Source organism: Mesorhizobium sp. M3A.F.Ca.ET.175.01.1.1 (assembly GCF_004791945.1).
Taxonomy (GTDB): domain Bacteria; phylum Pseudomonadota; class Alphaproteobacteria; order Rhizobiales; family Rhizobiaceae; genus Mesorhizobium.
In genome coordinates this window covers 113,266-220,827 of record NZ_SRTP01000011.1, presented here as the reverse complement: position 1 = coordinate 220,827, position 107,562 = coordinate 113,266, and the positions used below count along the sequence as shown (strand labels likewise).

At 63.6% G+C, this 107,562-nt stretch carries 99 protein-coding genes, 1 tRNA gene, 1 pseudogene and 1 riboswitch (1 of these 102 only partly in view); of the genes and pseudogenes, 48 read left to right on the top strand and 53 right to left on the bottom strand.

Annotated features, from left to right (window positions below):
- Together EN818_RS23390 and EN818_RS23385 are read right to left on the bottom strand one after the other, a co-directional pair.
- Nucleotides 1-232 (bottom strand): annotated as a pseudogene (locus tag EN818_RS23390) (serine--glyoxylate aminotransferase); the annotation flags it as partial.
- 131 nt (nucleotides 233-363) lie between these two features.
- The gene (locus tag EN818_RS23385; RefSeq protein ID WP_245420398.1) at nucleotides 364-1,023 is read right to left on the bottom strand and encodes a response regulator transcription factor; all 660 of its coding nucleotides are present in this window, start codon (nucleotides 1,021-1,023) and stop codon (nucleotides 364-366) included.
- A 345-nt stretch (nucleotides 1,024-1,368) separates the two neighbouring features.
- On the opposite strand from EN818_RS23385, the gene mgtE reads away from it, so the two are divergent.
- Both mgtE and EN818_RS23375 read left to right on the top strand, forming a co-directional pair.
- Nucleotides 1,369-2,787: a magnesium transporter gene (gene mgtE, locus EN818_RS23380; protein ID WP_095807050.1), complete on the top strand. Its 1,419-nt coding sequence runs from the start codon at nucleotides 1,369-1,371 to the stop codon at nucleotides 2,785-2,787.
- Between the two features lie 184 nt (nucleotides 2,788-2,971).
- Nucleotides 2,972-3,358 (top strand): MerR family DNA-binding transcriptional regulator, encoded by a 387-nt coding sequence (locus EN818_RS23375; protein ID WP_040969921.1) that lies wholly within the window; start codon nucleotides 2,972-2,974, stop codon nucleotides 3,356-3,358.
- A 25-nt stretch (nucleotides 3,359-3,383) separates the two neighbouring features.
- Here the strand turns inward: EN818_RS23375 and EN818_RS23370 are convergent, their stop codons facing one another.
- Complete coding sequence (locus tag EN818_RS23370; protein WP_095807051.1) at nucleotides 3,384-3,854, bottom strand: isoprenylcysteine carboxylmethyltransferase family protein; 471 nt, start codon at nucleotides 3,852-3,854, stop codon at nucleotides 3,384-3,386.
- A complete protein-coding gene (locus EN818_RS23365) occupies nucleotides 3,851-4,855 on the bottom strand; it encodes a DUF1624 domain-containing protein (protein WP_095807052.1) in 1,005 nt (334 codons plus the stop codon). Before EN818_RS23365 ends, EN818_RS23370 begins: the two co-directional genes overlap by 4 nt.
- 156 nt (nucleotides 4,856-5,011) lie before the next feature.
- Here EN818_RS23365 and EN818_RS23360 point away from each other — a divergent pair, with 156 nt between their 5' ends.
- From EN818_RS23360 to cobO, 5 genes are all read left to right on the top strand, one after another.
- Nucleotides 5,012-5,698, top strand: a complete 687-nt coding sequence (locus EN818_RS23360) for a gamma-glutamylcyclotransferase (RefSeq protein WP_095807053.1) — start codon at nucleotides 5,012-5,014, stop codon at nucleotides 5,696-5,698.
- Between the two features lie 71 nt (nucleotides 5,699-5,769).
- Nucleotides 5,770-5,969, top strand: a riboswitch (cobalamin riboswitch).
- A 36-nt stretch (nucleotides 5,970-6,005) separates the two neighbouring features.
- Entirely contained in the window at nucleotides 6,006-6,185 is a 180-nt protein-coding gene (locus tag EN818_RS23355) for a CbtB domain-containing protein (protein ID WP_095807054.1), read from the top strand.
- Nucleotides 6,186-6,200: 15 nt separating this feature from the next.
- Nucleotides 6,201-6,992 (top strand): CbtA family protein, encoded by a 792-nt coding sequence (locus tag EN818_RS23350; protein ID WP_095807055.1) that lies wholly within the window; start codon nucleotides 6,201-6,203, stop codon nucleotides 6,990-6,992.
- Nucleotides 6,985-7,506 (top strand): bifunctional adenosylcobinamide kinase/adenosylcobinamide-phosphate guanylyltransferase, encoded by a 522-nt coding sequence (cobU, locus tag EN818_RS23345; protein ID WP_095807056.1) that lies wholly within the window; start codon nucleotides 6,985-6,987, stop codon nucleotides 7,504-7,506. Before EN818_RS23350 ends, cobU begins: the two co-directional genes overlap by 8 nt.
- A 1-nt stretch (nucleotide 7,507) precedes the next feature.
- On the top strand, nucleotides 7,508-8,137 hold the full coding sequence (gene cobO / locus EN818_RS23340; protein ID WP_095807057.1) for a cob(I)yrinic acid a,c-diamide adenosyltransferase: 630 nt from the start codon (nucleotides 7,508-7,510) through the stop codon (nucleotides 8,135-8,137).
- Here the strand turns inward: cobO and cbiB are convergent.
- Nucleotides 8,134-9,123: an adenosylcobinamide-phosphate synthase CbiB gene (gene cbiB / locus EN818_RS23335; RefSeq protein ID WP_095807058.1), complete on the bottom strand. Its 990-nt coding sequence runs from the start codon at nucleotides 9,121-9,123 to the stop codon at nucleotides 8,134-8,136. The two genes, cobO and cbiB, sit on opposite strands and share 4 nt — an antisense overlap.
- On the opposite strand from cbiB, the gene cobD reads away from it, so the two are divergent.
- The gene (gene cobD / locus EN818_RS23330) at nucleotides 9,122-10,174 is read left to right on the top strand and encodes a threonine-phosphate decarboxylase CobD (protein ID WP_095807059.1); all 1,053 of its coding nucleotides are present in this window, start codon (nucleotides 9,122-9,124) and stop codon (nucleotides 10,172-10,174) included. The genes cbiB and cobD overlap by 2 nt on opposite strands.
- A complete protein-coding gene (locus EN818_RS23325; RefSeq protein ID WP_095807060.1) occupies nucleotides 10,171-10,683 on the top strand; it encodes a tyrosine phosphatase family protein in 513 nt (170 codons plus the stop codon). The genes cobD and EN818_RS23325 overlap by 4 nt, the downstream gene beginning before the upstream one ends.
- A gap of 7 nt (nucleotides 10,684-10,690) precedes the next feature.
- On the opposite strand, the gene EN818_RS23320 is transcribed toward EN818_RS23325, so the two are convergent.
- Nucleotides 10,691-11,488, bottom strand: coding sequence for a creatininase family protein (locus tag EN818_RS23320; protein WP_129553882.1), 798 nt, complete (start codon nucleotides 11,486-11,488; stop codon nucleotides 10,691-10,693).
- 70 nt (nucleotides 11,489-11,558) lie between these two features.
- Nucleotides 11,559-11,942 (bottom strand): RidA family protein, encoded by a 384-nt coding sequence (locus EN818_RS23315; RefSeq protein WP_095807062.1) that lies wholly within the window; start codon nucleotides 11,940-11,942, stop codon nucleotides 11,559-11,561.
- 253 nt (nucleotides 11,943-12,195) lie between these two features.
- Between EN818_RS23315 and EN818_RS23310 the strand changes: the two genes are divergently transcribed.
- From EN818_RS23310 to EN818_RS23280, 7 genes are all read left to right on the top strand, one after another.
- A complete protein-coding gene (locus tag EN818_RS23310; protein ID WP_095807063.1) occupies nucleotides 12,196-13,203 on the top strand; it encodes an ABC transporter substrate-binding protein in 1,008 nt (335 codons plus the stop codon).
- Between the two features lie 15 nt (nucleotides 13,204-13,218).
- The gene (locus EN818_RS23305; RefSeq protein ID WP_095807064.1) at nucleotides 13,219-14,037 is read left to right on the top strand and encodes an ABC transporter ATP-binding protein; all 819 of its coding nucleotides are present in this window, start codon (nucleotides 13,219-13,221) and stop codon (nucleotides 14,035-14,037) included.
- Nucleotides 14,024-14,875, top strand: a complete 852-nt coding sequence (locus EN818_RS23300; RefSeq protein WP_095807065.1) for an ABC transporter permease — start codon at nucleotides 14,024-14,026, stop codon at nucleotides 14,873-14,875. Before EN818_RS23305 ends, EN818_RS23300 begins: the two co-directional genes overlap by 14 nt.
- A gap of 186 nt (nucleotides 14,876-15,061) precedes the next feature.
- Nucleotides 15,062-16,363: a cytosine deaminase gene (locus tag EN818_RS23295; RefSeq protein WP_095807067.1), complete on the top strand. Its 1,302-nt coding sequence runs from the start codon at nucleotides 15,062-15,064 to the stop codon at nucleotides 16,361-16,363.
- Nucleotides 16,363-17,760 carry an FAD-binding oxidoreductase gene (locus EN818_RS23290; protein WP_095807247.1) on the top strand — a complete coding sequence of 466 codons (1,398 nt, stop codon included), beginning with the start codon at nucleotides 16,363-16,365 and terminating at the stop codon, nucleotides 17,758-17,760. The genes EN818_RS23295 and EN818_RS23290 overlap by 1 nt, the downstream gene beginning before the upstream one ends.
- Entirely contained in the window at nucleotides 17,760-18,341 is a 582-nt protein-coding gene (locus EN818_RS23285; RefSeq protein ID WP_165350018.1) for an NAD(P)H-dependent oxidoreductase, read from the top strand. The genes EN818_RS23290 and EN818_RS23285 overlap by 1 nt, the downstream gene beginning before the upstream one ends.
- Nucleotides 18,341-18,928 (top strand): NAD(P)H-dependent oxidoreductase, encoded by a 588-nt coding sequence (locus EN818_RS23280; RefSeq protein WP_095807069.1) that lies wholly within the window; start codon nucleotides 18,341-18,343, stop codon nucleotides 18,926-18,928. Before EN818_RS23285 ends, EN818_RS23280 begins: the two co-directional genes overlap by 1 nt.
- A 50-nt stretch (nucleotides 18,929-18,978) precedes the next feature.
- On the opposite strand, the gene EN818_RS23275 is transcribed toward EN818_RS23280, so the two are convergent.
- The 5 genes from EN818_RS23275 to EN818_RS23255 are packed head-to-tail and all read right to left on the bottom strand — an operon-like array spanning nucleotide 18,979 to nucleotide 26,559.
- Nucleotides 18,979-21,426, bottom strand: coding sequence for an FAD-dependent oxidoreductase (locus tag EN818_RS23275; protein WP_095807070.1), 2,448 nt, complete (start codon nucleotides 21,424-21,426; stop codon nucleotides 18,979-18,981).
- Nucleotides 21,423-22,604: a pyridoxal phosphate-dependent aminotransferase gene (locus EN818_RS23270; RefSeq protein WP_095807071.1), complete on the bottom strand. Its 1,182-nt coding sequence runs from the start codon at nucleotides 22,602-22,604 to the stop codon at nucleotides 21,423-21,425. Before EN818_RS23270 ends, EN818_RS23275 begins: the two co-directional genes overlap by 4 nt.
- Nucleotides 22,597-23,502, bottom strand: a complete 906-nt coding sequence (locus tag EN818_RS23265) for a homocysteine S-methyltransferase family protein (protein WP_095807072.1) — start codon at nucleotides 23,500-23,502, stop codon at nucleotides 22,597-22,599. The genes EN818_RS23270 and EN818_RS23265 overlap by 8 nt, the downstream gene beginning before the upstream one ends.
- Nucleotides 23,499-25,952, bottom strand: a complete 2,454-nt coding sequence (locus tag EN818_RS23260; protein ID WP_095807073.1) for an FAD-dependent oxidoreductase — start codon at nucleotides 25,950-25,952, stop codon at nucleotides 23,499-23,501. Before EN818_RS23260 ends, EN818_RS23265 begins: the two co-directional genes overlap by 4 nt.
- A 19-nt stretch (nucleotides 25,953-25,971) precedes the next feature.
- The gene (locus EN818_RS23255) at nucleotides 25,972-26,559 is read right to left on the bottom strand and encodes an XRE family transcriptional regulator (protein ID WP_095807074.1); all 588 of its coding nucleotides are present in this window, start codon (nucleotides 26,557-26,559) and stop codon (nucleotides 25,972-25,974) included.
- A 227-nt stretch (nucleotides 26,560-26,786) separates the two neighbouring features.
- On the opposite strand from EN818_RS23255, the gene EN818_RS23250 reads away from it, so the two are divergent.
- Entirely contained in the window at nucleotides 26,787-27,491 is a 705-nt protein-coding gene (locus EN818_RS23250) for a nitroreductase (RefSeq protein ID WP_095807075.1), read from the top strand.
- Nucleotides 27,492-27,496: 5 nt separating this feature from the next.
- Here the strand turns inward: EN818_RS23250 and EN818_RS23245 are convergent, their stop codons facing one another.
- The 5 genes from EN818_RS23245 to EN818_RS23225 all read right to left on the bottom strand — a co-directional run bounded on the left by EN818_RS23245 (nucleotide 27,497) and on the right by EN818_RS23225 (nucleotide 34,264).
- A complete protein-coding gene (locus EN818_RS23245) occupies nucleotides 27,497-28,939 on the bottom strand; it encodes an MFS transporter (protein ID WP_135905118.1) in 1,443 nt (480 codons plus the stop codon).
- A 128-nt stretch (nucleotides 28,940-29,067) separates the two neighbouring features.
- Complete coding sequence (locus tag EN818_RS23240) at nucleotides 29,068-29,655, bottom strand: sarcosine oxidase subunit gamma (RefSeq protein ID WP_095807248.1); 588 nt, start codon at nucleotides 29,653-29,655, stop codon at nucleotides 29,068-29,070.
- Nucleotides 29,656-29,707: 52 nt separating this feature from the next.
- Entirely contained in the window at nucleotides 29,708-32,701 is a 2,994-nt protein-coding gene (locus EN818_RS23235) for a sarcosine oxidase subunit alpha (protein ID WP_135905116.1), read from the bottom strand.
- Complete coding sequence (locus tag EN818_RS23230) at nucleotides 32,698-32,991, bottom strand: sarcosine oxidase subunit delta (RefSeq protein ID WP_095807078.1); 294 nt, start codon at nucleotides 32,989-32,991, stop codon at nucleotides 32,698-32,700. The genes EN818_RS23235 and EN818_RS23230 overlap by 4 nt, the downstream gene beginning before the upstream one ends.
- Nucleotides 32,992-33,004: 13 nt before the next feature.
- Nucleotides 33,005-34,264, bottom strand: coding sequence for a sarcosine oxidase subunit beta (locus EN818_RS23225; RefSeq protein WP_095807079.1), 1,260 nt, complete (start codon nucleotides 34,262-34,264; stop codon nucleotides 33,005-33,007).
- 204 nt (nucleotides 34,265-34,468) lie between these two features.
- Here EN818_RS23225 and EN818_RS23220 point away from each other — a divergent pair, with 204 nt between their 5' ends.
- The 12 genes from EN818_RS23220 (at nucleotide 34,469) to EN818_RS23165 (ending at nucleotide 49,755) form a co-directional block, all read left to right on the top strand.
- Entirely contained in the window at nucleotides 34,469-36,955 is a 2,487-nt protein-coding gene (locus EN818_RS23220; RefSeq protein ID WP_095807080.1) for a mechanosensitive ion channel family protein, read from the top strand.
- Between the two features lie 278 nt (nucleotides 36,956-37,233).
- Nucleotides 37,234-37,497 carry a hypothetical protein gene (locus EN818_RS23215; protein ID WP_165350019.1) on the top strand — a complete coding sequence of 88 codons (264 nt, stop codon included), beginning with the start codon at nucleotides 37,234-37,236 and terminating at the stop codon, nucleotides 37,495-37,497.
- Nucleotides 37,498-37,747: 250 nt separating this feature from the next.
- Entirely contained in the window at nucleotides 37,748-39,187 is a 1,440-nt protein-coding gene (locus EN818_RS23210; RefSeq protein ID WP_095807083.1) for a UbiA family prenyltransferase, read from the top strand.
- 2 nt (nucleotides 39,188-39,189) lie between these two features.
- Nucleotides 39,190-40,542: an FAD-binding oxidoreductase gene (locus tag EN818_RS23205; RefSeq protein WP_135905115.1), complete on the top strand. Its 1,353-nt coding sequence runs from the start codon at nucleotides 39,190-39,192 to the stop codon at nucleotides 40,540-40,542.
- 122 nt (nucleotides 40,543-40,664) lie between these two features.
- Complete coding sequence (locus EN818_RS23200) at nucleotides 40,665-41,114, top strand: EamA family transporter (RefSeq protein WP_095807085.1); 450 nt, start codon at nucleotides 40,665-40,667, stop codon at nucleotides 41,112-41,114.
- Nucleotides 41,111-42,118: an NAD(P)-dependent oxidoreductase gene (locus EN818_RS23195; RefSeq protein ID WP_095807086.1), complete on the top strand. Its 1,008-nt coding sequence runs from the start codon at nucleotides 41,111-41,113 to the stop codon at nucleotides 42,116-42,118. Before EN818_RS23200 ends, EN818_RS23195 begins: the two co-directional genes overlap by 4 nt.
- Nucleotides 42,119-42,148: 30 nt before the next feature.
- Complete coding sequence (locus EN818_RS23190) at nucleotides 42,149-43,621, top strand: aspartate aminotransferase family protein (RefSeq protein WP_095807087.1); 1,473 nt, start codon at nucleotides 42,149-42,151, stop codon at nucleotides 43,619-43,621.
- An 8-nt stretch (nucleotides 43,622-43,629) separates the two neighbouring features.
- The gene (locus EN818_RS23185) at nucleotides 43,630-44,865 is read left to right on the top strand and encodes a hypothetical protein (RefSeq protein ID WP_095807088.1); all 1,236 of its coding nucleotides are present in this window, start codon (nucleotides 43,630-43,632) and stop codon (nucleotides 44,863-44,865) included.
- Nucleotides 44,862-45,617 carry an FkbM family methyltransferase gene (locus EN818_RS23180; protein ID WP_129553884.1) on the top strand — a complete coding sequence of 252 codons (756 nt, stop codon included), beginning with the start codon at nucleotides 44,862-44,864 and terminating at the stop codon, nucleotides 45,615-45,617. Before EN818_RS23185 ends, EN818_RS23180 begins: the two co-directional genes overlap by 4 nt.
- A 156-nt stretch (nucleotides 45,618-45,773) precedes the next feature.
- The gene (locus tag EN818_RS23175; RefSeq protein ID WP_135905113.1) at nucleotides 45,774-48,335 is read left to right on the top strand and encodes an FAD-dependent oxidoreductase; all 2,562 of its coding nucleotides are present in this window, start codon (nucleotides 45,774-45,776) and stop codon (nucleotides 48,333-48,335) included.
- 86 nt (nucleotides 48,336-48,421) lie between these two features.
- On the top strand, nucleotides 48,422-49,270 hold the full coding sequence (locus EN818_RS23170; RefSeq protein ID WP_095807091.1) for a DUF1194 domain-containing protein: 849 nt from the start codon (nucleotides 48,422-48,424) through the stop codon (nucleotides 49,268-49,270).
- Nucleotides 49,271-49,410: 140 nt separating this feature from the next.
- Nucleotides 49,411-49,755 carry a beta/gamma crystallin-related protein gene (locus tag EN818_RS23165; protein ID WP_095807092.1) on the top strand — a complete coding sequence of 115 codons (345 nt, stop codon included), beginning with the start codon at nucleotides 49,411-49,413 and terminating at the stop codon, nucleotides 49,753-49,755.
- Nucleotides 49,756-49,776: 21 nt separating this feature from the next.
- Here EN818_RS23165 and EN818_RS23160 read toward each other — a convergent pair whose 3' ends face one another.
- The 3 genes from EN818_RS23160 to EN818_RS23150 all read right to left on the bottom strand — a co-directional run bounded on the left by EN818_RS23160 (nucleotide 49,777) and on the right by EN818_RS23150 (nucleotide 51,707).
- Nucleotides 49,777-50,715, bottom strand: coding sequence for a GlxA family transcriptional regulator (locus EN818_RS23160; protein ID WP_348627032.1), 939 nt, complete (start codon nucleotides 50,713-50,715; stop codon nucleotides 49,777-49,779).
- 338 nt (nucleotides 50,716-51,053) lie between these two features.
- Complete coding sequence (locus EN818_RS34365; RefSeq protein ID WP_095807249.1) at nucleotides 51,054-51,188, bottom strand: hypothetical protein; 135 nt, start codon at nucleotides 51,186-51,188, stop codon at nucleotides 51,054-51,056.
- Between the two features lie 333 nt (nucleotides 51,189-51,521).
- A complete protein-coding gene (locus tag EN818_RS23150; RefSeq protein ID WP_095807094.1) occupies nucleotides 51,522-51,707 on the bottom strand; it encodes a hypothetical protein in 186 nt (61 codons plus the stop codon).
- A gap of 213 nt (nucleotides 51,708-51,920) precedes the next feature.
- Here EN818_RS23150 and EN818_RS23145 point away from each other — a divergent pair, with 213 nt between their 5' ends.
- A complete protein-coding gene (locus tag EN818_RS23145) occupies nucleotides 51,921-52,820 on the top strand; it encodes a LysR substrate-binding domain-containing protein (protein ID WP_095807095.1) in 900 nt (299 codons plus the stop codon).
- Between the two features lies 1 nt (nucleotide 52,821).
- On the opposite strand, the gene EN818_RS23140 is transcribed toward EN818_RS23145, so the two are convergent.
- The 9 genes from EN818_RS23140 to EN818_RS23095 form a co-directional block, all read right to left on the bottom strand.
- A complete protein-coding gene (locus EN818_RS23140) occupies nucleotides 52,822-53,787 on the bottom strand; it encodes an alpha/beta hydrolase (RefSeq protein WP_095807096.1) in 966 nt (321 codons plus the stop codon).
- Between the two features lie 602 nt (nucleotides 53,788-54,389).
- Nucleotides 54,390-56,456, bottom strand: a complete 2,067-nt coding sequence (locus EN818_RS23130) for an ASKHA domain-containing protein (RefSeq protein WP_165350020.1) — start codon at nucleotides 56,454-56,456, stop codon at nucleotides 54,390-54,392.
- 10 nt (nucleotides 56,457-56,466) lie between these two features.
- Entirely contained in the window at nucleotides 56,467-57,441 is a 975-nt protein-coding gene (locus EN818_RS23125; RefSeq protein ID WP_095807098.1) for a methyltetrahydrofolate cobalamin methyltransferase, read from the bottom strand.
- A gap of 80 nt (nucleotides 57,442-57,521) precedes the next feature.
- Nucleotides 57,522-58,613: a methylenetetrahydrofolate reductase gene (locus EN818_RS23120; RefSeq protein WP_095807099.1), complete on the bottom strand. Its 1,092-nt coding sequence runs from the start codon at nucleotides 58,611-58,613 to the stop codon at nucleotides 57,522-57,524.
- Nucleotides 58,610-59,209: a methylenetetrahydrofolate reductase C-terminal domain-containing protein gene (locus EN818_RS23115; RefSeq protein ID WP_095807100.1), complete on the bottom strand. Its 600-nt coding sequence runs from the start codon at nucleotides 59,207-59,209 to the stop codon at nucleotides 58,610-58,612. Before EN818_RS23115 ends, EN818_RS23120 begins: the two co-directional genes overlap by 4 nt.
- A complete protein-coding gene (locus tag EN818_RS23110) occupies nucleotides 59,202-59,504 on the bottom strand; it encodes a virulence factor (protein WP_095807101.1) in 303 nt (100 codons plus the stop codon). Before EN818_RS23110 ends, EN818_RS23115 begins: the two co-directional genes overlap by 8 nt.
- Before the next feature lie 136 nt (nucleotides 59,505-59,640).
- A complete protein-coding gene (locus tag EN818_RS23105; RefSeq protein WP_129553885.1) occupies nucleotides 59,641-60,423 on the bottom strand; it encodes a formyl transferase in 783 nt (260 codons plus the stop codon).
- Nucleotides 60,424-60,543: 120 nt separating this feature from the next.
- Nucleotides 60,544-61,122, bottom strand: coding sequence for a DUF4893 domain-containing protein (locus EN818_RS23100; protein WP_095807251.1), 579 nt, complete (start codon nucleotides 61,120-61,122; stop codon nucleotides 60,544-60,546).
- 20 nt (nucleotides 61,123-61,142) lie between these two features.
- Nucleotides 61,143-61,772: a DUF1638 domain-containing protein gene (locus tag EN818_RS23095; RefSeq protein ID WP_095807103.1), complete on the bottom strand. Its 630-nt coding sequence runs from the start codon at nucleotides 61,770-61,772 to the stop codon at nucleotides 61,143-61,145.
- 65 nt (nucleotides 61,773-61,837) lie between these two features.
- Here EN818_RS23095 and EN818_RS23090 point away from each other — a divergent pair, with 65 nt between their 5' ends.
- Nucleotides 61,838-61,978, top strand: a complete 141-nt coding sequence (locus EN818_RS23090; protein ID WP_095807104.1) for an entericidin A/B family lipoprotein — start codon at nucleotides 61,838-61,840, stop codon at nucleotides 61,976-61,978.
- Between the two features lie 85 nt (nucleotides 61,979-62,063).
- On the opposite strand, the gene EN818_RS23085 is transcribed toward EN818_RS23090, so the two are convergent.
- Nucleotides 62,064-62,762 carry a B12-binding domain-containing protein gene (locus tag EN818_RS23085; protein WP_095807105.1) on the bottom strand — a complete coding sequence of 233 codons (699 nt, stop codon included), beginning with the start codon at nucleotides 62,760-62,762 and terminating at the stop codon, nucleotides 62,064-62,066.
- 274 nt (nucleotides 62,763-63,036) lie between these two features.
- Between EN818_RS23085 and EN818_RS23080 the strand changes: the two genes are divergently transcribed.
- From EN818_RS23080 to EN818_RS23055, 6 genes are all read left to right on the top strand, one after another.
- Nucleotides 63,037-64,611, top strand: a complete 1,575-nt coding sequence (locus EN818_RS23080; RefSeq protein WP_095807252.1) for a trimethylamine methyltransferase family protein — start codon at nucleotides 63,037-63,039, stop codon at nucleotides 64,609-64,611.
- A gap of 89 nt (nucleotides 64,612-64,700) precedes the next feature.
- On the top strand, nucleotides 64,701-65,390 hold the full coding sequence (locus EN818_RS23075) for a hypothetical protein (RefSeq protein ID WP_095807106.1): 690 nt from the start codon (nucleotides 64,701-64,703) through the stop codon (nucleotides 65,388-65,390).
- Between the two features lie 104 nt (nucleotides 65,391-65,494).
- Nucleotides 65,495-66,226 carry a dienelactone hydrolase family protein gene (locus EN818_RS23070; protein WP_095807107.1) on the top strand — a complete coding sequence of 244 codons (732 nt, stop codon included), beginning with the start codon at nucleotides 65,495-65,497 and terminating at the stop codon, nucleotides 66,224-66,226.
- A gap of 65 nt (nucleotides 66,227-66,291) precedes the next feature.
- Nucleotides 66,292-66,855, top strand: a complete 564-nt coding sequence (locus tag EN818_RS23065) for an RNA polymerase sigma factor (RefSeq protein WP_095807108.1) — start codon at nucleotides 66,292-66,294, stop codon at nucleotides 66,853-66,855.
- Nucleotides 66,856-66,857: 2 nt separating this feature from the next.
- The gene (locus EN818_RS23060) at nucleotides 66,858-69,038 is read left to right on the top strand and encodes a VWA domain-containing protein (protein ID WP_095807109.1); all 2,181 of its coding nucleotides are present in this window, start codon (nucleotides 66,858-66,860) and stop codon (nucleotides 69,036-69,038) included.
- Nucleotides 69,039-69,176: 138 nt separating this feature from the next.
- Nucleotides 69,177-69,455 (top strand): hypothetical protein, encoded by a 279-nt coding sequence (locus EN818_RS23055; protein ID WP_245420399.1) that lies wholly within the window; start codon nucleotides 69,177-69,179, stop codon nucleotides 69,453-69,455.
- Between the two features lie 12 nt (nucleotides 69,456-69,467).
- Here the strand turns inward: EN818_RS23055 and bmt are convergent, their stop codons facing one another.
- Together bmt and EN818_RS23045 are read right to left on the bottom strand one after the other, a co-directional pair.
- Nucleotides 69,468-70,484, bottom strand: a complete 1,017-nt coding sequence (gene bmt, locus EN818_RS23050; RefSeq protein ID WP_095807254.1) for a betaine--homocysteine S-methyltransferase — start codon at nucleotides 70,482-70,484, stop codon at nucleotides 69,468-69,470.
- Between the two features lie 109 nt (nucleotides 70,485-70,593).
- The gene (locus EN818_RS23045; protein WP_135905111.1) at nucleotides 70,594-71,451 is read right to left on the bottom strand and encodes a helix-turn-helix transcriptional regulator; all 858 of its coding nucleotides are present in this window, start codon (nucleotides 71,449-71,451) and stop codon (nucleotides 70,594-70,596) included.
- A gap of 229 nt (nucleotides 71,452-71,680) precedes the next feature.
- Between EN818_RS23045 and EN818_RS23040 the strand changes: the two genes are divergently transcribed.
- Nucleotides 71,681-72,691, top strand: a complete 1,011-nt coding sequence (locus EN818_RS23040) for a fatty acid desaturase (protein WP_165350021.1) — start codon at nucleotides 71,681-71,683, stop codon at nucleotides 72,689-72,691.
- A 70-nt stretch (nucleotides 72,692-72,761) separates the two neighbouring features.
- Nucleotides 72,762-73,607 carry a PhnD/SsuA/transferrin family substrate-binding protein gene (locus EN818_RS23035; RefSeq protein WP_095807111.1) on the top strand — a complete coding sequence of 282 codons (846 nt, stop codon included), beginning with the start codon at nucleotides 72,762-72,764 and terminating at the stop codon, nucleotides 73,605-73,607.
- On the opposite strand, the gene EN818_RS23030 is transcribed toward EN818_RS23035, so the two are convergent.
- Genes EN818_RS23030 through EN818_RS23015 form a run of 4 tightly spaced genes read right to left on the bottom strand, consistent with a single transcriptional unit; the run spans nucleotide 73,569 to nucleotide 79,455 of the window.
- The gene (locus tag EN818_RS23030; RefSeq protein WP_129553886.1) at nucleotides 73,569-74,927 is read right to left on the bottom strand and encodes a Xaa-Pro peptidase family protein; all 1,359 of its coding nucleotides are present in this window, start codon (nucleotides 74,925-74,927) and stop codon (nucleotides 73,569-73,571) included. The two genes, EN818_RS23035 and EN818_RS23030, sit on opposite strands and share 39 nt — an antisense overlap.
- A 13-nt stretch (nucleotides 74,928-74,940) precedes the next feature.
- Complete coding sequence (locus EN818_RS23025; RefSeq protein ID WP_095807113.1) at nucleotides 74,941-77,511, bottom strand: FAD-dependent oxidoreductase; 2,571 nt, start codon at nucleotides 77,509-77,511, stop codon at nucleotides 74,941-74,943.
- Nucleotides 77,508-77,864, bottom strand: a complete 357-nt coding sequence (locus EN818_RS34360; protein WP_095807114.1) for a DUF559 domain-containing protein — start codon at nucleotides 77,862-77,864, stop codon at nucleotides 77,508-77,510. Before EN818_RS34360 ends, EN818_RS23025 begins: the two co-directional genes overlap by 4 nt.
- A gap of 13 nt (nucleotides 77,865-77,877) precedes the next feature.
- Nucleotides 77,878-79,455 (bottom strand): trimethylamine methyltransferase family protein, encoded by a 1,578-nt coding sequence (locus EN818_RS23015; protein ID WP_135905109.1) that lies wholly within the window; start codon nucleotides 79,453-79,455, stop codon nucleotides 77,878-77,880.
- A 448-nt stretch (nucleotides 79,456-79,903) separates the two neighbouring features.
- Here EN818_RS23015 and EN818_RS23010 point away from each other — a divergent pair, with 448 nt between their 5' ends.
- The 4 genes from EN818_RS23010 (at nucleotide 79,904) to EN818_RS22990 (ending at nucleotide 86,108) form a co-directional block, all read left to right on the top strand.
- Nucleotides 79,904-81,064 carry an MFS transporter gene (locus EN818_RS23010; RefSeq protein ID WP_095807115.1) on the top strand — a complete coding sequence of 387 codons (1,161 nt, stop codon included), beginning with the start codon at nucleotides 79,904-79,906 and terminating at the stop codon, nucleotides 81,062-81,064.
- A 100-nt stretch (nucleotides 81,065-81,164) separates the two neighbouring features.
- Nucleotides 81,165-82,325, top strand: coding sequence for an MFS transporter (locus EN818_RS23005; RefSeq protein ID WP_095807116.1), 1,161 nt, complete (start codon nucleotides 81,165-81,167; stop codon nucleotides 82,323-82,325).
- 126 nt (nucleotides 82,326-82,451) lie between these two features.
- Nucleotides 82,452-84,521 (top strand): prolyl oligopeptidase family protein, encoded by a 2,070-nt coding sequence (locus EN818_RS23000; RefSeq protein WP_095807117.1) that lies wholly within the window; start codon nucleotides 82,452-82,454, stop codon nucleotides 84,519-84,521.
- Nucleotides 84,522-84,728: 207 nt separating this feature from the next.
- Nucleotides 84,729-86,108 carry an aspartate aminotransferase family protein gene (locus EN818_RS22990; RefSeq protein WP_095807119.1) on the top strand — a complete coding sequence of 460 codons (1,380 nt, stop codon included), beginning with the start codon at nucleotides 84,729-84,731 and terminating at the stop codon, nucleotides 86,106-86,108.
- 327 nt (nucleotides 86,109-86,435) lie between these two features.
- On the opposite strand, the gene mmsB is transcribed toward EN818_RS22990, so the two are convergent.
- Entirely contained in the window at nucleotides 86,436-87,320 is an 885-nt protein-coding gene (mmsB, locus tag EN818_RS22980; RefSeq protein WP_095807120.1) for a 3-hydroxyisobutyrate dehydrogenase, read from the bottom strand.
- Nucleotides 87,321-87,343: 23 nt separating this feature from the next.
- Entirely contained in the window at nucleotides 87,344-88,510 is a 1,167-nt protein-coding gene (locus EN818_RS22975; protein ID WP_135905107.1) for an isobutyryl-CoA dehydrogenase, read from the bottom strand.
- A gap of 138 nt (nucleotides 88,511-88,648) precedes the next feature.
- Between EN818_RS22975 and EN818_RS22970 the strand changes: the two genes are divergently transcribed.
- Nucleotides 88,649-89,257: a dimethylsulfonioproprionate lyase family protein gene (locus tag EN818_RS22970; protein ID WP_095807122.1), complete on the top strand. Its 609-nt coding sequence runs from the start codon at nucleotides 88,649-88,651 to the stop codon at nucleotides 89,255-89,257.
- Entirely contained in the window at nucleotides 89,257-90,732 is a 1,476-nt protein-coding gene (locus tag EN818_RS22965) for a cobyric acid synthase (RefSeq protein WP_129553888.1), read from the top strand. Before EN818_RS22970 ends, EN818_RS22965 begins: the two co-directional genes overlap by 1 nt.
- 72 nt (nucleotides 90,733-90,804) lie before the next feature.
- Here the strand turns inward: EN818_RS22965 and EN818_RS22960 are convergent, their stop codons facing one another.
- Both EN818_RS22960 and EN818_RS22955 read right to left on the bottom strand, forming a co-directional pair.
- Nucleotides 90,805-90,975, bottom strand: coding sequence for a hypothetical protein (locus EN818_RS22960; protein WP_095807124.1), 171 nt, complete (start codon nucleotides 90,973-90,975; stop codon nucleotides 90,805-90,807).
- A 39-nt stretch (nucleotides 90,976-91,014) separates the two neighbouring features.
- Nucleotides 91,015-91,812 carry a TSUP family transporter gene (locus EN818_RS22955; RefSeq protein ID WP_129553889.1) on the bottom strand — a complete coding sequence of 266 codons (798 nt, stop codon included), beginning with the start codon at nucleotides 91,810-91,812 and terminating at the stop codon, nucleotides 91,015-91,017.
- 105 nt (nucleotides 91,813-91,917) lie between these two features.
- On the opposite strand from EN818_RS22955, the gene EN818_RS22950 reads away from it, so the two are divergent.
- Nucleotides 91,918-92,349 carry a TerB family tellurite resistance protein gene (locus EN818_RS22950; protein WP_095807125.1) on the top strand — a complete coding sequence of 144 codons (432 nt, stop codon included), beginning with the start codon at nucleotides 91,918-91,920 and terminating at the stop codon, nucleotides 92,347-92,349.
- A 9-nt stretch (nucleotides 92,350-92,358) separates the two neighbouring features.
- On the opposite strand, the gene EN818_RS22945 is transcribed toward EN818_RS22950, so the two are convergent.
- The 5 genes from EN818_RS22945 to EN818_RS22920 all read right to left on the bottom strand — a co-directional run bounded on the left by EN818_RS22945 (nucleotide 92,359) and on the right by EN818_RS22920 (nucleotide 98,878).
- Nucleotides 92,359-93,981, bottom strand: a complete 1,623-nt coding sequence (locus EN818_RS22945) for a dipeptide ABC transporter ATP-binding protein (RefSeq protein ID WP_095807126.1) — start codon at nucleotides 93,979-93,981, stop codon at nucleotides 92,359-92,361.
- Nucleotides 93,978-94,847: an ABC transporter permease gene (locus EN818_RS22940; protein ID WP_135905104.1), complete on the bottom strand. Its 870-nt coding sequence runs from the start codon at nucleotides 94,845-94,847 to the stop codon at nucleotides 93,978-93,980. The genes EN818_RS22945 and EN818_RS22940 overlap by 4 nt, the downstream gene beginning before the upstream one ends.
- Nucleotides 94,844-95,791 carry an ABC transporter permease gene (locus EN818_RS22935; protein WP_095807128.1) on the bottom strand — a complete coding sequence of 316 codons (948 nt, stop codon included), beginning with the start codon at nucleotides 95,789-95,791 and terminating at the stop codon, nucleotides 94,844-94,846. Before EN818_RS22935 ends, EN818_RS22940 begins: the two co-directional genes overlap by 4 nt.
- A gap of 258 nt (nucleotides 95,792-96,049) precedes the next feature.
- Nucleotides 96,050-97,528: an ABC transporter substrate-binding protein gene (locus EN818_RS22925; RefSeq protein ID WP_095807130.1), complete on the bottom strand. Its 1,479-nt coding sequence runs from the start codon at nucleotides 97,526-97,528 to the stop codon at nucleotides 96,050-96,052.
- Between the two features lie 117 nt (nucleotides 97,529-97,645).
- Entirely contained in the window at nucleotides 97,646-98,878 is a 1,233-nt protein-coding gene (locus EN818_RS22920) for an acetylornithine deacetylase/succinyl-diaminopimelate desuccinylase family protein (protein WP_245518844.1), read from the bottom strand.
- 300 nt (nucleotides 98,879-99,178) lie between these two features.
- On the opposite strand from EN818_RS22920, the gene EN818_RS22915 reads away from it, so the two are divergent.
- Complete coding sequence (locus EN818_RS22915) at nucleotides 99,179-99,607, top strand: L,D-transpeptidase (protein ID WP_095807132.1); 429 nt, start codon at nucleotides 99,179-99,181, stop codon at nucleotides 99,605-99,607.
- A gap of 21 nt (nucleotides 99,608-99,628) precedes the next feature.
- Here the strand turns inward: EN818_RS22915 and EN818_RS22910 are convergent, their stop codons facing one another.
- The 8 genes from EN818_RS22910 to EN818_RS22870 form a co-directional block, all read right to left on the bottom strand.
- Nucleotides 99,629-100,618, bottom strand: coding sequence for a lipid A biosynthesis lauroyl acyltransferase (locus EN818_RS22910; RefSeq protein ID WP_095807133.1), 990 nt, complete (start codon nucleotides 100,616-100,618; stop codon nucleotides 99,629-99,631).
- A gap of 6 nt (nucleotides 100,619-100,624) precedes the next feature.
- Nucleotides 100,625-101,653, bottom strand: a complete 1,029-nt coding sequence (locus EN818_RS22905) for a zinc-binding dehydrogenase (RefSeq protein ID WP_095807134.1) — start codon at nucleotides 101,651-101,653, stop codon at nucleotides 100,625-100,627.
- A 38-nt stretch (nucleotides 101,654-101,691) separates the two neighbouring features.
- Nucleotides 101,692-102,963 (bottom strand): beta-ketoacyl-ACP synthase, encoded by a 1,272-nt coding sequence (locus EN818_RS22900; RefSeq protein ID WP_095807135.1) that lies wholly within the window; start codon nucleotides 102,961-102,963, stop codon nucleotides 101,692-101,694.
- 76 nt (nucleotides 102,964-103,039) lie between these two features.
- Nucleotides 103,040-104,227, bottom strand: a complete 1,188-nt coding sequence (locus EN818_RS22895; RefSeq protein ID WP_135905102.1) for a beta-ketoacyl-ACP synthase — start codon at nucleotides 104,225-104,227, stop codon at nucleotides 103,040-103,042.
- 110 nt (nucleotides 104,228-104,337) lie between these two features.
- Nucleotides 104,338-104,619, bottom strand: a complete 282-nt coding sequence (locus EN818_RS22890) for an acyl carrier protein (protein WP_095807137.1) — start codon at nucleotides 104,617-104,619, stop codon at nucleotides 104,338-104,340.
- 175 nt (nucleotides 104,620-104,794) lie between these two features.
- Nucleotides 104,795-105,940 carry a slipin family protein gene (locus tag EN818_RS22885; RefSeq protein ID WP_165350022.1) on the bottom strand — a complete coding sequence of 382 codons (1,146 nt, stop codon included), beginning with the start codon at nucleotides 105,938-105,940 and terminating at the stop codon, nucleotides 104,795-104,797.
- A 358-nt stretch (nucleotides 105,941-106,298) separates the two neighbouring features.
- Nucleotides 106,299-106,372, bottom strand: a tRNA-Met gene (locus EN818_RS22880).
- Between the two features lie 292 nt (nucleotides 106,373-106,664).
- Nucleotides 106,665-107,213 carry a histidine phosphatase family protein gene (locus EN818_RS22870; protein WP_095807138.1) on the bottom strand — a complete coding sequence of 183 codons (549 nt, stop codon included), beginning with the start codon at nucleotides 107,211-107,213 and terminating at the stop codon, nucleotides 106,665-106,667.
- Between the two features lie 144 nt (nucleotides 107,214-107,357).
- On the opposite strand from EN818_RS22870, the gene EN818_RS22865 reads away from it, so the two are divergent.
- Nucleotides 107,358-107,562: the beginning of an AEC family transporter gene (locus tag EN818_RS22865; protein ID WP_095807139.1), read on the top strand. 746 nt of this gene lie beyond the right edge of the window; the window shows 205 of its 951 coding nt (coding positions 1-205); its start codon is at nucleotides 107,358-107,360; the stop codon falls past the right edge of the window.

Below are 107,562 nucleotides of genomic sequence, written 5' to 3'. Positions count from 1 at the left end.
GGCTGAGCACATTGGTCATCGCCGCTTCCCAGGCGCCGGTGCCGGACGAGGGGAAGATGAAGACGCGGCCGGTCTCGTTCTTGAACACGCGTTTGATGTCCTCGAACAGCGGCAAGGTCAGGTTGGGGAACGAGGCAGCGCGCATGTCTTCCATCGGCAGGTTCATCGCCTGCCGCACCTCTTCGGGAATGTTGGTGGGCCCAGGGATGAAAAGATGGGTGAACCCAGCCATGCGCGAACTCCTCCGATCGTTGGATTGTCGGGGGAGTGTCGTGCGATCGCTGTGTCGCAACAACACCTTGCCGGATAGGATGTCGCCACGCGCGGGTAGTGCGCTCCTACCCGGTCAAACTACCCGAACGGCTATTTTGGGCTTCGACGCGTCTCGGTCGCATAGAGGGCTACGGCCATGGCACGATTGCGCACGTCGAGCTTGTCGTAGAGATTCTTGAGGTGATACTTCACCGTGTTCTCCGAGATTCCGGTTCGGGTCGCAATCTGGAGATTGGTCCAGCCATCGGCAAGCACCGCAAGCAACTCGCGCTCACGCACGGTGAGCTGCGAAAGCGGCGTGTCGTTGACCCTGTTGATGTCGATATAGGGAATGCAGATGCGCCCGTGCGCGACCGCCAGAATGGTCTCGAAGATGATTTGCGGATCGTCGAACTGGAAGCAATAGCCCTGGGCTCCAAGGCGCACGCACCGCTTCAGAATGCCGATGTCGTGATCGTTGGAAAAGACGGTGATGCGTATGTCGAGCTTGCGGTTCTGGACTTCCGCCAGGATGTCCGCACCGTCCATGTCGGCGAGTTTCCAGCCGATCACCGCGACATCGAACTTGGTGTCCGCGGCCAGCTCCAGGAATTGCTGGCCGCCATGGACGCAACTCACCAGCTCGAAACGGCCATCGCATTCCAGCATTTCGCTGAGCGCCGAGACAACGAGTGGATTGCGCTCGGCAACGACAACGCGCACGCGCTGCTCGCCCGCTGCTTCGTTCGTTTTCCTGGATTTGAGGTTCAAGGCCTGCCGTTTGTCCTGTCGATTCTTGCGCAGTTGCGGTCCTCTGGACCTGCATCATAGCAATTCTGCCCCAACCGCACAGTGACGCTCTTTCCCCAGCGACATGGGCTGTCGCGCCGGCTGAACGCGAATCCCTTTGCCCTTCGTGGCATCCCGGCGGTTGCGGAACAGGCGCATTTTGTCGAGTATTCCGCGTGTTAGAGCGGCGTCTTCCCAAGACGATTCGGGGCGTTGCGCTATCTGCTGCTCCAAGCTCGGGTTCCCGAAAACCGATTCCGGTTTTCGGGGTCATGCGCTAGACCTGATTTCACACCCTTACTGGATTGCTGTTGGCGGGAGGCTCTGGTGGAAGGCGAGGACAGAGAGACGACCGGCGCCACGCCCGCCGATGAGCACCACGCCGACATCTATGGCGAGGACGGTGCCGTGCGCGCATCCTTCCTGGCGCAGATCGGCGCGGCGATTGCCGACCGTGACACGCTGACCCTCAAACGCGAGGTCGATGACCTCCACCAGTCGGAACTGGGTGATCTGCTTGAAGCGTTGCATCCCGAACAGCGTCGCGCGCTGGTCGATCTGCTCGGTACCGATTTCGACTTCTCGGCGCTGACCGAGGTCGATGAGGCGATCCGTCTCGATATCGTCGACAACCTGCCCAACGAGCAGATTGCGCAAGCGGTCCAGGAACTCGATTCCGACGACGCCGTCTACATCCTCGAAGATCTCGACCGAGAGGACCAAGACGAGATCCTGTCGCAACTGCCCTTCACCGAACGCATCAGGCTGAGGCGCGCGCTCGATTATCCGGAAGAGACGGCTGGCCGGCGCATGCAGACGGAGTTCGTCGCCGTGCCGCCGTTCTGGACGGTCGGCCAGACGATCGACTACATGCGCGAGGATAAGAACCTCCCAGACCGCTTCAGCCAGATCTTCGTCATCGATCCGAGCTTCAAGCTCGTCGGCGCCGTCGACCTCGACCAGATCCTGCGCACCAAGCGCGCGGTGAAGGTCGAGGACATCATGCGCGAGACCCGCCACGCCATTCCAGCCACGATGGACCAGGAAGAAGCGGCGCGCGAATTCGAGCAATACGACTTGCTCTCGGCGGCGGTGGTCGACGAGAACGAGCGGCTTGTCGGCGTGCTCACCATCGACGACGTCGTCGACGTGATCCAACAGGAAGCCGAGGAAGATTTGTTGCGCATGGGCGGCGTCGGTGACGAAGAGCTGTCCGATAGCATCCTGGCAACCTCGCGCTCGCGTGTGCCGTGGCTCCTGGTCAACCTGCTTACGGCTTTCCTGGCCGCCTCGGTCATCGGCCTGTTCGACCGCACGATCGAGCACATCGTGGCGCTGGCGGTGCTGATGCCGATCGTTGCCGGGATGGGCGGCAATGCCGGCTCGCAGACCATGACCGTCACCGTGCGGGCTCTGGCGACGAGAGACCTCGACATCTACAACGCCGCCCGCATCATACGACGCGAGTTGGGGGTGGGTTTCATCAACGGCATCGTCTTTGCCGTGCTGATCGGCATGGTCGCCGGGACCTGGTTCCACGATGCCAATCTGGGCGGGATCATCGCCGCCGCGATGATCATCAACATGTTCGCGGCAGCGCTGGCAGGAATCCTCATTCCGCTGGTGCTCGATCGTTTCAAGATCGATCCGGCGGTGGCCTCCGCCGTGTTCGTCACCACCGTAACCGACTGCGTCGGCTTCTTCGCTTTTCTCGGGCTCGCCACATGGTGGTTCCGCGTTCCATGAGGCTGCCGAGGTTCAGGCGATGCCGATGCAAACTCCTCGGCTCGTCCGTCAATTGACTTTTACGTAAATGCCGTGCGAGGCTGATTTGGGGTCGTCTGCCGATTCCGGCATATGATGGGGTTGATCGGAGGGAAAGGCGACGCTCTTGCGCGGCGATGCCTGGACGTTGGGCGTGGGAGCGAGAATGCGGGAATATTATACGATCACCGAGCTGACGCGCGAGTTCGACGTGTCGACTCGCACGCTGCGATTCTATGAGGACGAAGGGCTGGTGCAGCCGATCAGACGCGGCCGCACCCGGCTGTTTCGCCCGTCGGACCGCCATCTCATCCGTCAGATCATGCGCGGAAAGCGCCTCGGCTTCTCGATCGCCGAGATCCGCGAAATCATCCAGATGTACAAGGAGCCTCCCGGCGAGGTCGGCCAGCTCAAGCTGATGATCAAGCGCATCGAAGAGAAACGAGAAGACCTTAGGCAGAAGCGGCGCGATCTCGAGGAAACGCTGGCGGAGCTCGATCAGGCGGAGGAATCGTGTGTCGAGCGACTGGCCGAACTTGGGGTGAACACTTGACCGTTCACGGGAGCGCGGCCCCCGCTCAAATCCACCGCCTCACTCGCTTGGCATAGTCGCGGTATTTCTTGCCGAATTTGGCCGCCAAGATTTTTTCCTCCTTCTCGATCGCCATCTTCTGCGTGGCGAAGGCGGCGAGGAAGGCGAAGAGCAGGAACCAGGCGATGCCGGTGATGAAGGCCACACCGATCAAGAGCAGGGTGTTGGCGAGATACATCGGATTGCGGGTGATGCCGAAGGGACCTGACGTAACCAGATGGGCAGGCTCGGCATTGGGATCGAACGTGGTTCTCGCCCGCAACATGACGCGGATCGCCGTGATCCAAAGCGCAACGACCCCCAGCAGGGCGACCCAGCCGGCGGCAAACAGGATCTCGCCCAAGATGTCGCCGATCCAGGGCAGGGGATAAAGCAAACCGAGCAGGATGCTAAGCACGATCGCCACGACATAGATCACAGGCGGCCAGGGAATGATGCCGTGCTTGGCTCCGTTCATTCTTGTCCTCCCTCCGTCTGGCTTTCCGTCGCCGAGGTGCAGGTGCTGGCGAGATCGGCAAGATGCGATTTCCAGATATCGGTCTGATCGTTGCTGTAGAGCTTGTCCAGTGATCCTTCGCTCTTCAACGCGCCCAGCATGCAGCCACAATAGCTGGAACAGAACTTGGTGTCCTGCTGTTGCTGCTCGCAGGATACCTGGCAAGCGCTCAGGAAACCCGCTTCCTTGTCCTGCGGGGGCGCGGGCATGATCTGCGACAATATCCAGACAGACCCGAACAGCAGCGGTTGGTGGATAAGATAGAAGGCCAGACTGTGACGGCCGATGAAGATGAGCGGATTGGCCCAGCGGCCAGGCATCCAGGCGCCCAGCCGAGCGAGAAGACCGGAGGCCGATGCGAACCTGGCCACGCAGATGCCGGCAAGCACCGCGCCAAACCAGGGGAGCACCGGGACATAATCGTTGGAGCGCGGGTTGGTCGCCGACAGCCCAACCCACCACAGTGCCGGATGGTCGAAGAATTCGGACCGCAGATAATAGGGCGCCGCGATCACGGCCGCAGCGACGATCGCCGTCAGCAACGGCGGCAGCCGCAGAAACGCAAGGCCGAGCAGGCTCGCCAGCGCGATCTCGTGGAGTATCCCGAAGAAGATGAAGCCGTCCGGCGTAGCGACATAGGTGACAGCCGAGATGGCGATCGCCGACGCGGCGACCATGGCGAAACGCTTCCAGAAGCCCGGCCAGCGGATCTGGCGGCCATGGGCGAGGAACAGACTGACGCCGACCAGGAACAGGAAGGTCGAGGCGATGCAGCGCGCATAAATCTTCCACCAGCCGAAAGCGGTCAGGCCAGGTGTGGTGTAGCCGAAGTTTTCGAGATCCCAGGTGAAGTGGTAACTCGCCATCGCGATCAGCGCGATGCCGCGCAGTATGTCGATGGCGATGATGCGACTGTGTTTCGGCTTGTCCTGAACGGCTTCGTTCGTCGTTTGAAGGCTCATGATCTCGCAGTCCGATTCAGTCGTCCCAACGACTATCACGGTTAGGGCCGACAACAGAGGGCGAATGGCTGCTCTCCCGCATTGTGGCGTCTGCTCGGGGCCCTTAAGCTCGCGCCGTCAGTGCCGGCGCGATGCCGGCGGCCCAAGGTGCATCGAATGTCCGCAAGAATGATGTCTCTGACCGAAGAACTGGTTGCCCGTTGTTTTCGGGTCGTCGAAGACAGTGGCCCCGACCCAAATGCCGCGCATCTCGATGACGCCGACTACGAAGCGATGCTCGATGCATTGGAGGTTGAACTCCCCGCCGCCGAGCCGCTCTGGCTGTTCGGCTACGGATCGCTGATCTGGAAGCCTGAGATCGACCATGTCGAGGAACGGGTCGCAGTGGCGCGCGGCTGGCACCGTTCCTTCTGTATGAACATGACACGCTGGCGCGGCACCAGAGAGAGCCCGGGCTTGATGATGGCGCTAGATCGCGGCGGGCAATGCAAGGGCGTCGCCTTCCGGCTGAGCGACGGTGATCGCCGTCAGCAGCTGAACAAGCTGCTTAGGCGCGAGGTGACGCTCAAGCCGACAAGCTACCATCCGCGCCTGCTCAGCTTGGCCAGCGGCAGCGGTCCATTTCGGGCCCTGGGCTTCGTGATCAACCGCAAGGGCACCACCTATACCGGCGTGCTCAGCGAAGGCGAGGTGGTCAGAAGGCTTGCGACCTCCTGCGGCCACTGGGGTTCAGGCGCCGACTATCTCTACAACACCGTCAGGAATCTCGAAGCCCGAGGCATTCACGATGCTCACCTGTGGCGGCTGCAGCAGCTCGTCGCTGCCAGAATCGCCGGCTCCTAGCACACCGAGCCGTGCCGCAATCACGCTCCAGCGTGGCGGAATTTGGTTTGCCGGGGGAGACGATTCTGCCTATAGTCGCCGATGTCGTCGGTTCCGTTTTTGGAGCCAAGAGGGAATGCGGTGAGGGTGGACTTCCTGCCCAAAGCCGTGGCTGCCCCCGCAACTGTGTGCGGTAGTCCTGCCCCATAGACCACTGAGGATTTGCCTCGGGAAGGTGGGGAAGGGCGTGGATCCGCGAGCCAGGAGACCTGCCGGCGACAAGAAAGTTGACTTCTATGCCCTCGGGTGGAGGGCGAAAGGACAAGACATGAATACCGCTTCCTTTTCCCTCGGCGCTTCCGTCTCCTCGCAGTCGCGCTTCATGCAACTGGCGATGGCCGCGCTGCTCGGCATTTTCGTCGTCGGCTTCGTCGGCTTCTCGCATATCGATGCGGTCCACAACGCTGCCCACGACTATCGTCACTCGATGGCTTTTCCCTGCCACTGACGAGGGTTTGACATCATGAATCTGTTTCGCAACGTCGTGTTCATCGCGGCGATCGCCGGGCTCGTGGCGGGTGTGGTTCTCGCCTGCATGCAGGCCTATGCCACCGTTCCGTTGATCCTCAAAGCGGAAGTGTATGAAAAGGCGGGCGAGGGTCATCACCATGACCACGCGACCAACGACAACCCTGTGGGCGCAGCCGCTCCAGCCGCCGGCAGCGCGATGAGCAGCGCAGCCCCGGCGCCCGCCGAGGCAGTTGCCCCAGCCGAGGAGGAGGGCTGGGCGCCGGCCGACGGCTTCGAGCGATTCGCCTTCAATGTCGTCGCCAATATCGTCACCGGCATCGGCTTCGCGCTGATCCTGGTCGCAGTCTCGGAATTTGCGGGCGGCATCGGCAACTGGCGCCAGGGCGTGTTCTGGGGCCTAGCTGGCTTTGCCGTGTTCACACTGGCGCCTGGCCTCGGCCTGCCGCCCGAACTCCCGGCAATGCCGGCGGCCGAACTGCTGCCGAGGCAGATCTGGTGGGTTTCGACAGTCATCGCGACTGCGGCCGGGCTCGGTCTGATTGCCTTCCGCAAGTCGCTGCCGCTGGCCATTCTTGGCGTGGCGCTGATCGTGGCACCTCACATTATTGGCGCGCCGCAGCCGGAAAGCTTCGAGACCGCGATTCCCGAAGGATTGCATCACCAGTTCGTTGTCGCCGTGACGCTCACCGATCTGGTGTTCTGGCTGGTTCTGGGCGCGGTTGTCGGCGTGGTGCGCGGACGCTTCACCGGCACCGCGACCAGCTTGCGCGACAGCTTTGCCTGATCGCGCCGAAGGTCGCCTGACCTTCATCGTAGGCGGTGCGCGCTCGGGCAAGAGCGCGCATGCCGAGACCCTGGTGACGGCAAGCCCGTCGCCCTGGGCCTATATCGCCACAGCGCAAACCTATGACGACGAGATGCGCGAGCGGATCGCGCTGCATCGCGCGCGACGCGGCGAAGGCTGGGTCACCATCGACGCGCCGCTCGATCTGGCGGGCGCAATCGAGGCCTTGCCCGATCACCAGCCGGTGCTGATCGACTGCCTGACATTGTGGCTGACCAATCATATGCTGGCGGACCATGACATCGATGCAGAGTGCCGACGGCTCTCGGATGTGCTGTCGCGCCCGCGCGGACCGTGGTCCGTGGTCTCGAACGAAGTCGGGCTCGGCATCGTGCCGGACAATGCGCTCGCGCGCCGGTTCCGCGACGCCGCCGGACGCCTCAACCAGCAAGTCGCAGCCGTCGCCGACAGCGTGCTGATGATGGTGGCGGGGCTGCCGCTCAAGGTGAAGTGACATGGCCGAGATCGACGACAAGACCATCGACGACAGGGACGCCGAACGCCATCGCGCCAAGATGGCCAAGCGCAAGGCGGTGCAGGATGCCGAGGTGGCCGGCAAGACGATCGAGAAGGGACTGCTGATCATCAACACCGGACCCGGCAAGGGCAAGACCACGGCTGCCTTCGGCCTGGCGCTGAGGATGCTCGGCTATGGCAAGCGTGTCGGCGTCGTCCAATTCATCAAGGGCAAATGGCACACCGGCGAAAAGGATGCTTTCGCCGCCTTCGGCGACCAGGTCGTGTGGCATGCGATGGGTGAGGGGTTCACGTGGGAAACGCAGGACCTGAAGCGCGACATCGCCGCGGCGGAGGCTGCCTGGACCAAGGCCCTGCAACTGATGGCGGATCCTTCGATCAGCCTCGTCGTCCTCGACGAGCTCAACATCGCACTGCGCTACGACTATCTCGATCTGGAGAAAGTGGTCGCGGCGCTGAAAGCGCGCCGCGAGGACCTGCATGTCGTCGTCACCGGCCGCAACGCCAAGCCGCTGCTGGTGGAGGCGGCCGACCTGGTCACCGAGATGGGGCTGACCAAGCACCATTTCACGGCGGGGGTTAAGGCGCAGCAGGGAATCGAGTTTTAGCCGCTGATCAGAATGGTCAGATAGATCACGATCGCCGACAAGACGCCGAACAGCGCAATCAGCAGCCGGTCGGCGATGCGATAGAGTCTTAGCGCCATGCGGATGTCGGTGCTCTCGGCTTCGCGGCGGCCGCCTTCGCCCATGAAGGCATCCTCGACAATCACGCCTGCGTAGCTGCGCGGTCCGGCGAGCGCCAGGTCCAAGGCGCCGGCCATGGCGGCTTCCGGCCAGCCGGCATTGGGGGAGCGGTGCTTCTTCGCGTCGCGCTGCATCACATGCCAGGCATTGCGTGGATCGGCGCCCTTGACGAGGAAGGCCGCCAGCACGATGAGCAGGCCGGTCAGCCGCGAGGCCGGCAGATTGATCAGGTCGTCGAAGCGGGCGGCCGCCCGGCCAAACGCCTCGTGGCGCGGCGTGCGGTGGCCGATCATCGAATCGGCGGTGTTGGCGGCCTTGTAGGCGGCGCCGCCTGCCAGCCCGCCGACGCCGGTCCAGATGGCCGGCGCGACGATGCCGTCGGAGAAATTCTCGGCCAGGCTTTCGATCGCGGCGCGGGCGACGCCTGCCTTGTCGAGCTTTTCGGGATCGCGGCCGACGATGCGCGAAACGGCGATGCGGCCAAGCGTCAGACCGCCCGTTTCGAGTGCATCGGCAACGTCCTCGACATGCTGGGCGAGGCTCTTCTGTGAAAGAAGCGAGGAGCCGAGTATGGCTGCGGCGACCAGCCCAGAGGGAAAGATCAGCCAGAGCAGGATATGCAGCGTCAGCCCGATGGCTGCCGGCACCAGCACGATGACCAGCAATGCCTGGACGCCGCGGCGACGACGCAATTCGTCGGAATCGGTGGCGCGGTTGAGGCTGCGATCAAGAAAGGATATCAGCCTGCCGATCCAGGTTACGGGATGACCGATGGCGCGGAACAGCCAGTCCGGATAACCAAGGGCGAGTTCAACGGCAAGTGACAGGAAGGCGATCAGGATCGACATGAAACTTCTTGCAGGGATTGCGGCGGTGGATCATGGCGGCAGCCTCGGTCGGGCGAGGGCGCTCTTTCCTCACGCACCGCTGCCTTTCGTCGATCTTTCGACAGGTATCAATCCGCACTCCTATCCGCTTTTCGATCTGCCCGCCACCGCCCTGTCTCGATTGCCCGAAGCAGGACAACTGCGCGAATTGGCCGAAATTGCGGCCGCCGCTTACGGCGCGCCGTCGGTGGAGCAGGTCGTGGCTGCGCCAGGCACGCAGGTTCTCTTGCCGCGTGTCGCTTCGCTGGTGAAGCCGGGCAAGGCGCTGGTGCTCGGCCCGACCTATGCCGAACATGCCAGAGCCGCCGCGATCGCTGGTCACGCGGTGGGCGAAGTGAATGATTTCGAGGCGCTGGCGCAAGCCGACCTCGCCGTGCTGGTCAACCCCAACAACCCGGACGGCCGTATCGTCGAGCGGGATCGACTGCTCGATCTTGCCGCGCGGCTGCGCAGCAAGGGCGGCCTCCTGGTCGTCGACGAAGCCTTCATGGATGTCGGCCCGACGGAGCACAGCATTGCCGGGGACGCGCGTGAGAGCGGCATCGTGGTGCTGCGCTCCTTCGGGAAGTTCTTCGGCCTTGCCGGGGTGAGGCTGGGCTTTGCGATTGCGGATCGGCTGACGGCCGAGCGGCTGGACGCGCAGTTCGGCCCGTGGGCTGTTGCCGGACCGGCGCTCGAATACGGCATCCGCGCGTTGGCAGACACGGAATGGCAAACAGCCATGCGACAACGCCTGGCATCCGATGCCCACCGCATCGACGCGCTGCTCGGTCGATTCGGGGTTCCGGTCGCTGGCGGCACCAGTTTGTTCCGTTATCTATCGTTCCCTCACGCTCCAGGCCTGTTTTCGGCACTTGGCGAGCGCGGCATCCTGCTTCGTCATTTTGCCGAGCGGCCACAAGTCCTCCGGGCTGGCCTGCCGGCCGGCGAAGAGGAATGGCAACGGCTCGAAAGCGCGCTTGCCGCCTGGGCCGCGCAGCGCGAGGATGGGCCGAAGGAGATCGCGCGATGATCCATGTCTGTCCCCTGTCGAAGATCGAAGAGACCGTGGCGAGGACCGGGGCCGAGCGGCTGCTGTCGCTGCTTGCCGCGGGGACCGAGGTTACCCGCCCGGCCTCTATCCTGGCGGAAAACCACCTGCATCTGGTCATGCATGACATCGCTGTCGCCCAGGAGGGCATGACCATGCCGGGCGAGGAGCATGTGCGCGCCTTGCTCGACTTCGCCTACCGTTGGGACCGGGCGAAGCCGCTCGTCGTGCATTGCTATGCCGGCATCAGCCGCTCGACGGCGTCGGCCTATATCATTGCCGCTGCGCTGGCGCCGAGGCGCGACGAGGCGGAACTGGCCAAGACGCTGCGCTTTGTCTCGCCATCAGCGACGCCCAATCCGCGGCTTATTGCCGTCGCAGATGCGCTGCTCGGACGCGATGGGCGCATGATCGCGGCGATCGAAGCGATCGGGCGCGGCGCGGATGCCTTTGAAGGAACGCCGTTCGAGCTCGCGTTACAGGCCCAATGATCCTCGCCTAGAGCAGCCAGTCGGCAAGCTTGGCCTTGCGCACATCCCTGACAAGATCGATGAAACCATCGGCTTGATGCTCGGCGGTCAGGCGGCCCTTCTCGGCCGTGGCGATGCCGGCATCGCCGACGACGCCGTTCGGATTGAGGTCGCTGGCGATCCAGGCAAAGGCATGCGTGCCGGTGTGGCGCAGCAGGGCGAATTGCTTTTCGGCGCGGCCGACATTCGAGACGAAATTGTCGGCCTTGCCCATGTCGACGAGGTCCGGCCGGAAATGCAGCATCAGCGAGGTCTCGACATCGCCGCCATGGATGCCGTGACGATCCTCGAGTTCGGTATACATGCCGGCCGGACGGCCGAAGCGCTGCCAGCTCGTCTTCACCGCCAGCATCTTGGCGCGCACGCGCAATTCGCGGGTGGTGATGCCCATGATCTCTTCATTGCCGCCATGCGAGTTGACGACGATCAGCTTCCTGACCCCGGCGCGGGCGACCGACAGGCCAAGCTCGGTCCAGGCGTCCACCAGTGTGGCGGCCGGCAGGGTGAGCGTTCCCGGCGCATGCAGATGCTCGTTCGACTTGCCCACCGCCTGGACCGGCAGGATGCGGATATCGAGGTCATCGGGCAGGCGAGCGATTACCGTTTCCAGCATCCCCATCATGATCGAGGTGTCGGTCGAGACCGGAAGGTGAGGACCGTGCTGCTCGATCGCGGCAAGCGGCAGAACGGCAATCGTGGCTTCCGGATCGATCGAAGCGTATTCGGTCGTCCGGTAGTCGCCCCACCATACGCGTCCGGTCGTCATTTTCGTCTCCCGATTGGTCTGCTGTTCGGCTTGGCGGTGATCTAAAGCGCCTGGCGGCTGCAAGCAATTGCTAGCCTGCGGCTAGAACCTCCACCTCGACCTTGAATTCCGGGCGGGCGAAGCCGGAGACGATCATCAGCGTCGAGGCCGGCGCGGGATCGGAAAAGAGCCGATTTCGGACATCCATATAGGCTTGCAAATGCGCGCGACTAGTGACGAAGGCGTTGATGCGTACGACGTCGTTCAGCGTCAGCCCGGCCTCGCTCAGTATCGCAGCGATATTCCTGAAGCAGAGCTCGGTCTGCGCGTCGGCATCCTCGGGAACGGTTTCATCCGGGCCGATACCGACCTGACCCGAGCACAGCACCAGGCGCTTGCCTGCCGGGATTTCAACGCCGTGGCTGTAGCGCGAGAAGGGCGGCTTGATCGACTTGGGCGCGAGATATTTGAACATGGCAATCTCCTGTCGGGAGGCAGACTAAGGCTCGATTCATGAAACCTGCAAGATGCGGTGCATGCCGCCCGGGCGATTATGGACAGGCGTCCGAAAAATGGGCACGATGCCTGCCGTACAGCATGACCCTTCCGGCCTTGGCAATGACTGCCGCGCAATCAGGCGGCCCAGCCGGTGGCATGTGTCTTGCTTCTTGAACAAATGGAGTCGAGCCCAGCGCGTGGCGCGCCGGAGCCAAGAGAAGGTGATGTCAATGGTCGGAAAAGAGAAGATGCTGGCGGGCGCGATTGCCCTGCTTGCGGCGAGCACGCTGGGCGCGGCCGCCAACGAGAAAGTCACCTTCGGCACCAACTGGCTGGCCGAGCCGGAACATGGCGGCTACTACCAGGCCGTGGCCGACGGCACCTATGCCGCCTGCGGGCTCGACGTCACCATCATGCAGGGCGGCCCGCAGGTCAGCGGCCGGCCGATGCTGCTCGCCGGCAAGATCGATTTCTACATGGGCGGCAACCTGCTCTCGGCTTTTGATGCAGTCCAGCAAGGCATTCCGATGCGCGTCGTCGCCGCCGACTTCCAGAAGGATCCGCAGGTCATCATGTCCCAGCCGGGGCAGGGGCTGGACAAGTGGGAGGATCTGAAGAATGCCGACCAGTATATTCTCGGCGACGAGGGCGCGCAGACCTTCTTCCAGTGGATGGTCACCGAGCTCGGTTTCGACGCGGCCAAGCGCGTGCCCTACACCTTCAACCCGGCGCCCTTCATCGCCAACAAGAAGTCGATCCAGCAGGGCTATGTGACGTCCGAGCCTTTCGCCGTGCAGAAGCAAGGCGGCTTCGTGCCCAATCAATTCCTGCTCGCCGATTATGGCTGGGACACCTATGCGACCACCGTCGAGGTGATGCAGGACACGATCGACAAGCGGCCGGAGGTCGTCCAGTGCTTTGTCGATGGCTCGGCCAAGGGCTGGTACAACTATCTCTACGGCGACAACAAGGCCGCCAACGACTTGATCAAGAAGGACAATCCGGACATGACGGATGAGCAGATCGCCTTCTCGATCGAGCAGCTGAAGAAGTTCGGCGTCGTCGATTCCGGCGATTCGGAAAAGCTCGGCATTGGCGCCATGACCGATGCGCGCATCCAGAGCTTCTACGACAAGATGGTCAAGGCCAAGGTCGCGCAGCCCGGCATCGACATCAAGAAGGCCTACACGCTCGCCTTCATCAACAAGGGCGTCGGCCTGGAGCTGAAGAAAAAGTAAGGCGGCCTGCCTGACATGATCCAGGAGAAAGTGGCGACGGCTGCGGCATCGGGTGAAAACCCGATGCTGCTTTCGCTACGCAACGTCGGCAAGGTCTTTTCCAACAGTGTTACGGCGCTGAGCAAGGTCGACCTTGCGATCCGGGAAGGCGATTTTTTAAGCCTGCTCGGGCCGTCGGGCTGCGGCAAGTCGACGGCGCTCAGGCTGATAGCCGGGCTGTCGACGCCGACCTCCGGTCAGCTCGACTGGCGGGGCCCGCTGGAGCGGTCGAATATCGGCTTCGTCTTCCAGGAGCCGACGCTGCTGCCTTGGGCGAGCGTCTTCGATAATGTCTGGCTGCCGCTTCGCCTCAAGGGAATGTCGCGCACCAAGGCCGAACCGGCGGTGATGGAGATGCTGTCGCGTGTTCATCTCACCGGCTTCGAGAACGCCGTGCCGCGCGAGCTTTCCGGCGGCATGAAGATGCGCGTCTCGATCGCCCGCGCCATGGTGACCAAGCCGCGCATCCTCTTGATGGACGAGCCTTTCGCGGCGCTCGACGAAATCACCCGTTTCAAGCTCAACAATGACCTGCTGGAACTGTGGCAGGACGAGCGCTTCACCGTCGTCTTCGTGACGCATAGCGTCTTCGAAAGCGTGTTCCTGTCGAGCCGCGTCGTCGTCATGGCGGCACGGCCGGGGCGCGTCTTCGGCGAACTGGCGATCGATGCGCCTTATCCGCGCGATGAGGCATTTCGAACTTCGCCCGACTATGCAGCACTTTGCCGGCAGGCCTCGGACGTGCTGGTCAAAGCCATCAACTCAACCGCGGGACTGCACCATGACGGCCATTGAAGACGCCACGCTGAAGCTGGATCCCGAGGAAGCGCGCCGCGTCCGCCAGGAGCGCCTGGAGCGGATCGGCAAATGGGTGCTGCCGCTGGCGATCATGGTGCTGGCGATCTGGCTGTGGGACCGCATCTGCGTCTGGAACGAAATCCCGCAATACATCCTGCCGCGCCCCGGCGTGGTGCTGCAGACGCTGCATGACGATGCCGGGCTTTTGTTCTCCTCGTTGCTGGTGACGCTGAGGATCACCTTCCTCAGCCTGCTGCTCGCCGTGATCGGCGGGGTCGGACTGGCGGTGCTGTTCGCGCAGTCGAAATGGGTGGAGATGTCGTTCTTCCCCTTCGCCATCGTGCTGCAGGTGACGCCGATCGTGGCGATCTTCCCGCTGATCAACATCTACATCAACAACCAGACGACCAAGCTTCTGCTCTGTGCTTGGATCGTTGCCTTCTTCCCGATCCTTTCCAACACCACGCTTGGGCTGAACTCGGTCGACCGCAATCTGCGCGACCTGTTCAAGCTCAATGGCGCGACGCGCTGGCAGCAATTGCGCTATCTGCGCCTGCCGGCGGCGATGCCCTATTTCCTCGGCGGGCTGAAGATAGCCGGCGGCCTGTCGCTGATCGGCGCCGTGGTGGCCGAATTCGTCGCCGGTGCGCAGGGTCAGTCGTCCGGGCTCGCTTCGCGGATCATCGAGGCCGGCTACCGGCTCAACGCGCCGCGGCTGTTCGCGGCGCTGATCCTGATCTCGCTCACCGGCATCGTCATCTTCCTGGTGCTGTCGCTGGTCTCGCATCTGATCCTGCGCCGCTGGCACGAGAGCGCGCTGAAGCAGGAGCGCTAGAGTGATTTCGTTGTTGGTGCGAAGCACTCCCCTCTGTCCTGCCGGACATCTCCCCCTCAAGGGGGGAGATTGGATTTCATTTCGGATTTCGCCAATCACAAACGTCGCAACAAGAGCGGCATGGACGAAGCTGCTGATCTCCCCCCTTGAGGAGGAGATGTCCGGCAGGACAGAGGGAGGTAGGACTTGATACCAGCCTCTCGTTCTTACCATCTCACCAATGCTCGCTTGCATTGGTCGCTGACGCCCGGCCTTGCCGGGAACTTCGACGCCGACGGCTTCGCACTTGCCGACATCTCCGTCGCCGACGGCAAGATCTCAGGCATTGCCGCTCATGACAAAGCCGAGTCGCCGGCCGATGCCATCGATCTCGGCGGGCGCATCGTGCTGCCGTGTTTCATCGACTGCCACACCCATATCGACAAGGGCCATATCTGGCCCCGAAAACCCAATCCCGACGGCACCTTCATGGGCGCGCTCAATGCCACCGGCGTCGACCGCGCCGCGCGCTGGAGCGCGGACGATGTCGCGCGCCGCATGGATTTTTCGCTGCGCTGCGCCTACGCGCATGGCACCAAGGCGTTGCGCACGCATCTCGACAGCGTCGCGCCGCAGGAGGAAATCTCGTGGCCGGTGTTCGAGACGATGCGTGAAACCTGGCGTGGTCGTATCGAACTGCAGGCCGCCTGCCTGCTCGGCATCGAGGGTGTGCGCGACAAGGCCTGGTTCGAGCGGCTGGCGAAACGGGTCGCGGCTGCCAAGGGGGTGCTCGGCATCGTCACCTATATGGTGCCCGACCTCGAGCAATTGCTCGATCAGGTCTTTGCGCAGGCGATCAAGCATGGGCTCGACCTCGACTTCCATGCCGATGAGACCGACGACGCAGCGGCCGTCTCGCTGAAGAAGATCGCCGAGGCCTCGCTGTGGAACGGTTTTGACGGCAACATCCTGGTCGGTCATTGCTGCTCGCTGGCGCGCCAGCCTGATCTCGAGGTGCTCGATACTTTGGATAAGGTGGCGAAAGCCGGCCTGGCCGTGGTGTCGCTGCCGATGTGCAATCTTTACCTGCAGGACAGGCGCAACGACGGCACCACCCCGCGCTGGCGCGGCGTGACGCTGCTGCACGAGATGAAGGCGCGCGGCATCAAGGTGGCGGTCGCCTCCGACAACACGCGCGATCCGTTCTATGCTTATGGCGATCTCGACATGCTGGAAGTCTACCGGACGGCGACGCGTATTCTGCATTTCGATCATCCGGTCGCCGACTGGCCACGGGCGGTAGCGGCGACGCCGGCTCAGGTAATGCGGCTCGACGGTGCGGGCACGCTTACCACCGGCGGCAGCGCGGACTTCATCCTTTTCAAGGGGCGAAGCTGGACCGAGTTGCTGTCGCGGCCGGAATCGGACCGCATCGTCGTGCGCGAGGGCAGGGCGATCGAGCGACGTCTGCCCGACTATGCCGAACTCGACGAACTGATGGTGGGATGATGGATATTGCAGCGCTGAAGCGCGACCTCGAAGGGCTGAAGATCGACGACCATCTGGCCATCGTGCAGCAGAAGAGCCGCGACTTCTACTGGTACAGCCCGGTGCTCAAGCGGCAACTCGACCATGTCAGGGGTGATCTGATCGTCACCCCGAAGAACGAGGCCGAGGTGATCCGCGTGCTCGCCGCCTGCCATCGCCATGGCGTTCCCGTGACGCCGCGCGGCAGCGGCACGGGCAACTACGGGCAGGCGATGCCGCTGTCGGGCGGCGTGGTGCTCAACCTTGCCGAAATGAACGAGGTGAAGGCCATCGCGCCGGGGCGCGTGGTGACCGGGCCTGGAGCGGTGCTGGCCGAGATCGACAAGGCAACGCGGGCGCATTCCGCGCAGGAATTGCGCATGTCGCCTTCCACCTACAATACGGCCTCGATCGGCGGCTTCGTCGCCGGCGGCTCGGGCGGCGTCGGCTCAATCCGTTGGGGCGGCTTGCGCGACCTTGGCAATGTCATCCGGCTGAGGACGGTAACAATGGAAGCCGAACCGCGCGTGATGGAACTGACGGGCGACGAGGTGCTCAAGGTCATGCACGCCTATGGCACCAACGGCATCATCACCGAGGTCGAGATGCCGCTGACCGCAAGCTACGACTGGATCGACGTCATCGTCGGCTTCGACGATTTCATGGACGCCGCCGGCTTCGGCAACGACCTCGCCGTCCAGGACGGCATACTGGCCAAGCTGATCACGCCGATCGCGGCGCCCATCCCTTACGACTATTTCAAGCGGCACCAGAAGTTCTTCCGGCGCGAACAAAGCATCGTGGTGTGCATGATCGCGCCGCATGCGATGGATGCGTTCGTCGCCTTGGTACGCAGCGGCAAGGGCGAGATCGTGTTCCGCGCCGACCAGGAGGCCGACCTCAAGGGATTGCCGCCGGCCTATGAATTGACCTGGAACCACACGACGCTGCGGGCCATTCGGGTCGATCCGTCGATCACCTATCTGCAGGCGCGCTATCCGTCGCCGGATCACCTCGCGCATGTCAAGGCGATGGTCGACCGCTTCGGCGACGAGGTGCCGGCGCATCTCGAATTCATCCGCTTCGACGGCGCGATCGGCGCGGCCGGCCTGCCGCTGGTGCGCTTCACCACGGAGGAGCGGTTGGATGAAATCATCCGCATCCATGAGGACAATGGCTGCTGGATCTTCAACCCGCACCGCTACACGCTGGAGGAGGGCGGCATGAAGCGGACCGACGATGTTCAACTCGCCTTCAAGCGCGAGACCGATCCGCAAGGGCTGCTCAACCCCGGCAAGATGATCGCCTGGGAGAATCCGGCCTATGACTACCGCTCCGGCAAGTCCTTCCTGTTCAAGGGGCTGCAAAAGGTGGGGTGATGAAAGTCCTCGTGCTCTACGCTCATCCGGTGGAGTCCAGCTTCAATGCCGGCCTGCATCGGACGATCGTCGAGCGGCTGAGCGCGGCGGGACATGCGATCGACGACTGCGATCTCTATGCCGAGGATTTCGATCCGCGGATGACACGTGCCGAGCGCCTCGGCTACCACGCCCAGCGCGGCCCGAACGATGCCGTCGCCGGCTATGTCGAAAGGCTGCGCAAGGCGGAAGCGCTGGTGCTGTCCTTTCCGGTCTGGAACTACGGCTATCCCGCGATCCTGAAAGGTTTCTTCGACCGCGTCTTCCTGCCGGGCGTCTCCTTCAAGCTGGTCGACGGCAAGGTGGAGCCGACGCTGCACAACATCGGCAAGCTCGCCGCCATCACCACCTATGGCGGCAGCCGTTTTCGCGCCATGCTGATGGGCGATCCGCCGCGCAAGGTCGTCAAGCGCATGCTGCGGGCCACCATCAAGCCTGATGCTCCCGTCTCCTATCTCGCGCATTACTCGATGAACCTGTCGACCGACGAGACGCGAAAGGCCTTCATGGCCAAGGTGGCGGCCAGAATGGATCAATTCTGATGCGCGTGCTGGTGGTGTATTGCCATCCGGTGCCGGAAAGCTATTGCGCGGCGATCCGCGACGTTGCGGTCGAGGTGCTGACGCGAAGAGGCTGGGACGTGCGTCTGCTCGACCTCTATGCGGAAAATTTCAACCCGGTGATGAGTTGCGAAGAGCGACGTTCCTACAATGATCACGCGCCGGACGATCCGGCGCTCGGGCCGCATTTCGAGCATCTGCAATGGGCCGAGGCGATCCTCTTCATCTACCCGACCTGGTGGTACGGGCTGCCGGCGATGCTGAAGGGCTGGTTCGACCGCGTCTGGGCGACCGACATCGCCTTCAAGCTGCCTCCCGGAGGTGGCAGGATCAAATCGCTGATGACGCATGTCACCAAGGTCGGCGTCATCACCACCTGCGGCGCGCCGACCTGGTGGAGCGTCGTCGTCGGCCAGCCGGGACGCAAGACAATCCTGCGCGGCATGCGGGCGATCTGCGCGACGCGGTGCAAGACCTTCTTCCTGGCGCATTACCTGATGGATGCCTCGACGCCGAAGAGCCGGGCGGCGTTTCTGGCGAAGGTCAGGGCGAGGTTGGAGAGGTTTTGAGAGTAGCTCTCTTCTCCCCGTTCAACGGGGAGAAGGAAGAGATCACGAGATCACATCCTTACCCGTTCCGCCTTCGGATCATACATCGGCTTCAGCGATGCTTCCGCCGCATAGCGCTCGCCGGCAATCTCCACCTCATAAGATGAGCCAAGAACATCCGCCTCGCTCTCGCCCTGGCACGGCACGTAGCCGAGGCCGATCGCGCCGCCGAGATGGTGGCCGTAGTTGCCGGAGGTGATCGGACCGACGATCTTGCCGTCGCGCAGGATCGCTTCGTTGTGGAAGAGCAGAGGCTGCGGATCTTGCAGCCGGAACTGCACCAGGCGCCGGCTCAGGCCAGTCTCTTTCTTCCGCAGCACCGCGTCGCGGCCGATGAAATCGCCCTTGGCCGTCTTCACAGCGAAGCCAAGACCGGCCTCCAGAACATTGTCCTCGTCGGTGATGTCGTGACCGAAATGGCGGAAGGCCTTTTCGATGCGGCAGGAATCCAGCGTATGCAGCCCGCAGAGCTTCAGGCCGACATCGGCGCCGGCTTCAGTGATCGCCTCGAAGACATGCGCGGCCTGCTCGGTCGAGACATAGAGCTCCCAGCCGAGCTCGCCGACATAGGTGACGCGGTGGGCGCGGGCGAGACCCATGCCGATCTCGATCTCCTGGCAGGTGCCGAACGGATTGGCGTCGTTGGAGAAGTCGTTGGGGCTGACCTTCTGGATCAGCTTTCGCGAGTCGGGACCCATCAGGCAGATGACGGCCTCGGCCGCGGTCACATCGGTGACGACGACGAAGCCGTCGGCGACGTGCCGCCTCAGCCAGGCGAGGTCGCGCTGCAAGGTGGCGCCCGGCACGACGAGGAAATAGGCGGTCTCGGACAGCCGCGTCACGGTGAGATCGCTCTCGATGGCGCCCTTGGCGTTGAGCATCTGGGTGTAGACGATCCTGCCCGGCGCCACGTCCATGTCGTTGGCGCAGAGCCGCTGCAGGAAGGCACAGGCATCGCGGCCTTCGACGCGGATCTTGCCGAAGGAGGTCATGTCGAACAGGCCGACGCCGTTGCGCACCGCGAGATGCTCCTCGCGCTGGTTGTCGAACCAGTTCTGCCGCTTCCAGGAGTAGCGGTATTCGCGTTCCTGGCCTTCGCGGGCGAACCAGTTGGCGCGCTCCCAGCCGGCGACCTCGCCGAAGACGGCGCCGCGCGCCTTCAAGTGCTCATGCAAGGGCGAGCGGCGCACGCCGCGCGAGGTCGACATCTGGCGATAGGGGAAATGGTCTGCATAGAGCAGGCCGAGCGTTTCGGAGACGCGCTCCTTGAGATAGCGGCGGTTCTTCTGGAAGGGCTGGGCGCGGCGGATGTCGACCTCCCAGAGGTCGAAGGGCGCCTCGCGGTCATTGATCCATTGCGCCAGCGCCATGCCGGCGCCGCCGGACGAGACGATGCCGATCGAATTGTAGCCGGTCGCCATCCAATAGCCGGTGAGTTCCGGCGCTTCGCCGAGATAGTAGCGGTCGTCAGGGGTGAAGCTTTCGGGACCGTTGAAGAAGGTGTGGATGCCCGCGGTGCCCAGCATCGGCATGCGGTTGACGCCCATTTCGAGGATCCGCTCGAAATGATCCATGTCCTCGGGCAATTGGTCGAAGCAGAAATCCTCGCGGATACCGTCCATGCCCCAGGGCTTCGCCACCGGCTCGAAGGCGCCGAGCATCATCTTGCCGGCGTCTTCCTTGTAATAGGCGCACTCGTCCGGCACGCGCAGCACCGGCAGGCGGGTGAGGCCGGGGATCGGCTCGGTGACGAGATAGAAATGCTCGCAGGCATGCAGCGGGATGGTGACGCCGTTCTGCCGGCCCAACTCGCGCGCCCACATGCCGGCGCAATTGACGACGATGTCGGTCTCGATCGTGCCCTGGTCCTCGCCCTGCGCCCAGGACACACCGGAGACGCGGCCGTTCCTGGTATGGACCTTGGTCACCTTGACGTTTTCGATGACGGCAGCACCGCGCTGGCGCGCGCCCTTGGCCAGCGCCATGGCGATGTTGGCCGGGTCGCACTGGCCGTCGAGCGGCAGGTGCACCGCGCCGACGACGCCGGAGACGTTGAGATGCGGATACATCTCCTTGACCTCGCCGGGCGAAATCTCACGCACGTCGACATCGAACGCGCGGGCTAGCGAGGCCTGCCGGTAGATCTCGTGCTTGCGCTCCTCGGTCAGCGCGACGGTGATCGAGCCGACCTGGCGCATGCCGGTGCCGACATCGGTCTCGGCTTCGAGCTTGACGTAGAGGTCGGCCGAGTATTTCGCCAGCCGCGTCATGTTCTGCGAGGCGCGCAACTGCCCGATCAGGCCTGCCGCATGCCAGGTCGTACCGCAGGTGAGCTGCTTGCGTTCGAGCAGCACGATGTCGGTCCAGCCGAGCTTGGCAAGATGATAGGCAACCGAGCAGCCGGAGACGCCGCCGCCGATGATGACAGCGCGGGCTTTGGACGGAACGCTCTTTGTCATGCGGCCTCTCGGCGATAGTGGGACGCGAAGCGGCGCAGGCGAAGCGCGGCTTCCTTGAGCACGGGTTCGGGCTGGCAGAGGCTGATGCGGATATGGCCTGCGGCCGCCTCGCCGAAGCTCGAGCCCGGCATGACGCCGACCTTTTCCTTCTCGAGCAGCGCCCAGGCGAATTTCTCGTCGTCGGGCTCTATGGCGGATATGTCGAGCATGACATACATGCCGCCTTTCGATCCGTGCACTGTGACGTCATTCATGCCGCGCACGGCATCGAGCATCGCGGTGCGGCGCGCCGCGTAGCGCTCGGCGATTTCCTCCACGCCGTAATGATTTTCGAGCGCCTCGGCGCAGGCGATGGAGATGAAGGCCGGCAAACCGTAGGTCGTCACCAGATTGAGGTTGGTGAGCAGCGCGATCATTTCCTTCGGGCCGGTCAGCCAGCCCATGCGCCAGCCGGTCATGCCGTGGCTCTTGGACATGGAGTTGATGACCAGCGTGCGCTCGGCCATGCCGGGCAGCGAACGTGGCGAGATGTGCTCGCCACCGCCCAGCGTCCAGTAGACCTCGTCCGACAGCAGCCAGAGATCATGCTCGTTGCAAATCCCCGCCAGCTGTTCGAGCCGTTCGCGCGAATAGACAGCACCGGTCGGATTGTTCGGCGTGTTAATCAGGATAGCGCGCGTGTTGGGCCTGAGTGCCGCACGGATCTTATCGGCGCGCGGCTGGAAGCCGTCCTCGGCGGGCGTCTCGACCACGGTAAAGCTGGCGCCGGCGGCGCTGAAGGTGTTGGGGTAGGTGGCATAGTAAGGCGCTACGACGATGGCGTGATCGCCGGGGTCGAGCACGCCCTGCACGGCGGCGTACAGCGCGCCCTGGCCGCCGGCGGTGGCGATGACTTCGTCGGGGTCCGTCAGAACACCGGTGCAAGCGGTCGAGGCGGCCGCCATGGCTTTGCGCAGGCGCGGCAGTCCGGGCAGCGGCGTGTAATGGTGATTGCTGCCGCGAACCGCGGTCACACAGGCTTCGATCGTTTCCGACGGCGTGTCGAAGTCATGGTCGCCGACCGACAGCATGATGATGTCTTCGCCGGCCTGCTTGCGCGTCCAGGCGGCGAAATGAACCTCCCAGCCATCCTTGCCCGAGGGCACGATGCCGATGATACGGGATGATGGTCTAGGCATAGGATACTCCGGATAATTGGTGGCCGGCCTGGATGAGCCGGTCTCGCAGCGCGGCGATGTGAGCCGGACCGACCTCACAGCAGCCACCGACGATGCCGGCGCCGGCCTCGACCCAGCCGATTGCGTGGTCGGCATAGGCGTCGGGATCAAGGTCGTGGCGGGCGTGCAGCACCTCGACGGTGCCGCCATGCTTCAACGCCTCGACCGAGGTGAAGCCGTTGGCATAGGCCCCGACCGGTCCGCCGAGGGCGATCAGTTCCGGCAAAGCGGCGGCGATGGCTTCGGGCCGGCAGCAGTTGAGCAGCCGCGCCGCGACGGGCAGATCACCGAGTGCTGCCGAGGCGGCGGCGATGGTTTCACCGCTGCGCAGGCGCGGCATGCCATGATCGGCGAGTGTCCACGACACCCAAACAGGTTTGCCGCTCTCCGTCGCTGCGGTGACGGCCGCGCGCGCCTCGTCCGCGGATGCCATGGTTTCGCACAGGAAGAGATCGACGCCGTCGACCTGCTCCGCGACGATGCGCCGATAAGTGTCAAGCGTCTCCTCGAAAGAGATGGTCAGCGCCGGCGCGTAGCTGCCGAACAGGGGCGACAGGCAGCCGGCGATCGCGGCATCACCGGATTCGTCGCGGGCCTGCCGGGCGAGTTCGATGCCGCGCTTCTGCAGGGGTTTGAACAGATCATCCGCGCCCTCACGCGCCAGGCGCTCGGGCGTCGCCGAATAGGTGTTGATGGTGATGACGCGGGCGCCAGCGCGGATGAATTCCGCATGCAGGTCGCGCACGAGGTCCGGTTCGTCGATCAGCACCCTGGCCGACCACAAAGGCGTCGGCTCGGATTTGCTGCGCCGGACCAGTTCCTGGCCCATGCCGCCATCGGTAAGAGTGACGGACGTCATGCCCGCAACCTTTCGTTCTTCGGATCCCAGAGCGGCTCGTCCTTCTGCACGACGGCCTTGAAACGGTCGCCAAAGATCTCGACCTCGACGGCTGTGCCGGGTTGGGCAAGGTCGGAACGCAGCATGCCGAGCGCGATCGACTTGCCGACGCGGTGGCCCCAGCCGCCGGAAGTCGTCTCGCCGACGATGCTGCCGTCATGCCAGAGTGTCGACATGTAAGGCGCATCGCATTCGCCGGGGTCCTCGACGACCAATGTCACGAAGCGTTTCTTCACGCCCTGCTGTTTCTCGTTGAGAAGTGCCGTCTTGCCGCGGAAGTCGGGCTTGTCCCATTTGACGAAGCGCTCCAGCCCGCCCTGCAGGATTGAATAATCCGTCGACAGGTCGCCCTTCCAGGCACGGTAGCCCTTTTCCAGCCGCAGCGAATCCAGCGCATACATGCCGAAAGGTTTCAGGCCATGTTTCTGGCCGGCGGCCCAGATGGCGTCGAAGACAGTTAGGGTGTCGGCCACCTTGGTGTGGATCTCCCAGCCGAGCTCGCCGGCAAAGGAGACGCGCACCAGCTTCGCCCAGCGGCCGGCGATGGTGGTTTCCTGATGCGTCAGCCAAGGCAGCGCAAGATCCGCGCCGCATACCTCGGCAAGGATATTGCGCGAGTTCGGGCCGGGGAGGATCTGGGTCGAGTATTCCTCCGTACGATCGGTCAGCGTGAAGGCCGCATCGGCCGGCATGCGCGACTTCAGCCATTCGAAATCGTGCCATTGCGCCACCGCGGCGGTGATCAGCGTCATCAGATCCTCGCTGTGGCGCACCACCGACATCTCGGTGACGATGCGGCCCTTGTCGTCGGCGAAATAGACCAGGCCGATGCGGCCCGGCTTCGGGACCAGGCCGGTGACCTGCAGCGCCAGCCACTCGGCGGCGCCTTCGCCTTCGAGATTGAAGCGCGAGAAGCCGGGCAGGTCGAGGATGCCGGCGGCGTCGCGCACCGCCAGGCATTCCTCGCGCACGCGGTGCTGCCATGGCCCGTCGCGGCGGAAGGTGAGGGTCGATTCCTCCGACGTGTCGTCGCCGGGCTTCGCATACCAGGTGGCCCGTTCCCAGCCATTATAGGGATCGAACTGGCCACCCAGCGCCTTGATGCGCTCGTGCAGCGGTGAGTGCTTGCGGTCGCGGCCCGCCGGCCAGGCATGGCGCGGAAACTGGATGGCGTATTCGTTGCCGTAGATCTCCATGCCCTTGGCGACGCAATAGTCGGGCGCCGAAGCGAAGGCGGTGAAGCGGCGCGGGTCGCAGGACCACATGTCCCATTCGGTCTGGCCTTCCGTCACCCATTCGGCCAGCACCTTGCCGGCGCCACCGCCTTGCGCGATGCCAAAGGTGAAGACGCAGGCCTCGAAAGCATTCGGCACGCCGGGCATCCGCCCGATCAGCGGGTTGCCGTCAGGCGCGTAGGGGATCGGCCCGTTGATGACCTTGGAGAGGCCCGCGGTTCCGAGGATCGGCACCCGGGCGACAGCGTCGGCGAGATAGTGCTCCAGCCGGTCGAGATCGTCCGGGAAGAGCTGGAAAGAAAATTCCTCCGGCATCGGATCGTTGTGTGTGGTCCAATGCGCGCGGCAATTGCGCTCATAGGGGCCGAGATTCATGCCGGTCTTTTCCTGGCGCAGATAGTAGGACGTGTCGACGTCACGCAGCAGCGGCAGCTTCCTGCCCTGTTCTTTGGTCCAGGCGGCAAGCTCGGGGATTTCCTCGAACAATATGTACTGATGGCTCATGACCATCATCGGCACTTCTCGGCCGAACATTTTTCCGACCTCAGCGGCGCGGTAACCGGCGGCGTTGACGACAATCTCGCAGCGGATTTCGCCTTGCGTTGTCGTGACCAGCCATTCGCCGTTCTGACGGGAAACGCCGGTGACCGGGCAGAAGCGGATTATCTTGGCGCCCATGTCGCGCGCGCCCTTGGCGAGCGCCTGGGTCAACTGCGCCGGGTCGATGTCGCCGTCGCTCGGATCATAAAGCGCGCCCTCGAGGTCGTGCGTCTCGATGAAGGGATAGCGGCGCTTGATCTCGTCGAGGCCCACGACGTCGATATCCATGCCCTGATAGCGGCCCATGCCCTTGGCGCGTTGGAATTCCTGCATGCGCTCCTTGCTGTGGGCGAGCCGCAGCGAGCCGGTGACATGATAGTTCATCGGATAGTCGACCGCTTCGGCAAGGCCGCGGTAGAGCTCGGTCGAATAACGCTGCATGTTCATCAGCGACCATGACGAGGAGAAGGTCGGCACGTTGCCGGCGGCATGCCAGGTCGAGCCGGAAGTCAGCTCGTTCTTCTCCAGCAGCACGCAATCGGTCCAGCCCGCCTTGCAGAGGTGGTAGAGCGACGAGGCGCCGACGACACCGCCTCCGATGATCACCACGCGTGCCGTGCTCGGCAAACCGGCCATTTTTTCCTCCAAAGTCTATTCAGTATACCGGCGGCGAAACCACCCAGATGAGGACCGCCGGCTCGGCACCGGGATTGCGCCAGCGGAACGGCTTGCCCTCGAAGCGGAACGAGTCGCCTTCGCCGAGCCGGTGCCAGACGCCGCCGATCTCGATCTCGAAAGTGCCGGAGGCAACATAGCCCGCTTCTTCGGTCGGGCGGCGCGCCTGGGTCTTGAGTTCAGCACCCGGGGCGAAGACCGAGCGCAGCATCTCGAAGCTTCCTCCGAGATCGGGCGACAGAAGCTCCTCCACCAGGCCGGATTCGCTTGTGCCAAGCGAGCGGCGGCTGCCCGAGCGTACGACAACGCCGCGCTCCTTTTCGACCGGCACGTCGTGGCTGAAGAACAGGCTGAGCGGTACGCCGAAAAGCTCGGCGAAGGCCCGCAGATCACCGAGCGAAGGCACTGAGAGGCCACGCTCCACCTGGCTGACCCAGCCGACGGAACGGCCAAGCCTGAGCGCGATTTCGGCGAGCGTCAGGCCACGTGCCTTGCGCAGCGCGCGGATGTCGCCGGCGAGCAGCCGCTCGCCATTGTCCTGTTCCGGGCTGACTGCGGTCGAGGCCATTGTCTCTCGTGAAAAAGATCGAGTGAATTTCATGAGAGAGTAAGCGCATGAAAAAATCAAGCGATTTTTCATGGGCCACAAGAATAGCTTGCGCGTTTTTTGTGGTTCATGCAAAGCCTCACCCGCGAACGGCGATTGGGGACGTCTGCTCGGAAGTCGGTTTAAGTCTGCGGATGGTCGTCACGGGAACCGGTTGTGGGTTCCGGCCATGCGTGAAGGGACGGCCCATGCTGGAGAACAACGCTCGGATTGCCAAAGATGCGGCGATCGTCGACGAGGCGATCACGTCGCGCCGCTCTGTGCGCGCTTTCCTGCCGGACATGGTCGACGACGGCACAATCCGCGATATCCTTTCCGTCGCTTCGCGCGCGCCGTCTGGGACCAACATGCAGCCGTGGCGCGTCTATGTGACCAAGGGCGAGGTCAAGCAGCGCATCAGCGACGCCATTCTCAATTCCGGCATCCGCGCCGAGAAGGTGGAGTGGGACGAATACCGCTATTATCCCGACCAGTTCTTCGAGCCATATCTGACGCGTCGCCGCGCCAATGGTTTCGGCCTCTATGGCGCGCTCGGCATCGGCCGGCGCGAGGTGGACAGGATGCGGGCTCAGCACGACCGCAACTTCGTCTTCTTCGATGCGCCGATCGGCATGATCTTCACGGTCGACCGGCGGCTGAACAAGGGTTCGTGGATCGACTACGGCATGTTCCTGCAGAACATCATGGTCGCAGCGCGGGGCAGGGGCCTGCATACGTGCCCGCAGGCCGCATTTGCTCCCTATCATCGCCAAATCCGGCCGGTGCTCAACATTCCCGACGAGGAGATCGTCGTCTGCGGCATGGCGCTGGGCTACGAGGACAAATCCAAGCCCGAGAATGAATTCCGCACCGACCGCGCCCCACTCGAGGAATGGGTGACGTTCACGGAATAGGCGCTCTACTCAGCGTTGATATGCGCGGCATGGCCACTGACATGGGCGCCGTCCTGAGGCGTGAGCCTGAGATAGGCCGATAGCGCGCAAAGCGTGATCAAGCCTTCGATGACGAACAGGATGCGGAAGTCGTTGACGCTGGCATGACCGCTGCCGGCGAGAAGCGACAGCAGCGCCGCCGCGAGGCCGACGCTGAGCGCCACTGCCAGCTGCCACAGGATGTAATAGAGCGCGCTGAACCGGGCGAGCTGCTCCGGCGCTATGTCGGAATAGGACAGGTTGCCGGTCGATGCCCATTGCACCGAGCGGAAGGCGCCGAAGGTGAAGATGTAGGCGAGCACGACCCAGGCCGGCAGGCTTGCTTGCATCAAGGCGAAGCCCGCGACCAGGCCGGCGACGATGGGCGTGTTGGTGACCAGCACCCGCTTGAAGCCGAAGCGATTGAGGATGCGGGGCATGAAGAAGCGCATCAGCAGCGATCCGATCGCCGCGACAAAGGTCAGTGATCCTGCCTCCACGGCGCTCATCCCGAAGCCGAGTTGGAACATCAGGGGCAGCAGGAAGACGACGGAGCTCAGGCCGATCGTGTCGAGCCCGCCGCCGGTGAGAAAGCTGATGCGGAAGGTGCGGATGCGCAGCAGGTTGAGGTCGAGCAACGGGTTGCGGGCACGCAGGCAATAGAAGGCGGCGACGGTCAGGATGGCGATCGCCAGTCCGAGCTCGGCGCCGACAATGCTGCCGGCGACATCCTTGGCCGCGAGCGAATCCATGCCGAAGACGAGCAATCCCATGCCGCTGCCGACGAGCAGGAAGCCCGGAAAATCGAATGGCGTGCGGGCCGGCTTTGTGGTCGAGGGAAACAGCGCAGCGGCGAGCAACGCTGCCGTCAGCGCGATCGGTATGTTGATATAGAAGATCCAGCGCCAGGAGACGTAAGTGGTGAGCGCGCCGCCGACCAACGGCCCGACCAGCGGCCCCGATTGGCCAGCGAGCGAGATGTACATGTTGATCTTGAGCGTTCGGTCGCGCGGGAAGCTCGACAGGATCACGACCTGCCCGAGGGTGCCCATCAGCGCGCCGCCAAAACCCTGCAGCGCGCGCGAGCCGACAAGCATCCAGATGTTTTCCGACACGCCGCACAGCGCCGAAGCTCCGGCGAAGACCAGCAGCGCAAAGCAATAGACGTTGCGTAGGCCGAAACGGTCGGCCAACCAGCCGCCCAGCGGCATTGTGGCAATGAGGCTCGCGACATAGACGGTGATCAGGAGACCGAGCTGGCTTGCCGGCCGATCGAGACTCTCTCCGATGCCGGGGAGAGCGGTCACCACGACATTCTGATCGAGGCTGGTCATGAAAACGCTGCAGGCGACGGTTGCCGGCAACAGGATCGACATCTCGCCCGCCGGAGCAAAGCGGGTGGTGGCTGTCGCCGTGGTCTCTGCGGTCATGGAAGATTGGTCGAACCGGTTGCCTGGACGCACGCCTCGATAAAAGCCCGCGTTTGTCCATCTATCCCGCCCGCTGGGCTCAGGCTCAAGCAGCAGACGTGGCCGTCGATGGTGCCAGACGGCTGCGCCTACTGCACCTCGTAGCCGACTTCCTCGCTGGCATGGCATAAGGCCTTCCAGAATGAGCGCGCGAAAGAGCGGAAGACGTAGATGTCGAACTGATCGGAGCCGCTGCGCTGGATCTGGACGAAAACGTCGTGATGGTTGGTCGAGCGTCCGGCGCCCATCGGGAAGGCAGGCAGCGCGAAGTCGATGGCGAAGAATTTCGCCAGCACCCATTCGGCCTTCGGACCGGCGACGCGGATCGCCGTGCGGCCATGCGACAGGTCGGTGAGCGTGCCGACCAAAGGCGTGACGACACCTGTGAAGGCGGAGGCCAGCCCCTCGGCTTCGTCGACCACCGTGAACCTGCCCGGCGCGAAGCCGAATGCCGACTTGGCTCCGTTAGAGATACCGCCGCCTGCGGCATCCGGCAGCGCAAGGCCGGTAACCTTGTATATGGCGGACATCAGACGCTTTTCTTGACCGGGCCATGCGGCAAGCTGCAGGATCGAGCCCGGCCGCGTCTCCGACAGAATGACGTCGACACCATGTTCGAAATTGCCGTGCGATCCCGGGTGATAGACCGGCTCAAGCGGCGACAGGCGTTCGGGCAGGTGGCGATCCGGCAACTGGCGTTCGGGCAGTTTGCGCTCGGGTAATTGGCGATCAACCATGCATGCGGCTCCCATCGGGATCGTAGAAATGATTGGAGACGATCTCGATCGGCCCGAACCGGTTGCGCAGCGGATCGGAAACGAAGGCGCGCGTGCCGTGGCGCGCCTTGCCGTCCTTGATCAAGGCGAGCGCAATGTATTTGCCGAGCGCCGGCGAATAGCAGCAGGCGGTTATGTGGCCGATCGAATCGTGCGGGTCGGCTTCGTCCAACTCCTCGACGATATGCGCGCCGCCGGCGAAGGGCCGGTTGTCGAGAGAAATCAGGCCGACGAGCTGCAACCGATCGGACGCGATGAGGCCCTCACGGTCCATCATGGCCGAGCCGATGAACGGCTTCTTCTTCGACAGCATCCAGTCGAGATGCAGGTCGCGTGCCGTGGTGCGGCCGTCGATCTCGGCGCCAGTGACATGGCCCTTCTCGATGCGCATCGTGCCCAGCGCCTCGAGCCCGTAGGTGACCAGGCCGAACGGTTTGCCGGCCTCGATCAGAGCCTCCCACACATGCGTGCCATAGCCGGCGCCGCAATAGACCTCGAACGCCATTTCGCCGGAGAAGGAGAGGCGGCAGATCATCACCGGCACCCCGGCGATTCGGCCGTGGACGATGCCCATGAACGGAAGGGCCGCGTTGTCGACGGCGGTGCCGCTAATACAGGCGGCGAGGATCGCCCTGGCCTTCGGCCCGCCGATTGCGGCGCCCGCCCATTCGTCGGTGACGGAGGTGACTGTGACCTTGAGTTCGGGCCAGATGACGTCGAGAAAATACTCCAGATGCTGCATCACCTTGCCGGCATTGGCAGTGGTGGTGGTCATCAGGAAGTCCTGTTCGCCGAGCCGCCAAGTGGTGCCGTCGTCGAAGGCAAGACCGTCCTCGCGCAGCATCAGGCCGTAGCGGGCCTTGCCGACCGCCAGCGTGGAGAACACGTTGGTATAGACCCGGTCGAGGAATTCGGCGGCATCCGGGCCCCGCACGGCGATCTTGCCGAGCGTCGACACGTCGACGATGCCGGCGCTCTCGCGCGTAGCCTTGGCTTCGCGCACATACGCCTGCTCGACCGTCTCGCCGGCAAGGCCATAGATCATCGGACGATACCACAGCCCGGCCGCATACATGGTCGCCCCGTTGTCGATGTGCCAGTCATGCATCGCCGTCAGCCGTTCCGGCTTCAAGTCACCGAAGCGCTCGGCCGCCAGCGAACCGATCGAGACGGCGGTGTAGGGCGGACGGAAGCGTGTCGTGCCGACTTCCGGGATCGGCTTTCCGAGCGCCTCGGCCATGATGGCGAGGCCCGGCACGTTGGAATTCTTGCCCTGGTCGGTCGCCATGCCGAGCGTGGTATAGCGCTTCAGGTGCTCGACGGACACGAAGCCCTCGCGATGCGCCAGCCGCACGTCCTCGGCGGTCACGTCGTGCTGGAAGTCGACGAAGGCTTTGCCCTTGGCTTTGATCTCGAACACCGGCGCCGGATCAGGATCACCGGGAGCGGGCTCGACGAGTGGCAGGGAAGCAAGCGAGGCCGTTCCGCCGGCCGCAGACAGGCCAGCGGCACGGCCCTCGGCAATGGCTTGCGCCGTCGAGAAGCTGCCGGTAAAGGCGCCGGCGCCGATCCAGCGCTGCGTCGGCTGCGGCGGCAGGAAGGCCTGCCGCGCCGAATCCCACTCGGCTCTCGCGCCGGCCTGGCTGGCGAGATGGATGGTCGGCGACCAGCCGCCCGACATAGCCAGGCAGTCTGCATGGATGCTGCGCTCGTCGCCGCTGAGCGCACCGCTCATCGTGTCGAAGCGCCGCACCTTGAGACCCGTCAGGACTTTGCCGCCTTCGGTCGCGACCACGGCATGGCCGGCCAGCAGTTCGGCCTCGGCTTCGCTGGCCAACCTGCGCATGTCGTTCGCAATCTCGCTTCGGACGTCGATGATGGCGACGGCGGCGGCACCCGCCTTCTTCAGCGCAACGGCAGAGCGATAGGCGCTGTCATTGTTGGTGAACAGCGCAATGCGCTGGCCGGGCAGCACGCCAAATTCATTGACGTAGCGTTCGGCAGCATGGGCAAGCATGACGCCCGGACGGTCGTTGCCGGGAAACACCAAAGGCCGCTCGAAGGAGCCGGTGGCGAGAACCACCGTCTTGGCGCGGATCGCCCAGTAGCGCTGGCGCGGCTCACCCTTGGCCGGGACCTCCTTGTGGTCCGTCACTCGTTCAAGCGCGGCAAGCGTGTTGCCGTCGTAATAGCCCCAGACCGTCGTGCGCGGCAGCAGGCGCACATTGTCGTTGCCCTCCAGCTGGCCAACGATGCGCTGCGCCCAGTCGGCGGCCGGCGCAGCTTCGATCGTCTCGCCAGACCAATTGGCGGAGCCGCCGAAACGCGCTTCGAGTTCGGCGAGGATCACCCGCGCGCCCTGGTCTGCCGCGGCCTTCGCCGCCATCAGTCCGGCTGGACCGGAGCCGACCACCAGCACGTCGCAGAAGGCGTTCATGCGCTCGTAGCGCGATGGATCGGGCGCAGTACCGGCCTTGCCGAGGCCGGCGGAACGGCGGATGAAGTGCTCGCAGAACATCCAGAAGCGCGTGCCCTTGAGCGGGCCGATCACCGGCCCCATGAAGGTCTTGTAGTAGAAGCCCGCCGACAGGAGCTTGCCGCCGAGCTGGTTGATGGCGTTGATATCCCAGGCGAGCGAGGGAAAGCGGTTCTGGCTTACGGCCACCAGCCCGTCATAGATCTCGACCATGGTGGCCGGGATGTTTGGCTCGCGCACCTCGCCGCGCAGCACCGTCACCAGCGCGTTCGGCTCCTCGACGCCGGCGGCGAGCAGGCCGCGCGGGCGGTGGTACTTGAAGGAGCGGCCGAACAGCGTGACGCCATTGGCGAGCAGCGCGGAAGCCAGCGTGTCGCCGGCGTGCCCGGTATAGGGCGCGCCATCGAAGGTGAAGCGGATGGTGCGCAGCCGGTCGATGCGGCCACCGGTTTCGGTGCGCCGCGGGCTCACGAGCGGCCCTCGGTCTTGTGGCCCGCGGACTTGTGTCCGCCACGGGCGAAAGCCGTGCTCAGGATCTCGTGGGTGAGGGTGTTGCGCACGACCCGCAGATGGGCGCGGCAGCCGCCGGAATGCTGCCAGATCTCATTGTGGTCGCCGGCCGGGTTCAGCCGGTCGTAGACATAGGCGTTCCAGGCGTCGAGGTCCTGCGAGGCCGGCTGCGGCCGCTCGCGGTTGCCGTCGCCCTGATAGGTGAATTCGATGACGTCGCGCGGGCCGCAATAGGGGCAGGTGATGAGCATGGTGTTTCAACCCCTAGTGCAGCCGCGGCGTCGCGCCCTGGCCTTTGTCGTCGATGATCAGGCCGCGATAGAAGCGATCGAGTGTGAAGGGCGCGTTGAACTCGTGCGGCTCATCCTTGGCGATGGTCCAGGCGAAGCACCAGCCAGAGGCCGGGGTGGCCTTGAAGCCGCCATAGCACCAGCCGCAATTGAGATACATGCCGGGCACCGGACCGGTGGTGATGATCGGCGAGCCATCCATCGTCATGTCGCAGACCCCGCCCCAGGAGCGCAGCATGCGTACTCGGGCAAGGCCGGGAAACAGCGCCAGCATCTCGCTCATCACTTCGTCGACGATGGGCAAGCTGCCGCGCTGCGCATAGCTGTTGTAGCCGTCCAGGTCGCCGCCATAGACCAGGCCGCCCTTGTCGGACTGCGAGATGTAGAAATGGCCCATGCCGAAGGTGAGCACGGTGTCGATGATCGGCTTCACCGATTCCGAGACGAAGGCCTGCAGCACATAACTCTCGATCGGCATGTGGGAAATTCCGGCGAGTTGCATGACGCGCCCTGTGCTGCCGGCGACCGCGAGCGCCACCTTCTTGGCGCGGATCTCGCCGCGGCTGGTCATCACGCCGGTGACGCGGTCACCGTCGCGCAGGAAGCCCGTAACCTCGCAGTTCTCGACGATGTCGACACCGCGGCGGTCGGCACCGCGTGCATAGCCCCAGGCGACGGCGTCGTGGCGCGCGGTGCCCGCGCGCGGCTGCATCAGCCCGCCAAGGATCGGAAAACGCGCCGAGCCCGACACGTCCAGAGCCGGGACCAGCCGCTTGATCTGGCCGACGCTCATCAGTTCGGCGTCGACGCCGAGGTGGCGCATGGCATTGCCGCGCCGGGCATAGTCGTCGAGCTGGGCCGGCGTGTGTGCGAGGTTGAGGCAGCCGCGCTGCGAGAACATGACGTTGTAGTTGAGGTCGTGCGACAGGTTTTCCCACATCTTCATCGAGTGTTCGTAGAAGCGGGTGTTCTGCGGCAGCAGATAGTTTGAGCGCACGGCGGTGGTGTTGCGGCCGACATTGCCCGAACCCAGCCAACCCTTTTCCAGCACCGCGACATTGGTGATGCCGTGCTCCTTGGCGAGATAGTAGGCCGTGGACAGGCCATGCCCGCCACCGCCGATAACGATCACGTCATAGGATGCCTTGGGGTCGGGCTTGCGCCATGCGGGTTTCCAATCCTGGTTCCCGGTCAGCGCGTTCTTGAGCAGCGAAAAGGCTGAATATTCCGCCATTCTTCCTGTCGTCCTATTGGTGCGAAGGCGGCAGACTATAGAGCAGGCCGCAGGCGTAAAGCCAAGATTGCGCCATCGCTTTTCGACAGGCCGACGCCACTGCGCCTGGCGGTGCGGAACCGCGACGGCTTGCCGCCCGGTATGGCGGTCTTTATCAAAGGCAGAATTTTCGAAAATTTTCGACCGCGATTCGCCCGTCACCCCATGATCTTCCGACTGCTACGCCTGATCCTGGTCGTCATTGTCGCCGCCGCGGCGCAGCCTTCGCTGGACGCGGTTGCGCAGGCCATCGGGCAGGGGTCGGCGCAGCTCATCGCCGATCAGACCAAGGTCATCAAGGACCTGGCGGCCAAGACCGACGGCCTCGAAAAGAAGGTGAGCGATCCTGACGAGGACGATGCCGGCCTCGTCGATATCCGTCTGCAGCTCGAGGAGATATCGCGGGCAGCCCTGACCAGCGCGCTCGCCTTTCGTCCGCGCCTCAATGATATCAACAGCCGTATCGAGGTGCTGGGGCCGCCGCCGGCGCAGGGGCAGCAGGAACCGGCCATTGTTGCCAATGAGCGCGCCGCGCTGGCGTCCGAGAAGGCCGAGATCAATGCAGTGGTCGCCGGCGCGCAGAACCTGTCGATCCGCGTCAACGGACTGGTCGACAGGATCAGCGTCATGCGCAGCGAACTGTTCCGCAGCGTCCTGACCAAGCGCTACGAACTGACCGATGCGCTGAGTCCCCAGGCTTTTTCCGATGCGCACGAGCAGTTCACCGGGCTTTACAAGGCGGTGGCGTCCTGGCTGAGCTTCGCCATCAAGTTCAAGTTCCAGGCCATGCTTGCGGCGACGCTGATGGCGCTGATGCTCGCGGTTGTGCTTCTGGTCGGCGGCAGGCGGCTGTTCGGACGTGTCTTCGAGCCAAACCCCTCCATCGAAGAGCCGTCCTATCTCAGCCGGCTCTCGGTGGCGTTCTGGTCGACGCTGCTGCCGAGCATGGCGCTGGCGGTCTTTCTCGCCTCGACCGTGTTCTTCTTCAACTACTACAACGTCTTGCGCGGCGACATCGGCCTGTTCCTCAACGCGCTGCTGTCTGTCATCGGCGTGGTGTTCTGCGTCAACCGCCTGACCAACGCGGCCTTGGAGCCGCGCCTGCCGAACTGGCGCCTCATTCCGGTTGAAACCGGCCCGGCCCGCTGGCTGGTCCGGCTGACCACGGCGATGGCCGTGGTCATCGGCTTCAACTATTTCCTCTCGGTCGTCAACGACAAGATGGGCTCGCCGCTGTCGCTGACCATCGCCAGAAGCTTCGTCGCCACCATCGTCGTCGGCATCATCCTGATCCTGATGGGGTTGCTGAGGCCATTCAGGGCCCGTGACGGCTCGTGGCGCCCATGGCCGGCCTGGCTTCGCTTCATCGCCGTCGGGCTCGGCCTGTTCACCATAGCAACGTCGCTGCTCGGCTATATCGGTCTGTCGCTCTTCGTCTCGCTGCAAGTGGTGGTAACCGGCACCGTCCTGATCACAGCCTATATCGGCTTTCTGTCGGCGCGGGCGATCGGGGAGGAGGGCGGTTTCGCCGACACCTCGGTCGGCCGCTGGCTGAGCACCAATTCCAGCTATGAGGATACGGCGCTCGACCAGCTCGGCCTTGTGGTCAGCATCGCCATCAACCTGATGATCGTGCTCATCTTCCTGCCGCTGACCCTGCTGATGTGGGGCTTCCAGCCCGGCGATATCCAGGCCTGGGCCTACAAGCTGGCGACGGGCGTCACGATCGGTTCGGTGACCATTTCCGTGCTCGGCATCCTGACCGGCGTCGTCGTCTTCGTCATCGGCTATTTCCTGACCCGTTGGTTCCAGGGCTGGCTCGACGGCTCGGTGATGGCGCGAGGCAAGGTCGATGCCGGCGTTCGCAACTCGATCCGGCTGGCGGTGGGCTACGCCGGTGTGGCGCTCGCGGCCCTCGTCGGCATTTCAGCGGCGGGAATCGATCTTTCCAACCTTGCCCTGGTTGCCGGAGCGCTGTCGCTCGGTATCGGTTTCGGTCTGCAGAACGTCGTCTCCAACTTCGTCTCCGGCCTGATCCTGCTCGCCGAGCGTCCGTTCAAGGTTGGCGACTGGATCGTTGCTGGCGAGATAAGCGGCACGGTGAAGAGGATCAGCGTGCGCGCTACCGAGATCGAGACGTTCCAGCGGCAATCGGTGATCCTGCCGAACTCCAATCTCATCAACAACGCGGTCGGCAACTGGACGCACCGCAACAAGCTCGGTCGCGTCGAGATCAAGATCGGCGTTGCCTATGGCAGCGACGTCAAGCGCGTCCACGCCCTCCTTCTCGATATCGCGCGCGCCCATCCCATGGTGCTGAAGAATCCCGAGCCTTTCGTGCTGTTCTCCAATTTTGGGGCGGCTGCGCTCGAATTCGAAATCCGTGTGTTCCTTGCCGACGTCTTGAACGGCAGCATCGTGCAGAACGACATCCGCTTCGCCATCTTCGATATCTTCGAAAAGGAGCACATCGAGATCCCGTCGACGCCGCGCGCGGTCGTCGAGCCCACCAAGCACGAGGCATGGCCGATCGACGACGACAAGATCGAGGCCGAGTTTGCCGAGCGGGAGCGGCTGGAGGCTGAAGCGGCTGCCGAGCGGGAGCGTCTCGCGAAGACGAAGCGGAAGGGACGAAAGCCCGATCCCGACTAAAGCGCTTAGCGCTGCGAGATCCTGGCGACGGGCTTTAGGTCTTTGGTATTGTGCATGTCGTTTTCGCAAAACCGCTGCACACTTTTGCGCGGCATGCAGTAGCTGCCGGACATTGGGCGTAAGCCGATACCGGCCCTCATCCAGAGGGCGAAAACCAATTGTGGCATGAATGCGGCATTCAGTTGCGGTTCAGCTTGCATCTCATATAAGCTCACCAGCAAAGGGCGAGAATGCCTTGCACAATTGAACAGAGGCGGTGGAAACACCGGTATCGCAAAATGTGGAAGTCTGTCGTTGTCGGCATCGCATTTCTGGCCGCGAGTGGCTCGGCTTTCGCGGCGAGCGCGATCAACAGGGACACTCAGACCAGAACGCTGGTGGTGACCGAAGGAGGTGCCAAGACCGAACTGGCGCTGGCCGCCGGCGAGACGGTGGAGTTCTGTCCGAATGGCTGTTTCGTGACCTTGCCCAATGGCGACCTTGAAGCCTTGACCGGTTCGGAAACGGTCGAGATCTCGGGCGGCGTGGCCCGCATCAAGTAACATCGGCAGCATGGCTGGGCAAAGGCCGGGCGGATGCCTGGCCTTTTATCGTTTCTGGTAGCCGCTGCTTAACGATGGCCTCCGAAATACCGCTCGCGCTGTCCGCCACAACCGGGCGTTTAACCTTCGCTACGCCATCCCCCGCTATATCGTTCGCGAAGACGCCGATGCACGGCGCGGGTTTTGAGCGGCGCATGATTCCTTTCCGAAATCGGAATCTCGGGGTCATGCGCTCCAGGCAGGGCAGGAAATGGACGCGAGGTCGGAAAGGAACGCAATACCGCTTGCGGTCGATCTCGACGGCACGCTGATTGCAACGGACCTTCTCTGGGAAGGTCTCTTCATACTTATCAAGAAGAATCCGCTCTATCTTCTGCTGCTGCCGATCTGGCTGACCGGGGGGCCGGCAAGGCTGAAGCAGGAGATCGCTGCCCGCACCGATATCGACGCCGCCTCGCTGCCCTATCGCCGTGAGCTGCTGGAGCGCCTGCTCACCGAGCATGGCGAAGGCCGCAGGATCGTGCTGGCGACGGGAACGCCACGCAAATTCGCTGAAGCGATCGCCTCTCATCTCGGCATCTTCGATCGCGTGCTGGCGACGGATGGTCCGCACAACATGACCTCGGGCAGGAAGTGCGCTTCACTGATTGCGGCCTATGGCGATGGCGGCTTCGACTATGCCGGGAACAGCCGCCACGATCTCAAGGTGTTCGACGCAGCGCGCCGCGCCATCGTCGTGGCCCCGGACCGCAGCGCCCAGCGATGGCAGGCGGCGCATGGCGCCGAGACGGTGCCGACGCCGAGGCCGACTGCGAAGACCTTCGTCAAGATGCTGCGCGTGCATCAGTGGCTGAAGAACGCGCTGATCGCGGTGCCGATGGTGCTTTCGCATGAATATTTCAACGTCAGCATGATCTGGGATTGCGTGCTGGCGTTCGTGTCGTTCAGCGCCGTTGCGTCCGCGATCTATATCGTCAACGATTTCTTCGACCTCGCGCTCGACCGCAAGCACCCCACCAAGCGCAACCGGCCATTCGCCAGCGGCGCGCTGTCGATCCCGTTCGGCCTTGGCGCCATAGGCGTGCTGCTCGCGATCGGTATCGTGGCCGGCTGGCTGCTGCCGATCGAATTCCTCGGGGTGCTCGGCGGTTATATGGTCGTCACCACCGCCTATTCGCTGTCGTTCAAGAGAATGCTGCTGGTCGACGTGCTGACGCTCGCGGGCCTGTATACGATCCGCGTGCTTGCGGGTGCCGCGGCGACCGGCGTCGACGTCTCCTTCTGGCTGCTGGCATTTTCGATCTTCTTCTTCCTGTCGCTGGCGCTGGTGAAGCGCTTCGTCGAACTACGCACCACGGCCATTCCGCCGGGGGAGCGCATCGCTGGCCGCGGTTACCGCACGGAGGACCAGGAGATCGTTGCCCAGGCCGGCATGGCTTCCGCCTTCTCCTCGGCGCTGGTGCTGGCGCTTTACATGGACAGCGTGGCGGTGCGCGAACTCTATCCGCACCCGTGGCTGATGTGGCCGCTGGCGCCGATCGTGCTCTATCTCACCATGCGCGTCTGGATTCTCGCCCGCCGCGACGAGATGCATGACGATCCCGTCGTCTTCATCATCCGGGACTGGCGCAGCCAGATCGTCGTGCTGTTCGGCGCGAGCCTTCTGGTCGCCGGCGGCTGGGGCTGGTGAGGATGGCCGCTGAGCATTTCGGCAGCTTCGGACGGGCGACGCCGTCGGCACCGCGCGCGATTCCCGCCAACGAGGCGATCGCGCTGTTGAAGAGCGGCGCGGCCGAGCCGGGCTCGCTGCTTGGCTATGGCAACGGCCGCTCCTATGGCGACAGCTGCCAGAATCATGCCGGCGCAGTGGTCGACATGCGGCCGCTGAACCGTATTCGCTCCTTCAACGCCGAGACCGGCATCATCGAGGCCGATGCAGGGGTGCTGCTGTGCGAGATTATCGCCCACGCCGCGCCCTACGGCTTCTTTCCGGCCGTGGTCCCCGGCACCCAGTTCGTCACGCTGGGCGGCGCGATCGCAAATGATGTCCATGGCAAGAACCACCATCGGCGCGGCACGTTCGGCTGCCATGTCGAAAGCCTGACGCTGCTCAGGTCCGACGGGCGGACCTATTGCTGCTCCCATACGGACAATGCCCCTCTGTTCCGGGCGACGGTCGGCGGCATGGGGCTCACCGGGGTGATCCTGTCGGCATCGATCCGATTGATGCGGGTGCCCTCACTCGACATCGTCGAGAAGGCGACGCCGTTCCGCAATCTCGGCGAATTCTTCGAGCTTGCCGAAGCGGCAGACCAGGCCAACGAATATGTGGTCGCCTGGATCGACCAGCTTGCCGGCGGCCATGGGCGCGGGCGCGGCCTGCTGTTGACCGGCAACCATGCCGAGCACGGCTCGCATGCCGCTTCGCGGGCAGGCAGCCGCCTTGCAGTGCCGGTGCAGCCGCCGTTCAATGTTCTCAACCGCACGTCCCTGACCTTGTTCAATGCAGCCTATCGATGGAGGAAGGGGCGGTCCTCGACGCCGCGCCAAGCCGGCTACCAAAGCTTTTTCTTCCCGCTTGACGGTGTTCGCGGCTGGAACCGGCTCTATGGGCCGCGCGGCCTGTTCCAGCACCAGAGCGTCGTGCCCGAAGCGAACGCGCGCAGCGCGGTTCGCGCCTTGCTCGAAGCAACGCGGCGAGCCGGGCAGAGCTCCTTCCTCACTGTGCTCAAGCGCTTTGGCGACGGTCGCTCGCCGGGACTGCTGTCATTTCCGAGACCGGGCTACACACTGACGCTGGATTTTCCGAACAGGGGCGAAAGGACGCTGCGGCTGCTCGCGGAACTGGACCGCGTCACAGTCGCGGCGGGCGGAGCCGTCAATCCCTACAAGGATGCACGCATGAGCGCCGAGGCCTTCGCCGCCTCCTTCCCGGAATGGCAGCGGCTGGAGACGCTTCGGGACCCGGGCTTCATGTCGAGCTTCTGGGCTCGGACGGCAAAGAAACTGGATGTGAGCCAAGCGGCAGCGCAAGCCGCAGAATAGATAAAACTTGAATAAATCATGGATAACAAATCGTTAAAACCGCGGTTTACTCAAAAACGTCTTGTGACTTCACGAAGTGTTTGCAGATTTGTAGTAGGACCGCTCAGGGGCGGGTGCAGCGTATGAAATACATAGTCTTTATTCTGTTCACGGTCATGACGAATGCCGCGGCGCAGCTGATGCTGAAGCAAGGCATGATGTCGCTGGGACCGATCTCGTTCGAGGGCGTCAATCCGCTCTTCAAGCTGCTGCAGATCGTCTTCAGTCCGTGGATTTTCCTCGGCCTCTGCACCTTCGTCATCTCGATGGCGTCGCATCTCTATGTATTGTCGAAGGTCGAGCTCAGCTTTGCCTATCCCTTCCTCAGCCTTGCCTATGTCGCCGTGGCGGTCTTCGCCTATTTCGTGTTCCGCGAAGACCTCAATGCCTGGCGCATCGCCGGCATCGCCTGCATCTGCGTCGGCACCGTGCTGATCGCGCAGAGCGGTCGCGATCTGGGCGGGCGAGGGCACGAGCACCAGACGGCTTCCATCATCCCCGACCAGATCGGCACAAACGAGATCGTTCGATGAGACATGTGATTTTCGGCGGCGACGGCTTCGTCGGCCGTCATCTTGCTCCGAAGCTCGCGGCGGACGGCGAGGACGTCGTCGTCGCCGACATCGTCAAGAGCGACCTGTCGCATTATCGCAATGTCCGTTTCGTCACTTGCGACGTGACCGATCCGGCGTCGGTCGCAGCGATTGGCCTCAGCGCCGATGACATGGTCTACAACCTCTCGGCCAAGATGCTGTCGCCGATCCAGGTGCGCGCCAAGCGGCACGATTTCTTCTTTCCGGTGAATTTCCACGGCACCGAGCACATCATCCGGGCGATGGACAAGGCCGGCGCATCGAAACTCGTCCACTATACGACCGACATGATTTACGGCCACACCGTGGTGCTGCCGATGACCGAGGATCATCCGGTGTCGCCGCTTGGCGAATATGGGTGGTCGAAGCTCAAGACCGAGGAACTCGCCGCCGAATGGCGCAAACGCGGCATGTCGATCTCGCTGTTCCGCCCGCGCCTGATCATCGGGCCCGGCCGTCTCGGCATCCTGGAAAAGCTGTTCAAGCTGATCGACTGGCATCTGCCGGTGCCGATGATCGGTTCCGGCAGGAATCCCTACCAGTTCATCTCGGTGTTCGACTGCGCCGAGGCGGCGCGGGCGGCCTGGAAGGCCGGCGTGCCGAACGAGGCCTATAATCTCGGCTCGCTCAATCCGCCGCCGGTCAGGAAGCTGCTCGGCCATCTGATCAAGCATGCCGGTTCGAAGTCGATCCTGCTGCCGACGCCAGGCTGGGCGGTCAAGCGCACGCTGGACCTGCTCGACCTGATGAACATGCCGATCATGGATCCGGAACAGTATCTGATAGCCGATGAGGAATGCGTGCTCGACGTGTCCAAGGCCGAGCGCCAGCTCCGCTGGGTGCCGCAATACCGTGACGAGGACATGCTTATCGCCGCCTACAGCGAATACCGCGCCAAGAAACACGGCCACGCAGTCGCCACCAATCATGTGCCCGCCGAGTAGGACAACGAAGGGCAACGGGAGATTTTCGAGATGACCGTCATGGCCAAGCCGGAACACACTGGCACGCGCGCTCTAGTGGAGGCGCCGGCGCTGGCGCCCGCAGCAATAGCCAAGCCCGACCTGATCAGCGTCGAGCAGGCCAAGGGGATGGATGTCGCCCGCATCACCGACCTGTTCAAGACGCATCTCAATCCGGGCCAGCTGCATTTCATGAAGCTGCTCGGCTTCCACAAGGTCAAGATCGAGCGCGCCGAAGGCATGTTCTACATCGACCAGAACGGCCGCAAGATCCTCGACTTCTTCGGCGGCTTCGGGTCTTTGGCTTTCGGCCACAACCATCCGCGCATCCTGGAGGCACGGAGGAAATTCCAGGAGGAAAAGCGCCAGGAGATCGCCATCGCCTTCATGTCGCAATATGCGGCAGCGCTTGCGCACAATATCGCCAAGTGCTCGCCTGGCGACCTCGACATGGTGTTCCTCGGTTCCTCCGGCTCGGAAGCGATGGAAGCGGCGGTCAAGCTTGCCGAACGCGCCGCAGGCCCGAAGCGGCCGAAGGTCGTCTATGCCGAGAATTCCTTCCACGGCAAGACCAAGGGTGTGCTGGCGATCACCGACGGCCAGCTCTACCGCGCCGACTTCAAGGTGGCCGACAATGTCGTGCGCGTTCCCTTTGGCGACATCGACGCGGTCGAGCGACTGTTCAAGAGCGATCCCGAGATCGGCGTCATCGTGCTCGAGACCATCCAGGGCGGCGGCGGCATCATCCAGGCAGAGGCGCAATATTGGCAGAAGCTGCGCGCGCTCTGCGACCGGTATGGCGTGCTGTGGGTCGCCGACGAGGTCCAGTGCGGCTACGGCCGCTCCGGCCGCTTCTACGCCTTCGAGCATTATGGCGTGGTGCCGGACGTCACGGCGCTGGCGAAGTCGCTCGGCGCCGGCAAGGCCGCGGTTGGCGCCATGATCGCCAAGCGCGATGTTTACATGAAGGCCTACGGGACGCCGAAGACGGCGATGATCCATGCCATGGCGACCTTCGGGGGTATGGGCGAGGCCTGCGTCACCGCGATCGAGGGGCTGAACGTCCTCTATGACGAGGGGCTGATCGACAACGCCGCTGCGACGGGCGAATACCTTTTGCAGCGATTGCAGGCGCTGAAGGAAAAATATCCAAAGATCATCAAGGACGTGCGCGGCAAGGGCTTTATGATCGGGCTCGAGTTCCACGACTTCTCGCAGACCCTGCCGATGGTGCTGCGACCGGTGGTAAGCGTGCTCGACGACAAGCTGAAGGGATCGCTGTCGGGTTTCGTCGGCGCCCTGCTCTTGCGCGACTATGACGTGCTCGTCGCTTTCACCGAATACAATCGCAACGTCATCCGGCTCGAGCCGCCCCTAATCTGCCAGCGCGAGCATGTCGATCGCTTCGTCGACGCCTTCGACAGTCTGCTGTCGCGCGGCATCGTGGCGATCGTGAAGGACTTCGTGAAAAGCCAGGTCCGCTGAGGCAGGCGATGCTGACCCGGCCGCCCGCTGCTCCCGCCAATCCGCTCGAAAGGCTCGCCGGTGCCAGCCTGGCCTGGGGCGAGGGCACCTATGCGCGATTTGCGGCGCCGATCGGGGCGGCAGCTTTCGCGCTCTATATCCTGCTCACCGCAGTGACGGCCTGGATCATGCCTGACGCCAATTGGGATATGCTGCCCTACCTGGCGATCGCCGAGGAACGCACCCACCCCGATCCGCAAGCGCTGCACGACTATGCCTACAGCATGGTCAAGGCCGGCGTGCCGGCCGCCGAGTACCAGGCGCTGATCGAAGATGGTGGCGGCTTCCGCAGCCACATGGCCGAGAACGCCGCCGACTTCCATTCATTGCTGGGCATGTACCGCATCAAGTTCCTCTATGCCGAGATCCTGTCGAGTCTCAGCCATGTCGTTTCGCCCGTCGAGGCGATGCGCCTGGTTCAGGTGCTCTCGGTGCTGCTATTCGGCGCCATCACGCTGCTCTGGCTGCGCGCGCAGGGGGCGCTGGCGCTGGCGCCGGCCGTGGGCGCCATTCTGATCATAGCCGATTTCGGCGACGTGGCGCGGGCCGCGACGCCGGACCTCTTGTGCTCTGCGCTGTTTCTCGGCGGACTGTTTGCCTATCTCAGCAAACGCGAGGCGGCGAGCGCGCTCCTGCTCTTCCTCGCCTTTCTGGCGCGCCCCGACAACATCGTCTTCCTCGCCATCTTCGCCGTGCTGCTCGTCGCTTTCCGGCAGAAGGCATGGGGCGCGCTGGCCGGCTTCGTGGCGTCCTTGATCGCCTATTTCGCCATTTCGCACTGGGCCGAGCATCCCGGCTGGTGGGCGCATCTGTGGTTCTCCAGCATCGAGCAGCACTACAACATGGACGGCTTCGAGCCGCCTTTCTCGGTGGCGGCCTATCTCAAAGCCTTCGCCGCTTCATTGGTTCGTGCGGTCAGCCTCAACAGTTGGGTTGGGGTCTCGGTGCTGGCGCTGGCCGGTTGGTTTGGGCTCGGGCGCGCCGGCTTTCGGCTCGACCGCCGCGCCGGGATCCTGCTTGCAGCGCTCGTGCTCGGCGTGCTGGCGAAGTTCGCAGTCTTCCCGATCCACGATACACGCATCTACTTTCCCAATCTCTTGCCGCCATTCCTTATGCTCGTGGTGCCGCTGACCGGGCTCTGGGCGTCAGCGAGCCAGGGCGGACGCCGCGCCGCGCCGCAGGCAGTCGCCGGAGACAAATCATGAGTTCGGTGTCCAGCCTCGTGCGTGTTCTCCTGTCGCTCGGCCTGCCCACCGGCCTGCTCGATCGCGGACCGGCCCTGCATGGCACGAAGTTCCTGGCCAGCGCGGCGCTCACGGCCCGCTTCGGCGGCGGACGGCCGTTCCAGATGGTCAATGTCGGCGCCTGCGACGGCGCGCTGTTCGACGATGTGACGCCCTGGCTGCGCCGCATTCCCCATGCGCGTGCGCTGCTGGTCGAGCCGATCCCCTACAATCAGAAGCGGCTGCGCGCCAACTATCCCGATGCCGAGCGCTTCGTCATCGAGCCGGTCGCGGTGACCAGGACGAAGGGCACCATCACCGTTCGCACGTTCGACGCGGTCGCGCTCGAGTCGGGCACATTGCCGATCGAGTTCATCGGCTGCTCGTCGGTGACCGACACCAAACTGATGTCCGGCAAAAACGCCTGGGGCGAGGCGGACGCCAACTTCAACAAGTTCGCGCCGCATCTGAAGGACATCGAGGTCCCGTCTGAAACATTGCAGACGCTGCTCGACCGCAACGGCATCACCTATATCGACGCTTTCCTGGTCGATTGCGAAGGCGCTGACTGGATGGTGTTCGATCAGTTGGACCTCACGCGCTACCGCCCCGGCATGATCAAGGTCGAGGTCGGCGCTCTGCCGGCCGCCGAGATCGGTCAGGTTATCGTCAAACTCAAGACCGCCGGCTACCAGGTCGGCTTCCAGGCCGAGGACATCTGGGCCTTCGTTTGAGCCAAAATCTCCTGTGACAGCGGGCCAGCCCGCCGGGTCGCGCCGCACCTTGGCGCGTGTCGCAAACAGGCGGTAGCCCGAGCGTCCTCGTCTGCATATTGTGCGCCATTCGAACCGGCGCCGGCGCGCCTGCTTACCACTTTGGAGTCGCGGGAAATGGCAGAATTTCCGAAAAGGGCGAAGGTCGTCATCGTCGGTCTTGGCGGTATTGTCGGCGCGTCCGTCGCCCATCACCTGATCGAACGCGGCTGGGACGACATTGTCGGCATCGACAAGTCGGGCATACCGACCGACATCGGCTCGACCGCGCACGCTTCCGATTTCTGCTATACGACCAGCCACGATTTCCTGTCTTGCTGGACAACGCTCTATTCGATCGATTTCTACGAGAAGATGGGCCATTACGCGCGCATCGGCGGGCTCGAGGTTGCCCGTGTCGGTGACGACGCCCGCATGGACGAGATCAAGCGCAAGATCGCATCGGCCAAATCCTTCGGCACTCGCGCCCGCCTGATCGAGCCCGCCGAAATCAAGCAGAAATTCCCGCTGATCGAAGAACATATGGTGCAGGGCGGGTTGTGGGATCCCGACGCCGGCCTCGTCATCCCGCGCTCACAAATGGTTGCCGGCAAGCTCGTCGACCAGGGTGTAGCCTCCGGCAAGCTCCAGGCCTTTGCCAATACCTCGGCCAAGGAGCTGATGGTCGAAAACGGTCGCATCAAGGGCGTCGTGACCGAGCGCGGCACCATCGAAGCCGACTATGTCGTGGTCTGCACCGGCATATGGGGCCGCTTGACCGCGGAAATGGTCGGCGAGGACCTGCCGGTCATGCCGATCGACCACCCGCTCACTTTCTTCGGCCCCTACAACGAGTTCGCCGGCACCGGCAAGGAGATCGGCTGGCCGCTGCTGCGCGACCAGGGCAACTCGGCCTATATGCGCGACACCGGCGATCCCAAGACGGCCGAAGGCGGGCAGATCGAGTGGGGCTACTACGAGGAGAACAATCCGCGCCTTTGCCATCCGCGCGACCTGCTCGAGAAGGATCAGGCGCGGCTGTCGCCGTCGCAGCGCGACCTCGACATGGAGCAGATCCTGGCGCCGCTGGAGCGCGCCATGGAGCTGACGCCGATCCTGGGCGAGCTCGGCTACAATGAGGGCCATTCCTTCAACGGCCTGCTGCAGGTGACGACCGACGGCGGCCCGTCCATGGGCGAGAGCCAGAAGGTGAGGGGCCTTTGGTATGCCGTCGCCATCTGGGTCAAGGACGGCCCAGGCATGGGCAAGCTGATCGCCGACTGGATGACCGACGGCAGAACTGAAATCGACCATCACGCCATCGATTATGCGCGCTTCTATCCGCACCAGACGAAGGAACAGTTCATCTGGGATCGCTGCACCGAGACGGCGATGAAGGTCTACAATCCGGCGGTCCATCCGCGCGAGCCGTTCTCCAAGGGGCGCAACATCCGCCGCTCGCCGTTCTGGGAGCGGGAGAAGGAGCTCGGCGGCTATTTCATGGAACTGGGCGGCTGGGAGCGTGCGCACGGCTATGCCGCCAACGAGCATCTCCTCGAAAAATACGGCAACCGCGTGCCGGTGCGCGAGAACGAGTGGGACAACCGCCATTTCTGGCGCGTCTCCAATGCCGAGCATCTGGCGATGAGCGAGGATTGCGGCATCGTCAACCTCTCGCACTTCTCGATGTACGACGTCGAAGGGCCAGACCATGTCGCCCTGCTGGAATGGCTGTGCGCAGCCAAGATCGGCGGCGACAACAATATCGGCAAGGGTATCTACACCCACTTCCTCGACGAGGAAGGCATGGTGCGCGCCGACTTCACCGTCATCCGGATGGCCGACCGCTGCCGGGTGATCGACGGCGCCGACGCCGGGCCACGCGACTTCCGCTACATGCAGCGCACCGCGCAGGACAAAGGCTTCGACGTCACCGTCACCGACGTGACCGAGAAATACGTCACCATCGGTATCTGGGGGCCGAACGCGCGCACGACCCTGCAGAAGGTGGTCGAGGATCCGAATGGGCTGACGCCGGAGAATTTCCCCTTCGCCGCGATCAAGCCGATCCGCATCGGGGGCAAGGACGTGACGGCATTCCGCATCTCCTATGTCGGCGAGCAGGGCTGGGAACTGCATATGCGCTACGAGGACGGTCTGGCCGTCTGGGACGCGCTGCGCTCGACCGGTGTCATGCCGTTCGGCGTCGAGACCTACGCCAACACGCGCCGCATGGAAAAGAGCCTGCGGCTGCAGAACGCCGACCTGTTGACGGAGTACAATCTGCTCGAGGCCGACCTTGCCCGCCCGAAGGTCAAGGAGAACGACTTCTGCGGCAAGGCCAAGCATCTTGAATACCGGGCCCGCGAACACCAGCCGGCAATGCTCTGCACCCTGGTGATGACCGAGAACCTCGATTCCAAGGGCGTTGCTCGCTATCCGGTTGGCACCATGCCGGTGCAGGATCCCGCGACCGGTGAGACTTTGGTCGACGAGCTTGGCCGCCGCTCCTTCACCACTTCCGTCGCCTATGGCCCGACGATCGGCAAGAACATCGCGCTCGCCTATCTGCCCTGGGCCTACTGCCAGGAGGGCCGGAAGTTGCAGGTGGAGTATTTCAGCGAGACCTACCCGGTGGAGGTGGCCGGCGTCGGCTACAAGCCGCTCTACGACCCGGAGAACCTCAAGCCGCGCAGCTGAGCGCTGCAAATGTTCGCGAAAGGGCCCGGTCGCTGCCGGGCCTTTTTTGTTTTGTCCACAGATCGAATATCGCTTACCGTCAAGGCATGTCCGCTTACGGCCGCAGAGGTCACTGGCTTCCGGGCGCTGCCGCGCTGGCGCTGTTCCTGGGCCTGACGGCACGCTCGACCGCGGTCGAGCCGGTCGATGTCGAACTGGTGCTGGCGGTCGATGTATCGCTCTCCATGTCGCCGGATGAACTCGAGATCCAGCGGCACGGCTACGCGGCCGCGCTGACGCACGACAATGTTCTGAAGGCCATCGCGGACGGCACCTATGGCAAGATCGCGGTTACCTATGTCGAGTGGGCCGGCACGACATGGCAGCGCGTCATCGTGCCGTGGACGCCGATCACCAATCGCGCCGACGCCGATCATTTCGTCGCTCAGCTCAATGCGCGGCCGCCCGACAGTGCACGGCGCACGTCGATCTCCGGTGCACTGACCTTCGGTAGCGACCTTTTCGCCGAAAGCGGTTTCCAGGGCACCAAGCGTGTCATCGACGTTTCCGGGGATGGGCCCAACAATCAGGGTGCGCCGGTCAACATCACGCGGGACGAGGTGGTGAAGCAGGGCATCACCATCAACGGACTGCCGCTGATGACGCGAGGCGGCTACGGCGGCGCCTTCGACGTCGACAATCTCGACCGCTACTACAGCGACTGCGTCATCGGGGGAGCGGGCGCCTTCATGATTCCGGTCAATGACTGGACGCAATTTCCAGAGGCTGTACGGCGCAAGCTGGTGCTCGAACTTGCCGGTCCTGCATCGTCGCAATGGGCTGCCGAACAGGCAGCGCGCCCGCCGGTGGTGCTTGCCGACGACAGGCCGGCCGCCGATTGCATGGCCGGCGAGAAAATGTGGCGCAACCGAAGCTGGATGTACGACACCCGCTGACCGTTCCAGCTATCTGTCCCGACGCAGTTGGGGACGGAAAAGCGCTACAGACTTTTCCTGGATTTGCTCTAAGTACCTTACCGTGGCAATGCGCCTGGATCGGCGCCATCGCTCGAAGCGAGCAAACAATGAGGCATGACATGAAACGCCTGTTCATCCTGACCGCAGTTGCGTCGACCATTTTTGCCGGCACTGCGAGCGCCCAATTCTACGGGGAGGCAGCCTGCGTCTTGTTCGAACACGCGAATTTCCGAGGTCGTTCCTTCGAAATGGGCCCCGACGACGCAGTCAATTTCCGTCGCGGCCAGTTCTGGAATGATCGCATCTCCTCGGTGCTGGTGCGCCGCGGTTGCACGCTCGTCGCCTATGAGCACACCGGAATGCGAGGCGGTTCGATCGAGCTCAATCGCAGGGTTCGGGACTTCGGCGGCACCGGCTGGAACGATCGCATCTCGTCGGCCGAGTGCTACTGCGACCGGTACTGAAGCCCACCCACTCTGTGCGGGTCAGGCGGCGAGAAGCTGCTTGCGGTCGACCCGTTCCTGCTGCGGCGAGCGCGCATAGAGCTCGCGATAGCATTTGGAGAAATGCGAGGCCGAGACGAAACCGCAGGCGACAGCCACCTCGACCACCGGCATCGACGACTGGATGAGCAGATGCCTGGCGCGATCGAGCCGGATCTCCAGATAATAGCGGGCCGGGGAACGACCCATCTCGGTGCGGAACAGGCGCTCGATCTGCCGCCGTGACAAATCGACGTGGTCGGCGATCTCAATCAGCGACAGCGGCTCTGAGAGGTTCGCCTCCATCAGTTCGATGATCGTCAGCACCTTCGAGTTCTGAACGCCCAGACGTGCGCGCAGCGGCAGACGCTGGCGATCGGTCGGACTGCGCACGCGGTCGGTCAGAACCTGCTCGCAGACGCGATTGACGAGGCTCTCGTCGAAATCGTCGCCAATCAGCTTCAGCATCATGTCGAGCGCGGCGGTGCCGCCGGCGCAGGTGTAGACGTTCTGGTCGACCTCAAAGAGATCGGCAAAGACATTGGCCTTCGGGAACGCTTCCGAGAAGCCCGGCAGGTTCTCCCAATGGATGGCGCAGCGCTTGTTGGAGAGCAGGCCTGCTGCGGCCAGGATGTGCGCGCCGGTGCAAAGCCCGCCGACGGCGACACCGCGATTGTATTCCTCGCGCAGCCAGGCGAAAGCCGACTTGTTGTAGTACCGCTCGACATTGACGCCGCTGCACACGATGGCCATGTTCGGCCTATCCGCGCCCGACATCTTCTTGCGCTCTTCCTCAAGCGAGGTGTTGACGGCGCATTCGACGCCATTCGAGGCGCGCACCGGCTTGCCGTCAATGCTTGCCAGACGCCAGCTGTAGGCGTCGTAGCCGAGCATCCGGTTGGCCGAGCGCAGCGGATCGAGCGCCGTCGCAAAGGCGATCATCGTGAAGTCGGGGACGAGGAAGAATACAAAAGATCTCTTGATCGGGTGCTTTGCGGCATTCACGGGAAAACCTCACGCGGCCATGACGCGAACAGGATGTCGCGAACAGCATAGCGACATCAGGAAAAACCATTCCTGTCAATCGGGTAGACGGTCTAGCGAAGATTAAATTTGCGACACGGGTCGCAAATGGGCAATCGCCAATGGCGGTTGGCCAGTCGCTACCACCCTAGGTATTCAGAGAAGCTGCGCCATCAAAGCAAAACGCCGCCTCGGTCCAGCCGGGCGGCGTTTTGATCGATCTCAGTGACGGCGGAGCCGCCCGGTCCAAGACTGCCTCAGGCGACGAAGCCGAGGCGGGCAGCGGCCACAGCGCCGGTCTGACCGGGCATGGTCTTGGCAAGACGCTGACGCTCCAGAGCGGTCGTCAGGTTCATTTCGCGGCGGCTGAAAAGGCGGGCAAAAAGCTTCATTGTCATCTCCATTCGGTTGCGCGGACGGGTCGCCTTCGCTTGATGGAGTGGGGCAGCTCGTTTTGCTGGCGTGGATATAGGCGTGCTTCAGCGAAAACAAAATCGCAAAAGCGAAGTGGTTGTTATGAAAAGCGACATCGATTGCGATATCTTTGGGCAATGTGCCTGAAATTTACGATTGTTTACAGCGATTTAATGCCGAAGCAGGATCGTTATGCGAGTGGTTCATATGCGTCATGCAGCGGTTGCATGGCTCTGCGAAACTCGTAGGCACGCAAACAAAAAGGCCTGCCGGACTGGGCGGCAGGCCTTCAATCTTGACTGTTCACTCTTTTACTTCGCTCCGGCCCAGCTTCCGACACCCAGACGCGAGCCGGTCTTGGCATCGGCGGCTTCCGGCCAGCCGATATCCTTCTGCAGTTCGATGGGCAGCGCATGGATGGCGCGTTCGGTCTGGTAGCGGGCGCGGGCGGCGCTGAACTCGGTCGCGAGCCGACCAATGGATAACAGAATGGACATTTCACTCTCCTATGGGTTCGGGGGCAGGGAGGACGCCCCGGCGATGCGTTGGTCTGCTTCAGTTCACATCGATTGCAGGCCCTTTTGATGGTCGGTCCGTGATCACCCTTGGCAGGAGCCTCGATCGATGGAGTTGACTATGCGCCCGAACTGATGTTCAATCAAACGAAATGGGATGATGGTTTGCATCAGAAAAATTGAAGGTGGACCCCCATGAACGCCCCGCTCAATCACCCTTTGCCTTTGCTTGACCTCGATGTGCTGCGCACCTTCGTGGCAATCGCCGAGACCGGCAGCTTCACCACTGCCGCAAACGCCGTTTTCCGCACGCCTTCGGCCGTCTCAATGCAGATCAAGAAGCTGGAGGATATTCTCGGCCGCTCCGTGTTTGCGCGCGACGCGCGCTCGGTGACGCTGACCACGGATGGGGAAATGCTGCTCGGCTACGCCCGGAGGCTTCTGTCGATCAACCGCGAGGTGGTGTCGAAGTTCATCATTCCCGACATTGTCGGCGTGGTGCGGCTTGGCTCGCCGGACGACTATGGCGAGCGTGTGCTGCCGCATGTGTTGAAGCGCTTTGCGCAGTCGCATCCATCGATCGCCGTCGACGTCACCATCGATCAGAGCAGCAATCTGCGCCGCCGCATGGACGACCGCGCGCTCGACATCACGCTGCTCACCAATTCGTACAAGACCAGCGCGCTTGGCGCCGAGGTGCTGCTGACCGAACCCATCGTGTGGGCCGGCGCCAAGGGCGGTTGCGCGCATCTGCGCGAGCCGCTGCCGGTGTCGCTGTGGGAAGAGGGCTGCGCCTGGCGGGCCGGTGCGCTCGAAGCGCTTGGCCGCGAGGGGCGCAACTATCGCGTCGCCTATATGAGCGCCCACACCGCCGGCCAGCGTGCCGCGATCATGGCCGATCTTGCCGTCGCTCCGCTGCCGAAGTCCTTCCTCGGTGACGACATGGTCGAACTCGGCCCGAAGGACGGCATGCCCGATATCGGCACCTACAATCTCGCCATGGTGGTGGCGCCGGACGCCAGTGCGCCGGTGAAGGCCGTCGCGGACCACATCCGCGCGACGTTCGAGCTGTTCCACGAAACCGGCAAGTTCTGATCTATTCGGCCGCCGGTGCGGAACCGTCTGCGAAAATGGCTCTCGTCCCACGCCGCGCCTGGGCAGGGCGGGACACCGGTTCCCTCGTAAGGAAGGCGACGATGCTGTCGCGCGCGCGGCGCGCTTCAGGCATCTCGATCAGCGGCCATACGTGGAACATGCCTTCTTCGTAGACCACGTCGACCTCGACGCCAGCGGCCCGCGCCCGCTCGGCGAAGATCAGGTTGTCGGGGGTGAGCAGGTCGCGCGAGCCGGTCAGCAGCAATGTCTTCGGCAGCACGCAGAGATCGCCGTAGAGCGGGCTGATGTGCCAGTCGGCGCGATCGATGCCGGCGCTGTAGAGCCGGATCGCCTCCAGCCCGCCTGAGATGCCAAGCCAAGGATCGTTGCGTTCCGCCTCGAACACCTCCGGATTGGACAGCGACATGTCGAGTCCGGGCGAAATCAGCACATGGCAAGACGGCAGAGGCAGGCCTTGCTCGGCCGCCATCATGGTGAGCACGACCGCCATGTTGCCACCGGCGGAATCGCCCATGAAGATGATGTCCTCGGCCTTGGTCTCCTCGAGCATCAGCCGATAGACATGGCTCACCATGCCGAACATGGCGTGAAAGTCGTGCTCCGGGGCGATGGGGTAGATCGGCACGGTGATGCCGAAGCCCAGCCGTTCCGCCATTTCGGCGATCAGACCCCAATGGTAGGTCGTGATCTGAAAGACGAAGGCGCCGCCATGCATGTAGAGGATACGCCGGCGCTCGCCGGCCTTGGGCGCGATCTCATAGACCGGAAAGCCGTCGACAACATCTTCAGTGATGTCCAGGCGCGACCTGAGCAAGGCCGGCGGATGATGATCCTCGGTCCTGCGGGCGTAAGCGATCCATCGCTGCAGGTTCTCAGGGCTGGAGAAGGCTTTCTTGCGGCTGTGCCTGAGAACGAACGAGACGAAGTGGCTTTTCAGACTGGGCATGCGGATACACGGACTTCGACGGAGCCGACTAAGAGAACTTCCCCCCGCAATCCGAAGATTGTACCTCAGTTAAAAATGTCAAGGTTCGGGCCACGGCACATCGGCGTGATCCGACGGCGGACACCTTAGCGCCGTGGCAGCAGCGCGGCCCGCAGCTTGTGGTCGCCGGTCGCCGAGGCCACGTTTGGGCCCCGGCGCCTGCCGAGCAGCTTGCATTTGTCGGCGAAGGTCATCAGCGCGCCGTCCCCAGCAGCAACGAATGAAGGACTGCCTGCGGGTCGCTCGGCGGCGACGCCGGCCAGCCAATGTCCTTCTGAACATGAGCAGGCAGGCTGTTCAGAGCGCGGACCGCTTTGCCCCGTGCATGAGCCTGCCTGATGGTGACGCCGAAACGGCTCAGATTATCAAACATCGACATGTTGGTTCCTCCGGAAGGTCGCCGCGGCGCGAAGACATTTCACGCCGGCCTTCGATGGCAGGCTAAATGCGCCTGGCGTGTTTCCGTCGGATTTCGCGAAAACAGCGCGATCGTTTCCGGATCAGTCAATCCGGAAACATTTGCATGCAAATGAAATCTCAGGTCGGAAGGGCCGGCAGCCGGGCTATTCCCGGCCGCGCCGTGCCGCGCGTTCCTCGCGCGAGCGCCTTCGCGGCGTGGCATCGGCGGCGCCATCCTCGCCCACCGTCTTGCGCGGCGGCAGCTTCACCGCAGCTGCCAGCTTCGGGAACGGGTCGACCTTGTTGGGCAGCGCCATGGCATAGACGAAATGCTCCTGGAACTTCGGCTCCAAGGCCGTCTCGATCTTCTCGATCCGGCTCACCGTTTCTTCGATCTCGCGACGGTAGCCGCGATTCAAAAGCGCCATGCGGGCACCGGCGCCGGCGGCATTGCCGACAGCCGAGACCTTGTCCAGGTCGCAATCGGGGATGAGCCCCAACACCATGGCGTATTTCGGATCGATGAAGGAGCCGAACGCGCCCGCGAAATGGATGCGGTCGACATGGGCGGTGTGCTGCTTTTCCATCAAAAGCTTGGTGCCGGCATAGAGCGCCGCCTTGGCAAGCTGGATGGCGCGCACATCGTTTTGGGTGATGGTGATCTTCGGCTCGCCCTCCTTGAGCAGGTAGGAGAAGGTGCGCCCGGTGGCGACGATGCGCGGCGAGCGGGATGAAAGCGAACCGTCGACCACACCGTCTTCCGAAATGATGCCCGACAGATACATCTCGGCAATCACCTCGATGATGCCGGAGCCGCAAATGCCGGTGACGCCGGTCGCCTGGACGCTCTCCGCGAAACCCGGCTGATCCGACCACAATTCCGAACCGATGACGCGGTAGCGGGGTTCCAGCGTGTCGGGGTCGATGCGCACGCGCTCGATGGCGCCCGGTGCCGCCCGCTGACCACCGGAGATTTCCGCGCCCTCGAAGGCGGGTCCGGTTGGGGACGAGGCCGCGACCACGCGGGTCCTGTTGCCGAGCACGATCTCGGCATTCGTGCCGACGTCGACGATCAGCATCATCTCGTCCTGGCGATGCGGGCCTTCCGAAAGCGTGACGGCGGCGGCGTCGGCGCCGACATGGCCGGCGATGCAGGGCAGCATGTAAAGACGCGCGCCCTGGTTCAGTTTCAGGCCGAGATCCGAGGCCTTGATGCGCACGGCACCGGAAACGGCAAGCGCGAAGGGCGCGCCGCCGAGCTCGGTTGGATCGATGCCGAGGAAGAGATGGTGCATGATCGGATTGCCGACGAACACCGCGTCAAGAATGTCATTGCGCTGGACATTGCCTTCCGTGCAGACCTTGTCGACAAGACCGGAAACGGCTTCGCGTACGGCGACCGTCATGCCTTCGCGGCCATCCGGGTTCATCATCACATAGGAGACGCGGCTCATCAGATCCTCACCGAAGCGGATCTGCGGATTGGACGTGCCGGAGGAAGCGGCGACGCGGCCCGACAGCAGCGACACAAGATGCATGGCGATCGTGGTCGAGCCGATGTCGCAGGCGAGACCGTAAGCTTCGTTCTTCAGGCCAGGCCAGAGCGCGATGACGCGCGCGATGTCGCTGTCGGCGTCCTTGTGAATGGCGGCGGTGGCGGTCCAGTTGCCCTTGCGCAGGATGCCCTGCACCTGGGGCATGAGGTAGAAGTCGAACTCGAGGTTCGTAAGGCCCCAGTCCTTCATCAGGGCGATCTTGAGCCGATCGAGATCGCCGAGCGGCTTGTGCATGTCGGGCTCTTCGATCTCGACATAGCACATGCGGATCGCCGTATCGCGGGCGATCACCCTGGTGTCGGCGTCCTTGCGGATGGTCTGGGCGTTGATGACCGTGTCCTGCGGCACGTCGATGACGAGATCGCCGAGGATCTGCGCCGAGCAGGAGAGGCGGCGGCGTTCAGGCAGGCCGCGCACCCGCTCGTAGCGCTCTTCCTTGGCGCCCTTCGACGAGATGTGCTCGTTGGAAGAGACGATCTTGTGCTTGGCGAAATTGCCTTCCTGCACCTCGATCTGGCAGCGCCCGCATGTGGCGCGGCCGCCGCACACGCTTTCGACGTAGACACCGAGCTGGCGCGCGGCATCCAGCACCGGCGTGCCGACCGGAAACCGCCCGCGCTTGCCGGACGGCATGAACAGCACGAGCGGGTCGGTGATATTGGGAGGCGGGTTCACGATTGCGCGCTTATCCCCTGGCCATCCGGGCTTCCCTGCCGCCGCGACGGCGCCCGCCGGCGGCAGCGCCTTCGCCAGGGGCGGTGACCGCGACCGGAGCAGCAACGGCATGGCCACCTTCGGCGGGCTTGTAGTCCTTGTAGGTGCGAATCCAGTTGGTGCAGTTCTCGTCAGTGCCGTTCAGCACATTGGCGCCGCGCACGGCTTCCATTTCCTGCGGACGGACCGGGTTCATGATCGCCGAGGTCATGCCGGCGCCGATCACCATCGGGATGAAGGCGGCGTTGATGCCGTGGCGGTGCGGCAGGCCGAAGGAGATGTTGGAGAGGCCGCAGGTGGTGTTGACCTTGAGCTCCTCGCGAAGGCGGCGCAGCAGCGAGAACACCTGGCGGCCGGCGTCGCCCAACGCGCCGATCGGCATCACCAGCGGATCGACGACGACGTCGTGGGCCGGAATGCCATGGTCGGCGCAGCGCTCGACGATCTTCTTGGCGACGGCGAAGCGGACGTCCGGATCCATCGAAATGCCGGTCTCGTCGTTGGAAATGGCGACGACCGGAACGTTGTATTTCTTGACCAGCGGCAGGATGGCCTCGAGCTTTTCTTCTTCGCCGGTGACCGAGTTGACCAGCGGGCGGCCCTTGGCCACCTTCAGCGCCGCCTCGATCGCGGCGGTCACCGAGGAATCGATCGACAGCGGCAGGTCGACGAGGTTCTGCACGATCTCCAGCGTCTGCACCAGCAGCGCCGGCTCGGTGGCGTTCGGGTCGACGGCGGTGACGCCGGCATTGACGTCGAGCATGGTGGCGCCGCAGGCGGCCTGTTCCAGCGCATCCTTGATGACGGTCTCGAAATTGCCGGCCACCATCTCGGCGGCCAGCTTCTTGCGGCCGGTCGGATTGATACGCTCGCCGATGACGCAGAAGGGCTGGTCGAAGCCGATGACGATCTCTCGGGTCGCCGAGGCGACGATGGTGCGGGTCATGAAATCTCTCCGTCGGGATATAAAGAGTTCTTTATATCGTTATCTGGTTTCGTTCAAGCAGTTCAGTGCCGGCAACGCCTTCAATGCGCAGTCTTCACCATATCCACCTGGGTTTCGGTAATCTCGTCGTGCAGAATGTGATCGAGCCGGTCCGCGACCAACTGGTCGTCGCGGCGAATCTCCCGCTTCCAGGGCTGACGGCCCTTCAGCACGCCCGATTCATCGACGATCTCGGCGACATATTCCTCCTGCCGATAGGCCATCACATGGACGCCGGCAACACCCGGAATTTCCTTCACCTCATTGATGATGTCGATGCAGAGCTGCTTGCCTTCCTTCTTCTGATCCTGAGCGCCTTCGAGCCGCTTGATGATGGGATCGGGGATATGGATTCCCGGCACGTTCGAGCGGATCCACTTGGCCGTCTTGGCCGATGCCAGCGGGCCGACGCCGCAAAGGATGAAGACCTTTTCAGTATGGCCGAGGTCTCGTGCCTTCTGCATGAAGGTCTTGAACATGGGCACGTCGAAGCAATATTGCGTCTGCACGAACTGCGCGCCGGCGGCGATCTTCTTGCCGAGATGGATCGGACGGAAATCGAAAGGCGGCGCGAACGGATTGACGGCGGCGCCCAGGAACACCTGGGGCGGGGTCGTCAGCTTGCGGCCGGACAGGAACTTGCCGTTGTCGCGCATGATGCGGATGGTCTCGAGCAGCGACATCGAGTCGAGGTCGAACACAGGCTTGGCGCCCGGCTGGTCGCCGGCCTGGACGCCGTCACCGGTCAGACAAAGCATGTTGGCGACACCCATCGCCGCACCGCCCAGTACGTCGCCCTGGATGGCGATGCGGTTCTTGTCGCGGCAGGCGATCTGCATGATCGGGGCATAGCCCATGCGAGTAAGCAGCGCGCAGATGCCGACCGACGACATGTGGCAGTTGGCGCCTGACGCATCGACGGCGTTGATGGCGTCGACCCAGCCGTCGAAGATCTTAGCGCGGTTGTAGACGTCTTCCGGATCGGCGCTGTCGGGCGGGTTGAGCTCGGTCGTCACCGCAAACTCGCCGCGCCGCAGCACGCGCTCCAGCCGGCCGCGCGAAGAGTGGCCGGGAAGAGGATCGAGCGGCAGGTGGATACCGGCAGGATTCTCGTCGCGCTGGCTGAAGTTCATGCTGAAGCTCCGGTGTTCTGGGAGTTCTGTGCTGCTTCGCGCGCTGCGGCCGACTGCGCAGTTACCCTGAGCCAGGCCGAGGTTTCACGCAGCGACTGATCGACAGGCTTCTGCACGGTCAGGATCTTGTCGCCATGAACCATATTGCGGGAGCCCTCCCAGGCTTTGACCCAGACGCAAGGCATATCCGGCTCGACTTCGCAATTGCCATTGGCGCGCACACCGCCGCAGGGACCGTTGCGGAGCTGCTTGGGGCAGTTCATCGGGCACGACATGCCGGTGGAGGACAGGACGCACTGGCCACACATGCGGCAGTCGAACATGAAGCCCTTGACGCGCTTCTCGACGAATTTGACCGGGGCCTCGACGCGGCCGTAGCCGATACCCTTCCACAGAGGATGCAGCAACAGAAAGACATCGGCGAACCTGCTGTAGAACCATTCGAGCAATCGCGAATGGCGGATCGACCACAGCCGCACTGCGAAGGTGCGCTGAACGCGTCGCTGCGGGGACACGTCTGCAGGCTTGTAGTCGGACTTCGGCGCCGCCTTCTTGACCAGTGTGGCCTGGGTAACTGCCGGCTGTTTCTCAGACATTTTCTTTCCCGCCCGCCTTGACCAGAGCGACCAGCCGCTCGCGGTCATATTTCGTGTCGAGTTCCTGGTAAGCTTTCTCGACCTCAACCTCGATGTCGTCGCCGACCGGAACGGGGTCGGCCTTGCGCCATTCGGCGAGATAGTCATCGGTGCCGCCGGCTCCCGTGCGCATGGCGCACATGTCTATCGCTTCGGTGAAGCGCAGCGGCAGCTCGCGCTTGGCGTTCTGCCGGCCCTTGCGGACAATGACCTGGGCAGGAATGTCGCGCCAATAGACGACGATCAGATCGGCCATGAATTCTCAACTCCTCGACGTTTCGAGCATTGCCGCAAGCGCCTTTGGACCGCTTGTTATGGGACGACGCGCGCGCATTCAAAAGCGACGCTGTTGGAGGTCGCAAAAAGAAAGGTGAAATCCGGCTAACGGACGGCTACCAAATCCCCTTCATCAAGCCGGTCCAGAAATAGAACCAGATCGTCGGATGATACCATTGCCTGGACGGCAAGGAGGGATCGAAAGTCGCGAGTTTTCCAGCCAGCGCATCGCTGATCGCCTGGGCGCAGATCTCGCGGGAAAACGCCGCCTGACGCAGCGCGTAACTGGCGATGGAGTCGCCGCGCTTAGGCTTGCCGCGCGCCTGCTTGAGCACGCCGCCGGTATCTACGCCGGCATCGACGAGATGAACGGTGGTGCCGAAATTTTGCGGATCGCCGGAGACCAATGCCCAATAACCTCCATTCATGCCGCGATATTTCGGAGCAATGCCGGCGTGATAGTTGAGGACGGGGCACGGTATCTTCGCCAACGTGTCTTTGGACAAGAGTCTGCAGCCGGCAAGCAGCACGACGCCCGGGTTGATGTTTTCGATCGCCTCGAGGCATTCCTTGCCGTTCGCGGAGGGCACATGGATGATCGCCTGATCTTGCCGCGGCTCTGTCTCAAGCCTCTCTTCGGCAATCAATCGCGCGGCGTGGCCGGCGAAGAACCGTTTGCCGAGCCTTGTCAGCACCATCGTGCCGAACTGGCCGACAGCCGATGTCCAGCCCTGGCGGCGGGCCCGGCCGAGCAGCAGGCGTTTTTTGGATTCAGGCGTTTCGAGGACGACGCTGACCGGCCCGACGCGATCGGCAAGCGCGTTGACAAGGGCCCAGACATGCGGACCGCCCTCCGTGACGACCACGATCGGCTGCGGACTGGATCCCGACGCTGCCATGGCAAGCACCCGCTCTTGAAACCGGGCGCATGCTAGGGCGGGCGAGTTAATCCTTGGTGAGCCGGCGGGAGATGCGTGATCCCGGTCCGAAAAGTCTCAAGCCGGTCCGATCGTGCGCAGTCAGCGCTTGAATTCCATGATGTCGAGTTTCGATTCGTAGTAGGGCGAGGGGAATTCGATGCGCCATTCGGCAGCGCCGCTGCGGAAGGCGTAGCCGACCTGGTCGCTCTCGGGGCCGCTGCCATATGGCTTTGCCTTGTCGTCGTTGACGGAAAAGGAACCTAGGTAGATGGCGCGCTTCTCGCCATCATCGAAGAAGCGGCCCGCGGTGCGCTGCGAGCCGCTGATCTTCTCCAGCTTCCAGCCCGAGCCATCGTCGGTCACCTTGCATTTGAACCATCCGTAGATGACGAGCGGGCTCAGGCCGCCAGCCTTGATGGTGCGGCATTTCCAGTTGCCGGTAAGGTCCTTTTCGGAGAAAGCGACGAGCGGCCTGGCGAGCAACGCATCGAGCTGCCTGACCTCGGCCGGATCGCCGGCCTTGGCTTCTTCAAGGGCGGCCTTGCGAGTTTCTCCATATTTGTCGAGCCGTGCCTTGTCGGCAGAGGTGATCAGCTTCTGCACCTCGCCGTCGGCGTGCGCAGGCACGACTGAATAGACACCCACGAGAAAAGACAGAAGCAAGGGCCGAAAGGACATCGATTCCCCCTTGGCCGGCACTAGCTAATCGTCGAAACCCGGGCCAGCTCATCCGTCAGATCGCCATAGCCGGTCGGACGGCGCTCATAGGCGAGGCCGAGCAGAGCGGCGGCATGTTCCGCGACCTTGTCGAGTTCCGGATCGTCGGTCTGGGCGAGATAAATCAGCTTCTCGTAGTTGCCGAAATAATCCTTGATCAGCTCGGGATGCCTGTCGAGGCCGAGCGGCTTGATGAAGAAAGCTTCGAACTGACGGCAGAGGAAGTCGGTCATGTAGAACGACATCATGTCATCGTCGGCGACCTTCGCATAGGCATCCATGCCTTGGTAGAAGGCAAAGCAGTGCGGTCCTGGCATTCGCTCGACGCCGTGTTTTTCGATCACCTGGTCAAGCAACCCGCCGGTGCCGCAATCGCCATAGCCGACGAAGATGTGCCGATAGCCTTCGGCCTTGGCCTTTACGATCGCCTTGTCCATGGCCGGTGCGATGCGGTCGGGATAGAAGTGAAACTCGGCCGGCAGGCAGGTCAGTTCGAGATGGTCGAGCCCCAGCCGCTCCTTGACGGCCAGAACTTCGCGCGCGATCATCCCGCAGGCAATGACCAGAAGCCTGTCTGCTTGATTCGTTTGTGTTTTTTGGGCCTTGGCCATGAATTCAGCTGAGCCGACTTCCGTTGCAGTTGATCGAATCCATTGAACGAGGGAGACACCCGTCCATGAAACTGTTGCGCCTTGGCCCCGTCGCCATTCTCGCCTGCGCGCTGGTCCTGACGGCCTGCGCCAACACCGTCCGGGGCGTCGGCAAGGATGTCAAATCGACGGCCAAGGCGGTCGAGGACACAGTCACCAAGCCCTGATGCGAGGCCATCTCTTCCATCATCTGGTAACAAAAAAGCCGCGCTGCAAGGCGCGGCTTTTTTTCGATCCATCCTGATGCCTCGGTCAGGCGGAGGCGCGAACGTTGTGCTTGCGCTTCATGAAGTCCTTGGCGGTCTCGACCGCCACCGCCGCATCGCGGCAATAGGCATCGGCGCCAACGGCCTTGCCGAATTCCTCGTTGAGCGGCGCGCCGCCGACGAGAACGACGTAGTCGTCGCGAATGCCCTTTTCCTTCATCGTGTCGATGACGACCTTCATATAGGGCATGGTGGTGGTGAGCAGCGCCGACATGCCGATGATGTCGGGCTGATGCTGCTCGATCGCCTCCAGATATTTCTCGACGGCATTGTTGATGCCGAGGTCGATGACGTCGAAGCCGGCGCCTTCCATCATCATGCCGACAAGGTTCTTACCGATGTCGTGGATGTCGCCCTTGACGGTGCCGATCACCATCTTGCCCTGCTTGGGGGCGCCGGTGGCGGCGAGCAGCGGACGCAGGATGGCCATGCCGGCCTTCATGGCGTTGGCCGAGAGCAGCACTTCCGGCACGAACAGGATACCGTCACGGAAATCCTCGCCGACGATACGCATGCCTTCGACCAGCGCCTCGGTCAGCACCGTGTAGGGCTGCCAGCCGCGCTCGAGAAGAATATGAGTACCTTCCTCGATTTCTTCCTTCAGCCCATCATAGAGGTCGTCATGCATCTGCTGCACAAGTTCCTCGTCGGAAAGCTCGGAAAGGATGATCTCGTCGTCGGCCATTTTTTCCTCGGGCTCCTTGCTGCTCGGAATGACCGCGGCAGCCTAAAAATCGATGCGCCAATACCTAACCCGTGAGGGCGAGGTATCCATAGCTGATTTGCGACTTTCCGCAAAAGGAAAGCGACTGGAAATCTATTGGTTTCCTTGTCGATTTTGCGACAGGCGTTGGCGCTGGCGAGCCGTTTCCAATAGGGTGCATGGCTACGATCCGGCAAGAAGCGGCGGCAAAAACGGGCCGCCGGCCAATTCAGACCAATTCACGGGAAGATCGATCATGAGCGATAACGCGGCAGTCGAACAGGAAGCGTCGGGCGGCAGGCGCGGGCGTGGCGCCGGCAGTGGCGCTGCGGCACGCCGGGCAGCCCGCTCGGGCGGCGGTCCGGGCACGCAGCTCACCTATATAAAGCGCAAAATCAACGTCTATGAGGTCCTCAACGAGGAAGGCCTGGCGCTGATCGAGAAGAACACCGACACGGTGCTGGAAGAAATCGGCATCATCTTTCGCGACGACGCCGAGGCGCTCGCGCTCTGGAAAAAGGCGGGCGCCGACGTCAAGGGCGAGCGCGTGCATTTCCCGAAAGGGCTTTGCCGCTCGTTGCTGAAGACCGCGCCTTCGATCTACACCCAACATGCGCGCAATCCGGAGCGCTCGGTGCAGATCGGTGGCAATGCAACCGTCTTCGCACCGGTCTACGGCCCGCCCTTCGTGCGCGACCTCGACGGCAACCGCCGTTATGCCACGATCGCGGATTTCCAGAATTTCGTGAAGCTCGCCTATATGGCGCCTTCGATCCACCATTCAGGCGGCACGGTGTGCGAACCGGTCGACGTGCCGGTCAACAAGCGCCATCTCGACATGGTCTATTCGCATATCCGCTATTCGGACAAGCCGTTCATGGGCTCGGTGACCGCGCCGGAGCGGGCCGAGGACACGGTCGCGATGGCCAAGATCGTGTTCGGCGACGATTTCGTCGAGAACAACACGGTGCTGACCAGCCTGATCAACGCCAACTCGCCGATGGTTTTCGATGAGACCATGCTCGGCGCCGCGAAAGTCTATGCGCGCCACAACCAGGCCTGCATCGTGACGCCGTTCATCCTGGCCGGCGCGATGAGCCCGGTGACGGTTGCCGGCACGCTGACGCAGGTCCTGGCCGAAGTGCTGGCCGGCGCCTCGTTCACGCAGCTCGTCCGCCCCGGCGCACCGGTGCTGTTCGGCACCTTCGCCTCGTCGATCTCGATGCAGTCGGGTGCGCCGACTTTCGGCACGCCGGAGCCGTCGCTGGTCTCCTACGGCGCGGCGCAGCTTGCCCGGCGGCTCGGCCTGCCGTTCCGCACCGGCGGCTCGCTCTGCGCCTCGAAGATCCCGGATGCGCAGGCGGCCTATGAGAGCGCCAACACGCTGAACTCGACCATCCTGGCCGGCACCAATTTCGTCCTGCATTCGGCCGGGTGGCTCGAAGGCGGGCTGGCGTCCTGCTACGAGAAGTTCATGATGGACATCGACCAACTCGGCATGACGCAGAAATTCTCCGAGGGCGTCGACCTGTCGGAAAACGGCCAGGCGATGGATGCCATCCGCCAGGTCGGTCCGGGCAGCCATTATCTCGGCTGCGACCACACCCAAGCCAATTTCCAGACTGCGTTCTACCGCTCGAGCATCGCCGACAACAATTCCTACGAGCAGTGGCTGGCCGAAGGCGAGAAGACAGCGCCGCAGCGCGCCAACGAGCTCGCCCGCCGCTGGCTGGAGAGCTACGAAGCTCCTCACCTCGATCCGTCGATCGACGAAGCGCTGAAGGAGTTCATCGCCAAGAAGAAGGCCTCGATGCCCGACGCCTTCACTTGAAAGGAGCCCGAGTCAGGCCGGGCTAAAGTCGCCAACATCATTCACAAGGAAGTCTGGCGGAGCGCGTTCTCCGACCCGGACCGGAAAGGATGACGCGCGCGCACGGCCGGATCGAAGGGATCGCGGCCGCGCTTGCGGCGAATGGCCTCATTCTTCGTGGCGGGTTCGGCTTTGCCGGCGGTGAAGCCGCACCCGCCGCGGCTTCAGGCGGTGCTGCCAAATCCGTCCTGCTTGTCGGACAGGCCGGCGCTGCACCGTGGCCGCATTTTCAGCGCTGGCTGGAGGAGCAGCCGCAGCCGGTGGCCAATCCGCTCGATACATGGTCGCGGCAGATGATCGGCGCGGTCGCGCAAGAATTCGGAGCGCGCGCCGTGTCGCCCTCCGATCGACCCTATCTGCCGTTCCAGCAATGGGCGATGCGGGCGGAAGGACTGAAGCCGTCGCCGCTCAGCATCCTCATGCATCCAACTTATGGCCTCTGGCATGCCTACCGCGGCGCTCTGCTGTTCGAGGAGGAGTTGTCTCTTCCTCAACCTCGCGAAGCGATTCATCTTTGCGACACATGCATCGACAAACCCTGCATGAAATCCTGTCCGGTGGATGCCTATTCCGAGCAAGGTTTTCGACACGAGACCTGCCTGGCGCATGTGCGCGGAACGGACGGGACTGCCTGTCGCGCCGGCGGCTGCCTTGACCGCAATGCCTGTCCATATGGCGTCGACTATCGCTATCCGGCCGATGCCCAGGCCTTCCATATGGCGGCTTTTGCCGGGCTGTAGTCCTTGTTGGACGCGCACGGAATCTTGAATGCGAGAACGATGCCGCTGCTTGCCCTGGCGGGCGGCGCGGATATGTATCGCGCAGGTTCTCAACGGAGCGCGCAATGACCAAGCAGGACATCGAGATCAAGACCCAGGACGGCACGGCGAAAGCACGGCTGTTTCGTCCAGCCGCGGGTGTGAAGGCCGGCGTCATCCTCTACATGGATATATTCGGCCCGCGCCCGGTGCTCGACCAGATGGCCGAGCGCCTTGCCGGGCACGGTTATGCGGTCCTGGTGCCCGATCTCTTCTATCGCTATGTGCCCTATGGCCCGTTCGATCCCAAGACTGCCTTTGCCGAGGAAAAGAGCAAGGCTGCGCTGTTGGTGCTGAGTGGGGGCACGACGCAGAACATGACTATCCGCGACGGGGCCGCCTTCCTTGACGCGCTGACGGCCGAGGGTATCACCGGACCAGTCGGTGTCGTCGGCTACTGCATGGGCGGAGCGCGGGCGCTGAATGCGGCTGCTAGCTATCCCGACCGAATCGTGGCCGCGGCAAGCTTCCATGGCGGCAATCTGGCAAGCGACGCCGCCGACAGTCCGCATCGCAAGGCCGCTTCGATCAAGGCGCGTGTCTATGTCGGCGTCTCCGGCGTCGACCGCAGTTTTCCGCCGGAGCAATCGGCGCGGTTGGCGGAAGCGCTCAGAACGGCAGAAGTCGACCACGTCATCGAAAACTATGTCGGCATGGCACATGGCTGGTGCGTGCCGGACCACAACGTCTATGACGAGGCGGGTGCGGAACGCCATTGGAAGCGGCTCACGACCTTCTTCGGCGAAACGCTCCGGTAGCTCAGGCGGCAAAAAAATCTTTCCACCTCCCAAGGAATCGCCATTAGCCTTCGTCCAACAGGCAAATGACGGCGATGATGCTGGACGACAGCGAAGCTTCCGACGCCCATCTGATCGGGCGGGCGAGGGGCGGAGACAGGGGAGCTTTCGGCAAATTGGTCGAAAGGCACTATGGCTTTGTCTATCGCGCCGCCTATCGCTGGTGCGGCCGGAAGGCCGATGCCGAGGACATCGCCCAAGACGTCTGCGTGCGGCTCGGCCGCGCGATCCGTGACTACCAAGGCAGCAGCGCCTTCACGACATGGCTCTACGCCATGACGCTGAACGCGGCGCGCGACATGATGCGCAAGCGCGCCCGCGAGACCGCCAAGACGGAGGCCTACGGCTCCTACGCACTGATCTCGGGAGAGGGCTCGGCGGACGGCCAAGACCCGGCGGAAGCGCTGTGGGCAGCGGTGCGCATGCTGCCCGACAAGCAGCGGGACGCGGTGCTTTTGGTCTACGGCGAAGGCCTAAGCCACGCCGCAGCGGCGGAAGTGATGGCCATCTCGGAGACGACGGTCTCCTGGCACATCCATGAAGCGAAGAAACGGCTGAAGGCGCTCATGCGTTCAGCCGGGGAAGTGTGACCATGGTCGACGACAACGAACTCGAAAGGCTGCGCGACATCACCGCGCCTGCGCCCGACGGCGAAGCGAAGGCTCGCGCGCTGGCGGCTGCGATGCAGGCCTTCGACATGAACGAAAAAATCTCGACCGCCACCCAAGGATCGGCAACAGGCCTTCGTCTCACGGAGCGAGCACAAATGCTCTGGAGAGAGATCATGCAACGGAAACTCATTGCCACGCCGGCCATCACTGCGCTGGTTGCGCTGCCTATCGCCGGCTATGCGACTTTTCAGATGTTGAAGGAGCAGCCGCCGGTCATCGGTGGCAAGGACGGTAAGGTCACGGAGACGCTGGCCGACAAGCCGGCGGCCCAGAAGCCTTTGGCCCAGAAGCCTGCGGTCAACGAGGTGGCGACCTATCAACCGCTGGCTGCCGCGCCCGCCAAGGAGAAGAAGGCCGACGCCGACAGTGAGAGGCGTGTCGAAGATGAGGCGCAGGTAGCGCCCGCATCGCCGCCGAAAACTGAATTGAGTCGATCCGACGACCAGACGCGGCAGGAATCCGGGGCATTGAAGGGTTTTGCCAAGCAGGTACCGCAGACATTGGCTCCGCCGCCTGCACCTGCGGAAGTTGACCAATTGGCGGCAGGCGGGCGCGCCCAGGCACCGGCAACCGCCATGCAGTCTGCCGAGATGCCGGCGGGCGCGGTCGCCGGTTCCAAGCTGATGGTGCAGCCCGCGCCCGCGCCGGCCGACCAGTTGCAGCCCCAAGAGCAGAACCGCGACCGCATCGAGACCTTCAAGACCAATCCGGTGCATGCGACCGCGCAGGATCCGGTCTCGACCTTCTCGATCGACGTCGACACGGCTTCCTATTCCTTCGTGCGGCGCTCGCTCAAGCAAGGCGCTCTGCCCGATCCGGATACGGTCCGCGTCGAAGAGATGATCAACTACTTCCCCTATGACTGGAAAGGACCGGAGGCGGCAGCGACGCCGTTCAATTCGACCGTCACCGTCATGCCGACGCCGTGGAACGAGCACACCAAGCTCATGCATGTCGCGATCAAAGGTTTTGATGTGAAGGCGGCCGAGCAGCCGAAGGCCAATCTGGTGTTCCTGATCGACGTGTCCGGCTCGATGGACGAGCCGGACAAGCTGCCGCTGCTCAAGTCGGCCTTCCGGCTGCTGGTGAGCAAGCTCAAGGCCGACGACACCGTCTCGATCGTGACCTATGCCGGCAATGCCGGCACGGTGCTGATGCCGACCAAGGCGACGGAAAAGCAGAAGATCCTTGCGGCGATCGACAATCTGGAGCCGGGCGGATCGACGGCCGGCGAGGCCGGCATCAAGGAAGCCTACAAGCTTGCGCAGCAGTCTTTCGTCAAGGACGGCATCAACCGGGTGATGCTCGCCACTGACGGGGACTTCAACGTCGGTCAGACCGATGACGACGACCTCAAGCGGCTGATCGAGAAGGAGCGCAAGACCGGCGTCTTCCTGTCGGTGTTCGGCTTCGGCCGCGGCAATTTGAACGACCAGATGATGCAGACCATCGCCCAGAACGGCAACGGCACGGCGGCCTATATCGATACGCTCGCCGAGGCGGAGAAGGTGCTGGTCGAGGATGCGTCCTCGACGCTGTTCACCATCGCCAAGGACGTCAAGATCCAGGTCGAGTTCAACCCGGCCAAGGTCGCCGAATACCGTCTCGTCGGCTATGAGACCCGTGCCCTGAAACGCGAGGATTTCAACAATGACCGCGTCGATGCCGGCGACATCGGCTCAGGCCATTCGGTGACGGCGATCTACGAAATCACGCCGAAGGGCAGCGGCGCCGAGCAGGTCGATCCGTTGCGCTACGGCCAGGCGAAGGTCGACAATGGCGGCGTCGCCAATGCGGACGAATATGCCTTCGTCAAGATCCGCTACAAGCTGCCGAACGAGAACGTCTCCAAGCTGATCACCACGCCGGTGACCGGCGCCAATGAGGTCTCGACTTTCGACGAGGCAGGCGTCGACCAGCGGTTTTCGGTCGCGGTCGCCGCGTTCGGCCAGAAGCTGCGCGACGAGGACCAGACGGCGAATTTCGGCTATGACCGGATCCTGGAGATCGCCAACGCTGCGCGGGGCGCCGACCCGTTCGGCTACAGAGCCGAATTCCTGTCGCTGGTCCGGTTGGCGTCATCACTTGGCGGGAACAAATAGCATGCAGTATTGAGCGGAAGGCCGGTCGGGCAATCCTGCCGGCCTTTTCGCAATCGTTAAATTGCCCGCTATTTTCGGAACCTCGTTGCAATGACCTGCTGTTAGTCAAAGCTTATGGACGGGCTGAGGGGGCCGCAATTGCACATCAACACAACCGGGAACGCGACGCCGACGGCAAACCGCACGCCGGCGCGGGAGGCGTCTGGTTCGTCCGCGGAATCCGCGCGCCTCAGCTATGATGTCGACGCGGCCCGCAAGACAGCGCTCTCCGCGCTGAACAATGACCGCTTTCGCGTGATGCTCGAGCAAATCACCGATCCGCGCGCTTCAGGTGCATTGCTGACGATGGGCGGCGACAGCAGCGCCGGCACCGACTTCAACACGGCGCTGTCGCGTTACGCCGAAAACAGCGAATAAAGCAGGGCAACCTCAGGCGCGGCTGCGGCGGCGCTCGCGGCGGCCTTCGCCCGCCTCGGCTGAACTGGCTATCTTGTTGCGCATCGGGCCAATCCGCTCGACGATCGTCTCGACCGTCGGGCGCACCGACTTTATGTGCGCGTCAAGCGCCTGGCGCATAGCGCCGAGATGGGCGAACGAGGTGCCGCAGCAACCGCCGACGATTTTCGCGCCGGCATCGACCGCCAGCCGGACATAGTCGGCCATCAGTTCAGGCGTGCCGGAATAGTGGATCTCCGCGCCGCGGAATTCGGGAATGCCGCAATTGCCCTTCACGATCACCGTGGCTTCCGGCTTCGCTTCGGTCATGTCGAGCAGCGAGGCAAGAATATCGGCCGCACCTACCCCGCAATTGGCGCCGACGCCAAGCGGGGCCTGCGGCAGCCCGTCGACGACGCCATGGATGTCCTTCGGCAGAAGGCCCATCATGGTACGGCCGGCCGTATCGAAGGAACCGGTATAGGTATAGGGGAGGCCGACCCGGATCGCAGCTTCGGCTGCGGCGCGGATCTCGTCCGGCGCCGACATGGTCTCGATCCAGGCAACTTCGGCGCCGCCCTGCTTGAGGCCTTCGATCTGCTCGGCAAACGCGTCGACGGCGTCTTCATAGGTCAAGGCGCCGAGCGGCACCAGCAACTCGCCGGTCGGGCCGACCGAGCCGGCGACGATCACCTTGCGGCCGGACCTGTCGGCGACGGAACGGGCGATCTCGGCAGCGCGCTTGTTCAGATCGCGCACACGGTCCTGGGCGTGGTGCAGCTTCAACCGGTGGCGGGTGCCGCCGAAGGAATTGGTGAGGATGATGTCGGCACCGGCATCGACGAAATTCTGGTGCAGGCTGGCGATGGTTTCGGGCGCCGTCTCATTCAATAGTTCGGGCGCTTCGCCGGCCTCGAGGCCCATCGCGAACAGGTTGGTGCCGGTGGCGCCGTCTGCCAGCAGCACCCCTTTTTCGGCCAGCAATGCATCGATGGGGTTGGTCGCGGTCATGGCCATGGCTTTCGTTCCGGAATTCGAATAACGATATAAAGAAGTCTTTATGTCCAGTCAATGAATTTGCGACCGCAGTGACGTGTCGACGTGCCGATGTCGGAGAGGTCTAGACAGGACCTGATGCGAACGAGGTGCCAGCGAGTTTTTGCGTGAAGATCGCGGCCTCATGCGCGTTGACGTCGGCTGCGCGGATTAGGTTGTCGAAATGGCTGGTCAAGGTGCGAATCGGCTGCGTGGCGTTCAGCACCAGATACATGTCGCCGACATAGATGGCGGCGCGGAAAGGCCCAAAGATCGTGTAGGGGATCGAGTAGCGCATGCGGCCATCGTAGAGGAACAAGCGGAAGGTCGGATAAAGGTCGTCGAGCAGGGCTGCCATATGCAGCAATTGCTTGCGCCGCTCCGCTTCCGGAAAACGGTCCCACACGCCCAGACCACGTGCAAAGATCTCCAGCGTGTGACGCGGCATGCAAACTTCCATGTCGGTCTCGGGGCGCCGGGTATAGTCGATGCGGTACTGCGTCTCGCCGGCCTGTGCCTCACGGCTCTTGTTGGCGATTCCTGCCTCGTATTCGACCAGAGCTTCGGTGCGCAGCAGATCGGGAATGCCCGCGGGCACGTAGCGTATCTTCGTGCCGGCCGCCTCGGCGTGCCACTTGGCAAGCAGCGTGCGATCGAATCCGTCCGGCGCTTCCTCGATCTCCAGGCTTTCGCGGATCTCGCCGGTGACGCCTTCGTCCTGGCTCAGCCCAAGCAGCCAGTCGAGCGAGACTCTGAACTCGGCGGCGATGTTGAGCAGCGTCTCGGCGCGCGGCAGCCGCGTCGAGGCGCCCGACAGCAACTGCGAGAGCGCCGAGCGGTCGATGCCCACCGCTGTCGCGAATGCCGACTGGTTCAAGTCGGAACGTGTCAGGAGCAACTTCAGCCGGTCTCTGAAAAGGGTCGACAAATCGCGCTTGTCCATCACGCTCTTCCCTGTTCGTGAGAGGAAAAATTTGCGCCCGGGCCGCCCGGATCGCTGCTCAAGCGTAAAAGAATCCCCAATCTTGTTTACAATGTATAACATTTGCGGCCAACAATGCGCAATCGCAACAGTTTGTGCGCATTGTCGCGTTGCGACAACGATGGGCTACTGACACAATATTGTCAGGAACCACAGCGGTTCCGGCGACTGAAAGGCAGTGGTCGATAGCATGACGAGCATGAAGAAGAGACGCAGCAATGCACCGGCCGTGGAATGGCCGACAATATGCCTCATACTCTTCTGCTACGGCGCCTGGCTCGCCACCGGCTTCCTGCTCTGGCCCTCCTATCCGATGCTTGCGCTTGCCGCGCTGACCTTGGTGCTCGCGCTGCAGTCTTCGCTGATGCACGAAGTGGTGCATGGCCATCCAACCCGCAACGCCAGAGTCAACGAAGCCTTGGTTTTCCTGCCGATCGGCCTGGTCTGGCCATTCCGCCGCTTCAAGACGATCCATCTGCGTCATCATGCTGACGAGCGGCTGACCGATCCGCTCGACGATCCGGAGAGCTATTATCAGGCGATGTGGATGCATGAGCAAATGCCGCCGGCGATGAAATTTCTGCTGAAGCTCAACAACACCATGGTCGGCCGCTTCATTCTCGGCCCGTGGCTGTCGTCGATCGGTTTCTTCATCGACGACGCAAAGCAGATTGCCGCCGGCGATAAGGCCATCCGCAACGCCTGGCTGCTGCACGCCATCGGCCTTGCCGTAATGATACCGATCGTCACCCTCGGCTTCGGCATCCCGCTCTGGCTCTACATACTGGTGCCGGTGTGGCTCGGCCAGTCGCTGATTTCCGTCCGCACCTATGCAGAGCACCAGTGGTCCGAGCACCCTGAAGGGCGCACGATCATCGTCGAGCACTCGCCGCTGTCGTTCCTGTTCCTCAACAACAATCTGCATTTCGTGCACCACAAGAGCCCGGCAGTCGCCTGGTACAAACTGCCGAAGATGTTTCGTGATCGCCGCGACGAATGGCTGAGGATGAACAACGGCTATGTCTATCCGAACTACTTCGCGCTGCTCAAATCCTTCGCCTTCAAGGCTAAGGAGCCGGTCGTGCACCCGGTACTGCGCCGCGCGCCGGAGTCAGGCCGCGCCTTCAAGCCGCGCATCAGGGCCCGTAGCGTGAATGGACTTGGAACGGCCCCGGTTCCGGCTGAGCCGCCCAAGGAGTAAATTCGAGCTTCCGCAAGTTTTGCGGTGATTCAGGCGCCGACGAGTGCCCTGTTTTTGAAGGCAATCCGTCATGAGCAAATTCGTTGCGGCCCTGCCGATGTATGATTGGCCGGAAGTGCGTGGCGAGATCGACGCGCAATGGGCGCTGCTGCGCGATGCCTTCCGCTCGCGAGGCCTCGATGCGCCCGAAGCAGTGGTGCGGAGCAATCGCGACCTGCCGCCGGTTACGGGAGGCGTTCGCAGCGCCGCCGACAAGGTCATTGCGCCTGATCCGGCGACGCTGCCCGCGGACGAACTGGACTTTCGCCTGCTTTGGCTGCACCCGGCGCTGCTTTTCGGACAGACCTGCTGGGGCCCGATGGATCTGGGCTTGGCCGAACATGTTCAAGTGGTCGCCCAGCCAAGCTATGACGCCTTCGAGGGCGGGCAGGGCGAGTTCTATTCCAGCGCGCTGATAATGCTTGCGAACGGCGGGCCGTCGGTTGCTTCGCCGCAGGACGGCAGGGCCGTCATTCCGCTCGACCTCATCCGCGGCAAGCGTTTCGCGTTCAACAATCCGGACTCGATGTCCGGGCTGGTCGGGCTGACGCGAGACCTGGAGGCTATCGGCGAAAACCTCGATATCTTCGCCTCGCGCAGCGAGAGCGGTGGCCACCGCTCATCGATCGTCGCCATTGCCGAGGGCAGGGCCGACGTCGCCGCGATCGACTGCGCGAGCTGGGCTTTGGCGCAGCGTCACGAGCCGGCGGCGAAGCAGGTGAAGGTCGTCGGCTGGACGGCAAGGCGAAAGGGCCTCCCCTTCATCACCGCGAGAACCACGCCTGCAAATGTCATCGCATCCATGCGCGAGGTCGTCGCCGAGCTTGGCCTGGGTGGTTCAACCGCCAAGCAGCCTTGCGTCGAGCGGGTAGGCTGAGAGCTTTTCGTTCCCGGTGTCGGTGATGAGGATTTGCTCCTCGATCTTGACGCCCTCGTGTCCGCCAAGCCGGCCGATATAGCTTTCCGCGCATAACACCATGCCGGGCTGGAGAACGCCGTCGGGCGTGTCGTCGGTCCAGTCGCTCGCATGCGGCAGGGTTGGGTATTCGTCGGCCAGTCCGACACCGTGGTAGAGAACGCCGTAGCGTGCTGGGAAACAATCGTTCGGCGGCACCGCCGAGCGCTCGACGAGGTCGCGGAAGTTCATGCCCGGCCGCATCAGATCGGTGTTGTGGGCGATCTGATCAGCGGCGATGCGGAAAAGGTCGCGCTGCTCGTTCGTCGGCCACCCGTCTCCGCAGAGCCAGGTGCGCGAGAGGTCGGCGCAAAAGCCGTAAGGGCCGATGAGGTCGGTGTCGAAGGCGACGAGGTCGCCATCCTCGATGATGCGCGAAGAGCATTCCTGGAACCACGGATTGGTGCGCGGGCCCGATGACAGAAGCCTGGTCTCGATCCATTCGCCACCGCGCGCGATATTGCCGCGATGCAGTTCCGCCCATAGCTCGTTCTCCGAAATGCCGGGCTTCAGCGCTGCTTCCATCTCGCCCATCGCCGCCTCGCACGCGACGATGGCGCGGCGCATGGCCAGGATCTCGTCCTGCGATTTGATCAGGCGGGCATTCTCCATCACCGCTTCGCCATTGCCGACCGTGATGCCGCGGCGGGCAAGTTCCTCGACGCCGTCCGGATTGATGTGGTCGACGGCGATGCGGCGATTGTCGCCACCATGCTCGGCCACGAGATCGGCAATGCCGGCACCCCAGCGGCGGACCTTCTGCTCGGTCAGTTCGCCGCTGTAGAGATACATCCACGAGACCGCCGGGCGCACCTCGTCGACGACGCCGGCGTGGTCGGACAGGTGCTCGCAGGAGAAATAGTCGAACAGCACCACCGGGCCATCGGTGGCGACGAAACAGTGGCGGGTCGGGTTGTGGGCGACCCAGAGCTGCATATTGGTCGAGTCGGTCGCGTAGCGAATGTTGACCGGATCGTAGAGCAGGGCGCCGGCATAGTCGCGACGCCTAAGCTCGGCGCGGATGCGTTCGAGCCGGTATTTCCGCATGGCAGCAAGATCGGGCGGGCGAACGCCTGCCGCGGCCCATTCGGCTTCGGCCCGCGCGCCATAGCCCAGCACATGCTGGTTGAACGCAACCGCTTTCTGCCGGGAAGCCTCGCGCAGCGCCTCGATCGAGCCGGGTTCGAATGGCATGATCTTGCGGTGACGGCCGAAGCCTCCCTTTGGAGCCTCGCCATGCATGACCCTGAAAACCTCAGCTCCGCATCTTTTCGCCGCTCGGGTCGAAGGGCGGCTCGACATTGATGCGAGCCGGACGGCGATGGCCGAGGATCTCGATCTCGAACATTCCGGCACTCTCGTCGTCGGCCAATGCCGCCGGCACATAGCCTTGCGCCATCGACTTCTGCACGTAGTGGGCATAGCCGCCCGAGGTCACCCAGCCGACCACGCGCCACTCGCCGTCGACGATGCCGCGCACGGCCGACGCGCCCTCGGCCGCCTTGGAGCCGCGAATTTCCTTGCCGGTCTCATCAAAGCGCGGCGCGCCATAGCCGTGCGGCTTTTCCACCGTGCCGTAGTCCTTGCTGACCTTGGCCCAGATCGGTTCGTCGCCCATGACGTCGGCATCCGCCGCATCGACGATGAAGGATACGCGGCGCAGCTTCGGCCCTTCGGCATGCTCCCTGGCAGCCGCGTCGCGGCCGATGAAGTCGTTCTTCTCGAGCTTGATGAAGCGATCCATCGAGCCTTCGAACGGGCCGTAGATCGGCCGCAGTTCGCGGAACCAGGTCGGGAAGTTCTTTTCCAGGCGCATCGACAACAGCGCGCGCATGCCGAAGTCGACGAGGCCGAACTCCTCGCCTGCTTCCCTGATCGCCTTGTAGACCAGGCGCTGATAGGCGGGCGCCATCCAGATCTCGTAGCCGAGGTCGCCGGTGTAGGTGATGCGGTTGACCATGCAGGGCGCGCCGCCGACTGCCATCTCGCGGAAGTCCATGAAGCGAAAGGCCTTGGTCGAGACGTCGACATCAACGAGTTTCTGCAACAGGTCACGCGACTTCGGCCCGGCGATGGACAGCCCGACCAGCGTCTGGTCGAAGCGGTGGATGCGCACGGATCCATCCTTCGGCAGGTGCTTCTCGAACCAGCGCATATGATATTTCTGGGCGGCCGACGAGCCCCAGATCATGAAGCGGTCCTCGCCGGTCTTGGCGATGGTGAAGTCGCCGATCAGCTTGCCGAATTCGTTGACCATCGGGGTGAGCACGATGCGGCCGGTCTTCGGCATGCGGTTGGTCATCAGCCGGTTGAGGAAATCCTCCGCGGCTGCACCCGAGACTTCGTATTTGGCGAAGTTGGCGATCTCGGTGACGCCCACCTTCTCGCGTGTGGCGCGCACTTCCTCGCCGATCGGACCAAAATCATTGGAGCGGTGAAAGGAGACGATGTCCTTCGGCTCGGTGCCCTTCGGCGCGAACCATAGCGGCGTTTCCAGCCCCCAGCTGTCGCCCATCACCGCGTTGTTGGCGAGCATGGTGTCGTAGAGCGGCGTCGTCTGCGCCGGGCGCGCGGCCGGCAGCTCCTCGTTGGGAAAGCGGATCGAGAAGCGCCGCGAATAGTTCTCCCGCACCTTGGCGTTGGTGTAGCGCAGGCTCGCCCACTCGCCGAAGCGCGCGACATCCATTCCCCAGACGTCGAAGCCCGGATCGCCATGCACCATCCAGTTGGAGAGCGCGAGGCCGACGCCGCCGCCCTGGCTGAAACCGGCCATGACGGCACAGGCGCACCAGAAGTTGGTCAGGCCTTGGACCGGACCGACCAGCGGATTGCCGTCGAGCGCGAAGGTGAAGGGGCCGTTGATGATCTGCTTGATGCCGGCCTTCTCGATGCCGGGGAAGTGCTTGAAGCCGATCTCCAGCGAGGGCGCGATGCGGTCGATGTCGGGCTGCAGCAGTTCATGGCCGAAATCCCAGGGGGTGTTGACCGGCGACCACGGCTTGCAGGCCTTCTCATAGGTGCCGAGCAGGATGCCGTTGCGCTCCTGGCGGGTGTAGATCTCGCCCTTGAAGTCGAGCACGCCGATCATCTCGCGGCCCGTCGACTTGTTGAATGCCTCGACCTCCGGCATCGGCTCGGTGAGCAGGTACATGTGCTCCATTGCCAGCACCGGCAGCTCGACGCCGACCATGCGGCCGATCTCGCGCGCCCACAGGCCGCCGCAATTGACGACATGTTCGGCGTGGACCGTGCCCTGTTCGGTGACGACGTTCCAGGTGCCGTCGACTTCCTGCGTCAGATCGACGACGCGGTTGCGCAGCACGATCTCGGCGCCGAGCTTTTTCGCCGCCTTCGAATAGGCGATGGTGGTCCCGGACGGATCGAGATGGCCTTCGACCGGATCCCACATGGCCCCGACAAAGTTCGTCTCGTCCATCAGCGGGAACATGGCCTTGGCCTCGGAAGGCGTGATCAGCTCGGTGTCCATGCCAAGATAACGGCCCTTGGCGTGAGCGAGCCGCAGGAAGTCCATGCGCTCGGGCGTATCGGCCATCATGACGCCGCCGGTGAGATGCAGCGAGCAGGACTGGCCGGAAAGCTCCTCGATCTCCTTGTAGAGCTGAACCGTATAGGCTTGCAGCTTGGCGACGTTCGGGTCGCCGTTCAGCGTATGGAAGCCGCCCGCCGCGTGCCAGGACGAGCCGGAGGTCAGCTCCGAGCGCTCGATCAGCATGATATCGGTCCAGCCGGCCTTGGCGAGGTGATAAAGTACCGAACAGCCGACGACACCGCCGCCGATGACAACCGCTTTAACGTGGGATTTCATGAAGATAGGTCCGTTCTTGAAGAGACTGATTCGAGTGAGTGGGGCGTGAAGGCGAAGCGGAGATCGGACACGGCGACGCTTTCGGCCAGCCTGTCATCAAGCCCGGCAAGATTGGCTTCACAGACGGAAGTTCGGTGTTTCACGACGTCATGGTTCCAAAGACGCAGGATCGAATAGCCTTGAGCGCGCATGAAGTCGTCACGGCGGCGGTCATATGAACTGTGCTTCGCAGCGTCACCCTCCGGAGGGAGAGTAAGGGGGGCGGCTGGAGTCACGTCGCGCCTTTCCTCTACCCCGTCGATCGGGGGAGAAGTGTCGAGCGCAGCTCGACGCAATAGGAGTCGACTGTTCATCAAGCAAAAAAAATCAAAAATCAGTCGGCGCACCGCCTTCGGCGCGTCGCTTGTCGACGAAATCGTTGAGTTCCTCGCGGATGGCGGGGTCGATATACGGCTCCTCGTAGGCGGCAAGGCGCTCCTTCCAGACCTTGTTGGTGCGTTCCAGCGCCGTCGGCGAGCCCGCCTCGGCCCAGGTCTCGAAGTTGCGCCAGTCGGAGACGATCGGCGAATAGAAGGCGGTCTTGTAGCGCTGCTGCGTGTGCGGGGTGCCGAAGAAGTGGCCGCCAGGGCCGACCGACTGGATGGCGTCGAAGCCCAGCGCGTCCTCTGACAGATCGAGCGGGGTGAGGAATTCGGCCACCATCTGCAGGAGGTCAATGTCGAGAATGGTCTTTTCGTAGGAGCAGCGGAGGCCGCCTTCGAGCCAGCCGGCCCCGTGCATCATCAGATTGCCGCCGCCCTGGATGGCGCCCCAGAGCGAGAACACGCTCTCATAGGCGGCCTGCGCGTCGACCGTGTTGGCGGCGCAGGTGTTGGAGGTGCGATAGGGAATTCGATAGCGGCGGGCGAGCTGGCCGCCGACGAGCTGCGCCTTCATGTATTCGGGCGTGCCGAAGGCCGGCGCGCCGGACTTCATGTCGACATTGGAGGTGAAGCCGCCGTAGCCGACGGGCGCGCCCTTCTTGACCATCTGGGCGAAGGCGATGCCGGAGAGCGCCTCGGCGTTCTGCTGCACCAGCGCGCCGGCGATGGTGACTGGGGCCATGGCGCCCGAGAGCGTGAACGGCGTCACGATCACCGCCTGGCCCATGCTCGACATCTGGATGATGCCTTCCATCATCGGCACATCGAGCTTGAGCGGCGAGTTGGTGTTGATGATGGTGAAGACCGACGGCTCCTCCATCAGCTGCTCGCGGCTGATACCGCGGGCGATGCGGGCGATCTCGATGCCGTCGACATTGCGCTCCTTGCCGAGCGAATAGATGTGGAAGACCTTGTCGGTCAGCAGGCTGAGATCGCGGATGCATTCCAGGTGGCGGACCGACGGATGGATGTCGATCGGCTCGACCGGATAGCCGCCGGTGCAGTTGAGAATATTATGCATCTGCGTCAGGCGCAGGAAGTTGCGGTAGTCGGCCTGGTTGCCGGGCCGGCGGCCGCGATCGAGATCGGAGCAATTGGGCGCCGACGCCATCATCGACAGGATGACGTTGTCGCCGCCGAAGCGCAGATTGTGCTCCGGGTTGCGCGCATGCAGCGTGAATTCCGGCGGGCAGTGCGAAATAAGCTCGAGGATCATCTCGCTCTCGAAGCGCACGCGCTCGCTGCCTTCGCGAACCTCCGCCCCATGCGCCTTCATGATGCGGCGGGCCTCTTCGTGCAGCACGTCGACGCCGATTTCCTGCAGCACCCGCAACGAGGCGAGGTGGATCGATTCCAGCTCGTCATCGGACACCAGCTTCGTCGGCGTCAGCGGGTTCTTCAATTGCCGGAAAGGCGGCTGCTCGAACGAGGCCGAGCCACCGGCGCGCTTGCCAGCGCGGCCACCGCGGCGGGCACGATCGTTTGCCAGAGCCGGGTCGGCGGGATGGAGGGCAGCGGTCATGAGAACCTCAAAGGATATGAAAGTGACCGGCATAATGGACCGCCGGCAACGCCGCCGGTAAGGAGGCGGCGACCACTACGGCGAGGGAAGCGACATGGCGGAGCGGCATCCGCGCGACTGGCGTCTCGCAATGTGAAGCCTGTTACGGGTTCATCTTTTACTTTTGCTATACTTGCGCACCGAGCATCTTGAGGGGATAGGGACGCCTGACGTCACCAGAGTGCGTGCGCGCCAACAGTGAAGTCGCATTCCTTGTATCGGATGAAGCCCTATGCCGAGGGGAAGAAAGGGGCGGTCGCGCGCCATTTCCCGTAGGTCCTTGCCGATAGAGCGTTGGGGACGGCCATTGGCGCAAGCGGATTCGCCCGGCGGCTCTTTCTTTTGCGGTGCCGAGTCTTTAGCCCGGCCGGGATGCCCCTCGCAGGGAGCGTTTCAAACGGTTGGCGGAATGGTTGCGGAGAGTGATAACGAGGCGGGAACGCAATGGGCAGCGCTTGCCGGCGTCACCGCTGCGCTTGCCATGTTCGGCGCAGCGCAAGGGCTCTCCTATCTGCTGTTCACGCTGCTGATGCAGCGGCAAGGACTGTCGCCGACGCTGATCGGGCTCTCGGCGGCTATGATGCCCGTCGGCCTTCTCCTGTCGGCTTCCCTCGTGCCCGTCGCGGTGCGCTTGTTCGGGGCGCGCAATCTGGGTGTCGGCTGCGCGCTGGCAGGCGCGCTGTGCTTCTTCGCCATCGGCGCTTTGCAGAACTGGGTGGCCTGGTTCCCGCTCCGCTTCCTGATCGGTGTGATCATCAATCCGCTCTATGTGCTCGGCGAAGTCTGGGCGCTGTCGCTGGCGCCGCCGTCGCGGCGCGGCCGCGTGATGGGCGTGTTCAATGCGCTGATGGGCGCCGGCTATGCCGCAGGCCCGCTGGTCCTGATCACGGTCGGTACGGCCGGCTGGCCGCCTTTCATCGCGGCTATATCGGGCTTCGTGCTTTGCGCGCTGATCCTGTGCGCGGTTTCGGCAAAGCTTACCGGCTTCGAGGATGACGGCCAGTCTTTCGGCGGCGTTGTCGATTTCGCCAGGTTGGCGCCCGTGCTGCTGCTGGCCGTGCTGGTTTCCGCGGCCGTGCAGCAAAGCTCCTATGCGCTGATCCCTGTGTTCGGCTCGGCCTATGGACTGCCCGAGGCTAAGCTTGCCGCATTGGTGACGGCGCGTTCGCTTGGAAACATCTTTCTGCAGATTCCGCTAGGGCTGGCGGCCGAACGCTTCGGCGGCCGGGCGATGATCATCGTCTGCGCAGTGGTGACCGCCATTTGCGCGGTGTCGCTGCCGGTCCTCATCACCACGCCGTTCGCATGGCCGATGCTGCTGGTGATGGGAGCGGTCGGTTACGGCGTCTACACGATGGCGCTGATTGAGCTCGGCAGCCGCTTCGGAGGCACGACATTGCTCGCCGGCAATGCGGCCTTTGCCTTGATGTGGGGCCTCGGCGGCATTGTCGGGCCGCCCGGTGCCGGCGCGCTGATGCAGGCGATCGGGCCGCTCGGTCTGCCAGCGGTGATCATCGGGCTTGTCACATTGCTGGTCGCATTCGCGTTCTACCGCTCTCGGCTGCGCTGATCCTGACGAATGTCGGCTGCAAGATGCGCCTTCGAGAGTCACGGTCTTACAATGATCGGCCATAACCGCTACTTTGCGAAACGATAGGTGGGCGGGATCCATGGCACTGGCGCATCCGAAGACTGGCGAAGCGGTGCAATGGGCTGCGATCATTGGCGTGATCGCGACGGTCTCGGTATTCGCCATCGCGCAGGGGCTTTCCTATCCGCTGCTCAGCTTCATCCTGCAGCGCCAAGGAGTTTCTCCGGCAATGATCGGCCTGTCGGCGGCGATGACGCCGATCGGCTTCATCCTGTCCTCGCCGCCGATCCCGGCGCTGGCCCGCCGGTTCGGCGCAGGCCGCCTGGCGCTCGCCTGCGCGGCGCTTTCGGCGCTGATGCTGGCTCTCGTCGGATGGACGCAGAATGTCTATCTGTGGTTCCCTTTGCGCTTTCTGGTCGGCGTGGTGACCAACCCGCTCTATGTGCTCAGCGAAACCTGGGTAATCGCACTCGCACCGCCGTCACGTCGTGGCCGTGTCATGGGCGCCTATTCCACCGTCATTTCGACAGGTTTTGCGGCGGGGCCGCTCTGCCTCCTTGCCGTCGGCACCGAAGGCTGGCCGCCGTTCCTGGTCGGCATCTGCGCCTTTCTGTTCTGCGGTCTCTGCCTGGCGCTGGTTGTCGGGCGGTTACCCAAGATCGACGAGCCCGAGAACGAGGCTTCGGTGTTGGGTTTCATGCCGAAGGCCTGGTTGCTCCTATCGGCCGTCGTGGTCGCTGCCGGCTTCGAGCAGGCAGTGCTGGCGCTGCTTCCGGTCTATGGAACACACTATGGCATAGTGGAATCCCACATGTCGGCGCTTCTGTCGACGATGATTGCCGGCAACATCTTCATGCAAGTGCCGCTCGGGCTGCTCGCCGAACGGCTAACAGCGCGTCTCGTGCGGCTCGGCTGCGTGTCGGCAACGATCCTGGGATGTATCCTCCTACCGGAGTTGGTCGACACGCGGCTGATCTGGGTCTGCGTCTTCGTCTGGGGCGCGGCATCCTACGGCATCTACACTATGTCGATCATCGAGCTCGGCGAGCGCTTCAGCGGCTCGGCGCTGGTCGCCGGCAATGCCGCCTTCTCGCTGATGTGGGGCGTTGGCGGCTTCCTCGTGCCGCCGCTCACCGGCAGCGTGATGGAGGTGATCGGCGCATCGGGCCTGCCGGTCACGCTTGGGGCGATCTGCGCGGTGCTGGCGGCGGCAACGATCATTCACCGGCGAGTGATGTAGACCGGACTGGCACGAGACCTGGCGGTTGCTCTTGAATGTTCGCGCCACCTGGCGGGTTGCTCTTGAATGTTCGCGCCGCAAACGCGATGTAGGCCCAGCCTAGCCGATCGCACTTCGGAGTCCGCAATGCCCAGCACGATGATCCAACGCCAGCCCGATCCGACGGCAGAGGATCCCTTCCTCTGGCTGGAGGACCGCAACGGAAAGGACGCGCTCGACTGGGTCCACCGGCAGAATGCGGTGACGGTTGCCGAACTGCAGGGCGACGCCTCCTACGAGGCGGCGTTCGAGACCGCGCTCGATCTGATGACTGCCGAGGACAACATTGCCGTCGGCGCCGCGCTCAACGGCCATGTCTATAATTTCTGGCAGGACAAGACCAACGCGCTTGGCCTGTGGCGCCGCACCACTGTGGCCTCCTATAAGACCGACAAGCCCGATTGGGAAACGATCATCGATTTCGATGCGCTCTCGGCCAAGGAGGGCGTGAGATGGGTGTTTGGCGGCGCCAATCGGCTCTATCCCGACTTCGACCGTTGCCTGCTCTCCATGTCGCCCGACGGCGGCGATGCCAGCGAGATGCGCGAGTTCGACATTGCGACGAAATCATTCGTCGAGGATGGTTTTCGCGCTCCGGCCTCCAAGTCGGGTTTCTCCTGGCTGGACAGAGACACGGTGATTTTCTCGGCGGCTTTCGAGGAAGCCGACAAGACCGAGTCCGGCTATCCGCGCGTAATCAAGCTCTGGCGGCGCGGCGCGAGGCTGGAGGATGCTGAGCCGATTTTCGAAGGCGAGAAGCACCACCTGGCCGTCGGCGGCGGTGTCGAATTCGACGGCGACAGGCGGCATGTGCTGCTGGGCAAGACGCTCGACTTCTTCACCTCGCACAGCTTCCTGCGGCTGCCTTCAGGCGAGAACCGGCGCATCCCCTTGCCTGACGACGCCACCGACACGGCGATCTTCAAAGGACAGCTCGTCTTCGGCGTGCGCAGCCCGTGGACGGCACCGGACGGGACACGCTGCCTGCCAGACGGACTCTATTCCGTCGATTTCGATGGGTGGGTCGAAACCGGAGCATTCGGACCCTTCGAAACCGTGCTGGAACCAGCGCCCCGCGTCTCGATCGCGGGGCTCGCCAGGACGCAGGATCGGCTGTTCATCAACCTGATGGACAATGTGCGCGGCAAGGTGGTCGCCTGCGACCGCACCGCCGACGGCTGGTCGCTGAAACCGGTCGCGCTGCCGGAAAACGGCAATGTCGGCATCAGCCATGCCGAGCATTTCGGCGCAAGCGTCTCGTTCTCCTTCACCGATTTCCTGACGCCGAGCTCGATCATCTGGTCGGACGACAATGGCGCGACGCTGGCAACCGTGAAGTCGCAGCCGGCGCGTTTCGACGCCTCGCCCTATGTGTCCGAGCAATTCGAGGCGCGCTCCAGCGACGGCACGATGATCCCGTATTTCGTCGTCCGGCGCCGCGACCAGAGCGGGCCGGTACCGGCGCTGCTTTATGGCTATGGCGGCTTCGAAGTACCGCTGCTGCCCGGCTATGCCGGCATTCGCGGCAGGCTGTGGCTGGAAGCGGGCAACGCCTATGTCCAGGCCAATATCCGCGGCGGCGGCGAGTTCGGACCAGGCTGGCACCAAGCAGCGCTGAAGGCCAATCGCCAGAAGGCCTTCGATGACTTCGCAGCCGTGGCCGAGGACGTGGTCAGGCGCGGCATAACGACGGCAGGACAGCTGGGCATCCAGGGCGGTTCGAATGGCGGCCTGCTCACCGGCGTGTCGCTGACGCAGCGGCCGGAACTGTTCGGCGCCGTCATCATCGACGTGCCGCTGCTCGACATGCTGCGCTACACCGAGTTGCCGCCCGGCGCTTCCTGGATCGCCGAATACGGCGATCCGTCGAAACCGGAAGAGGCGGCGTGGCTTGCGGCCTACTCGCCCTATCAGCATGTCGCGGCCGATGCCGCTTATCCGCCGGTGCTGCTGATGACCTCGACCGCCGACGACCGCGTCCATCCCGGCCATGCGCGCAAGATGGCGGCGCGGCTGCAGAAAGCCGGGCATTCCAGGACGCTGTTCTTCGAGGAGACGGAAGGTGGTCATGGTGGTCGCGGCGATCGCCGGCCGCAGGCGGCGCAGACAGCGATGCGTTATGTTTTCCTGCAGAGGGCGCTCACCGGCACGGCTTGAAGTCGAGCTATCAGCCGGCATAAGCTGCCGGCCATGGCTCGCATGAGGACATCTGGCGCCCTCGGGGGCGCGGTGACGCCGTCACCGCGCACGCTGCGTGCCGAGCTTCTGCGGCTGTGTGCTCGCATCGGCTACTCGCCGCCCGCCTTCCTCTGACGAATCCGCCCCGGCTACTGCCGGATTGAGTCAAGAGGAAAGACCAGATCCATGACTTATCAGAACTATTCGCTGAAGCAGCTTCAGCAAATCGATGCCGCGCATCATCTTCATCCCTTCACCGATCACAAGGAACTGCGCGAGGCCGGCTCGCGCATCATCACCCGCGCCGACGGCGCTTTCATCTACGATTCCGAGGGGACGGAAATCCTCGACGGCATGGCGGGCCTGTGGTGCGTCAATGTCGGCTACGGCCGCGACGAACTCGCCGAAGCAGCCTATGCGCAGATGAAGGAGTTGCCCTACTACAATTCCTTCTTCAAATGCTCGACGCCGACGCCGGTGCTGTTGTCGCAGAAACTGGCGGAACTGGCCCCCACGCACATCAGCCAGGTCTTCTACGGTTCGTCCGGCTCGGAGGCGAACGATACGGCGCTGCGGCTGGTGCGCCACTACTGGGCGCTGGAAGGCAAACCGGAGAAGAACCGCATCATATCCCGCAAGATGGGCTATCACGGCTCGACGATCGCCGGCACCTCGCTTGGCGGCATGGAGCCGATGCACAAGCAACTCGGCGGCGCGGTGCCGAACATTGTCCATGTCATGATGCCCTATGCCTATGAACTCGCGCTGGCCGGCGAGAGCGATCATGATTTCGGCATCCGCGCGGCAAAGGCGGTCGAGGAAGCCATTCTCGAAGCCGGCGCCGACAAAGTCGCGGCCTTCATCGGCGAGCCGGTAATGGGCGCCGGCGGGGTAAAAATCCCGCCGATGAGCTACTGGCCGGAGGTGCAGCGCATCTGCCGCAAGCACGACGTGCTCCTGATGCTCGACGAGGTCATCACCGGCTATGGCCGGACGGGCGAATGGTTCGCGGCGCAGACCTTCGGGATCGAGCCCGACACCATAACCACCGCCAAGGCGCTGACCTCCGGCTACCAGCCGCTGTCGGCGCTGCTGGTCGGCGACCGCATCAGCAGAACGCTGGTCGAGAAAGGGGGCGAGTTCTATCACGGCTACACCTATTCCGGTCATCCGGTGGCCTGCGCGGTGGCGTTGAAGAACCTCGAGATCATTGAGCGGGAAGGCCTGGTCGAGCGGGTCAGGAACGACACCGGTCCCTATTTCGCGCAGGCGCTGCAGGAGCGCGTCGCCGGGCACAGGCTGGTCGGCGAGGTGCGCTCGATCGGCCTCATGGGGGCGATCGAGATCGTCAAGGACAAGGCGCGGAGGGAGCGTTACCTGCCGTCGGGAAGTGCCGCCGTCGTCGTGCGCGACCACGCGATTGCCCAAGGCATGATGTTGCGGGCCACCGGCGACACGATCATCCTGTCACCGCCGCTGATCTGGACGCGCGATACGATCGACATGGCTTGCGATCGGATCGCAAAAGCACTCGACCTTGCCGAGGTGGATCTGCGCAAGCGATGATCGAACGCTCTGGCGCCCTTCGCGGAGGGGCGGCCCGGGCGTCGCAGTTTGCCGGGCGCGACCGGGCTTCCCGAAACGCAAAAACCGCGCTCCAACGGGAACGCGGCTTTGCCAGATACGCATGGCGTTTCGCTACGAAGCACTTGCGAAACTTACGGGCTCCGGTACGCGAGACCTGATCCGGAGCGCCGGGCGGATGCGATGTCCGCCTCGCAATCCGTTTTAAAGGCACATCGTTACCGGTGGGTTAGCAAGACCTTAAGCAAATCTAAATTTGCTCGGATTCCGCCAAAAAAGAGACGCTAATAACCGTTTCAAAGCAGCGGGTTAGATTTGATCGCCGCGCAAGAAATTTATAATGCCGGAAAAATCCAGGCCGGCGTTGCCTTGCGCGTTGAACAGCGCGTAGAGCTGGGTTGCCTCGGCGCCCAAAGGCGTCACCGCACCGGCGCTCTGCGCGGCCTCCTGCGACAGTTTCAGGTCCTTCAGCATGAGCGCAGCAGCAAAGCCTGGCTTGTAGTCGCGATTGGCGGGCGAAGCCGGCACCGGGCCAGGCACTGGACAGTAACTGGTCAGCGACCAGCACTGACCCGAGGCGGTGGAGGCGACATCGAACAGCGCCTGGTGCGACAGCCCGAGCTTTTCGGCAAGAACGAAAGCTTCGGCTACGCCGATCATCGAGATGCCGAGAATCATGTTGTTGCAGATCTTGGCGGCCTGGCCGGCTCCGTCGCCGCCGCAATGGACGATGCGGCCGGCCATAGGCTTCAGGATCGGCTCAGCGGCTGCGAAAGCCTCATCGGAGCCGCCGGCCATGAAGGTCAACGTCCCCGCGGCAGCGCCGCCGGTGCCGCCGGAGACCGGCGCGTCGACCGACGGCAGACCATGCTTCGCAGCAATCGCATGGGCTTTGCGCGCCGATTCGACATCAATGGTCGAGGAATCGATGAACAGCGCGCCCTTCTTCGCCTTGGACGCGATGTCTTCGTAGACGGAGAGAACATGCTTGCCGGCTGGAAGCATGGTGATGACCACGTCTGCGTCCTTCACCGCGGCGACGGCATTGGCCATGACGGTGACGCCATGCTCCCTTGCGACGCTGAGGTTCTCGGGCACGAGATCGAAACCGTTTACAGTGTGCCCTGCCTTTACAAGGTTGGCGGCCATTGGATTGCCCATATTGCCGAGCCCGATGAAGGCGATCGTCGTCATTCCTGTTCCTCCGGTGTTCGCCGTCAGCGGCCAATCAATGCCCGCGCGATGATGACGCGCATGATCTCGTTGGTGCCTTCGAGGATCTGGTGGACGCGCAGATCGCGCACCAATTTCTCGATGCCGTAATCGTGCAGATAGCCATAGCCGCCATGCAGTTGCAGCGCCTGGTTGGCGACGTCGAACCCGATATCGGTGACGAAGCGTTTGGCCATGGCCGACCATTTTCCGGCATCCGCCGCCTTGCGGTCGAGCTTGGAGGCGGCGGCGTAGAGAAAGATGCGCGCCGCCTGCAGTTCCGTCTCCATATCGGCCAGCCTGAACTGCAGCGCCTGGAATTGGTTGATCGTCGCGCCAAAAGCCTTGCGCTCGGCCGTGTAGGCGAGCGCCTTGTCGAGCGCCGATTGCGCGCCGCCGAGCGAACAGGCGGCGATGTTGAGCCGGCCGCCGTCGAGCCCGGCCATGGCGATGCCGAACCCGGCGCCTTCGGTGGCAAGCAGGTTCTCGGCCGGCACCTTGCAGTCCTCGAAGATGACCTGGCGGGTCGACTGCATGTGCCAGCCCATCTTGTGTTCGTTGGCGCCGAAGGAGAGACCTGGCGCATCCTTGGGCACGACGAAGGTGGAAATGCCTTTCGGCCCTTCCACGCCGGTGCGCGCCATGACGACATAGAGATCGCTGTCGCCGGCGCCGGAGATGAACTGCTTGGCGCCGTTCAGGACATAGTCGCTACCGCTCCTCACGGCGCGCGTCTTCAGCGCGGCGGCGTCCGAGCCGGAGCCGGGCTCGGTCAGGCAATAACTGGCCAGCCATTCCATCGAGGTCAGCTTCGGCAGCAAGCGCTGGCGCTGCTCATCGCTGCCGAAGCGATCGATCATGGAGGCCGCCATGTTGTGGATGGAGATGAAGGAGGAAAAGGCCGGATCGGCGCGGGCCAGCGCCTCGAAGATCAGCACGGCGTCGAGGCAGCCGAGCGCCGAGCCGCCGACATCGTCTCGAACATAGATGCCGCCGAGGCCAAGCGGCCCGGTCTCGCGGACCACATCGGCGGGAAAGTGCTTTGCCCTGTCCCAGTCGAGCGCGTTCGGCGCGACGCGATCGGCCGCGAAGGCCTCAGCCATTTCCTGGATGGCGCGCTGCTCCTCGGTGAGTTCGAATTGGCCAGTGCCCGCATCGACTGCCGCGTCCATGGCGTGCTCCCTGTCGCTTCAGGCCGTCTGGCCTGTCGTTTTTGGCTTTGCGCGCGGATCAATCTAGACCAATGATGCCGCCGCGCAACCCGGCCCCCAGCGGACCGGCTGTGCACGAATTGAGCAACGGAGCCTTGCGTGCCGACAGTCTTCGATCAGTTGCTGGACCGATTCCACAGCTATCTCGCCGGAGTCGACAGCGATCTGGTCGCGGGTGCGGTGGGACGCATCGATTGGAACATGGCCTCCCGCTCGGGCGAACCGCGTCGGCTCGGCTGCCTTCGCCATCTCGACCGCATCGCGGAGCTTGCGCCGCCGGACATCAAGCCGCTGGCGCAGTTCGTGGCCGACCATCGGGACGAACTGCGCTGGGGGCAGACCTATACGGCCGCCGATTTCGGGCAGGACTTCGTCGACAATTACGGCTGGCTGGAAGTGTTCGGCACGCGCGGGCACTTCGTCAATGACGAGGCCGCGGCCGGCCTGCTGATCCTCGGGCCCGACATCGTCTACCCCGACCATCATCACATCGCCGAGGAAATCTACATCCCGCTGACCGGCGGCACCGAATGGCGGATGGGCGAGGGCGGCTTTCGCGTTCGCGGGGCCGGCGAGGTCGTCCACCACGCATCCAATGTCGATCACGCCATGCGCACGGGCAAGGAGCCATTGATGGCGCTCTATATCTGGCGCGGCGGACCGCTGGCGCAGAAGTCGACCATCGTCGGAATCGAGGGCAGCGGCTGATGGCAAGGGCAATCATGCTCCAAGGCACTGGCTCGGATGTCGGCAAGACCGTGTTGGTGGCGGGGCTGTGTCGCGCCGCGAAACGACGCGGGTTGAAGGTCAGACCATTCAAGCCGCAGAACATGTCGAACAATGCCGCCGTCGCCGAGATCCCCGGCGAGACAAGAGCCGGCGGCGGCGAGATCGGCCGTGGCCAATGGCTCCAGGCGCTGGCCTGCGGAGTGACGCCGACCGTGCACATGAACCCGGTGCTGCTCAAGCCGCAGAGCGATATCGGCTCGCAGGTGATTGTGCAGGGCAAGGTGTTCGGCGAGGCCCGGGCGCGCGACTACCAGGGCATGAAAGCACGGCTGATGGACGCGGTGCTGGAGTCCTGGACGAAGGTAACTGAGGGCGCCGATCTCGTCATCGTCGAGGGCGCCGGTTCTCCCGCCGAGATCAATCTGAGGAGCCGCGATATCGCCAATATGGGCTTTGCGACCCGCGCAAATGTGCCGGTGATCCTGGTTGGCGACATCGATCGCGGCGGCGTCATCGCTTCGATCGCCGGCACGCATCTGATCCTGCCGGAGGAAGACCGGCGCATGATCGCCGGCTACCTCATCAACAAGTTCCGCGGCGACGTCTCGCTGTTCGACGACGGTCTGGAGGCGATCGACAAGTTCACAGGCTGGCGCTGTTTTGGCGTCGTTCCCTGGTTGAAGGCGGCGGCGCGCTTGCCATCCGAGGACTCGGTCGTCCTCGAGCGTCTCGCCTCCGGCGAGAGGCGGGCGCTGAAGGTGGCGGTGCCGATGCTGGCGCGCATCGCCAATTTCGACGATCTCGATCCGCTCAAGGCCGAGCCCCAGGTCGAGGTGGTGTTCGTGCCGCCGGGCAAGAAGCTGCCTGAAGATGCAGGGTTGGTGGTCATTCCCGGCTCGAAGTCGACCATCGGCGATCTGATAGGATTTCGCGAGAATGGCTGGGATCGCGACCTCTTCGCGCATCGCAAGCGCGGCGGCCATGTCGTCGGCATCTGCGGCGGCTATCAGATGCTCGGCCGCGTGGTGCGCGATCCCGAGGGTATCGAAGGCAGCATCACCGAAGCGGAAGGGCTCGGCCTGCTCGACATCGAAACGGTGATGGAGCCGGAAAAGACGGTGCGCAATTCAAGCGCCCGCTCGGTCCAGTTCGGCCTGCCGCTCGAAGGCTACGAAATCCACCTCGGCCGCACCACCGGCCCCGACACCGCGCGGCCGTCGGCCGTCATCAATGGCGTCGAGGACGGCGCGGTTTCCGCCGACGGCAAGGTGATCGGGAGTTATCTGCACGGGCTGTTTTCCGCCGATGCCTTCCGTGCCGAATATCTGAAAAGTTTGGGCGTCAGGGGCGGCGGCATCGATTACCGCGCCGAGGTCGAGAAGGCCCTGGACGAGGTTGCGGCCGAGTTGGAGACCCATCTCGATTGCGACGCGATTTTCGCACTGGCCCGTTAACTCGCCACCTGCGTTCCAAATCAAAAGCGCCCGGCTGAGCCGGGCGCCTCGAGTTGCCGGAGAGTGATGTGTTCAGGCGCCGCGCATCAGGCAGCCACCGGCGAGCACGACATAGGCGATGAGCATGATCCACACTGCCGCAACAGGAATAAACGCAAGAAGGCCAAGAGCGGCGAGAAGGCCGATGATGGCAATGACCAACGAAATAATGAACACGATCTGGGTGGGTGCACTGAGATTCATGTCTGGTCCCTCCAACATGATTCGCACTTGCGAATTCTATCAGCAGGACCGCCACACACCAATCAACTGGCGCAACGGGTTGGCAGGGTCGGCAAGCAGCTTGGCCGCCAGCGCCAGACAGACGGCGACCAGCAGCGGCTTGATCAGTTTCGCGCCGATTCTTATCGCGAGACTTGCGCCGACGCGGGCGCCGATGAACTGCGCCACACCCATCATCAGTCCGATCTTCCAATAGACGACGCCGACAGCGGCGAAGACGATGAAGCCACCGACATTGGAGCCGAAGTTGAGCATCTTGGTGTGCGCCGTCGCCTTGAGCACGCCGTATCCGGCAAGTGCGACGAAGGTCAGCATGAGGAAGGAGCCGGTGCCCGGGCCGAACAGGCCGTCATAGAAGCCTATGGCGGGCACGACAGTGAAAGCGAACAGAAACGGAGACAGGCGCTCGGCGCGATCGACATCGTCCATATTGGGTTTGATCGCGAAGTAGAGGGCAATCGCGATCAGCAGAACAGGCAAGAGGGCGCGCAGGAAGTCGCCGGGCACGATCGTCGCCAGCAGAGCGCCGACCGCACCGCCGACGAGGGCCAGCAGCGCTGAAGGAGCCTGGCGGCGAAGATCTACCTGACCGTTCGCGGCATAGTGGATGGTGGCCGAGCCAGAGCCGAACATCCCCTGGAGCTTGTTGGTGCCGAGAGCTGTGGCGGGTGAGAAGCCTGCGAGAAGCAGGGCCGGAATGGTGATCAGGCCGCCGCCGCCGGCAATCGAATCGACAAAGCCCGCCGCGAAAGCAGCGGCGGTGAGCATAAGCACGGTCTGCAGGGTAAGTTCGATCATGGGCTGCAAGTACGGCGGAGGGACCGCAGCTTCGATCATGCTCGCCCAGTTTGCGCAAGACAGATTCCGCGCTAACAATCTCACGGAATCGCGAAGGGGAGGCTGATTGCGATGGCGCTGCTCGATCAGATACGCTCGATCTTCGACGGCGACCCTGGCGTGCGCAAGGTGGCGGACGATCCGGTGCTGTCGGCAGAACTGCTGATGCTGTTCCGCATGATCCTGGCCGACGGCTCGGTCTCGGAAAGCGAGATGGCCGCCTTCCGCCGCATCTGCAAGGAAGCTTTCGGCATTCCCGAATCCAGCACCGACAGCGTCATCGAATATCTCAACGACTATGGTTACGAGACCAATGGGTCGCAGGCGATTGCGCTGTTCCGCGACCTGGATATCGAGCGGCGCAAGCTGCTTGCCCGCCACATGGCTGAGATTGCCAAGGCCGACGCCAAGCTGGCAGAGAGCGAGGTGAAGCTCTTGCGGCGCACGCTCGATCTGCTGGATATCAGCCCGGTCGACGTGGTGAGGCAGGACGACTGAGGACGCAACTCATCCCTGTTCCTGCATGCGCCGTGCGATCGCGCGGTGGAGATCGGGCGCCGCCGTTACCAGGGATTGCGCCGCTTCCGAGCTCGGATTGTCGAGCACGTCGGCGGTCCTGCCGTGCTCGACGATCTTGCCCTCATGCATGACCAGCACCTCGTCCGACATGGCGCGGGCAACCGTCAGGTCGTGGGTTATGAAGAGGTAGGCGATGCCGAGTTTCTGGTTGAGTTCGGCGAAGAGATCCAGAATCTGGGCGCGGATCGAGACATCAAGCGCCGAGACCGGCTCGTCGGCGACGACCAGTTTCGGGCGAGTGATGATGGCGCGGGCGATCGACAACCTTTGGCGCTGGCCGCCCGAGAACTCATGCGGGTATTTGTCCATGTCGCGCGGGCCGAGCCCGACTTCGTGCAGCGCATGCGCGACCATTTCCCGGCGCTCGGCCCTGGCCGGCTGCTTCTCGAGAAGGTGTAGAGGCTCGGCCACCAGTCTCTCGACTTTCTGGCGCGGGTCGAAGGAACCATAGGGATCCTGAAATACCACCTGCATGTCGCGCCGCGCCGGCTTCAGCGCGGCTTCTGCCCTGCCGGTGATGGTCTCGCCGCGAAAGCGGATCGCGCCTTCCGTCGGCTTGTCGAGCGCCAGGATCATGCGGGCGAGGGTGGACTTGCCGCAGCCGGAGCGGCCGACCAGGGCTACCGACTGCGCAGGCTCAATGGTGAGCGAGACATCGTCGACAGCGCGAACCGGGTGTGCCGGCCGGAACAGGGAGGTCCGCCGGCCCTGATAGGTGCGGCTAACGCCCTTGACCTCGAGCAGCGGCTTGGCGGAGCCGGCAAGATGGGGCTTCGGGCGCGCCGGCACATGCATGGAAGCCAATGCCAGCTCGCGCGTGTAGGGGTGGAGTTGTGCCGACAGCGTGCGCGCGGTATCGCCGGCTTCCATGACTTCGCCGCGGCGCAGGATGGTCAGGCGGTCGGCCATCTCGGTCACCACGGCGAGATCGTGCGAGATGAGCAGAAGGCCCATGCGGTTTTCGCGCACGAGATCTCGCAGCAGGTCGAGGATCTGCGCCTGCAGCACCACGTCGAGCGCCGTCGTCGGCTCGTCGGCGATCAGCAGCTTCGGTTTCAGCGCGCAGGCGATCGCAATGACCACGCGCTGTCGCTGGCCGCCGGACAGTTCGTGGGGATAGCGCGACAGCGGAAATTTCGCCTCGGGCAGGCCGACGCGGTCGAGCATCTTGCGCGCCCGTTCCTCGGCCTCGGCGCGGCTTGCCTTGGTGTGCCAGCGAATGCCTTCGGCCACCTGCTCGCCGATCGTCTTGACCGGATTGAGTGCCGTCATCGGTTCCTGGAAGACCATGCCGATGTCGTCGCCGCGCAGCGCGCACATCTGGTCCTCGGTTGCGGCCAGAACATCGATGCCGTCGAAGGTGATGCGCCCACCGGCGCGCGCCAGATGCGGCAGAAGCCGCATGACGGTGAGCGCCGTCATCGACTTGCCGGAGCCGGATTCGCCGACCAGGCCGACCACTTCGCCCGACGCGATCGCGAGGTCGACGTCTTTCAGGATCGGCGTGCCGCCGATCGAGAGCGACAGGTTCTCGATCTCGAGCAGGCTCATCGCTGCCGCCGCGATTTGGGATCGAGGATGTCGGCGATGCCGTCGCCAAGCAGGTTCAGCCCAAGCACGGTGACGATGATCGCCATGCCGGGAAAGATCGCCATCCAGGGGGCCGTCACCATGCGCGTCTGAGCGTCGAACAGCATGCGACCCCAACTCGGCATCGGCGGCTGCGCGCCCAAGCCAACGTAAGACAGACCTGCTTCGGCCAGGATGCCCAGCGCAAACTGGATGGTGCCCTGGACGAGCAGCAGTGTCGCGATGTTGGGCAGGATGTGCTCGATGCTGATCTGCGTCATGCCCTTGCCGGCGGCGCGCGCGGCAAGAATGAATTCGCGGGGCCAGATGGCGAGTGCGCCGGCACGGGCAACGCGGGCGAAGACCGGGATGTTGAAGATGGCGATGGCGATGATGGCGTTGACGGCGCCTGGGCCGAAGATGGCGGTTATCATGATCGCCGAAAGCAGCGCCGGGAAGGCGAAGACGAGGTCGTTGAGCCGCATCAGCGCTTCGTCGGCAATGCCGCCGCGCGCCGCGGCAAAGGCGCCCAGCGGCACGCCGATGCCCATGCCGATGCCGACTGCAACCAAAGCCACGGCGATCGAGTTGCGGGCGCCGACCATGATCATCGACAGGATGTCGCGGCCGAAATGATCGGTGCCAAACCAGTGCGTCAGCGACGGCGCCTGCGTCTTGTCGGCGATCACCAGCTTAGTGACATCGTAGGGGGTCCAGACGAAAGAGAGGAGGGCAATGCCGGCCACCAGCAGCGTGATGGCAAAGCCGATCAGGAACGAGCGATTGCCGAAGGCTCTTGCCGGAACGCCGGCGAGGGCTTCCTGGGGCAGGCCAAAGCGCATGGTCATTGCCGGCCCCGCAATCGCGGATCGATAACCGCATAGGAGAAGTCGACCAGCAGGTTGACGGCGATCACCGCCACCACCAGCAGCATCACGACGCTCTCGACAACAATAAGATCGCGCTGGGTGATGGCCTGAAACACCAGCCGGCCGAGACCGGGCAGGTAGAATACGTTCTCGATGATGATGGTGCCGGCAAGCAGGAAGGCGAATTGCAGGCCGAGAATGGTGAGCACCGGGATCATGGCGTTTCGCAGCGCATGGCGCCAGAGCACGGCACGATAGGGAAGGCCCTTGGCGCGGGCGGTGCGGATAAAGTCTTCGTTGAGAACTTCGATCAGCGCCGAACGAGCGACGCGGGCCAGGATCGCCGCCTGCGGCAGCGCCAGCGCAACGGCCGGCAGGAGCAATGACTTCAGCGCCGGCCAGATGCCGGCGCTCCAGCCTGGAAAGCCGCCGGCCGGCACCAGCCGCAGCCATACGGCGAAGAGGTAGATCAGCATCAGGGCGAACCAGAAGTTCGGTACCGCGACGCCGAGCTGGGCGGCGGCCATGGCGAGTGAATCACCGGCGCGGCCCTGACGGCTGGCCGAGAAAATCCCGACCGGAATAGCAATGACTGTCGACATCGCCAACGCGATCAGCGCCAGCGGCAAGGAAACCACGACGCGTTCGCGCACCAGTTCGACGACGGGAACCGAGTAGGTATAGGAGCGGCCGAAATCGAGGCTGAGCAGTCCGCCCGCCCAATGCAGATAGCGCAGGACCAGTGGCGCGTTCAGCCCCATCTGGTTGCGCAACAACTCGACCTGCTCAGCACTGGCGTTGAAGCCCAGCATCAGCCGGGCGGGATCGCCGGGCAGGATCTCCATCACCGCAAACACCACCATCGAGGCCAGCACCAGCGTGAGGGCCGCGATTGCGAGGCGCTTGAGGAGGTAGACGGTCATGGGAAGCGGAGGACTGCAGTATCGTCACGGGCGATAGCTAGATAAAGGTCGAGTTCCCGCCAACCCCCCTCTGTCCTGCCGGACATCTCCCCCTCAAGGGGGGAGATTGGCAGTTTCAGCGTCGCCGACAACCGTCCAAAGTTGGTGATTGGCGAAGGCCCAATTGAAAGCGCAATCTTCCCTCTTGAGGGGGAGATGCCCGGCAGGGCAGATGGGGGTGTGACGGAGCGCAACTTTCGCCTTTGGCTCAACAGGCCGTCAGTCCGTCCACTTCACTTTGGTGAGGTCGTTGGCCTGGATCGGCGCGTTCTCCCAAAGGCCTTGCAGCTTGGCATCCCAGACGCCGACCTTGGGCAGTTCGTAGAGGAAGCCAACGACGGCGTCGTCGGCCAGGATCTTCTGGGCTTCGGCGTACAACTGCTTCCGCTTCGCCTCGTCCGAGGTGAGATTGAGGTCGGCGATGACCTTGTCGAAGGCCGGGTTGTCGTAGTTGAAGTAGTAGTCCTTGCGTGAATAGATATCGATGTCGTTCGGCTCGGTATGGGAGACGATGGTCAGGTCATAGTCCTTCTTGGTGAAGACCTGATCCAGCCACTGCGCCCATTCGACCGGGATGATCTCCAGATCGATGCCGACGTCGCGCAGTTCGGATGCAATGATTTCGCCGCCGAGCCTGGCATAGGAAGGCGGCGGCAGCTTCAGCGTCGCCTTGATACCGTTCTCGAGGCCAGCCTCTTTCAGCAGTTCCTTGGCTTTGGCGACGTCGTGCGGATAGCGGCCGGTGAGGTCGACATAGTATTTGTTGGCCGGCGACATGTGCGAGCCGATCGGCAGACCAAGGCCGGCCGAAGCGCCGTCGATGATGGCCTTGCGGTCTAGCGCGTAGGAGATCGCCTGCCTGACCTCAAGCTTGTCGAAGGGCGCTTTCTTGTTGTTGATCGACAGGATCGTCTCGCCCTCGGTCGAACCGATCACCACATGGAAGCGCGGATCGTCCTTGACCTGGGAAACGCTGTCGGGATCGAAGAACGGGAAAGCCTGGATGTCGCCGGAAAGAAGCGCCGGCACGGCGGCGGCGGCGTCCGGGACGATGCGGAACTCGACCTTGTCGAGCGAGACGGGGGCGCCCCAATAGCTGTCAGACTTCACCAGCGTGATCGACGAGCCCTTGGCCCAGGCCTGGAACTTGAACGGGCCGGTGCCGATCGGCTTTTCCTTGTTGGTATCGGCAGATTTCGGCGACACCATCACCGCGTCGCCCCAGCCCATATTGTAGAGGAAGGAGCCTTGCGGGTTCTTCAGCGTAACCTTCACGGTCGCCGGATCGACCACGTCGACCTTGTCGATTGCCGCGAACAGGCCTTTTTGCGCGTTGACGGAGTTGTCCGCGCGGGCACGGTCGAGCGAGAATTTCACGTCGTCGGCGCTGAAGTCGGAGCCGTCGTGAAACTTCACGCCGGTGTGCAGCTTGAAGGTGTAGACCTTGCCGTCGTCCGAGATCGTCCAGCTTTCGGCAAGGTCGGGCAGCACCTCGCCGTTCGGGCCGATACGGGTAAGCCCTTCGAAGACATTGGCGTAGAGCACCTCGTCGATCGCCGCCGCGGCACCCGCGGTCGGATCGAGATGCGGAGGCTCCAGCGGAATGCCGATGACGAGGTCGGTGCGCGCGGCAAATGCCGAGGTGGCGGCAGCGAATGACAGCACGGTTGCGGCCAGAATGGTCTTCCACAGTTTCATCGCTGAACTCCCATGTGCTCAAGCCCGGCGGATAGAAGCGTGATTTGGCGCGCGAGTAAATTGCGTTTCGTGCTGCCGCGCCACGCTTGCGGGAATGTTTTCCCGTCGACGGCTCGATCAGTCCGTCGTACCGCGCAGCAGCACATTGAGGCCGATCGCCATCACCTTGGCCGATTCCACCATATCGGCGATGCCCACCCATTCGTCGGGCCGATGGGCAAGATCGAGAATTCCGGGACCGTAGGCGATGCAGTCGTAGATATGGCCGATGCGAGCGACATGCTTCTGGTCATAGGTGCCGGGCGAGATGACATAGTGCGGCTCTCGGTCGAAGACCTCCATGATGCCCTGCGCCACGGCCTTGACCACCGGCGCGTCGCGCTCGGTCATCAGCGGCAGAACCTCCATCAGGTTGCGGATCTCGTAATCGAACTTTTTTCGCTCGCGCTTCAGCCTTTCGAGGATGCCGGTGACTTCGCCCTTGACGGTGGCGAGGTCCTCTTCCAGCAGGAACCGGCGGTCGATGGTCAGCCGGCAGGAGTCGGGCACGTTGGGCGAGGGCAGCCCAGGCCGGAAGTCCTCGGTCTGTCCGCCATGAATGGAGTTGATGTTCATGGTCGAGCGCCGCGCTGCTTCGGGCACGACCGGCATGCGCGTCACCTTGCGGTCGAGCGCCGGGAACAGTTCATCCTCGAAGCCCTGCAGGACGGCGCCCATATGGCGCACGGCATTGTCGCCGAGGAACGGCATCGAGCCATGCGCGATCTCGCCCTTGGTCTCGATCTCGGCCCACCAGACGCCGCGATGGCCGAGGCAGATACGGTCCTTGTTCAGCGGCTCGGGGATGATGACGTGGTCGACCTTCGGCTTTGAGAAATAGCCGAGGTTCGCCAGATGCGCGACGCCGCCGAAGCCGCCGGACTCCTCATCGGCAGTGCCCGAGATCTCGATGGCGCCGGGAAAGTCGGGATACACTTCCATGAAGGCTTCTACGGCGATGACCGAGGCGGCGAGTCCGCCCTTCATGTCGCAGGCGCCGCGGCCGTACACCCTGCCGTCCTTCACCAGTCCGGCAAATGGATCGACGGTCCAGCCGTCGCCGGCCTCGACGACATCGATGTGTGAATTGAAATGCACGCAGGGGCCGGGCGAGCGGCCTTCCAAGCGGGCGACGACATTCACGCGCGGGTAGCGATCGGTATCGCCGGGCGCTCCCATGGCGCGAATGAAATCGATTTCAAAGCCGAGCTTTCTGAGGCGCGCGCCCAGATATTCGGCGCACGGCCGATAAGCCTCGCCTGGCGGATTCACGGTCGGGAAGCGGATCAGGTCGACGGTCAGCGCGATCAGATCGTCGACGCGGTCCTCGACGGCCTTGTAGAGTCGTTCCTACATCCGCCGAATTGAAGAAGCAATGCGGTGGTTTTGCAAGCAGCCTCCCGCTCATTGCCAAACAATGATCCGGGTAGGCCCAACGGCTAAACCACCGAGAGTGGATCTCGCATCGGCAACCATGGCGAGAAGATCATTCAAATTTGCTGGTCTGCATTGGCGAATTTATCAAGGAGTGTGTGGTACTTAACTCACCTGCCGGCAAAATGATGGAAAGAACCGCGTGATGGCAGGGGGCAATCAAGGGGGTTTGATCGTATGAAAAAGTCGGTTCTCATGGCGGCGGTTCTGACAACCTTGCTCGGCGCGTCCACCGCAAGCCGGGCGGCCTCGCTGGTCGCCAACATCGACGTGTCGTCGCAGACGATGACCGTCAGCAAATATGGCCAGGTGCTTTACCGCTGGAGCGTATCGACGGCACGCAGGGGCTACTTCACCCCGCGCGGCAGCTATCGGCCGCAGTGGACGGCCCGGATGTGGTACTCGCGCAAATACGAGATGTCGCCGATGCCCTATTCGGTGTTCTTCCGCGGCGGCTACGCTATCCATGGCACCGGTGCAGTGAAGCATCTCGGGCGTCCGGCCTCGCACGGTTGCGTGCGGCTGCACACGGCCAATGCCGCGACCTTCTACTCGATGGTGAAGGAAGTCGGCTACGGCAACACACGGATCGTCGTCACCGACTGATCTGTGGCGGTAGCCGGCCAATTATTGGGTGGCTGTCTCTCCACCGCGCCGGCTGCGGCTGCGTCCGCTCATCTCCCAGCGTTTGTGGAACCACATCCACTGGCCTGGATCCTCGCGCACCCAACGCTCGACAACGTCGGCGAGGAGCTGGGTGGTGGCGTGAACGTCGACGCTGCCGCTTTTGTTGCGTGGCAAGGTCAGCTTGTCTTCGATCTCCAGGCGAAACCGGTTGCCCGGCAGCCTGACGCAGCGCGCCGGGTAGACGTCGCAATCATAGTGGCGCGCAAGCATGCCCAGCACGGGATTGCTCTGGCAGCGGCGGCCGAAAAAGGTCGTCTCGACGCCATTGGTGAATTTCTGATCGACCAGCACGCCGATGTTGCCGCCGTTCTCGAGAATGGCGGCGAGGGCAAATGACGCGCCGGTCGAGGAGGGAAGCAGACCCCCCATGGTCGAGCGGCGGGTCGAATGGATGTAGTCGGCGAGATAGGGATTGTTGGGCGGGCGAAACAGCGCGGTGATGTTCATGCCGAAGGTGGCGGCGGCCACCGGCAGCAGCTCGAAATTGCCGAGATGGCCGGTGAACAGGATATGCGGCTTCTTCTCGCCGGCGATCCGGGCGAAATGCTCGACGCCGCGGACCTCGACGCGGCCGGGCTCCGCGGCATTCGGATCAAAATCGAACAGGGCGTCGAGGAAGATGTATTCGGCGGCAAGGCGGGCCATATTGCCCCACATGTCCGAGGCGATGGCCTCGATCTCGGCATCGCTCTTTTGCGGGTAGGCCAGGCGCAGATTGTTGACCGCCACCCGATGCCGGCCGACCAGCGGGCCGATGCGGCGGGCGACGCGGTCGGCGAAGTTGAGCGCCCGGTCGGGGGGCAGCAGGCGCAGCAGCGAGATCATCGTCATCGCCGCGCGCGCGATCAGCCAGTGCTCCATCTGGCGCAGCCGCCGGCCGTAACGGAACATGAAGTCCCGGCGGGCTTTCTTGAGCACCTTGCTTACCATCTCGCCTTAGGAAACGCGCAGGATGATCTTGCCGAAGACGTCACGGCCTTCCATGCGCTTCAGCGCGGCGTCGATGTCGTCGAAGCCGACTTCGGTGTCGATGACGGGGGAGACCAGGCCGGCCGCCATCTTCTGCATGGCGTCGGCCATGTTCTCCATGCGGCAGCCGAAGGAGCCGAGCAGTTTCAACTGCTGCTGGAAGAGCTGCATCAGGTTGACCTGTGTCGACACGCCCGAGGTCGAGCCGCAGGTGACGAGACGACCGCCGCGCTTCAAGCACAGCATCGAGCCGGCAAAGGTGTCGGCGCCGACGTGTTCGAAGACGACGTCGACGCCCTTTTTCCTGGTCAGCTTGCGCACCACGCCTTCGAAACGATCCTCGCGGTAGTTGATGATATGATCGGCGCCGAGCGCCTTCGCCTTGTCGATCTTGTCGTTCGAGCCGACCGTCGTGATGACGATGCAACCCATTTTCTTGGCGAGCTGGATCGCGGCGGTGCCGATGCCGGAGCCGCCGGCGTGGACGAGGATCGTTTCGCCGGGCTCGAGTTTCGCATTGTCGAACAGCATGTGCTCGACCGTGCCGAAGGTGACGGGCGCGACGGCGGCGCCGATCTCGGAGACGCCGGGCGGGGCAGGCACCAGCAAGCGCGCCGGCAGGTTGATCTTTTCCTGCGCGAAGCCGTCGAGGTGGAAGCCGTGCACGCCGGACACATGCTCGCAGAGATTGTCGCGGCCTTCGCGGCAGGCCCGGCAAAGCCCGCAAGTGCGCGCGCCATAGATCGACACCAATTGTCCAGGCAGCAGATTGGCAACACCGGGCCCGACCGCCTCGACCTCGCCCGACGCTTCGGCACCGACCACCAGCGGCAGCTTGCGTTTGGCGAACGCCATGCCGCGCCAGCCCCAGACGTCGATATGGTTCAGCGCCACCGCCCTGATGCGAAGCGTGACCTCGCCGAGCGAAGGCGGCGGGGGAGGCGGAAGGTCCACCGTTTCAAGGCGGCGGTCCTCTATAAGTTGCAATGCGCGCATGGGGCCTGTCGGAACTATCTGAGCGGAAAAACGTCCGCTTAGACCGGTTCCCGCGCCATGACAAGGCAGGTGTTCTGGCCGCCGAAGCCGAAGGAGTTCGACAAAACCGTGCCGACTTGGGCGTTGCGCTTCGTGTTCGGCACGACATCGAGCACGATCGCCGGATCGGGATTGTCGTAGTTGATTGTCGGCGGAATGACGCTTTCGCGCATCGTCATCAGCGAGAACGCCGCCTCGACCGCGCCGGCGGCGGACAGCGTGTGGCCGATCATCGACTTGTTCGACGAGATCGGCATCGCGCCAATCCGCTCGCCGAACACGGTCGACAGCGACAGGTGTTCCATTTTGTCGTTTTCCGGCGTCGAGGTGCCGTGCGCGTTGACATAGTCGATCTCGTCCTCTCCCAAGCCGGCATCGGCCAGAGCGGCGCGCACGGCCGCGATGGCCGGCGAACCATCGGGCTTGGAACGGGTGCGGTGAAAATCGTCGGCCTTCTCGCCGCAGCCGCGCATGATGCCGAGGATCGTCGCGCCGCGTGCAAGGGCAGCTTCGAGCGATTCCAGCACCAGCGCGCCGGAGCCTTCGGCCAACACGAAGCCGTCGCGATCCTTGGAGAAAGGTTTTGAGGCCTTTTCGGGAATATCGTTGTGGGTGGAGAGCGCTGACAGCAGCGAGAAGCGGATCAGTGCTTCGGCAGTGGCGGAGCCGTCGGCGCCGATCGACAGCGCCTTGTCGCATTCACCGCGGCGGATCGCCTCGACGCCGAGCTGGATGGCGGTGGCGCCGGAGGCACACGCGGTCGAAAGCGTGATCGGCAGGCCGCGCGTGCCGAAACGGTCGGCGAGCCGGTCGGCTATGGAGCCGAACTGGGTCGTTTCAAAGATGTCGAGTTCTTTCAGGCCGCGTGCGACCCTCAGCAGCCTTTCGGAACCGCTCTCCTTCTTGTCGGAATTATACAGCGAGAAGCGGTCGGCCCAGTCGAGCTCGACCGGCGGCGAGGCAAGAAACAGCGGTCCGCCGAAATCGCCGGAATCAAGGCCTGCTTCCGAGACAGCTTCCTGGGCAGCCGTTTCGGCCAACTCATAGGTGAGGGGGCTCGCGCCCTTGGAGCTCGACGGCAGGAAGTCGACCATGCCGGAAATGCGGGTGTTCAACTGGTCGACGGGAAAGCGGGTGATCGGGTGGATCCCCGACTTGCCTGAGGTCAGCGCCGCCCAATTGTCGGCCTTGCCGACGCCAAGCGATGTCACCACGCCGATGCCGGTCACGGCAACAATCGGCCTGCCCATGTGGTCGCGGAGATTGGCCATGCTCTGTCTGCCTCGGTCTAGGGCAATTCCGGGAAAGTGTGTCACAGTTTCCGTTCGGAATTGCGTGAAGAGAAATCTAAGCGGCTTTGATCAGCCCCAGCCCCTCGAATTGGTGATAGCCGACAGCCGTTGCAAGGACGGTATTGGGGGCACCTTCGAACGGCCGTTCGTTTGTGGCATCGAAAGCCGGATAGCCGGCCTTGTGGTCGATGGCGAGCGCAGCAAGCGCGACCGCAAAGGGGAACTGCGCTTCCTTCATATGACCGGTGAGCGTCGAGAAGGCGCGCGCGGCAAGCGCCGGGTTGGCGTCGAGCACTTGCTTTTCGGCCGCGGTGGCGGCGTGGGCGCCGGACGCGCCTGAAATGGTCAGCAAAGGACCATCGGGCAGAGCTGCCTGCTTGAGCAGCGCGGCGATCTCGGCATTCAGGTCGCCGCGCCGGCGCCGGGCACGTCCGGAAATCACGGGCCCCAGCTCGGCATAGATCTTGCGGCCGCGTGTTTTCGCGTGCTCGCGCTGCTCGAGCACCAGGAAGGCGCCGCCCGAACCTGTCACCACGCCGCCGCCTTCGGCGCCCTGTCGCTGCCAGACTGGCCTCCAGGGTCCACGATGCAGATAGCCCGCAAGCTCATAGCCGAGCAGCATGTCGGAGTGCTCGGTCTGAAACGCGCCGCCGACCAGGACATGGGTCGACTGGCCGGAGCGGATGCGCGCCGCAGCCGTTTCGACGGCGGAAACACCGGCACCTTCCTCGCCCATGAAGGTGCGAGACGAGCCGGTGACCTTGTGCACGATCGAGATGTTGCCGGCCAGCAGGTTGGACAGCTGCGCGAGGAACAGCGTCGGCCGCAATTCCGTGGTCAGCTTCTCGTTGAGCAGCACGTCGCGGTCGTTGCGGCTCTCGGAGGCGGCAAGAATCGCGCTGTCGACGGCCTCGTCGCGCTCGCCGCCGCCGGCTGCCACAACCATGTCCATGGTGGCGCAGAGCTCGTCATTGCCCTTGATGCCGGCATCGTCCAGCGCAAGCCCGGCGGTATAGGTGCCGAGCCGCTGCCAGGTTTCCATCTGGCGCTGATCGCCGCGCTTGGCAATCTGCAGGTTCCAGTCGATCTCGGGCAGCGGATGAATGGTGTAGGGCGCAAAGCGCGTCGCATCGAGCACCGGCTCGAGGCCCGGCCGGGTGAGCTTCTGCCAATGCGCGTCAGGACCCTCTCCCAGCGAAGAGACAAGGCCGATGCCGGTGATGACGACGTCGTGGGAGCTCATAGGCGGCTGTTGTGAGTTAGGTTGCTTTCGATCTTGCGCATGATCCTCCCATTCGTAGCCGAATTTTGGGGTTCATGCGGCGCGCAGCTCAAGACCGCGCCCGAACCGCCTCAGGCGGCCTTGGCTGCGACCAAAGCGTCGATCTTGGCGCAGAGGTTCTTCATGACGAAATAGTCGTCGGTCGAGGCTTTGCCGTCATTGACCTCCTGCGTCCACTTCTCGAGCGGCACCTTGATGCCGAATTCCTTGTCGATGGCGAAGACGATGTCGAGGAAATCGAGGCTGTCGATGCCGAGATCGTCGATGGTATGGCTTTCGGGCGTGATGGTGTCGATATCGATCTCGCTGGTGTCGGCAATGATCTTGGCGACTTTGTCGAACGTCGTGGACAAGGGCTTTTCCTTCGGTTGCGGGCGGAATCTGTCCGCATCTGGTTTTGGCGCTGTCTAATCGGTTTTTCCGGGCAGGAAAAGGCCTGATGCGCCGGGCGCAGGTGGGATGCCGGCTCTCGGAGCGCAAGAAGGGCCGCCGGTCTGCCCGGCGGCCCCCATTTGATGGTCGGTCAGCTCAGCCGTCGCGGAGCTTGACCAGGTCGTTGAGCAGCCCGCCGGTCCCGTTGTGGACCGTCAGACGCTCGACCTTGCCGGCAATGGCCTCGAGAGCCTCGAGCTCCTTCAGCCGCAGCATCACCGGGTTCTCGGCCATCACCTTGGCCGTGTTGAGCAGCGAACGCGTCGCGTTCGTCTCCTCGCGGCGGCGGATGACGTTGGCCTCGGCCTGCTTCTCGGCCGAAACCACCTGGTTGAGGATTTCGCGCATCTCGCCCGGCAGGATCACGTCCTTGAGAGCGATATCGCTGACCTCGACCCCGATCACGGCCATGTCGGCGCGCACCTTGGCCGCCGCTTCCTCGTCGACCGTGACCTTCTTGTCGAGGATCTGGTCGAGCGTGAGCGCGCCAAGCGTCTTGCGGAAGGCGTACTGCAGGGCGCGATAGAGGGCCTCGGAGAAGTCCTTCACCGTGCTCACCGCCGTCACCGGGTCAACCACCCGGTATTCGGCGGCGATGTTGACGCGGATCGTCACGCGATCCTTGGTCAGCATTTCCTGCCCGGCGACATCAAGCGACTGGCGCTTGGTGTCGACGACCTTCACCTGGACCATGCGGCCGACATTCCAGAAGGCGTGCACGCCCGCGGCAAGCGTCCGAACGTAGACACCATCCACGAACAGCAGCCCGACCTGGCCGTCCACCACCGGATGCAGGAACACCAGTTCCGTCTTCCGGGCCTGGCCGAGCCGGCGCATGACCGCCGGATCGATCGCAAGATCGGACGACGTATCAAGCAGCGTCGCCTTCCACGGCCCGGCATCGGTCCACAGCACGAGCTTGCGGTCCGGCGCCAGAACGGCATGGAGGTTGCCGTCACGCTCGATGACGGCGACATCCGCGCGCCCGGTGCGAACGACGGTGAAGTGACGCGCGGCCACGTCCGGGAGCTTGTCGAACAACGCCTTCTCGTAGGCCGAAACGAATTCCGGATTCTTCAGGTCGTGCCGGGAGACTTCCAGGTTGTGGCGCCGGTTGGCGAGCCAATGTTCGCCCGGCATCAGGACAGCCTGGATTTCGCCCTTGTAGAGGGCGACGGCACGCTCATTTTCCTTCACGAGGACGCGCTGGCGTCCAAGAATCTTCTCGAGAATGGTCTTCATTGTCTTCACTCCTGTCGGGCATGGCCCCATGCGAGGCGTCACGTCATGCGTCGATCATCCTTTCGTTTCTCGTTTCGATCGTCCCTTTCCAGTCCCGGGCACGATTGATCCGGGGACCGGTGGCATCGGCGCGAGGCGGGCCTTCGGGAGCGGATCACGGGGCGGCAGGGCGGGCGCCGGAGGCTGAGCCTCCCTTGCCGGCGCTGCCGCGCCTTGATCGTCACCGCGGCCTGGCCGCGCGCCGATGGCGCAGGAAATCGCGACCCGGCGAGGCCGAAGCCCTGCCGTCCTTGACGTCCTCGCATTCCGGTCCCCGGACCGTTTTCCAGATAACACCACCCTAAGGTGTCGCCTTGTCTGGCCGTTGGAGAAGGATTCGAACCTTCGACATTCAGATTATGAGTCTGATGCTCTACCCAGCTGAGCTATCCGTGTCGTGGGTGTGGGAATCGAACCCTGCCTCCGGAGCCAACTCCGGCGCTCTCCATGAGCTACACCCGCAGATCCCAACACCCGAAACGGCGCCGTACACAGCGCGACAGAGCCGGCTGCGCGGGCGGAGACAAAAGCTCCAACCGCTGTGCTCGCTTCGGTTTTCGTGACCGGGAGCGCGCCTATAGACCCTGCGACGGGTTGTCGCAAGTGGCATTGTGGCGGCGAGTTCGCGGCTTCTTCCGAGTGTGGCTGTTAAGCAACAGAGGCGGAGGGCGCGACACCAATGCTGTCAGAAAGTGACTCGCCCCAGAACCTTGAGCCCGTCCCCCTCCGGCGCCACCACCACCGCTTCGCCCTCGCGCGGGGCGATGCCGGTCAGGGCGAGGATGTTCTCCAGATGCGTGACCAGCACCAGATTGTCGGAACCTGAGTAGTCACGGATCTCAGCCATGACCGCGGCAAGCTGAGCGGCCTTCTGCGCCGGGTCGGTCTTGAGCAGATCGAGCGGGGCGAACGGCTCCGGCTCGGTCTCGAAAGCGATGCGGGCCGTGTCCAGACAGCGGCAGTAGCGGCTGGAGAGCACACGCTCGATGGGAGCCGCGCGCGCGGCGAAGAGAGCGCCGATGCGGCTTGCCTGCTGCTGGCCGCGCGCCGACAGGTTGAGCTGCGTCGGGCACTTGGCAATGTCGAAATTGGCTGGATCGGTCGTGCCGGTCACAAAGGCATGGCGAAGCAGCACGATGTGGCCGCCGTCGCGCAGCAGCGCCCAGCCCGCGTCGGTTGCTCGGGCAAGGTTCGGAACGATCAAAAGGAAAAGCGCCAGGGCAAGTCGCAGCATGAGAAGTCCTTATGGCGGCCCGAGAGGCCGGAACCATGATCGGCATATAGGGACCGCAAAGCCGTTCGAAACACAAGCAGAGCACTGCAGGGCGACTCCATTGGCCGATTGAACCGCGATCGGGCCTCGCCTATCACGGGAAAAATGTCTCCGCTCGTCGAAACCGTCCTATTCGTCTTCAGTCTCGTGGCGCTCGGCTATCTAGCCGGGCTTACCGAATATCTGAAGCCGGTGAGCGGTGAAGGCATATCCGAATTCGCCGTCAACGTGGCGATGCCGCTGCTGCTCTTCCAGACCATGGTCAAGTCCGATTTCCATGGCGTGACGCCATGGTCGCTCTGGGGCAGTT

What these genes read in the sequence shown, in the direction of transcription:
- EN818_RS23375 (WP_040969921.1), top strand. Translation starts at nt 2,972, where the DNA reads ATGCGGGAATATTATACGATCACCGAGCTGACGCGCGAGTTCGACGTG.
- EN818_RS23370 (WP_095807051.1), bottom strand. Translation starts at nt 3,854, where the DNA reads ATGAACGGAGCCAAGCACGGCATCATTCCCTGGCCGCCTGTGATCTAT.
- EN818_RS23365 (WP_095807052.1), bottom strand. Translation starts at nt 4,855, where the DNA reads ATGAGCCTTCAAACGACGAACGAAGCCGTTCAGGACAAGCCGAAACAC.
- EN818_RS23360 (WP_095807053.1), top strand. Translation starts at nt 5,012, where the DNA reads ATGTCCGCAAGAATGATGTCTCTGACCGAAGAACTGGTTGCCCGTTGT.
- EN818_RS23355 (WP_095807054.1), top strand. Translation starts at nt 6,006, where the DNA reads ATGAATACCGCTTCCTTTTCCCTCGGCGCTTCCGTCTCCTCGCAGTCG.
- EN818_RS23350 (WP_095807055.1), top strand. Translation starts at nt 6,201, where the DNA reads ATGAATCTGTTTCGCAACGTCGTGTTCATCGCGGCGATCGCCGGGCTC.
- cobO (WP_095807057.1), top strand. Translation starts at nt 7,508, where the DNA reads ATGGCCGAGATCGACGACAAGACCATCGACGACAGGGACGCCGAACGC.
- cobD (WP_095807059.1), top strand. Translation starts at nt 9,122, where the DNA reads ATGAAACTTCTTGCAGGGATTGCGGCGGTGGATCATGGCGGCAGCCTC.
- cbiB (WP_095807058.1), bottom strand. Translation starts at nt 9,123, where the DNA reads ATGTCGATCCTGATCGCCTTCCTGTCACTTGCCGTTGAACTCGCCCTT.
- EN818_RS23325 (WP_095807060.1), top strand. Translation starts at nt 10,171, where the DNA reads ATGATCCATGTCTGTCCCCTGTCGAAGATCGAAGAGACCGTGGCGAGG.
- EN818_RS23320 (WP_129553882.1), bottom strand. Translation starts at nt 11,488, where the DNA reads ATGACGACCGGACGCGTATGGTGGGGCGACTACCGGACGACCGAATAC.
- EN818_RS23315 (WP_095807062.1), bottom strand. Translation starts at nt 11,942, where the DNA reads ATGTTCAAATATCTCGCGCCCAAGTCGATCAAGCCGCCCTTCTCGCGC.
- EN818_RS23310 (WP_095807063.1), top strand. Translation starts at nt 12,196, where the DNA reads ATGGTCGGAAAAGAGAAGATGCTGGCGGGCGCGATTGCCCTGCTTGCG.
- EN818_RS23305 (WP_095807064.1), top strand. Translation starts at nt 13,219, where the DNA reads ATGATCCAGGAGAAAGTGGCGACGGCTGCGGCATCGGGTGAAAACCCG.
- EN818_RS23300 (WP_095807065.1), top strand. Translation starts at nt 14,024, where the DNA reads ATGACGGCCATTGAAGACGCCACGCTGAAGCTGGATCCCGAGGAAGCG.
- EN818_RS23290 (WP_095807247.1), top strand. Translation starts at nt 16,363, where the DNA reads ATGGATATTGCAGCGCTGAAGCGCGACCTCGAAGGGCTGAAGATCGAC.
- EN818_RS23285 (WP_165350018.1), top strand. Translation starts at nt 17,760, where the DNA reads ATGAAAGTCCTCGTGCTCTACGCTCATCCGGTGGAGTCCAGCTTCAAT.
- EN818_RS23280 (WP_095807069.1), top strand. Translation starts at nt 18,341, where the DNA reads ATGCGCGTGCTGGTGGTGTATTGCCATCCGGTGCCGGAAAGCTATTGC.
- EN818_RS23275 (WP_095807070.1), bottom strand. Translation starts at nt 21,426, where the DNA reads ATGACAAAGAGCGTTCCGTCCAAAGCCCGCGCTGTCATCATCGGCGGC.
- EN818_RS23270 (WP_095807071.1), bottom strand. Translation starts at nt 22,604, where the DNA reads ATGCCTAGACCATCATCCCGTATCATCGGCATCGTGCCCTCGGGCAAG.
- EN818_RS23265 (WP_095807072.1), bottom strand. Translation starts at nt 23,502, where the DNA reads ATGACGTCCGTCACTCTTACCGATGGCGGCATGGGCCAGGAACTGGTC.
- EN818_RS23260 (WP_095807073.1), bottom strand. Translation starts at nt 25,952, where the DNA reads ATGGCCGGTTTGCCGAGCACGGCACGCGTGGTGATCATCGGAGGCGGT.
- EN818_RS23255 (WP_095807074.1), bottom strand. Translation starts at nt 26,559, where the DNA reads ATGGCCTCGACCGCAGTCAGCCCGGAACAGGACAATGGCGAGCGGCTG.
- EN818_RS23250 (WP_095807075.1), top strand. Translation starts at nt 26,787, where the DNA reads ATGCTGGAGAACAACGCTCGGATTGCCAAAGATGCGGCGATCGTCGAC.
- EN818_RS23245 (WP_135905118.1), bottom strand. Translation starts at nt 28,939, where the DNA reads ATGACCGCAGAGACCACGGCGACAGCCACCACCCGCTTTGCTCCGGCG.
- EN818_RS23230 (WP_095807078.1), bottom strand. Translation starts at nt 32,991, where the DNA reads ATGCTCATCACCTGCCCCTATTGCGGCCCGCGCGACGTCATCGAATTC.
- EN818_RS23225 (WP_095807079.1), bottom strand. Translation starts at nt 34,264, where the DNA reads ATGGCGGAATATTCAGCCTTTTCGCTGCTCAAGAACGCGCTGACCGGG.
- EN818_RS23220 (WP_095807080.1), top strand. Translation starts at nt 34,469, where the DNA reads ATGATCTTCCGACTGCTACGCCTGATCCTGGTCGTCATTGTCGCCGCC.
- EN818_RS23215 (WP_165350019.1), top strand. Translation starts at nt 37,234, where the DNA reads ATGTGGAAGTCTGTCGTTGTCGGCATCGCATTTCTGGCCGCGAGTGGC.
- EN818_RS23210 (WP_095807083.1), top strand. Translation starts at nt 37,748, where the DNA reads ATGGACGCGAGGTCGGAAAGGAACGCAATACCGCTTGCGGTCGATCTC.
- EN818_RS23205 (WP_135905115.1), top strand. Translation starts at nt 39,190, where the DNA reads ATGGCCGCTGAGCATTTCGGCAGCTTCGGACGGGCGACGCCGTCGGCA.
- EN818_RS23200 (WP_095807085.1), top strand. Translation starts at nt 40,665, where the DNA reads ATGAAATACATAGTCTTTATTCTGTTCACGGTCATGACGAATGCCGCG.
- EN818_RS23195 (WP_095807086.1), top strand. Translation starts at nt 41,111, where the DNA reads ATGAGACATGTGATTTTCGGCGGCGACGGCTTCGTCGGCCGTCATCTT.
- EN818_RS23190 (WP_095807087.1), top strand. Translation starts at nt 42,149, where the DNA reads ATGACCGTCATGGCCAAGCCGGAACACACTGGCACGCGCGCTCTAGTG.
- EN818_RS23185 (WP_095807088.1), top strand. Translation starts at nt 43,630, where the DNA reads ATGCTGACCCGGCCGCCCGCTGCTCCCGCCAATCCGCTCGAAAGGCTC.
- EN818_RS23180 (WP_129553884.1), top strand. Translation starts at nt 44,862, where the DNA reads ATGAGTTCGGTGTCCAGCCTCGTGCGTGTTCTCCTGTCGCTCGGCCTG.
- EN818_RS23175 (WP_135905113.1), top strand. Translation starts at nt 45,774, where the DNA reads ATGGCAGAATTTCCGAAAAGGGCGAAGGTCGTCATCGTCGGTCTTGGC.
- EN818_RS23170 (WP_095807091.1), top strand. Translation starts at nt 48,422, where the DNA reads ATGTCCGCTTACGGCCGCAGAGGTCACTGGCTTCCGGGCGCTGCCGCG.
- EN818_RS23165 (WP_095807092.1), top strand. Translation starts at nt 49,411, where the DNA reads ATGAAACGCCTGTTCATCCTGACCGCAGTTGCGTCGACCATTTTTGCC.
- EN818_RS23160 (WP_348627032.1), bottom strand. Translation starts at nt 50,715, where the DNA reads ATGATCGCCTTTGCGACGGCGCTCGATCCGCTGCGCTCGGCCAACCGG.
- EN818_RS34365 (WP_095807249.1), bottom strand. Translation starts at nt 51,188, where the DNA reads ATGAAGCTTTTTGCCCGCCTTTTCAGCCGCCGCGAAATGAACCTGACG.
- EN818_RS23150 (WP_095807094.1), bottom strand. Translation starts at nt 51,707, where the DNA reads ATGTCCATTCTGTTATCCATTGGTCGGCTCGCGACCGAGTTCAGCGCC.
- EN818_RS23145 (WP_095807095.1), top strand. Translation starts at nt 51,921, where the DNA reads ATGAACGCCCCGCTCAATCACCCTTTGCCTTTGCTTGACCTCGATGTG.
- EN818_RS23140 (WP_095807096.1), bottom strand. Translation starts at nt 53,787, where the DNA reads ATGCCCAGTCTGAAAAGCCACTTCGTCTCGTTCGTTCTCAGGCACAGC.
- EN818_RS23125 (WP_095807098.1), bottom strand. Translation starts at nt 57,441, where the DNA reads ATGACCCGCACCATCGTCGCCTCGGCGACCCGAGAGATCGTCATCGGC.
- EN818_RS23120 (WP_095807099.1), bottom strand. Translation starts at nt 58,613, where the DNA reads ATGAACTTCAGCCAGCGCGACGAGAATCCTGCCGGTATCCACCTGCCG.
- EN818_RS23115 (WP_095807100.1), bottom strand. Translation starts at nt 59,209, where the DNA reads ATGTCTGAGAAACAGCCGGCAGTTACCCAGGCCACACTGGTCAAGAAG.
- EN818_RS23110 (WP_095807101.1), bottom strand. Translation starts at nt 59,504, where the DNA reads ATGGCCGATCTGATCGTCGTCTATTGGCGCGACATTCCTGCCCAGGTC.
- EN818_RS23105 (WP_129553885.1), bottom strand. Translation starts at nt 60,423, where the DNA reads ATGGCAGCGTCGGGATCCAGTCCGCAGCCGATCGTGGTCGTCACGGAG.
- EN818_RS23100 (WP_095807251.1), bottom strand. Translation starts at nt 61,122, where the DNA reads ATGTCCTTTCGGCCCTTGCTTCTGTCTTTTCTCGTGGGTGTCTATTCA.
- EN818_RS23095 (WP_095807103.1), bottom strand. Translation starts at nt 61,772, where the DNA reads ATGGCCAAGGCCCAAAAAACACAAACGAATCAAGCAGACAGGCTTCTG.
- EN818_RS23090 (WP_095807104.1), top strand. Translation starts at nt 61,838, where the DNA reads ATGAAACTGTTGCGCCTTGGCCCCGTCGCCATTCTCGCCTGCGCGCTG.
- EN818_RS23085 (WP_095807105.1), bottom strand. Translation starts at nt 62,762, where the DNA reads ATGGCCGACGACGAGATCATCCTTTCCGAGCTTTCCGACGAGGAACTT.
- EN818_RS23080 (WP_095807252.1), top strand. Translation starts at nt 63,037, where the DNA reads ATGAGCGATAACGCGGCAGTCGAACAGGAAGCGTCGGGCGGCAGGCGC.
- EN818_RS23075 (WP_095807106.1), top strand. Translation starts at nt 64,701, where the DNA reads ATGACGCGCGCGCACGGCCGGATCGAAGGGATCGCGGCCGCGCTTGCG.
- EN818_RS23070 (WP_095807107.1), top strand. Translation starts at nt 65,495, where the DNA reads ATGACCAAGCAGGACATCGAGATCAAGACCCAGGACGGCACGGCGAAA.
- EN818_RS23065 (WP_095807108.1), top strand. Translation starts at nt 66,292, where the DNA reads ATGACGGCGATGATGCTGGACGACAGCGAAGCTTCCGACGCCCATCTG.
- EN818_RS23060 (WP_095807109.1), top strand. Translation starts at nt 66,858, where the DNA reads ATGGTCGACGACAACGAACTCGAAAGGCTGCGCGACATCACCGCGCCT.
- bmt (WP_095807254.1), bottom strand. Translation starts at nt 70,484, where the DNA reads ATGACCGCGACCAACCCCATCGATGCATTGCTGGCCGAAAAAGGGGTG.
- EN818_RS23045 (WP_135905111.1), bottom strand. Translation starts at nt 71,451, where the DNA reads ATGGACAAGCGCGATTTGTCGACCCTTTTCAGAGACCGGCTGAAGTTG.
- EN818_RS23040 (WP_165350021.1), top strand. Translation starts at nt 71,681, where the DNA reads ATGACGAGCATGAAGAAGAGACGCAGCAATGCACCGGCCGTGGAATGG.
- EN818_RS23035 (WP_095807111.1), top strand. Translation starts at nt 72,762, where the DNA reads ATGAGCAAATTCGTTGCGGCCCTGCCGATGTATGATTGGCCGGAAGTG.
- EN818_RS23030 (WP_129553886.1), bottom strand. Translation starts at nt 74,927, where the DNA reads ATGCATGGCGAGGCTCCAAAGGGAGGCTTCGGCCGTCACCGCAAGATC.
- EN818_RS23025 (WP_095807113.1), bottom strand. Translation starts at nt 77,511, where the DNA reads ATGAAATCCCACGTTAAAGCGGTTGTCATCGGCGGCGGTGTCGTCGGC.
- EN818_RS34360 (WP_095807114.1), bottom strand. Translation starts at nt 77,864, where the DNA reads ATGAACAGTCGACTCCTATTGCGTCGAGCTGCGCTCGACACTTCTCCC.
- EN818_RS23015 (WP_135905109.1), bottom strand. Translation starts at nt 79,455, where the DNA reads ATGACCGCTGCCCTCCATCCCGCCGACCCGGCTCTGGCAAACGATCGT.
- EN818_RS23010 (WP_095807115.1), top strand. Translation starts at nt 79,904, where the DNA reads ATGGTTGCGGAGAGTGATAACGAGGCGGGAACGCAATGGGCAGCGCTT.
- EN818_RS23005 (WP_095807116.1), top strand. Translation starts at nt 81,165, where the DNA reads ATGGCACTGGCGCATCCGAAGACTGGCGAAGCGGTGCAATGGGCTGCG.
- EN818_RS23000 (WP_095807117.1), top strand. Translation starts at nt 82,452, where the DNA reads ATGCCCAGCACGATGATCCAACGCCAGCCCGATCCGACGGCAGAGGAT.
- EN818_RS22990 (WP_095807119.1), top strand. Translation starts at nt 84,729, where the DNA reads ATGACTTATCAGAACTATTCGCTGAAGCAGCTTCAGCAAATCGATGCC.
- mmsB (WP_095807120.1), bottom strand. Translation starts at nt 87,320, where the DNA reads ATGACGACGATCGCCTTCATCGGGCTCGGCAATATGGGCAATCCAATG.
- EN818_RS22975 (WP_135905107.1), bottom strand. Translation starts at nt 88,510, where the DNA reads ATGGACGCGGCAGTCGATGCGGGCACTGGCCAATTCGAACTCACCGAG.
- EN818_RS22965 (WP_129553888.1), top strand. Translation starts at nt 89,257, where the DNA reads ATGGCAAGGGCAATCATGCTCCAAGGCACTGGCTCGGATGTCGGCAAG.
- EN818_RS22960 (WP_095807124.1), bottom strand. Translation starts at nt 90,975, where the DNA reads ATGAATCTCAGTGCACCCACCCAGATCGTGTTCATTATTTCGTTGGTC.
- EN818_RS22955 (WP_129553889.1), bottom strand. Translation starts at nt 91,812, where the DNA reads ATGATCGAACTTACCCTGCAGACCGTGCTTATGCTCACCGCCGCTGCT.
- EN818_RS22945 (WP_095807126.1), bottom strand. Translation starts at nt 93,981, where the DNA reads ATGAGCCTGCTCGAGATCGAGAACCTGTCGCTCTCGATCGGCGGCACG.
- EN818_RS22940 (WP_135905104.1), bottom strand. Translation starts at nt 94,847, where the DNA reads ATGACCATGCGCTTTGGCCTGCCCCAGGAAGCCCTCGCCGGCGTTCCG.
- EN818_RS22935 (WP_095807128.1), bottom strand. Translation starts at nt 95,791, where the DNA reads ATGACCGTCTACCTCCTCAAGCGCCTCGCAATCGCGGCCCTCACGCTG.
- EN818_RS22925 (WP_095807130.1), bottom strand. Translation starts at nt 97,528, where the DNA reads ATGAAACTGTGGAAGACCATTCTGGCCGCAACCGTGCTGTCATTCGCT.
- EN818_RS22915 (WP_095807132.1), top strand. Translation starts at nt 99,179, where the DNA reads ATGAAAAAGTCGGTTCTCATGGCGGCGGTTCTGACAACCTTGCTCGGC.
- EN818_RS22910 (WP_095807133.1), bottom strand. Translation starts at nt 100,618, where the DNA reads ATGGTAAGCAAGGTGCTCAAGAAAGCCCGCCGGGACTTCATGTTCCGT.
- EN818_RS22905 (WP_095807134.1), bottom strand. Translation starts at nt 101,653, where the DNA reads ATGCGCGCATTGCAACTTATAGAGGACCGCCGCCTTGAAACGGTGGAC.
- EN818_RS22900 (WP_095807135.1), bottom strand. Translation starts at nt 102,963, where the DNA reads ATGGCCAATCTCCGCGACCACATGGGCAGGCCGATTGTTGCCGTGACC.
- EN818_RS22895 (WP_135905102.1), bottom strand. Translation starts at nt 104,227, where the DNA reads ATGAGCTCCCACGACGTCGTCATCACCGGCATCGGCCTTGTCTCTTCG.
- EN818_RS22885 (WP_165350022.1), bottom strand. Translation starts at nt 105,940, where the DNA reads ATGAAGACCATTCTCGAGAAGATTCTTGGACGCCAGCGCGTCCTCGTG.
- EN818_RS22870 (WP_095807138.1), bottom strand. Translation starts at nt 107,213, where the DNA reads ATGCTGCGACTTGCCCTGGCGCTTTTCCTTTTGATCGTTCCGAACCTT.